Below are 110,102 nucleotides of genomic sequence, written 5' to 3' on the forward strand. Positions count from 1 at the left end.
CTGACGTTGTTCAGGCCGCCGCCGCCACCGCCGCCGAGGAAGAACACGATCACGGCGAGCCGAAGCCAGCGGCCGATGCTGAACGGGAACAAGAACTCGCGGGTCGACCGGAGCGCGTCGTCGACCGCGTCGAAGGCGTACCAGGGCATCGGCTGAATCTTTCTTCTCCCGTGATATAAGATTGCCCTCGGGAATCGACCGCGGCGCGCCGTCCGGCCGCCGCACCGATCACCCGAGGTGCAGAACCTTGTGCCGGACGACGGCGGCCGGGTAGTCGTAGGCCATCACGCGCGCCGTCGGCCACTCGCCCGTGCTCGTGAGCACCTCGAAGCCGTCCTCGGTGACGAGCACCGTGTCCTCGCTCTTTGCGCCCTCGATCGTCGGGTTCCACGCGTACGCCATCGGCGTCGTGACGGGCGCGTCGAGATCCGGCGTGGCGATCCACTCCCGGCCGGCGTAGCCCGCCGCGCCGCCCTGGTGGTGCTTCCTCCACTCGCCGCGGTGGCCGAGGTGTTCGTAGGCGGCCTGAATACCGTGGAAGACGCTCGCCGCGGGACCGCCGAGGCGCGCGACCTCTCGGGTCGCCCCGAGCGCCGTCGCCTCGACCTGCATCGCCTTCGCGTGCCGCTCGTTCAGCCACTCGGGCGGATCGAACGCCACCGTCCGGGTCGTGCTCGCGTAGAGCCCGCCGCGCTCCGCCGTCACCGACAGCAGGGCGTAGTCGCCGATCTCGGCGTCAGTCGGCGTGTAGTGGCGGTACCTCCGGGCCCGCTCCGCACCGCCGACGAGGACGACCGGCGCGTGGATGTCGCGCCCCGCGAGCGCGATCCGGAGCCCCGCAGCGACCTCCCGCTCGGTGTCGTCGGGGTCGACCTCGCGCGCGATCGCCTCGACGGCCTCGGCGGTCCCCGCCCCCAGCGCGCGGTACCGCTCGACGTCGTACTCGGAGAGCGGTTGTCTGAGCGGCGAGGCGTCGACCGTCTCGAACCCCGGAACGTCGAAGTCGGCGGCCGCCGGGGTCGGCGAGGCGGCGGCGACGCGCTCCGCGAGCGACGTCTTGTACCACGGGCCGGCCTCGACCTCGACCCCGTCCGGTAACTCCTCGTCGACGAGCCGCTGCGCCTCGATGTCGTCCGTCACGACCCGGAGTTCGCCGTCCCCGTCGCGGACGTACCCGGCGGCCGCGACGCCGACGGTCCCCGCCCGGTCGACGACGTTGCTTCCGCCGGTCAACCAGGCGAACGCGTTCGGTTGCGCGAACCACGCGGCCTCCAGTTCGTTCGCGTCGAGGTAGTCGTCGAGTCGGTCGCTCCGGTCCGGAACCGCGTCGTCGCTCATGCCGATGTGCTTCGGGCGAGGCCACTTCAATGCGATCGAATCCGGCGCGGATCGTCGGACATCGGCGTAACGCGCACCTTCCGGGTCCGCACGAGCCGGAACGTTCGCGCTTCCGGCGGAGGACGCTCCCACCTCCGTCGTTCGAGAACCGCTCTCGTACGCCGGCCTTGAACAGGTCTAAGTACACACGCGCCCGAACGTGGGCTAGCGATGGACACCGCACGCATCCGTCCCGCGTGGCTCACGTTCCGGCGCTTCGCCGCCGCCACCGCCGGACTGACCGTCTTTCTCATCATGCTCGGCGTCTACACCGCCGCGACCGGATCGGGGCTGGCCTGTTCGGCGCAGTGGCCCCTCTGCGACAACGGGCTGCTTCCGCAGACCGTCCCGAGCTTCATCGAGTGGTTCCACCGGCTCGTCGCGATGATCGCCGGCTTCTTCATCGTCGGGACGGCGGCGTGGGCGTGGCGCGGCGACGACGGGCGGGCGAAGCTCGCCTCGGCCGTCGCCGTCGCGTTGCTGCCGCTGCAGATCGGCATCGGCGCGGTGACGGTGACGCTCAACGGTTTGCTCCCGGGCGGATACTCGACGCCGACGCAGGCCGCCCACCTCCTGGTCGCGCTCTCGATCTTCGCCGCGCTCGCGTACACCGTCCTGTTCGCCTACGAGGGCCGATACCGGACCGACGCGCTGAACCGAGTACGCGGCGGGCTGCTCGTCTCGCTCGCCCTCCTGCCGCTTTCGGCGCTGTTCAGCCGCGTCACGTCGGTGCTCCCCTATTCGCCCGCGGCGCAGGCGACGTTCGTCGGCGCGTCGCTCGTTCTCTTCGCGGCGCTCGTGGCGTCGACGTACTGGCTCGACCGCGCGAACGCGACCGGAATTCGGGCCGCGACGATCCCCGCGATCGGCCTCGTGTTCGTCCACCTGCTTTTCGGTCGCGACCTCGTCTTCTACACGCCGTCGATGCGCCTCCTCAACGCCGGCGTGCTCGTCGCGATCGGGACGCTGCTCGTCGGGGCCGCGTGGCTGGCCTACCGTCAGCGCCCGGAACCGATCGAACGACGTGAAATTCTCACAGACGATTAAGAAAATCAAATTTTTCGTGAGAAAAGATTGAAATCTCTCGCCGACCTGCGGTTTCCACATGGGAAACGCACAGTCGAATCGGCGGTCGCCGGTGAGCCGCCGCGCGTACCTGAAGGCGGCGGGCGCGGGGAGCCTCGTCGGCATCGCCGGTCTCGCCGGCTGTACCGTCGACACGAACGGCGGTGGGGGTGGCGGCGACGGTGACGGCGAGAACGCCATCATCGCCGGAACCGCTCCGGGCTTTCCGCCCTTCGAGCTGAAGAACGAACAGGGAGAGCTGGTCGGGTTCGACATCGACCTGTTGGAGGCGGTCGTCGCCGAGACCGACTACTCGCTCTCGGAGTGGCGCGAGTTCGAGTTCGACTCGCTCATCACCGCGCTCCAGAACGACCGCATCGACGTCATCGCGGCGGCGATGACGATCACCCCGGATCGTCGGCAGACGATCTCCTTTACCGACCCGTACTACAACGCGGACCAGTCGGTCCTCGTGCGGCGCGGCGGCGACTTCCAGCCGGAATCGCTCGACGACCTGTCCGGACGCAGGGTCGGCGCGCAGGAGGGGACCACGGGCGACGGAGTCGTTCAGGACCGACTCGTCGACCCCGGGAAGCTCGACGCCGCCGACTACAACGCCTACGGGAACTACGTCCTCGCGGTCGAAGACCTCGAAAACGGCAACATCGACGCCGTCGTGCTCGACAGGCCCGTCGCGGAGACGTTCGCGCAGGAGCGCGACGTCGAGGTGGCGTTCACCGTGAAGACCGGTGAGCGCTACGGATTCGGCGTCCGACAGAACGACGATAGCCTCCGAACCGCGCTCAACGACGGGCTGCAGGCCGTCCGCGAGAGCGGCCGGTACGAGGAGATCAGAAACGAGTGGTTCGGCGGGTCGCCGTCCTGAGATGTCCGCCCTCGCTCTCGGATCGGAGGCGGGCGTCGCTCTCCTGCAGCAGTCGAACGACTGGGCGTTCGTCTGGGAGAACAGCGGGTACCTCCTCGAAGGGACGGTCCTCACGATCGCGCTCACGGTCGTCAGCGTGCTCCTCGGCTTCCTCGTGGGCTTTCCCGCCGGCGTCGTAGAGGTGTACGGCGGCCGCGCGAGCAGCGCCGTGGTCGGCACGCTCGGGCTCGTCCTCAGGGGGACGCCGATCGTCGTCATCCTCATCTTCATGTACTTCGTATTCCCGACGCCCGACCTCACGGTCGGCGTCCTCGGCGTCACCGCGGCGCTCTCGGGGGCGTTCCTCGCCGGCGTGCTCGGCCTCGGCCTCCGGAGCGCGGCGTACCAGTCGCAGATCTTCCGCGGCGCGCTCCAGAGCGTGGACGAGGGGCAGATGGAGGCGGCGCGGTCGATCGGGATGGGAAAGCTGGCGTCGATCCGGCACGTGGTCGTCCCGCAGGCGCTCAGACGAAGCGTCCCCGGCTTCCAAAACGAGGTCACCATCGTGCTGAAGGACACGAGCGTCGTGTTCGCGATCGGCCTCGCGGAGCTTCTCACCCGCAGCTACGACCTCTTCGTCCGGCAGACGACCGCCGTCCTCGAGGTGCTCCTCTTCGCGAGCGCCGTATACTTCGTGCTCACGTTCGCGACGAACCGCGCGCTGGACTTCGTGAACGCGCGCTACGCCGTTCCGGGGAGCGAGACCGGATGACCCCGACGGACCCGCTGCTCCGCGTCGAGCGCGTCTCGAAGAGCTACGGGAGCGAGAGGGTGCTTCGCGACGTCAGCTTCGAGATGGACCGCGGCGACGTGGTCGTGCTGATCGGCCCCAGCGGGAGCGGGAAGTCCACGGTCCTCCGCTGCATCAATCGCCTCACCGAGGTCGACGGCGGCGACGTCTTCCTCGACGGCGAGCGCGTGACCGATCCCGACGCGGACGTGAACGATCTCCGCCGGCAGGTCGGGATGGTGTTTCAGAGCTTCAACCTCTTCGCGCACCTCACCGCCCGGGGGAACGTCATGCTCGGTCCGCGGCGCGTTCTCGGACTGAGCGAGGAGGAGGCCCGGCGCCGCGCCGACGAGCAACTCGCGCTCGTCGGCCTCGAAGCGCAGGCGGATTCGTACCCGGCGGAGCTGTCGGGCGGACAGCAACAGCGGGTCGGCATCGCCCGCGCGCTGGCGATGGAACCGAAGCTGATGCTGTTCGACGAGCCGACGAGCGCGCTCGATCCCGAACTCATCGGGGAGGTGCTGTCGGTGATGCTCGACCTGGTCGAGCGCGGGATGACGATGCTCGTCGTCACCCACGAGATGAGCTTCGCGCGCTCCGTGGCCTCAGAGGTCCTCTTTCTCGACGGCGGGCGGATCGTCGAGCGGGGGCCGCCGGAACGGCTCTTCGAACGACCGGAGCACGACCGAACCGCGTCGTTCCTCCGACGCATCACGGAGCTGCACTCGTGAGCCAGCCGGTCGCGGACGCGGTGCGCGAGGACGAAACCGAGCTTCCGTCGTCGTCCGTCGGCCGGACCGTCGCCCTCGTCGGCGGGGCGCTCTTCTGGGGCTGGCTCTCGCTTCGGTGGCTCAACGACTGGTTCGGCGGGTTGTTCGTCCCGCGCGGGCAGCCGTTCGTCCCGCCGAGCGCGATCGAAGGGCTGGGCGCGGCGGTGCCGGCCCTTCGGGGATTCTTCGACGCCGCCGCGTTCGCCGCGACGTACCTGCCGCAGCTCTCCTCGGGGGTGTGGCTCACCATCGTCCTCACGGTCACGAGCATCTCGCTCGGGTTCATCCTCGCGGTGCCGCTCAGCGTCGCCCGCGTGTACGGCCGCTGGTCGAGCTACGTCTCGCTCGTCTACACCGAGCTCCTGCGCGGGACGCCGCTTCTCGCCCAGCTCTTCGTCATCTACTACGGGCTGGACTTCTCGCAGTTCGTCCCGCCGTCCCTCGCCGGCGTCTTCCCGAACGCCGCCGTATGGGCGGCCATCGTCGGCTTCACGCTCAACAGCGCGGCGTACCAGGCCGAGTACATCCGGTCTGCGCTCCTGAGCGTCGACCCCGGACAGCTCACCGCCGGCCGGGCGGTCGGCCTGACGAAGCTCGGGGCGATCCGCTACGTCGTGCTCCCGCAGGGGCTCCGCTTTGCGATCCCCGGCTGGTCGAACGAGCTCGTCTACCTCATCAAGTACTCCTCGCTCGCGGCCTTCATCACCGTCCCGGAGCTGTTTCAGCGGACCGAGTCGATCGCGTCGGACACCTTCCGCTACACGGCGATGTTCACCCTCGCCGCCCTCCTGTACCTCGCGCTCGTCGTCTCCGCGTCGCGGCTCATGGTCGCGGTCGAAGACCGGGTGGCGATCCCGGGTCTGGGGGTCCGGGGCCGGTGAGCCCTCAGAATTTCGTCACGACTTCGATCCCCGCCGTCTCGTAGTCCGTCATCGCCGCCAGCCTCGCCGGCACCTCCGAGAGCGACACCTCCCGGCTCACGAGCGCGCCGGGGTCGATCTCGCCCGACTCGACGAACCCAAGCAGTTCGTCGTACCGGGTCGGCGGCATCCCGCGCGATCCGAGAAACGAGAGTTCGGTCATCGCCATCCGGTCGGTCGGCAGCGACACCTCGCCGCGCTCCGCGTCGGTCGTGAGCCCCAACTGGACGTGCTGTCCCCGGCGGCGGAGACACAGCACGGAGTTGCGGCAGGTCTCCGCGATCCCCAGCGCGTCGACGGAGACGTGCGCCCCGCCGTCGGTGATCGCCCGAATCTCGCGGACGACCGCGTCGCCGTTTCCGTTCGTCCTCTCTTCTTCCTCCTCCTCCGCGACCCCTTCTCCCGCCGTCGAGGCGTCGACGACGGCGTCCGCGCCGACCGATTCCGCGAGCGCCAGCTTCGACGGCTCCACGTCGACCGCGACGACCCGCGCGCCGATCGCGTCGGCGACGTGGACGGCGGAGAGTCCCACCCCGCCGCAGCCGTGGACCGCCACCCAGTCGCCCGGTCCGACGTCGGCGCGGTGGGCCAGCCCGTGGAAGGCGGTCATGAATCGGCAGCCGAGCGCCGCGACGTCGCGCGCTTCGACGCCGTCGGGGAGGGGCATCGCGTTGTAGTCGGCCCAGGGGACGTGCACGCGCTCCGCGAACGCGCCGGGAGCCCCCGACTCGAAGCCGAGCGCGAGGCCGCCCTCGCACACGTTGCCGTGCCCGTTGCGACACTGCGGACACGTCCCGTCGCCGAGGTTGAACGGCACCGCGACGCGGTCGCCGACGCGGACGCGCTCGACGCGCTCGCCGACCTCGACGACGCGGCCGGCGGGTTCGTGTCCGAGGATCTGTCCGCGGGGAACCCGATCGTCCGCCCACTCGCCGTGCCCCCGCCACGCGTGCCAGTCGCTGCGGCAGACGCCGCAGGCGTCGACCGCGACGACCGCCCCCTCCGGGGTCGGCTCGGGGGGCGGCACGTCTTCGGTCGAGAGCGGTTCGCCGTACTCCGTGAGGACCGCGGCGCGCATGGTGGACGAGTGCGCGCCGGGGCGGTATAAGTCGCCCGCGAAGGCGCGCGCCGCGCCTCGGAGACGCGCAATCCCCCTCGAAGCCGCCGCGCGGCCCTTCGAGGACCCTCGTTTCCGCGTCTTCCCCAACGATTATAAGCTCGTCAACCGAGCGTCGATGTGTGGTTTACGAACGCACCGGAAACCGGACGGTCGACGACGCGGCGGCGCGGGCGCTCCGCGGCGAACGACTCGATCGGACCGACGGCCTCGCGCTCCTCGCACAGCCCGTGGAGGCGCTCGCGGCGGCCGCCGACGCCGTCCGCGAGGCGTTCGGCGACGGCACCGTCGACGCGTGCAGCATCATGAACGCCAAGGCGGGAAACTGCGCCGAGGACTGCGGCTTCTGCGCGCAGTCGGCGCACTTCGACGCCGGGATCGACGCGCACGACTTCCTCGACCCGGAGGAGATCCTCGCGGCCGCCGAGCGCGCCGAGCGCGACGGGGCCCAGCGGTTCGGGATCGTCGTCGCCGAGAAGGGCGTCAGCAAGGAACGCCGCCCCGAGGAGTGGGCCGACGTCATCGAGGCGATCCGCCTCGTCCGCGACGAGACGTCGGTCGAGGTGGACGCCAGCCTCGGCATCCTGACGGAGGAGAAGGCGCACGTTCTCGCCGACGAGGGCGTGGGACACTACAACCACAACGTCGAGACCTCGCCGCGGTACTTCCCCGAGATCGTCGGCACCCACGACTTCGAGGATCGGGTGAAGACGCTGGAGGTGGCGAAGGCTGCCGGGATGGACCTCTGCGCGGGCGTCATCCTCGGGATGGGCGAGGCGCCGACGGACCGCGTCGACGCGGCCGTCGCCCTGCAGGAGATCGGCGTCTCGTCGCTCCCGATCAACGTCCTCAACCCCATCCCCGGCACGCCGCTCGGCGAGCGGCTCGGCGGTTCGGCCGCGATCACGACCGAGGAGATCGTCCGGACCGTCGCCGTCTACCGCCTGCTCCACCCGCACGCGCGGGTTCGGCTGACCGGCGGCCGCGAGGTCAACCTCGCGGCCGACGAGCAGCACCTCCCCTTCGAGGCGGGCGCGGACGGCATCCTCACCGGCGACTACCTCACGACCGAGGGGCAGTCCCCCGGCGACGACATCCGAACGATAGAGCGGGCCGGCCTCCGCCCGAACGCGGCGGTCAACGAGTTCGACCCGGCGGCGGTCAAGGCCCGAGACGCACCCGACGGAAACGACTGATCCATGGACGACATCACCTTCGCTGTTCTCGGCACCGGCGGCATCGGACGACGAGCGCTCGACCTCCCGCGGCACAAGGACGGACTCACGCCCGTCGCGGCCTGCGATCGCCACGGGATCGCCGTCGACCCCGACGGTCTCGACGTCGACGAACTCCTCGCGGCCACGGCGGGCGACGCGGCGGGCGGGGACGCGCGCGCCGACGGCGGGGCGGGCGGCGGACGTCCGGCGGATGGACGCGCGGGCGGCGGCGCGGAAGCGGGCGGCGCGGCCGTCGAGCGCGGCGGCGTCGCCGCCTCCGCGCAGGCCGAACCGACCGAGACGCCGATCGACGACGCGATCGCCGCCTCGGACGCGTTCGACGCGGTCCTCCTCGCCCTGCCGAACCTCGAACACGACTTCGTCCCCCGCGTGACGGATCGGTTCGTCGAGGCGGGATACGAGGGCGTCGTCGTGGACGTGCTGAAGCGTTCGCGGGTGATCGGCATGCTCGACGAGCGCGCAGACGACTTCGAGGAGGCGGGCATCACCGTCGTCTGCGGCGCGGGCGCGACGCCCGGCTTCCTGACGGGCGCGGCGGCGATCGCCGCGCAGTCGTTCGTCGAGGTCGAATCGGTCGAGATCTGGTGGGGCGTCGGCCTCGAGTCCGGCTACGAGGACAACCGCGGCACCGTCCGCGAGGACATCGCCCACCTCGACGGGTACGACCTCGACGCCGTCCGCGACCTCTCCGACGAGGAGATCGAGGGGATCGTCGACGCCCACGGCGGCGTCCTGGAGTTCCGCGACATGGAGCACGCGGACGACGCGCTGCTCGAACGCGCGGGCATCTGCGACGCCGCGGACGTCACCGTCGGCGGGGTCCTCGACGTCCGCAGCGACGAGAAGCCGACGACGACGACCGTCCGGGTGACCGGCCGGACGTTCGACGGCGAGACCGCGACGAACACCTTCGAACTGGGCGACGAGACGAGCATGGCCGCCAACGTGAACGGCCCGGCGCTCGGCTACCTGACGGCCGCGGTCCGCCGCAACCGCGCCGGCGACTACGGCGTGCTGGGACCGGCGGAACTCATGCCCCGCTTTTGAGATGCCCCGACGCCGATCGACCGGCCGGACGTTCGACGGCGAGGACGACTTCGACGAGCACCTCGCGCGCCGGCTCGCGGCGCGGGAGCGACGGGACCTCCGCCGCGGCCTGACGCCCGCCGACCGCGTCGGGGAGCGCGCCCGCTTCGCGACGGATCGGGGTTCCGACCCGCCGTCGTTCGGCCCGACGGAACTCGTCTTCGCGTCGAACGACTACCTCGGCCTCGCGGGCGACGAGCGCGTTCGACGGGCGGCCGCGGCCGCCGCCCGCGACGTCGGGACGGGGGCGGGCGCGAGTCGACTCGTAACCGGGGACACCGCCGTCCACCGGGCGCTGGAGCGCGACCTCGCCGACGCGAAGGGGACGGCGCGCGCGCTCGTCTTCTCGTCGGGCTACGCGGCGAACGTCGGGACGATCGCCGCGCTCTCTCCCGCCGCCGTCTTCTCGGACGAGTTGAACCACGCGAGCATCGTCGACGGCTGCCGGCTCTCCGGCGCGGAGACGGTCGTCTACGACCACGCCGACCCGGACGACCTCGACCGGAAGCTCCGCGAGCGCGGGGCGGACGGCCCCCGCCTCGTCGTCACGGACTCCGTGTTCAGCGTCGACGGCGACGTCGCCCCCCTCGCCGACCTGTGCGACGTCGCCGAGGCGCACGGCGCGTGGCTCATGGTCGACGAGGCGCACGCCACCGGCCTGTACGACGACGCCGGCGGGATCGTCCAGCGCGACGGCCTCGGAGAGCGGGTGCACGTGCAACTCGGCACGCTCTCGAAGGCGCTGGCGGCGCAGGGGGGGTTCGTCGCCGGGAGCGAACCCCTCGTCGAGCACCTGCTCAACGCGGCGCGCTCGTTCGTCTTCTCGACCGGACTCGCGCCGCCCGCCGCGGGCGCGGCGCGCGAGGCGCTGCGGATCGCCCGCGAGAACGCCCGCCGGGAGCGACTCTGGGAGAACGCCGCCCGCCTCCGGAACGGCCTGGCGGACGCCGGGTACGACGTGCGGGGTGAGACGCAGATCCTCCCGGTCGTCGTCGGCGACCGGCGGGACGCGCTCGCGCTGGCCGAGGCGGTCCGCGACCGCGGCGTGGTCGCGCCCTCGATCCGTCCGCCGACCGTCCCCGAGGGGACGAGCAGGGTGCGCGTCGCGCCGACCGCTGCGCACGCGGCGACGGACGTCGACCGCTGCCTCGACGCGTTCCGCGACGCGGGCCGGGAGGTGGGCCTCCTGTGACCGGGGTGTTCGTCGCGGGCACGGACACGGGCGTCGGCAAGACGGTCGTGACGGCGGGGTTGACCGCGCGACTGCGCGACGCCGGCCGGGAGGCGCGGGCGATCAAGCCCGCGCAGACGGGGTGTCCGCCGGACGACGACGCGCGGTTCGTCGCCGACGCCTGCGGCGACCCCGAGGCGGCGACGGCGCTCCGGCGGCTGGAACCGCCGCTCGCGCCGCGGGTGGCCGGCGAGCGCGTCGGCGAACCCCTGTCGTACGACGCGCTCCTCGCCGACTGCCGGCGGGCGGTCGAGCGCTCCGAGGTCGCCCTCGTCGAGGGGATCGGCGGGGTTCGGGTTCCGCTCGCCGACGACGCCGAGGTGCTCGACCTCGCCGTCGACCTCGGTCTGCCGGCGGTAGTCGTCGCCCGGGCGGGGCTGGGGACGCTGAACCACACCGCCCTCACCGTCGACGCGCTGACCCGGCGGGGCGTTCGCGTTCACGCCGTCGTCCTGAACCGATATCGGGGGGCGACGGTCGCGGAGCGGACGAACGTCTCGGAACTCGAACGCACGATCCGACGACCGGTGTTCGCCGTCCCGTCGTCGACCGGCGACGGGCCGGCCGCGCTGGCCGCCGACGTGCGCGACGCGCTTCCGCCGGCGGTCCTCCCGAACTCGGTGCGGCCGTAGCCCGCGATCACTCGAACTCCGGGATCACCTGCTCCTCGTAGAACTCGAAGAAGTCCTCCTGGTTCGGGCCGATCTGGTGGACGTACGCGTAGTCGAACCCCGCGTCGAAACACTCCCGAATCGTCTCGACGTGCGTCTCGGGGTCGGGGTCCGTGATGATCGACCCCTCGCGAATGTTCTCTTCCGTCACCATGCTCGCCGCCTGCTCGAAGTGCTTCGGCGTCGGCAGGTGCTGGGCCAGCTCCCCGGGCAACGCCGAGTTCGGCCACTCTTCGAGCGCGGTCTGGACCGCTTCGTCTTCGGTTTCGGCGTAACAGATCGAGAGCTGCGTGACGTTCGTTCCCCCCTCGCCGCCGCCCGCCTCGAACGTCTCGACGAGGTCGTCCTGCGGGCCGAGCGTCCAGAGGCCGTCCGCCCACTCGCCGGCGGCCTCCGCGGTCTTCGGCCCGAAGGCCGAGGCGACGACCTCGGGCGTCCGATCGGGCAGGGTGAACAGTTTGGCGTTCTCGACGGTGTAGTGGTTCCCGTGGTGGCTCACGTTCTCGCCGGTCCAGAGCTTCCGGATCACGTCGACGGCCTCTTCGAGCATCTCCAGTCTGACGCCGTGTTCCGGCCAGTGCTCGCCGACGACGTGCTCGTTGAGGTTCTCGCCGGTGCCGACCCCGAAGAGGAACCGCCCGTCGAACATCGCCGCCGCCGTCGCGGCGGCCTGCGCGTAGATCGCCGGGTGCATGCGCATGATCGGGGCCGAGACGCCGACGCCGACGTCGACGTCGTCGACCGCCTCAGCGACGCCGCCGAGCGTCCCCCAGACGAACGGCGAGTGCCCCTGCTGACTGACCCACGGGTGGTAGTGGTCGGAGATGGAGAGGAAGTCGAATCCCACCTCCTCGGCCCGCGAGGCGTACCGGACGAGATCGTTCGGACCGTGCTCCTCGCTCGACAGCGTGTATCCCAGGGTGGTCATGGTTGGAAGTGTCGCCGGTCGCGGTGCGACCGTGGCGTACCTTCGGCGATGTCGTCGATAAGTGTACTCGCCGAACGGGGAGAAAGGACGTCGTCGTCGCGGAATTCGCGTCTGAGACGGCGTCAGTCAGCGGCTGCGGACGTTCCGCCGCCCGGACCTTTGAGCTTCGACCCGAGCCGGCGCTCGAACTTGGCTTTCGAAAGACGCACCACACCGAATCCGACGGTTCGCCCGACCGTCGGTCGCCGGGGGGTTTCTCGAACGACGCTTCGCGCCCTGTGCGGCCGTCCCCGCGGTGACGGGAACCCTTCGGATCTTAGCCGGAATACAGGAAAAGATGGCCGCCGACAGTCCTAGCGCGATGGCGCTCCAACAGATATCCCACCTGACGGACGAGATGGCGAACTGCATCGACAACTGCTTCGAGGCCGCGCAGGCGTGCGAGTGGTGCGCCGACGAGTGCATCGGACAGGGCGAGGAGATGGCTCGCTGCGCCCGCCTCTGTCGGGACGTCGCCGACCTCACGACGGAGCACGCCCGGTTCATGGCGCGAAACTCCAACTACAGCGCCGTCCTCGCGGAGGCCTGCGCGGGGGCGTGCGAGGAGTGCGCGGACGAGTGCGAACAGCACGACGACGAGCACTGTCAGGTCTGCGCCGACGTGCTCCGCGACTGCGCGGAGAGCTGCCGGACGATGATGCAGGAAGCGTAGCCGTCGAGTCGACGCGACGAACCCCCGCGCCGATTTCCGCGACGACCACAGAAGTCAGAAGAAGTCACTCAGACCGGACTGTCCGTCGTCGTCGTTCGCGTCGGCGGCCGTCTCCGCCTCGTCGTTCGATCCGGCCGACGCGTCCGAGTCGTCGCCGTCGGCCGCGACGTCTTCGGCGTCCGCCGCCCCGTCGGCTTCGACGTCGATCTCCTCCTCGTCGGGATCGTCGGCCCCGGCCGCGCCGGCGAACGCGCCGCCGGAGTGCTCCTCCATCGCCCGCTCGCGGAGCTCCTGGGCCTCCTCGACGATCGACCGCACCTTCTTCGTCGACTCGCCGCTGCCGGTGACGCGGGAGACCTCGGCGGCGTCCATGTCGTAGGCGGCGGCCATCGCCACCGTGAGTTCGCGGTTCTTGCAGTGGTGCGTCATCGCGGCGAGGTACGGGACGATCTCCCGGCGCGCGATGTCGACGCTCGCGCCCGCCGATTCGCCGACCTTTCGGGCGATCGCGTCGGCGGTCTTGTCCGACTTCGGCCAGAACTGCGGGCGGCCGAACCGCGTCCACCCGCCCTTCGAGCCGTCCCGGGACGCGGCGACGCCGGCGGCGAGGTTGTCGCCGGCGTACCGCCAGTAGCGGTAGTTCTGGCTCGCCCGGACGCGCCCGAGCCAGCGGTCGGCGTTCGCGAGGAAGTCGTACGCGCGGGCGAGTTCGTCGTCCTCGTACACCTCCGGCGCGTTCTCCTCGACCCACTTCGTCAGGTCGTCGGGCGTCTCGTCCACCGCGTACGAGGAGCGCAGCGCCTCGCGCGGCTCCTGTTCTTTGAGGACGGCGTCGAGGAACTGGAAGATACCCATCGCCCTGTCGCGGCTCCCCGTGACCACGTCCTCGACGGTCAGCCGTTCGTTCCCCTCCGCGGCGGCCTGAAGGTCGTTGACCGCGCCGCGGAGGTCACCGCTGTTCTCGTCGGCGATGCGCTGGAGCGCGTCTGCGTCGTACTCGATGCCCTCCCGTCGGCAGATGTCGCGGAGCACCGGGACGATGGAGCGCGCCGACACGTCGCGGAACTCGATGTCCTCGCAGGCGCTCCGGAGCCCCCGACTCATCTCGTAGAACTCGTTGGCGATGAGCACCATCGGCTGTCCGGCCTCCTTCACCAGCCGCGTGATGGCGCTCGTCCCGCCGCGGTCGTAGTTGCCGTGGATGTTGTCCGCCTCGTCGAGGATGATGAGTTGGCGGCCCCCGCCCGCCCCGCCCGGCGAGCCCTCGGAACCGATGCTTCCGCCGAGCGTGGCGTTCTTCGCCGCCCGTCCGGCGAACCGCTCGATGACGCTCGCCGTCCGCTGGTCCGAGGCGTTGAGCTCGACCGTCTCCCAGCCCATGTCGTTCGCGAGCGCGTGGGCCGCTGAGGTCTTGCCGACGCCGGGGCTGCCGTGGACGATGACGGCCTTCCGGTGGTCGCCCCACGACTCGGCCCACTCGCTGAACTGATCGCGGGCCTTGTCGTTGCCGCGGATCGCGGAGAGGGTTCGGGGGCGGTACTTCTCCGTCCAGTCGGTCATTACCGGAGCAAGGCGCGTGGCGCGTTTAGTGGTTCCGGAGCGTCACTCCTCGCCAGCCGTCTCGAGGTCGAGTCGCGGAGGTCGACGATGCGGTCGGTGAACGGCGAGGCCAGCCGGCGCACGCGGCGCGGACGCCGTTTCGCCGACCGATCCGTCCGGTCGGCCAGTATCGGTTTCGGTCTCACTCGACACCCCGCCGAGCACCCCGCGGTGAACGTGACTCGCGGGGGTGACCTCGGCGCTGTCCGGATCGTGGAACGCGATCGTCGACGCGAGTCGGTCTTCGCCCCGCGTCCGGGTACAGACACGCGTTCGCACACCCGAGCAAACCTTTTCGCTCCGCCCTTCGACCACCGATCGTGTTCCCCGAGACGATCGAGACCGACCGCCTCAGGCTGCGTCGGTTGTGCCGGGAGACGATCGACCCCCTCGACGCGTACGAGCACTACGGGAGGAGCGACACGATCGAGGAGGAGACGCGACACCTGACGTGGGAGCCGCACGCGACGCCGAAGGAGACGCGTGACGCCTTCGTCTCGTTCGAGGAGCGGTGGGACGACGCGGAGGACGCCGTCTACGCGATCTTCCCGCGCGAGGGGGAGGCGGGCGCGGGCGAGTTCGCCGGCACGGCCGGCCTCCACGTCGACTGGGAGAAGCGCGCGGCGGGGTTGGGAATCTGGCTCCGCAAGGGGTTCTGGGGGCGGGGCTACTCCGGCGAGCGCGCCGGCGCGATGCTGCAGCTCGCGTTCGACCGACTCGACCTCGACGTCGTGAGCATCGGCTACCTCCCCGGCAACGAGCGGTCGAAGCGCGCCATCGAGAAGTACGTCGAGCGCTACGGCGGCCGGTACGAGGGGCTCCTGCGCAACTGGGCCGTCCGGCAGGGCGACCCGAGCGACTGCCACCGCTACACGATCTCGCGGGCGGAGTGGCGCGAGGCGGTCGGCGACGACCGCGAGGCGAGGTTCGTCGATGGGTGACCGTCTCTTCCCCGAGCGGATCGAGACGGAGCGCCTCCGGCTCGAACGGCTCTGCCGCGAGAACCTGCCGCCGCTGGAGCTGTACGAGCACGCGAACGCCGACGCGCCGGCGATCGACGAGGTCACGTGGTACGTCACCTGGGAGCCGCACCGGACGCCGAAGGAGTCGCGTGACTTCCTCGTCCGGACGGAGGAGACGTGGGACGAAGGCGAGGGAGCCGCCTACGTCATCCGCTCGAAGGAAGCGGACGCGGCGGGCGAGTTCGTCGGGACCGGCGGCCTCGACCTCGATTGGGACCGACGGAGCGCCGAACTCGGCGTCTGGCTCCGCAAGGAGTTCTGGGGCCGCGGCTACTCCGGCGAACGCGCCGGCGCGCTCCTCGACGTCGCCTTCGACCGCCTCGACCTCGAAGCGGTCACCGTCTGCCACCACGTCGAAAACCGAAAATCTCGGCGGGCGATCGAACGGTACGTCGAAGCGTACGGCGGGGAGCGCGAGGGGACGTTTCGAAACGTCCTCGCCTTCGCCGACGGGACGGCCGTCGACGCCGATCGGTACGCGATCACGCGGGAGGGGTGGCGCGAGAAGACGCGGTAGCTACTCCGGATCCGGAAGCGAGCCCGCGACGACCTCGCCGCCCTTGATCACCGCCTCCGGGTCGTTCAACCGGATGAGGTCCTCGGTCGGGTCGCCGTCGATCACGAGCAGGTCCGCGTGGGTCCCCGGTTCGAGGGTGCCCGACCCCTCCAGCCCGACGGCCGCCGCGGCGGTTTCCGTCATCGCGCGGAGGGCTTCCGGCGGCGTCATGCCGTAGTCGGCCATGAACGCGACCTCCGCGGCGTTCGCGCCGTGGGCGTTGAACGGCGTCCCGGCGTCTGTCCCGCCCGCGATCCGAACGCCGGCGTCGACCGCGGCCCGGAACGACTCGATGTGGCGCTCGTAGATCGCACGCGTCTGCGCCCCGCTCTCCTCGGTCGCGGCGTCGAGGTTGCGGACGATGTGGTACGGCGCGGAGAGCGTGGGAACAAGCGTCACGTCGTGTTCGAGCAGCAGGTCGATCGCCTCCCCGTCGAGGAACGTCCCGTGCTCGATCGTGTCGACGCCCGCGCGGGCCGCCGCCTTCGCGCCCTCGGCCCCGTGGACGTGCGTGGCCGCGTGGACGCCCCGCCTGTGCGCCTCGTCGACGAGCGCCGCCAGCTCCTCGTCGGTCAGCGCCACCCTGTCGGGGTCGGTTCCCGGCGTCGTCACCCCACCCGTGGTCATGAATTTGACGAAGTCCGCCCCCCGCTTTACCTGCTCGCGGACAGCCTTCCGCGCGTCCGCCGGGCCGTCGATCTCCCGGCCGAGGTGGTGGCCGTGCCCGCCCGTGATCGTGATCGACCGGCCGGTCGCCACCATCCGCGGTCCGGGCACGTCGCCGCGGTCGATCGCCCGCTTGAGCGTCGGGTCGACGTCGCGCGCGCCCATCGCCCTGACGGCGGTCACGCCGGCTTCGAGCGTCTTCCGCGCGTTCCGCGCCTCGATCAGCGCGAGTTCGGCGTCGCTCGCGCCGACGACGGTCCCGACGCTCGCCTCGCCCGAGAGCGAGAAGTGGACGTGCGCGTCCACCAGCCCCGGCGTGACCGTCCGGTCGGGCAGCGAGACGACCGGTTCGTCCGCCTCGCTCCGGGCCGGGTCGCCGACCTCGGCGATCGTTCCCGCGTCCGGGTCGTACCGAATCGCGCCGCGACGCGTTTCGCCCCCGTCGATGAGTGTCACGTCCCGCAGAATCATCTCTCGGCGGTAATCACTCGGACGGCATAACCTGTCCGAATCGCGTCGAGCGCGACGCGCGGTCACAGCTCCCGCGCGACCATCTCGCCCCAGTGGTCGAATCCGTGCCGGCGGTAGAACGCCCGCGCGCGGTCGTTCGCGGCGTCGACGTCGAGCACCATCCTGTCGAGGGGCAGGTCCTGCCCGCGCGCGACGTCGAGCGCGGCGGTCAACAGTTCGTCCGCGAGGCCCGTGCCCCGGTACTCGTCCGCGACGTAGATCTCGTTGAGCACCGCCGCGTCCCAGACGAACGCCATCGACTCGGGGAGGACGAACGCGTACCCGGCCAGTCCGTCGGCCGCCGCCGCGACCGTCACGCAGCGGTCGTCCTCCTCGACGCAGCGGTCGACCCACGCGAGGTACCGCTCCCGGTACCTCTCCGTGAGCTTCGCCTCGTACGCCTCGCGCTTGTCGTCGCCGCCGGTTCCGTCCCCGAGCCCCAGTTCGAACGCCCGCTTGCACTCCCAGAGCGCGTCGGCGTCGGTCGATTCGTACGGTCGAACGGTCGCGTCGGCGTCCGCGTTCGCGTCGTCTCTCGCGTTCGCGTCGTCGCTCATGGTCGCGACTGCGCGGCCCGCGCTCTCAGTCGTTTCCTTTTCGAGGGAGTCGAACCGCGCCGCGAGGGGATCAGCGTCGTCCGGACTCCAGCAGTCGCGCGCCGACGACGAACGCGCTGACGAGAAGGAGCAACAGCTCGGTCCCCGAATCGGCGACGGGAAACACCCGCTCTGCGGGTCTCGAAGTCGGCGAGTGCGCCGGGTTGAAGCCGGTGTGGTACCGCAGGTTCTCCGTCGTGTACCGCCGCCCCGCCGAATCGGTCTCGACCACGGTCTGCACCACGCCGCGCTCGCTCGACAGTTCGATCGTCCCGTCGACGACGTAGAACCGGTCGTACGCCGGGTAGAGGGCGTTGACGCCGTTGGTGAAGAGGTCGGGCAGGATGCCGGCGAGAAGCAGCGCGGCGAGCGCGACCCACGCGACCCGAACGCCGCGGTCGCCCCACCGCCCGCGCACGATCGATCGGCGACCCGCCCGGAGGTCGTACGCGAGCGCGCCGCCGGCGACCACCGGGACGAAGAGCGTGTGGAGAACCACCCGGTGCGCGCCGGGCGCGACGATCGCGACGAAGGCGTCCAGATCGGGCACCGCCGCGACGAGCATCACCGCCGCGGCGGCGCGCGGGGTGAAGTCCTCGCCGAGGAGCCCCGCGCCCACGAGCCCGGCGAGGGCGACGTGCACCAGAATCGAGGGCATGCCGTGGCGTTGTTCGCGGGCGAGGTTATCGTTTGGTCGCGATCTCACCGCGTGATAGCGCGGACCCTGCGGCGTGAGCCGCGATTCGAGCGGCGGATTTGCGCGCTCGTGTTCGTCAGGTGTCGAACCCCGGCTTCGATACCCTTTTGCGCCGAAACGACGGACGTGTCCCCATGATCGGTACGAGCCGAGAACGACGCCGTCGGGGTGACCCTTCGTGACGCAGACGCCGCGCGACGATCTCGCCCAGCGAATCGCCGGTGAGGTCACGCTGAGCGACGATCCCGGGGCGACGCTGCGAAAGTGGCGCACCGACTTCGGCGTCTCCCAGACGGCGCTCGCGGAACAGCTCGACGTCTCCTCTTCAGTGATCTCGGACTACGAGAGCGGCCGCCGCGAGAGCCCGGGTATCGGCGTCGTGAGTCGGATGGTCACCGCGCTGCTCGACATCGACGAGTCCCGCGGCGGCGGGCGCATCCGTCAGTACGCCCGCGTCCTCTCGGCCGGCTTCGAGAGCGACATCGTGCAGGACCTCCGGGAGTACCCGACGAGCCTCCCGCTCGACCGACTCTACGAGGCGATGAACGCGACAGAGCTGATCCGCGGCGACCACGACCGCGTCAGCGGCCACACCGTCATCAACAGCATTCAGGCGATCACTCGCCTCTCCAGCGACGAGTTCTACCGACTGTACGGTCAGAGCACGAACCGCGCGCTCGTGTTCACCGGCGTGACGCGCGGGGAGTCCCCGCTCGTGGCGATGCGCGTCGTCAACCCGACGCCGAACGCGGTCGTCCTCCACGGCCTCTCCGAGGACGACCTCTGGGAGCACGCGCCGACGCTCGCCACCATCGACGGCTTCTCGCTCGCGGTGTCGAACCGGGACCTCGAAGCGATGCTCGACGACCTCAGGGCGCTCCCGTGAGAAAACGGCTCGACGGCTACTCGATGTAGTCGTACTTCCGCTCGTTCATCCGACCCCAGCCGGTGAAGACGAACTCGCCCGACGGCTGGGTGAGCTCTTCGATCTCCGTCTCTTTCACGTGGTTGTGCGCGTCGTGGATCTGCTCGTACTCCTCGAAGGAGAGCTCGTACCGGCGCGCGAGCTGTTCGTCGAGTCCGAGCCGTCCGATCTCGTCGCGCCAGCCCTCCCGGACGGTCTCGGCGTGGATCTCGGCCTGCGCGCCGGAGCCGTACGAGCCGACGAGCAGCCGCTCGCCGGTCAGCCCCCGTCCCGTCTCCGCGGCGTTCTTCAGGGCGCTGACCCGTGCGATGTGCACCGATCCGGTGTACCAGTTGCCGACCTGCCGCGAGATCGTGAGCGTTGGCTCGATGGCGGCGGCGTACCAGTCCTGGTACGTCTCGGTTCGCTTCAACGCGTCCATGTACTCCCGGATAGCGTCCTCGTACGCCTCGCGCGAGCCGAACTCGCCTTCGCGCGGTTGACGGCCGATCTCGCCCGCCAGATCCGCCTCGATCTCGGTGTCCCGGATCATGTGACGAAAGCCCAGGAGGCCCGCCTTCCGGACCATTCCCGGGAACGGCGTGTGGAACGGGATGTACGCGAAGTCGTCGAGGTGGGTGTCGCCCGCGACGCTCTCGTAGTCCTCCAGCGCCTCGCGCATTCGGGCGAGGTACACCTGCACCGACCGCTTGCCGTCGACGCTCGGGAACTGCTGGTTCGGCTTCAGAAAGTCCGTCTCGTCGGCGCTGCCGTACCCCTGCTCGGTCGAGAGTTCGACCACGTCGGGGTCCTCGGAGATGAGCATCGCGACCGCGCCCGCTCCCTGCGTCGCCTCGCCCGGATCGCCGCGCTCGTACAGCGCGGTGTCGGTGGCGACGACGATCGCGGAGCGCCCGCGGTTTCGGCCCGCCTTGATCCAGTTGTACGCGTCGTCGATGCTCTGGGTTCCCGCGACGCAGGCGAACTTCCGCTCGCCCTTGTTCGCGTGGTGGAAGTCGCCGTCGAACACCTGTTCGAGGCACCCGGCGATGTACGTCGAGACCGGCTTGGAGTTGTCGAAGGCGCTCTCCGTCGCCACGTCGATGCGGCCGACGTCGTCGGGGGTCAACCCCCGCCGATCCATCAGCCGCTTCGCCGCGTTCGCGCCCATCGTGACGATGTCCTCGTACACGTCGGGGAACGACGACGCCTCCAGTCCGAGCCCCTTCGTGTACTTCTCCGGGTCTTCGCCCTTGAACGGGGCGAACGTCCCCGGCAGATCGAGCCGGAGTTTCCCCGTCCAGATCTCGATCGCGTCGATGCCGACGGCTGTCATACCCGTGAATTCCCGAAGAAAGTATATGGACCTGTCGATGAGCTATTCGTCGATCGTCGAACTACGGGTCGCTCCCGTCGGCTTCGTCGCGCTCCGCGGCCGCGGCGACGACGGCGCCGTCGTCGTCGAATACGAGCAGGGCCAGTTTGAACTCCCCCTCGTACCCGTACCCCGGGCGCAGTTCGACAGTACCGTCCTCGCGCTCGCTCGTCTCGAACGCGGCCCCGCCGCCGTCCAGCCCGATCGCGGCGCCTTCGACCCGGTCGAACTCGGCCGCGTCTCCGATCTCGTAGTCGAGGCGGTACCGCGGACCCCGTCCCGGGTTGCTCCGGTCCTCGGGGTCGTACCGGTCGACGGAGGGCGACCCGTCGCGGGCGAGGTCGTCGTTGCCGTCCGGGTTCGCCGCGTCGGCGACGTCGCGCACGCTCCGCTCCGCCGCCACGTACTCGCGCCCCTCCTCGTCCGCGTAGATCGTCCTGACCGTCACGTTCCACTCGTCGCTCGCGCCGTGGTCGTTCGCGAAGTCGGCGCTCCCGCGCGCGTCGGTGTCGTTTACGACCTCGACGGCGCTCGGATCGTCGGGCCGGTCGACGTTCTCGTACCGGACGCTCACCCGCTCGAACGAGGCGTTCGCCCCGTCGACGTCGTACGAGGTCACGTAGCGAACGCGGTTTTCGTTCGCGTGCGTCAGGTCGTCGACCCGGCGGTCGATGACCGGACCGTCGTCGGGGCGGTCACCGGGGCCGTCGGGGTCGTCCTCGCCGCCCCCGCCACCGGCCGCGGTCAGGTCGAAGCCGACGGCGTTCGGATCGCTCGCGTCGAACGACGCCCCCCGGGTCGGTCGAGGGGCGTCGATCGGTGGCCGCGCGCACGCGAACCGGCTCGGGTTCGCCGTCGAAGTCGTCCACGCGGTAGGTGACCTCGACGCGCCCCTCGGCGTCCGTGATCGCGTTCTCGATCTCCTCCCCCACCTTCCCGTCCGCTTCGAGGCGGGCGGAAACCCCGTCGTCGACGAGGGAGAGGTTCACCGTCTCCCCGCTCACCGGGGTGTTGTACCGGTCCCTGACCTCCACGACGAGCAGCTCCGTGCTCCCGCCGCGCACGGTCTCGTCGTCGCCGCGGACGTCCGTGAGGTACCGCGGCTCCGCGTCCGCGTGGCCGCCGACGCCGACCCGCGCGAGGCGCAGGTCGTACTCGCCGGGTTCCAGGACGATCTCGACCGCCCCCGATTCTCCCCCTCGAACCGCCACGACCCGGCCGCCCGCCTCGACGAACTGGTCCGCGAGGGCGTCCTCCCACGCGCTCGCCGACAACCCCGTGCGGACGGCGAGGGTGAGGTTCTCCGTCCGATTTCCGACGGTGACCGTCCGCGCGGGCGCGCTCACCCCCCGGGGATCGACCGCCGTCGGTTCGGCGCTCGACGCGGAGACGGAACCGTCCACCGAGACGAGCGAGATGCGCTTGCCGTCGACGAGCGTCTGCCCCGTCGATCCGACGGTCTCGCCGCCGTCGAACCGGTCGTACAGCGTCCCGTGTTCGTACACCGTCGTCGGCGCGTCGCGGTACTCCGTGTACGACGGCGCGTACGTCAGGGCGGTCGACGGGAACGAGCGCGGTTCGCCCGTCCAGTAGTCGCCGGTCTCGCCGTCGGCGCTCGCGTTCGAGAGGATCGCGGTTCGGTTCCCTTCCGTGCGCAACGTCCCGCCCGACGGCGGCGGGTTCACGAAGAGGGTCCGCGACGGATACCGCGTCCCGAGTTCCACCGTCACGGGGCGACTCCCGCCGTCCGACGCCGCCCGCAGGATCGCGCCTCGGAGGTCGAGCATGTCCGCTCGGACCTCCCAGCTGTGCTCGAACTCCGCCTCGCGGTTCTCGGCGGGGACGACGCTCGCCTGGTAGGCGGACATCGAGACCACGAGCATCCCGAAGAGGAGGATCGCGCCGATCTGCACGGTGACCGCGCGGCTGTCGACGCGGAGCGACATACCGATCGAACGGTGGTCGACCGTTAAAAGGTTGGTGTCCCGACCTGTCGGGAGGGTGGAACGCCCGGATGCCGAGGGTCAGTCCTCCTCTTCGACCACTTCCGGGTCGCTCATCGCGCTCTGGAGGCTGTCGAGCCCGTTGACCCACTCCGAGACCAGCCCGTATTCGAGATCCTCGACGAGCGAGATGTCGAGTTCCTCGCCGTCGATGACCCGCGTTCCCGCCTGAACGAGGTAGCCGAGCGCGGCGTCGAGGTCGTCTTCGGCCTCCGCGTTCGCCGCCGCGCGGACGAAGTCCTCGACGGTTCCGTCCTCCGCGGGACCGGCGACGATGTACTCTTCGGCGGCGTAGAACACGCAGACGAGGCTCGTCTGCACGCCGTCGATCAGCATGCGCTTTTCTTCGTCCTCGAACGCGGTCTCGCTGAGGACGATCTCGCGGACGCGGGTGAGTTCGTCGATCGCCCCCTCCTCGTCGAGGCGGCCTTCGTCGTACGCGGAGACGATCTTCGCGATCGCGATCGCGGCGTCGTCCTGCAGGTTCAAAAGCAGGCGCGCGGAGTCTTCGTTCTCGGGGTCCAGCTCCTCCTCTTCGACGCGGCTGAGCCAGTTCTGCCAGCGTTCCTGAGTGTAGAACGTCTCCTCGGGCTCGGTCATAGTTTGATCGTCATCTCGGTCACTCAAATGCCTTTCCTATCGCCCAGCGGCTCACGCGCGCTGACCGGTCAGCGTTCCGACCGTGTCGATCCCGTACACCCGCCGCGGCGTCTCGACGTGGGCGTTTCGGACCGCCTCGTCGTACCCCTCCTCCAGCAGCCACCCGACGCGCCGGGGAACCGTCTTCGGCCCCAGCACGGCCCCCGGCCGGTCGGGATCGTCGATGAAGTCCGTCTCCATCAGGAACGGCTCGCCGCGCTCCGCGGCGCGCGCTAACTCCTCGCGGCGGCTGATCACGCTCGGCGTCGGTCCCGCGAGCCGCCCGCCGGCGTAGTGCTTTACGACCTTCTCGCGCGCCAGTCCGCGGGCTTCGGCCCACTCGGCGATCTCGATGAGATCCTCGCTCGCCTCGGTGTGCAGCTGCACCGGGCAGTCGAGCGCCGCGCCGCGGTCGAGCGCGTGTCGGAGCACGTCGTTCGAGGCGTCCCAGATCGCCTCGGACACGTCGTAGTGCGGGCGGCCCGACTTGAGCGCCAGCGCCCGTCCGTCGCGGACGTACCCGGCCGCGGCGTCGAGCCCCTCGCACATCAGCTCCCGCGCCTCGCTCGGTTCCATCCCGCGCTCGTCCGTCAGCCGGGTGATCAATCCGGGGTGGACGCCGAGAACCGGCCACGCCCGCCCGGGCAGCAGTTCGTTCGCGCCCTCGACGGCGGCCAGCGTCTCCTCGAAGACCGATCGGAAGTCGACGCCCGCGTCCGCCTCGACGCCGAGGTGCCACGACGGCTTGTTGACGACGAGCAGGTGCGTCCCGCCGGCGCGGACGAAGTCCTCGACGGCCGCCATCCCGCGGCCGCGTCTCGGGTCGAGGTGGAGGTGGTCGTCGAGCACCGGCGTGTCGAGTTCGTCCATGCCGGACCGTGGACGCTCGGAACCAAAAGCGGGGCGATCCGCGGTCTTCGAGCCTTCGAGCGCCGACCGTCACTCTCCCAGCGTCACGCTCTCCGTCGCCGCGTTCCGGAGCGCGTCGGAGCGGCCGTGCTCGCCCGGCGCGATGGCGAAGGTGCGCAGTCCGTACCGGTTGGCGATTTCGAGCGCGGGTTTGAAGTCGGTGTCGCGGGAGGCGATGGCGATCGTCTCCGCACCGCGCTCGACCGCGACGCGCGTCGCGTCCACCGCGAGCTTCACGTCCACGTCGCCGCTCGTGACGACGACCTCGAAGCCGCGGGCCTCGGCGGCCTGAATCAGCCCCGGCGTCGCGTGCTCGTTGAGGTACAGCCGCGCCGCGACGAGCCGCCCCTGCGCCGCCGCGGCCTCGCGAACGTCGTCGAGATCGACGTCGAACTCGTCTCTGAGGAGGTTCGGCCCGTCGACGAACAGCGCGACGCCCTCGCCGGGGGCGCGCGAGTCGATCAGCCGTCCCAGGAGGTTCATGCCGAGGCTCTCTCCGCGGCGGCCATATCGCTGATGGTTCGGGACACCGGCGTCTCGCTGCGCCGCCGGGCGATCCTCACCGGAGATGCGTTCTTCCCTTACTGGACTTTTAGCATATGTATTATAAGTAAGAAAGAAAGACAAACTATGTATACATTATCCCCAATTGACACTCGGATCATGTCAAAAGATCATGTCCAAAATTGGAACCGACGCGACGTGCTGAAGGCGCTCGGGCTCGCCGGTCTCTCTGCCGGTTTCGGCGGCGTAACGTCGGCAGCTCCGGGGCGCGCGCCCGGGGCGAAGGAAGACGAGATACTCGTCGGGGTGTCGAAGACGGTCGACGGTCCGCGCGAGGCGGTCGAACACCTCGTTCCGGGGAACGCGAGCGTCGTCCACGAGAACGAGACGCTCAGCTACGTGGCGGTGAAGTTCCCGGCCGAAGCGGCGGAGACGGCCCGCGAGAACTTCGTCGCGGCGGTGACGAAGGAGGACGCGGTGAAGTACGCCGAGCCGAACCGGACGCTCCGGGCGCTCGCGACGCCGAACGACTCGCTGTTCGGCGACCAGTACGCGCCGCAGCTCGTCAACGCCGACGACGCGTGGGACACCACCTTCGGGAGTTCGGACGTCACCGTCGCGATCGTCGATCAGGGGGTCAAGTACGACCACCCCGATCTCGAAGGGCAGTTCGGGAGCGAGAAGGGGTACGACTTCGTCGACGGCGACGACGACCCGTACCCGGACGACCTGACCGACGAGTACCACGGGACGCACGTCGCGGGCATCGCCGCGGCCGCGACCGACAACGGCGAGGGGATCGCGGGCGTCAGCGACTCGTCGCTCCTGTCCGTGCGCGCGCTCTCCGAGGCCGGGACGGGGTCGACCTCGGACATCGCGGACGCCATCGAGTGGGCCGCGGATCGGGGCGCGGACGTGATCAACCTCTCGCTGGGCGGGACCGGCTACACCGACACCATGCAGAACGCCGTCTCCTACGCCTACGGCGAGGGGTCGCTCCTCGTCGCCGCCGCCGGCAACGACGGCCAGCGGAGCGTCTCCTACCCGGCGGCGTACACCGAGTGCGTCGCGGTCTCCGCGCTCGATTCCGACGAGTCGCTCGCCTCCTACTCGAACTATGGGAGCGAGATCGAACTCGCCGCGCCGGGGACGGACGTGCTCTCGTGCTGGACGACCGGCACGGAGTACGAGCGCGCCTCGGGAACCTCGATGGCGACCCCGGTCGTCTCCGGCGTCGCGGGGCTCGCGCTCGCGCGGTTCGACGTCTCGAACGACGAACTCCGGAGCCACCTGAAAAACACGGCCGTCGACGTCGGCCTGTCGAGCGACGAGCAGGGCGCGGGTCGCGTCGACGCGAACGAAGCGGTCACGACGGATCCCGGTGACGGCGACGACGGAGACGACGGCGACGACGGCGGTGACGATTCGACGACGGAGACCGTCACCGACTCGCTCGGCGGCGACTGGGACGCCGACTGCTGGTCGTACGGCTGGTCGTACGGTTCGCCGTCGCAGGTCGCGATCGAACTCGACGGCCCAGCGGACGCCGACTTCGACCTGTACGCGAACGAGGGCGACGGCGAGTGTCCCACCACGAGTTCGTACGACTACCGCTCGTGGGGACCGGACAGCCAGGAGAGCATCGTCATCGACGCCCCCGACGCGTCCGCGGACCTCACCGTGCTCGTCGACTCGTACGGCGGGAGCGGCGACTACACGTTGACGATCACGGAATACGCGTAGGCGATCGGGGACCGGGTCCGCGCCGCGCGTCGTCGGCGTCGAAAAACGACGCGAGGGTCAGCGCGTCGCGTCGTTCCGGACGAGCGTGTCGTCGGCGAGATACCTGTCGAGCGTCTGCGCGTCCGCTTCGAGAACCCTGAGGCGTCCGCGCAGGAGTTCGCCGGTCGCCGCGTCGCCCAGTTCGGCCGCCAGTTCGACGTGCTCGCGCATCCGAACCGCGAGCGTCGCGTACCCGTCGAGGTCGCGCGCCAGCGACGACCGGAGGTCGTAGCGGTTCGCGGCCTCGATGTACATCGGCGCGTGCTCGCGGATGCCCATCGGACCGCAGACCGGAACCCCGCCGAGGGCGTGCACCCGAAGGGCGACGTCGTCGGTCGTCTCCGCGAGCCGGTCGGCGGCGGACGCGAGGAAGTCGGCGACCTCCGTCGACTCGGCCCCCTCGACGGTCCAGTAGTGTTTGCGCACCTGGTTGAACAGGATGTACAGCCCCGACAACTCCGCGTTCAGGGCGTCGACGAGCATCGCCGCGGCCTCCCGCGGGAGCCGGAGGTCGTTCTCGACGACCGTGCCCCACTCCCGGCGGACGTGAACCGCGTCGGGTTTCCGGAGGTGCGATCGGCTCGCCATCGTCACCCGTCCCTCCGTTCTCCGACGAGCGCGTCGTCTTCGAGGAACCGTTCGACGGCGTGCGCGTCGGCTTCGAGGTCGCGGAGGTGGTCGCGAAGCCGCGTCGCGGTCCCCGGGTCGCCCACCTCCTCCGCGAGGCCGACGTGTTCGCGCATCTCCGCGACGAGCACCGCGTATCCTTCCAGGTCGCCTTCGAGCGAGGTTCGCAGGTCGTAGAGGTCCTCGGCTTCGAGGTGGACCCGGGCGTTCTCCTGGAGGGTCGGCGGCGTGTTCGGCGGGACGCCGCCGAGTTCGACGATGCGGACCGCGAGGTCGTCGTTGATCGCGCGGGTGCGCCGGTAGGCCTCCCGCAGGAACTCGGCGACCTGACGGAACTCCGCGCCCTCGGCCGTCCAGTAGTGCTTGCGGAGCAGGTAGAACAGGTTGAACGTCCCCGCGTGGTCGACGCTGAGGGCGTCGACGACCGCCGCCGCGGCGTCGCGGTCGATTCCCTGCAGATTTTCGACGACGGTTCCCCACTCCTGGCGCAGCTCCCCGACGTCGGGCTCGCGAACCAGACCGATCTGTTTATTCGCCATGGCTCTCACTCCTCTTCGTACGTCTTGAGCGACGAACCGCTTAAGTTTTATCAGCATCCCTATAATTTAGGGATGCCAAAAATCTAACGCGCTAACTGGCGGGAAGTACACAGGCCCGGCGAGCGCCGGAACGGCCCCGCGCCGACGGCGCGTTCGTGCGCGCGGTGGAGAGCGAACGCGCGCACCCCTCCACGCACGTCCCGTCTCGCCGCACGTTTATATCCGAGAGCGGGACCACCTCGGCGCGACCGGCAGCGGGAACGCACCAGCCGGTCTGATACCTCATGCACTGTCGAAACTGCGGTCACACGGACCAGTTCGTGCTGCTCGTCGAACTCTCGGCGCTCGTCGCCGACCGCGCCTCGCGCGCGGACTGGACGCTCTCGGTCGAGTGTCCCTCCTGCGCGAGCACCGACGTCGCGGGCGACCCCGCGACGCTCCTTCGACGAGCTATCGACTGACCACGCGGTCGTACGCGTCGGTCGACCCGTCGTCGCCCCCTCGACCGGTCCACGCGACGAACGCGACGCCCGCCTCGGTCGCCGCCCGCCGGCACGAGCGCTCCAGACGCTCGACGGCGTCGGGCGACCACGACGAGAGCAGCCACCGTCGCTCCCGGAGCCAGATGGCGGCGGGGGCGGTCCGACGCGCCTCGCGCGCGAGCACGCGGTTCGCCCGTTCGAGTTCCGTCTGGTCGAACCGGTACCGGCGGTCCGCGCCGGTCAGCGCGATCGGGTGCCGCCAGCGATCGCCGTCGAACGTCGAAACGAGGTTCGGGCTAAGGACCAGACAGTCCGCGGGCGTCGGCGCGGGCGCGGCGGCGCGAACCAGTACGGCCCTCGGCCTCCCATCCGAGGTCATCGTACCACTATTGACTATTTCGGCGGAATAGCTAAAAGTGCATAACAGTGTCGGTGTCGTCTTCGACGCTGATGGCCGACAAACGCGACGAAGAGATACTCGGAACGACGAAAGTGACGGACCGTTGGCGGATCAGTCTCATCAAAGCGGTGCGAGAGGAACTCGTAACCGACGGCGACGACGTCGAGATCGGCGATCGGATCGTGTTCAAGCGACGCGGCGACGACATCGTCCTCGAACGCGCGTGAGCCGCCGCGCGGAGACGCGCGGCGACCGACGGCTGACGGGCGACGGTCGAGCCGACCGCCGTCGAGGAACACCGCCGGGAGACGCACCGGGGCGTCGTCTCGAATCGTACGTTCGTCCCGGAGCAGGTCGCGGCGAACGCGCGCCGCGACATCGACGACCCGTCGGAGCCGACGCTCGCCGGTGTGAACCCGACCCTGTCGGCGTACGGCGTCGGCCAGGACGCGCTCTCGGCTCTCGGGTACGAGATCGGCTACGACACGATTGACCAGGCCGAAGTCAGGGTGCGAAAGGCGACGTGACGCCGCGGGACCATCGGGACGCCTCCGGGCGGCGACGGCGGGGCCGAGAACCGCCGACCGGCGGCCCGGTTCCGGCATCCGAACCGGGCCCGACGATACAAACCCGTCGGACCCGAAACTCGCACGTGCCCCCATGACCGATCGGTCTCCTCCGGCCCCGGACGGACCGGGCCCCGAACCGCTTCGGAAAGCACTGCTCGCGGCGGGCGTCTTCGGCTTCGGATTCAGCGGGCTGATAGACGTGCTCGTCCTCCACCACGTGCTCCAGCTCCACCACCTCCTGTCGAACGTGTACGACCCGGCGACGCTGTCCGGTCTCCGAGTCAACATCCTCGCGGACGGGTTGTTCTCCGTCGGCATGCTGATCGTCGCGGGTGTCGGCGCCGGACTCGTCTGGCGGGCGGAGCGGCGGTCCGTCGCTCCACTCCCGACCCGGCCGCTCGTCGGTTCGGCCGTCATCGGACTCGGCGCGTTCGACCTGTTCGACGTGGTGGTCAACCACACGATCCTCGATCTCCACAGCGCGACCGACGGCCCCGGCTACTACGACCCCCACTGGGCCGTCGTCAGTCTGCTCATCATCGGCGCTGGCGCGTACGTCTACAGGACGGGACTCGCACGAACGCGAGGCGGCACCGAGGAGCGATGACCGCAATCTCGCTCGTCGCGCACGCCGGATCGTCCGGATCGCCCCTCCCTCACTGGTTGGCCCTGCTCGTCGCCGTCGTCGCGCTGTGGATGCTCATCGGCGGCGGCGTCGTCGCGGCCGACGCGTTCCTTTCGAGATTCTTCGACGGGTAGTGCGTTGCAGCTCCCGACGCGCGGGCCGATTCCGGACGGTGGCGCTCGCCGCACCGTGCGCGATCAAAAGGGTAAGTCGGTCGCTACTTCTCGTTGACTTCGAGCACCTTGCCGGCGGCGATCGTCTGGCCCATGTCGCGGATGGCGAACGAGCCGAGCTCGGGGATCTCGCCGGACGGCTCGATGCTCAGCGGCTTCTGCGGCCGCAGCGTGACGACGGCGGCGTCGCCGGCCTTGACGAAGTCCGGGTTCTCCTCCGCGACCTCGCCCGTCTTCGGGTCCAGCTTCTGGTTGAGGGCTTCGAACGTGCAGGCGACCTGCGCCGTGTGCGCGTGAATGACCGGGGTGTAGCCGGCGGTGATGACAGAGGGGTGCTGCATGACGACGATCTGCGCCTTGAACGTCTCGGCGACCTTCGGCGGGTCGTCGGCCGGGCCGCACACGTCACCCCGACGGATGTCGTTTTTGCCGACGCCGCGGACGTTGAACCCGACGTTGTCGCCGGGTTCCGCCCGCGGCACCTCCTCGTGGTGCATCTCGATCGTCTTCACCTCGCCGGAGACGTCCGAGGGCTGGAACGAGACGCTCGCCCCCGTTTCGAGGACGCCCGTCTCGACGCGGCCGACGGGGACGGTGCCGATGCCGGAGATGGTGTAGACGTCCTGGATCGGCAGCCGCAGCGGCGCGTCCGTCGGCGGCTGGGGCTCCGGCAGGTTGTTCAGCGCTTCGAGGATCGTCGGCCCGTCGAACCACGGCATGTTGCCGACGTGCTCTGCGACGTTGTCGCCCTCGAACGCCGAGATCGGGATGAAGCGCGCGTCGTCCGTGTCGAAACGAACCTGCGTGAGCAGCTTCTTCACGTCGTCTCGGACCTCCTCGTACCGTTCTTGATCGTAGTCGACGGTGTCCATCTTGTTGACCGCGACGATGAGCGTCTCGATGCCGAGGGTGCGGGCGAGGAAGACGTGCTCGCGGGTCTGGGGAGCGACGCCGTCGTCCGCGGCGACCACGAGGACGGCGTGGTCAGCCTGCGACGCGCCCGTGATCATGTTCTTCACGAAGTCGCGGTGACCGGGCGTGTCCACGATCGTGAAGTAGTACTTGTCCGTGTCGAACCGCTGGTGGGCGATGTCGATGGTGACGCCGCGCTCGCGCTCCTCGGCGAGGTTGTCCATCACGTAGGCGAACTCGAAGCCGCTCTTGCCCTTCTCGGCCGCCTCCTCGCGGTACTGCTGGATGATGTGCTCCGGTACGGATCCGGTTTCGAAGAGGAGTCGGCCCACGAGCGTGCTCTTGCCGTGGTCGACGTGTCCGATGATCGCCAAATTCTGGTGTGGTTTCTCGGCCATTGTGAATCTCGGCGGGTGTCCGCCTGACGGGGACGGTAGGCGCTCCAGCGGCAAAACGGTTCCTCGCGACGGTTCGGGTAACTGTCGGAGAACGTGTCACGACGCCCGCGAACCGAGCGGTCGAATTCGCGATTCGAGCACCGCCCCGCCCGTCGTCCAGCGGCCTACGGGAGCGAGTTCACCGAACCGCCCGCATCGCGTGTTCCATCTCCGCGAACGTCGCCGTCCGCCGCGCCGACTCGCGTCCCCGTCCCGTCGACCCGCCGTCAGAATTAGTAACTACAATCATACTCAATTGATGTGCGGACAGCCTAATAACTCTTTCGCGCGCCGTGTTAGCCTACGAAATTTTCATCCGCGGGCGTCCGCTGGCCGACGCCGGCGGTCGCCTTTTCTCCGCCGTCAGCCTTCAACGTACATGGAAGAGCCGACGAACGCGTTCGAGTGCGACGGCCGCAGGGTTCCGCCCGGCGGCCGGGTCTATCTGAAACACGAGATCACCGAGACGTACCTGAGCGATCCCGTTTCGCTTCCCGTGACGATCATCAACGGCGACGAACCCGGTCCGCGGATGTTCCTCAGCGCCGCGATCCACGGCGACGAGCTCAACGGCGTCGAGGCCGTCCGGGAGGTCGCAGACGAACTCGACCACGAGTCGCTCCGGGGCACGATCGTCTGCCTCCACGTGGTGAACGTGCCCGGGTTCAACGCGCAGGAACGGTACCTCCCGCTGGACGACAGCGACCTCAACCGCTCCTTTCCGGGGCACCCCGAGGGGACGCGCGCGCAGCGGATCGCGGATCGAGTGTACCGGACGTTCGTCGAACCGTGCGACTTCGGCATCGACTTTCACACCTCGACCCGCGGTCGGACGAACCTCGTCCACGTCCGCGCCGACCTCGCGGACGAGCGGGTCGACCGCCTCGCGCGCGCGTTCGCGTCGAACGTGATCGTCGACGGCGCGGGACCCGGCGGATCGCTCCGGCGCGTGGCGACGGCAGACGGGGTCCCGACGATCACCGTCGAGATGGGCGAAGCGCACCGGTTCGAGCGCGAACTCGTCGACGCGGCCGTCGAAGGCGTCAAGAGCGTCCTCGCCGAGTTCGACATGCACCCCCAGCGACGGGTGCACTGGCCGGGGTGGCGGACGATCGTCGACGCCGAGCGCGAAAAGACGTGGATTCGGGCGGACGCCGGCGGCATCGTGGAGATGCACGTCGCCGGCGGGACGCTCGTCAGCGAGGACGAGCGGATCTGCACCGTCACGAACCCGTTCGACAAGGTGCTCACGACCGTCGAAGCGCCCTTCTCCGGCGTCGCTCTCGGCACTCTGAAGAACCCCGTCGTCTACCCCGGCGATCCGATCTGCCACTTCGTGCGCGTCTCCGAGGGGACGCGGCGCGTGCTCGAAGCCCGACGAGCGGCGAACGGATCGGCCGACGCGTGAGCGAAGAGTCGCGAGAGCCGACTCACCCGCCGCACGCTCGCTCGACGAGCGCCCCGACCCGTCCCCCGAGGTCGTCGACGTGTTCGGAGTCGAACAGTCCCTGCCCGTGCGCGCTCCCCCCGTACGTCACCAGCTCTTTCGGTTCGGACGCGCCCTCGTGCAGTTCGCGCGCGACGCGAACGAACCGCTCGTCGTCGCCCTCGCTGACGACGAAAAGGAGCCGGCCCTGCAAGTCGGACGCGACGTCCGCGCCGCCGCCCGCGGAGAGCGCGACCGTCCCGTCGACCGTCCCCTCGCCGGCGTTCGCGTTCGCTCGGACGACGGCCTCGCCGCCCGAACTCGCGCCGATCAGCACGAGCGCGGAGACGTCGCGCTCGTCCCGGAGGTACTCGATCGCGCCCCCAACCGACGCCGGTCGATCGTCGGGATCCTCGTCGATCGCGAGAACGAGGCGTCCGTCGCCGGCGAGCGCTTCCGCCCGCGGTTTCCAGCTCTCGCGGTCCATATTGATCTGCGGAACGAGCACGATTCCGCAGTCGCCGGAGCCGTACAGCGTCCCATCGATCGTCGCCCCGTGCGGCACTTCGAACGACACCGATTCGGGGCCCGAGTCGGGCCCGGCCGTTCCGTCCGCGTCCTCCGTCGCTTCGTCGGTCATTTCCGAGGCCGCCTCCTCGCCGTCGGTGCCCGAATTTCCGTCCGAGCCGTTCGGATCGTTCGGGTCGTTCGAGTCGTCGAGACAACCCGCGAGGCCGCCGCCCCCGAAAAGCAGCGCCCCCGAAGCGGCGAGAAATCGCCGTCGGCGGGATCGTTCGTCGGGCGTGCGCGATGAGTCTACGTCGGTATTCATTAGCTAGGGTGCGGTGTTCGCCTGTGGTTCTTCGAAGCTCCGCCGGACTCGCCCAGGCGGCCGTCGATTCCCCGACGTTCGCGTTATCGAACTGGCGAGCTGACGCCGGACGCCGAAGCTGAACCGCCGTCGCGACGGCGCGAGCCGTCGTTTCGTCGTCCGCGACGTTCCGGCTCCGACGGTATAATCGTTCGTCGGTCGTGCGTCGGCGACGACCGACCTCCCGCGGGACCGAGACACGTCGGACGCGCGGGCCGCTCGAAGGCCGAGATCGATTTCCCGCTCAGCGCCAGGCGGATAGCTCGGGGGCTTCGTTCGCACCGACCGCGATCCACGCGTCGTCACGGGTGAGATCCGCGATGATCGCTCGCGGTTCCGTTTCCTCCCCTCCCTCGTCGATCGCGAAGACGATTTCGGTGGTTTCTGCGCTCGTCCCGTCTTTTGCGGCAGTCCGTGATATTTTCATCGTGGTCGTCTGCACGGCGTGCGATCGTGCTCGTCGTCCGAGCGGCGTGCGCACGCCGGGCCGCCTCGCAAATAGTTGCATCCCAGTCCCACCGTTCCGGTGAACGCTCCTGGGTACGTCGTGACGCGTTCGCAAGATAGGGATGGTGCTTGCGTGGGAAAGGGTTCGCCGGCGGGACCGCCGCCTACGGCGACGTCGGCCTCACCCCGTCGTCGGGGCTTGAGTGCTCCTCGCCCGGGAATAATATAGATTTGCTATCGCGTTGAGTAGTTTATCATCCGCCGTACCCGTTCTCCACCGGTGCGCGGCGTGGGGCCCCGATCGTCCCCCGTCGCCGGTCCGGGTTCCGCCGACCGACATGCTAAAACATTACTTCCCCCAAACTAAGCCACCCACATGGCCCTTCGGAAGCCGCCGTTACGAGAGGTACACGCCGGCCGCGGGGCGACGTTCACGGAGTTCGGCGGGTGGGACATGCCGGTCGAGTTCGACTCGATCCGGCAGGAGCACGCCGCGGTCCGCGAGTCGGCCGGGATCTTCGACGTCTCCCACATGGGTGAGATCGAGGTCTCCGGCCCCGACGCGACCGCGCTGATGCAGCGGCTCACCACCAACGACGTGACAGCGCTCGACCCCGGCGACTCGCAGTACTCGATGATCACGAACGACGAGGGCATCGTCCTCGACGACGCGGTGGTCTACCGGCTGCCGGACGACGGGACGAGGTACCTCTTCATCCCGAACGCCGGCCACGACGGGGAGATGTACGAGCGGTGGACGACCCGCCGCGACGAGTGGGGGTTCGACGCGACCGTCGAAAACGTCACCGACGACTGGGCCATGTTCGCGGTACAGGGGCCCGACTCGGCGGCTCTCGTCGCCGACGCGGCCGGGGACGCGACCTCGGACCTCTCGAAGTTCGAGGCGACGTTCGCGGAGATCGAAGGCGAGCGCTGCTGGGTCGCCCGCACGGGCTACACCGGCGAGGACGGGTTCGAGATCCTCTGCCCGTGGGACGTGGCCGAACGAGTCTGGGCGGCTTTCGACTGCCAACCGTGCGGACTCGGCGCGCGCGACACCCTCCGCATCGAGATGGGCTTTCTCCTCTCGGGGCAGGACTTCGACCCCGAGGACGAACCGCGGAACCCCTACGAGGCCGGCGTCGGCTTCACCGTCAAACTCGACACCGAGTTCGTCGGCCGCGACGCGCTCGAGCGCGTGCAGGCGGAGGGCGTCGACGAGAAGTTCGTCGGCCTCACCCTGCTCGACAGGGGGATCGCCCGGCACGGCTACGAGATCGTGGACGAGGACGATCGCGCGATCGGTCGCGTGACGAGCGGGACCATGAGCCCGACGCTCGGGGAACCGATCGCGCTGGGGTACCTTCCGGTCGAGTACGCAGACCCCGGCACGCGCGTTCGGATCGTGATCCGCGGCCGCAGAAAGCGCGCGAAAGTCACGACGAAACCGTTTCTGGAGGACGAGTAAATGTTCGACATTCCCGACGACCGACGGTACATGGAATCGCACGAGTGGACGACGACGGGCGACGGTCCCGTCAGGATCGGCATCACCGACTTCGCCCAGGACGAACTCGGCGACGTGGTGTTCGTCGAACTCCCCGACGAAGGCGACGAGCTGGCGAAGGGCGACGGGTTCGGCGTCGTCGAGAGCATCAAGGCGGTCTCGGACCTGTACGCGCCCGTTTCGGGCACCGTCGCGGCCGTGAACGAGGGCCTGTTCGACCAACCCGAACTGGTGAACGAGGACCCGTACGGCGACGGCTGGATGCTCGAAGTGGATCCGAGCACGCCCGACGACTTCGACGACCTCCTTTCCGCCGAGGAGTACGAAGCGCAGATCGAATGACGCGGGAGAGAGGAAGGGGCGGAATCGGGGGAAGTCCGTTCGCCCCGCACACGGCCGACGAGACCGCCGCGATGCTCGACGCGATCGGGGCGGAAGGCGAGGAGAGCCTGTTCGACATCCCCGACGAGGTCGCCTTCGACGGCGAGTTCGGCATCGAGCCGCGCGGCGAACGGGAGCTTCGGGCGGAACTCGCCCGCGTCTTCGCGAAGAACGACGACCTCACGGAGTTCCTCGGGCGGGGCCACTACGCGCACTACGTCCCCTCGATCGTCGATCACCTGTCGCTCCGCTCGGAGTTTCTGACGAGCTACACGCAGTACCAACCCGAGATCACGCAGGGGTTCCTGCAGGCGCTGTTCGAGTACCAGTCGCTCCTCGTCGAGCTCACCGGGTTGCCCGTCGCGAACTGCTCGATGTACGACGCGGCGACCGCGCTGGCGGAGGCCGCGCGGATGGCAGACCGCGTCAGGAGCGTCACCGGCACCCGCGTCCTCGTGCCCGACGCCGACTTCCTCCGGTCGGGCAAGCGCGGCGTGCTCGACAACTACGTCGCCGGCACGGACCAGACCGTCGAGACGTACCCGATGGACGACGGCGTCGTTGACGTGGACGCCCTGGCGGATCGGATGGACGACGACGTGGCAATGGTGTACGCGGAGAGCCCGACGGTCCGCGGGACGATCGAGGAGCGCCCGGTCGAGATCGGCGACCTCGCGCACGAACACGACGCGCTCTTTTGTCTCGGTTCGGACGTGGTCGCGCTCTCGCTCCTGCGGGAACCGGCGGGCGTCGGCGCGGACGTCGTCGTCGGCGAGGCGGACGCCCTCGGAATGCCCGCGAGCTACGGCATGGGGCTCGGAATCTTCGCCACGCGCGAGTCGTTCCTGCGGCAGGTCCCCGGCCGGCTCGTCGGCGCGAGCGAGGACGCGGGCGATCGTCGGGCGTTCACGCTGACGCTGCAGACGCGCGAACAGCACATCCGAAAGGAGCGGGCAACGAGCAACATCTGCACGAATCAGGCGTGGGTCGCCCTCAGGACGGCGATCCACGCGATGGCGCTCGGCCCGTCGGGGCTCGTCGAACTCGCGGAGGACTGCGTCCGCGAGGCGGCGGAACTCGCCGATCGTCTCGACGCGCTGTCCGGCGTCCAAGCGCCGATTCACGACCGTCACCACTTCCGCGAGTTCGTCGCCCGAACGGACCAGCCGGCGCCGGCGATCGCGGGCGACCTCGAAGCCAACGGGTTCGCCGTCCACGCGCTCGGCGACCACCTGATCCAGGTGTGCGTCACGGACGCGAACGCACACGGCGCTGACGCGCTCGTCGCCGCGTTCGAGGAGGTGCTCTGAGATGATCTACGATCAGGCCCGGTACGGCCGAAACGGCGAGTATGAACCGCTGCTCTCCGAAAAGGACAGCACGACGGTCGACGTCGGCGGCGAGGACTCGGCGCTGCCGGACGGGTTGACCCGCGACTCGCTCACGCTGCCGGCGCTCTCCGAACCGGAGCTCGCGCGCCACTACACGCGGCTGTCGCAGATGAACTGGGGCGTCGAGAGCGGACCCTACCCGCTCGGCTCCTGCACGATGAAGTACAACCCGAAGTTCACGGAGGACGTGGCGGCCGACACGAACGCCGCGGTCCACCCCGATCGCTCGGAACGCAGCGTGCAGGGGACGCTCGAAGTGCTCTACGGGCTGCAGGACTACCTCGCGCGCATCGGCGGGATGGACGCGGTGACGCTGCAGCCTCCCGCGGGCGCGGCCGGGGAGTTCGCGGGCATCCTCGTCGCGAAGGCGTACCACGAGGCCCGGGGGGCCGACCGAACGGAGGTCATCATCCCGTCGAGCGCCCACGGGACGAACTTCGCCAGCGCGGCGATGGCGGGCTACGACGTGGTCGAACTCCCGTCCGACGAGGACGGCCGGGTCGACCTCGACGCGCTCCGGGCGGCCGTGGGCGAGGACACCGCCGCGCTGATGCTCACGAACCCGAACACGGTCGGGCTGTTCGAGCGCGACATCGTCGAGATCGCGGAGGCGGTCCACGACGCCGGCGGCCTGCTCTACTACGACGGCGCGAACCTCAACGCGCTGCTCGGACGCGCCCGCCCCGGCGACATGGGCTTCGACATCATGCACTACAACGTCCACAAGACGTTCGCGACGCCGCACGGCGGCGGCGGTCCCGGGGCCGGGCCGGTCGGCGTGGTCGAGGAGCTGGCCGAGTTCCTCCCGAGCCCGCGCGTTCGCGAGACGACCCACGGTCCCGGCACCGAGCCGGAGTACGAGCTGTTCGACCCCGAGCGAACCGTCGGCAAGGTCCACGGCTTCCAGGGCAACTGGCTCGTGCTCGTGAAGGCGTACGCGTACATCGCCCGCCTCGGCGACGAGGGGCTGGCGGACGCGAGCGCCAAGGCCGTGCTCAACGCGAACTACCTCGGCTCGCAGATCGACTACGAGATCCCGTACGGGCCGTTCCACCACGAGTTCGCGGCGACGGCGGGCGACCAGGACGCCGCCGACGTGGCGAAGCGGATGCTCGACTACGGCGTCCACCCGCCGACGACGAAGTGGCCGGCGTTCGTCCCGGAGGCGATGCTCACGGAGCCGACGGAGATCGAAAACCGCGAGACGTTGGACGACCTCGCGACGGCGTTCAACGCGGCCGCCGCGGAGGACGACGAGACGCTCGCGAACGCGCCGGAACGGACGACGGCGCGGCGGATCGACCAGACCAGCGCCGCGCGGAACCCCCGCCTCTCGTGGCACGCGCTCGACGGCGACTGATCGGCCTCGGCGCGGCGACCGCGCTTTTACTGGAGAGGGGTGAAGTGCCTTCGCGTCGTACCCCCCGGGTATGCGAGTCGTCGTCGCGGGAACCTTCGGACCGCTTCACGACGGACACCGCGCGCTGTTCGAGCGCGCGCTGGAGGCCGGCGACGGGGGCGTCGTCGTCGGCCTGACGAGCGACGAACTCGCGGCGCGGACGCGGCGCGAACCGCGTCCGGTCCCGCCGTTCGAGGAGCGACGCCGCGCGGTCGAGGCGGCGCTCGAAACGCTCGACGAGTGGGACCGGGACGCGGAAGTGCGGAAGATCGACGACGAGTTCGGGTTCGCGGACGACGACCCGTCGCTGGACGCCGTCGTCGTCTCGCCGGAGACCGACGAGGAGGTGGCGGAGATAAACGAACGACGGCGAGAGCGCGGGTTGGAGCCGCTGGAGACGATCGTCGCGCCGTACGTCCTCGCCGAGGACGGCGAGCGGATCTCCTCGACGCGGATCGTCCGGGGGAAGATCGACGAGCACGGACGCGCGCTGGAGTGACGTTTCGAGAGGGCGACCGCGGGCGAACGTGATTCACCGCCGCTCCCGCCGCAGAAGGAGCTGGTAGACGGCCGCGCCGACGAGGAGACCGGCGGCGACGTTCACCGCCGCTCCGAGGACGCCGACGAGGACGGTCAGTCCGAGCGACTCGGTCCCCAGCGCGCTCCGCGAGAGTTCGATCGCGACGATGCCGAGGAGGACGCCGAGGACCGGGATGGGGAACGCGGCGACGAACGCCGCGCCGGCGAAGGGGACGATCGCGACGAAGCCCGCACCCTGTATCACGTTCGCGCCGCCCGTCCGGGCTCCGAACGCGTGCGCCCCCGCGACGCCGTCGCAGCCGTGACACATCGGGATTCCGCCGAGCGGGATCGACGCGAGGTTCATGAGGCCCATGTTCCGTGAGAGCCGATCGGCCGAGACACGCGCTTCGAACAGGTCGGAGACGAGAAGCGACGTGGCGATCGCCGCGTTCCCGATCGTCATCGCGAGCTGGGCGACCGCGCCGTCGAGCGCGCCGAACGTGAGCCCCGCCCCGAGATCGGGCGTCGGCGGAAGTCCCGGCACCGACGGCGCGGGAAGGCCCGCCGAGACGACGGCGACGACAACACCGACGCCGAGGACGGCGAGCGCGCTCGCCCGTTTGTGGCCCAGCGCAATCGCCGCCGCCGCGACCGCTCCGCCGCCGACGGCGAGGACGAGGTCGTCGAGCGCGAGCGCCGCGCCAGTTCTGAGGAGCAGGAGCGCGACCGCGAGCTGCACGCCGCGGACGACCGGCTCGCCGATCCACCGCTCGACGGCCCCGAGGACTTTCGCCCCGCCGAGCGCGGTCAGGACGACGCCGAGGACGACGCCCGCGACCGCCAGCTCCGCGTAGGTGAGCGAGCCGGCGATGGCGAGCGCGGCGAGCGCCTTCATCGGTTCGACGGACAGCGGCAGGCCGTACGCGACGCCCCACACGATCTGGAACGCCCCGAAAACCAACAGCACGTGCGGGAGCGAGACCTCCGTGAGCGCGGCGAGGGCGACGACGATCGGGAGCGTCGTGACGAGATCGCCGACCGATCCCGTGACCTCGCCCACGGAGAGTGCGACGCGTTCGGCTCTACCGACCGGGTTCGCCATGCGTCGCGAGAGATCCGCGCTCGGTTCCCTCGGGTCCGCGCGAACGGGCGGCGGGACGTCCAGCGTCCTCCGTCGTGTACGCAACCGGATATGGTTCCGAGAACACCGAACGTCGATCGCGTAGGTGAGTCGAAACGCGCCGTTCGGATTCGGGTGAATCCATAGTACGTGGCGTTATCGCCGCGGATTGATTACTGTTGTCGGTAATCGAAAGTCGTTGCTACCGGATCGGTTAGTAATGTAATTTGGTTACGCTACTGTCCCCCACCGACGCGCGCGGTGGAACGCGTTCGAGAAGGCGCGAGTCACGCGATAGCCGTCGCTCCGAGTGAGATGCGCGAAATAAAACGGACGTCTCAGGCCGAACTGTCGATGTCGCCGTCGATCAGGACGAACCCGTAGTCGCAGTCCGTACAGCGCCACTTGGTCTTCTCGCCGAGGTGGAGCGTCGTGCTCGCGGCGCGGTAGAACTCCCGCGGGCCACCGCACTCGGGGCAATCGTGCTCGATTTCCAGGCTCATAGCGTAGCATCGATGGGGCGGCGTGTTGAAGATGTTGGTTCGCGCGGGCGGAGCGATCGCCGACCTCGATCCGGATCGCCGGTCACCGCGCGCGTCGGATGGTAAGTCCGTCGCACGTTCGAACTCGGCGTCGCCGACGAGACCGACGAAAGCGCGGACCGGCTGTGGTCTCCGCGCTGACGACCGCCGACGCGGTCTCGTCCGTTTCGATCCGTGATGTATATCACATAGAGCGATACATAATCCACGGCGGTGCGGACCGAGCCGGCGTTCCGCGGAAGCCGAATCTCCGATCGGGCTTTTCCCCGCGTCGCCTCTGTATATCCCTGCACCACGCTGATGTCTCTCAACTGCCACCTTCCGGTATGTCGTGCGGGAGACGGACCGTCTTGCGTTCGCTCGCGGGCCTCGGAACCGTCGCGGGAGCCGGCACCGTCGCAGGCGTCGGGAGCGACCGGAGACGGACGGGTTCGCGTCGATCCGACGAACCGGCGCGGTACTTTCCCGCCGGACCGCGCGTCTCCGTGAGCGTGGTCGGCTCGGGGCTGACCGCGCCCACCGACATGGCTGCGACCCTTCCGCCGGACGGGCGGACGTTCGTCGCCGATCAGCCCGGGAGCGTTCACGTCCTCGACGCGACGGGGGTTCGGGACGTCCCCTTCATCGACGTCCGAGATCGGCTCGTCGGCGCGCCGGGCGAACCCAGCGAACGTGGACTGCTCGGGCTCGAATTTCACCCCGAGTTCGCGCGAAACCGGCGGTTCTTCCTCCACTACAGCGCTCCCCCCCGAGCGGGCACCCCGCCGGGGTACGACCACACCGAGGTGATCTCGGAGTTTCGGGCCGCGGCTGATCTCTCGCGGGGGCGACCAGCCACCGAACGCACGCTGTTGGAGATTCCCCACCCGTTTTCGAACCACAACGCGGGGCCCATGGCGTTCGGGCCCGACGGCTACCTCTACGTCCCGATGGGCGACGGCGGTGGGAGCGGCGACAGCGGCCACGGCCACGCTCGGGACTGGTACGAGAGAAACGGCGGGGGCAACGGCCAGGACGTCGACGACAATCTGCTCGGGAGCGTGCTCCGGCTCGACGTCGACGACGCTCGGAGCGGTACGCCCTACGCGATTCCCGAGGACAACCCGCTCGTCGGCACGAGCGGTCGGGACGAACTGTACGCGTGGGGCTTTCGCAACCCGTGGCGACTCTCGTTCGACGATCGAGGGCGTCTGTTCGTCGGCGACGTCGGAGAGGCGTCGTACGAGGAGGTAAGCGTCGTCGAGAAGGGAGGAAACTACGGCTGGAACGTCCGCGAGGGAACCCACTGCTTCGACGCCGAGGATTTCGACACACACCTCGATCGGTGTCCGCGCTCGACGCCCGACGGCGAGCCGCTCCGATCGCCCATCCTCGAGTACCCGCACGAGTACGACGGACGGCCGGTCGGACGGGCCGTCATCGGCGGATATTTCGTCGAACCTGCGGGGGGACGGGGTGTCTACGTGTTCGGCGACTACGCGCGCGACCCCGCGGAACCGTCGGGTCGGCTGTTCGCCGCGGTTCCGCCGGCGGTCGCATCGCCGCCGGCGGGGTCGCCCCAGCGAACGATTCCGAACGAGCCGATATGGTACGCAAAAGAGCTCCGAGTCGGCAGGAGGACGGGCGACGGCCTCGGGTACTATCTGCGGGGAATCGGACGCGGAGCAGACGACGAACTGTACCTGCTCGGGAGCCGACAACTCGGCCCGACGGGAGACACCGGGACGGTTCTCAGACTCGATCTTCCGAGGACGATCGGGAAGGGCTGGTGAACCGCGCGGGCCTCTGACGATGGACGCCCCGGTCAAATTTGACGATACTCCGCCGTCCCGTCGAAAGCGTAAAGAGTTAACTAGGGGATGAGCCATGTTAGTCCATGGCATCAGATTTCGGTGCGCTGTCACTCGTCCCGCCGCTTTTAGCGATCGTTCTGGCGGTCGTCACGCGGCGAGCGATCCTCTCGCTTTTCGTCGGCGTGTGGATCGGGGCGGTGATCGCGGTACAGGGGCTTGGCGTGGTACAGACGTTCGACTGGGTCATCGGATCGATGACCGACTCGTTCAACGCGGAGGTGATGCTCTTCATCTTCTTGCTCGGGGCGGGGATCGCCCTGATCTGGCGGATGGGCGGCTCGCTCGCGGTGGCGAACTGGGCCACGAAACGGCTCGACTCGCGCCGCAAAGTCGGGTTGGCCGCGTGGCTGCTCGGGATGGTCTGGTTCTTCGACGACTACGCCAACACGGCCATCGTCGGGAGTTCGATGAAGAGCATCGCCGACGAGATGCGCATGTCGCGCGAGAAGCTCGCGTACATCCTCGACTCGACGGCCGCGCCCGTCGCCACGTTCGGCATTTCGAGCTGGGTGGCGTACCAGATCAGCATGATAAACACCGGCTACAGGGCGGCGGGGATCGCGGACACCGCGCCCTCGGCGTTCGTCACCTTCCTCCGGAGCATCCCGTACAACGTCTACTGTCTCCTCGCGGTGCTCATGGTCGGGATCGTCGTGGTCACACGCCGCGACTTCGGCGAGATGCTCGATGCCGAAACCAGGGCCCGGGAGACGGGGAAACTCTACCGCGACGGCGCAAAACCGCTCCAGAGCATAAAGGAGGAACTCGGTGCCGTCGAAACCGAAGAGCCGATGCTCCGGCTCTTCATCCTCCCGGTCGCCGCGCTCGTGGCCGTCGTCGTCGTCGGAGCGGTCTGGACCGGGTACGCGCCGAACCGGGACGCGCTCGCGATGGCGGAAAACGCGGACTTCATCGGCGCGCTCGTCTGGGGGTCGTTCGCGATGGTCGCGACGGCGATCGCCCTCTCGCGCGCGTACGACATCATGGGACTCGACGAGGCGATGGACACCGTCATCGACGGGTTCGGAATCATGCTGAACGCCATCAGCATCCTCGTGCTCGCGTGGTCGATCGGGACCGTCGCCGAGGAACTCGGCACCGGGCAGTTCGTCACCGGGATCGCACAGGGGGTCGTCACGCCCACGCTGCTGCCGATCGTCATCCTCTTCGCGGCCGCGGTGATCTCCTTTTCCATCGGCACCTCGTGGGGCACGATGGCGCTCGTGACGCCGGTCGCGATCCCGATGGCGTGGGAGATCTCCGGCGGTTCGAACGAGATGCTCGCCGTGGCCACCGGGGCCGTGTTCAGCGGCGCGATCTTCGGGGACCACTGCTCGCCCATCTCGGACACCACCATCCTCTCGTCGACCTTCGCCGGCTCCGACCACGTCGACCACGTTCGAACGCAGATCTACTACGCGCTCACCGTCGTCTCGGTCGCGACGCTCGTGTACCTCCTCTACGGCCTCACGGGCCTGTCTCAGTTCGTTCTGCTCCCCGCCGGCGTGGTCGTCCTCGTGGCGCTCGTGTACGGGCTCTCGGAGTGGGACGCGCGGCGGAAGAACCTCTCCGCGACGCCGTCCGCGGACGCCGCCGGCGAGACGACGAGTGACGACTGATCGGGTTCTCACGGCGCGAGAACCGGGGACGGAATCTTTTATTAGAGCGTCGAACGCTGAACCGTAGTCGGGAGACGCGACGAACGGAACGATCGCCAATCGACGCCGTGGATCGGGCGACACCGAGGATCGAAGGATGCTAGACGACCACACAGAGTACGGACGGAGCGGCGAGAGCGACGAGTGGGCGGCCGTCGGCGCTGCCGTGCCGGACGACGCCGAAATACGCTTGACGGCGAAGATCGTCGAGCTGGACGACGAATCCGTGGAGTGTACGATCTATCCCCCGGACGCGACCGGGATGGATCTCATGACCACGTGGATCACCGCCGGCGAGGGATCGTTCGTTGATCTCGACTCGGTTCGCTGACCCTGCGGAGGAGGAACCCAGCGCTTTTTCTTCGCGTTCGCGGGGATCGACGACGTTCGTACGGGGCGAACATACTTGCCGCGCCCGCGCCTACGAGGGCGCATGTCCGTTGTCCTGTACGCGCTCGACGGCTGTCCGTACTGCGAGAGGGTACACGACGCGCTCCGGGAAAGTCGGGTCGACTACGAGACCGAGTGGGTCGAGGCGCTCCACTCGGACCGAGACGAAGTGAGGCGGGTGAGCGGACAGCGCGGCGTCCCGGTGCTCGTCGACGAGGAGCGCGGCGTGACCATGGCCGAGAGTGCCAACATCCTCGACTACGTCGAGACGACGCTGGCGCGATGACGATCTACACCGGCCGCGGCGACGAGGGCGAGACCGACCTCCGAGACATGACGCGGGTGTCGAAGACGAGCGCCCGGATCGAAGCGTACGGCACCGTCGACGAGGCCAACGCCCTCGTCGGAACGGTCGTGCCGACGGGGTACGACGACGTCGACGGATTCCTCTTCGAGATCCAGAACCACCTCCACGTCGTGCAGGCGGACTTCGCGAACCCGACGCCGGACGAGGACGACCCGCGGGTGCGGAAAGAGCACGCGGAGCGACTGGAGGAGTGGATGGACGAGGCCGACGAGGAACTCGATCCGTTGCGGTCTTTCATCCTGCCCGGGGGGAGCGACGCGGGCGCGAAGCTCCACCACGCGCGGGCAGTCTCGCGGCGCGCGGAGCGGCGCGCGGTCGCGCTCGCCGGCGAGGAACCGGTGAACGAGCACGCGATCACGTACCTCAACCGACTCTCGGACGCGCTGTTCGTCGCCGCCAGACTCGTGAACAAGCGAGACGGCGTCCGCGAGGAGTCGCCGACGTACTGAACGCCGGCGCTCGGCGTCGATCGCAGTGAGAAGGTTAGGTTCGGGCAGTCGGACCACCGTGATGCCCACGGTCCTCGTGCCTCGGGACAGACCGATGCGCGCTCTCGCGACGGGTCCGCGACCCGCCTCGGCGCACCGTGCTTTAGGCTTGCCTAACAATCACAAAAGCGTTCCGGTTTCGGCTGGCCTAAAAATCGTGGAGGAGATAACACGTCTCCCACAACCATTTTATTTGTTGTCGGCGTAAGGGCAGATATGAACGCGCACTTCAAAGACGCGTGGTACTACCTGAAGCGAGCGGGACAGCACCTGAAAGCCGGCGTCGAGAAGGAACTTCGGCCCGTCGAAGCGCGGGTCCGCAGGCGCGTCGGACGGGAGCGAGAGCCGGAGCCCGGCCGTTTCGACAAGGCCCGGTCGGAGCTGAAAGAGGCCGAGAAGCGAGCGGAGGAGGAAGCGAAAGAGGCCTTCGAGACCGCGAAAGAACGGGTTCGAAAGTACCGCGGCGGCCGCAAGAAGAAGGCGGCGTAGCCGCACAAAGCAACTCTTAAGTTTCGACCGCGGGTACCCACTTCGTAGCGGGTTGGTGATCTAGTCCGGTTATGATACCTCCTTCACACGGAGGAAGTCGGCAGTTCAAATCTGCCCCAACCCATTTTTCGAGCGACTACCCGCGAGGAGCGAATGCGACGAGCGCGTCGCTCGAAAATCGGTCCGGTAGATTTGGGCCCAGAAAACGAGCGAAGCGACGTTCTCGCGGTTCAAATCTGCCCCAACCCACTTGCACCGGCGCTACGTGACGAGCGGAGCGAGGGATCCGAACCGGCGTCGTGAGGGCCCTCGGTTCGGCGACGGGCCCTATACCGTGCGGACCCATGGAGGCCCATGGAACGAGCCGAGGGTTACCGCGCCGGCTTCCGGACGCAGCGAGAGGAACTGTCCGACGCGCGACTCCCCGTCGAGGGATCGTTTCCGGACTGGCTTCGCGGGACGCTCTTCGTCAACGGCCCGGGGCAGTTCGAAGTCGGCGGCGAGTCGCTGATCCACTGGTTCGATCCGCTGGCGATGCTCCGGCGGTTTCGGTTCGACGACGACGGCGTGAGCTACGCGAACCGCTTCGTTCGAAGCCGGGACTTCGAGTACGCCCGCCGGAAGGGCGGCGTGCGGACGCCGTTTCCCGGGACGCCGCCGGACAGATCGGTGGTGACGCGGCTCCGACAGCTCCTCTCGGGGACGTTTCCGGACAATCCCGTCATCGGGGTACAACGGCTCGGCGGGCGGTTCCTCGCCGTCACGGAGTCCCCACACGGGTTGGCGTTCGACCCGGAGACCCTGGAGACGACGGGGAGGGTGGACCTGACCGCGGGTCTGGACAGCGATCTGACCCTGGCGCACGTCCACTACGATCACGACGCGGAGACGTTCTGGAACCTCGGCGTCTCCTACGGTCGCGAGACGACGTACACGCTGTTCGAGCGGCCGGCCGACGGCGGCGCGCCGACGGCGCTCTCTCGACTCCGGTTCGAGGGAGCGCCCTACGTCCACTCCTTCGCGCTCACCGAGCGGTACGCTGTGTTGACGATCAACGCCTTCGGGCTCGACGCGACCGCGCTTCTCCGCGGTGCCGTCACCGGCGGCACCTTCCTCGACGCGTTCGGACCGCTCGGGGTCCCCACCCGGTTCGTCGTGCTCGATCGGTCGACGGGTGCGCACGTCCGGACCCTCGAAGCGCCGCCCGCGTTCGTCTACCACCACGCCAACGCCTACGAGCGCGACGGCGTTCTCGTCGTCGATCTGGTCGCCTTCGAGGACGAACGGGCCGTGACGGAGTTGACGCTCCGAAACCTCCGGAGCGACTCGCCGGCGCTGCCCCGGGGCGATCTGATTCGGTACCGCCTGCCGCTCGAAGGCGGGAGCGCCGAGCGCCGACGTCTCCACCGCGGTCCGGTCGAATTTCCGATGGTGGACTACCGCCGCCGCGGCGGCCGACCGCACCGGTACGTCTACCTCGCGGAGACGGCGGACGGGTCGGCCCTCCCGACCGCCGTCACCAAAGTCGACGTCGAGTCGGGCCGCGTTCGGCGCTGGCGCGAACCCGGGACGTACCCCGGCGAGCCCGTGTTCGTCCCCGCCCCGCGGTCGGACGCCGAAGACGACGGCGTCCTCCTGTCGGTGCTGTTGTCGCCGCCCGCGGACCGGTCGGAACTGGTCTGTCTCGACGCGTCGACGCTGTCGGAGCTCGGGCGAGCGCCGCTCCCGCACCGGCTCCCGTACGCCTTCCACGGCCAGTTCTACGGCCCGCCCGCGCCCGGACGAACGATGCCCTGATCGCGGGCGGGCTCCGAGCGGTTCGCCCCCCTTTCCGCGTGATCTCCGGGAGACCACCTCCCGCGGGTGCGCTCTCGGCGAACTGACGGGGGTCGTTTCCACGACCGACTCGCCCTACGAGCGACGCGCCGTCTCGACGCGACGACAGTCGCGCACGGTGCGACAGTCGCGTGCGGTGTCACAACATCACACACAAGCGCGTCGGGACCCTGTCGGTCAACTATGAACGTGGAACTCCTCTTTCGTCTCGCCCTGGCAACGTTCGTCATCGTCGCGCCGACGGCGCTGTTTCTCGGCCTCTGGCACGGGCTGCACGCGCTCCGGGACGATCGACTGCTCGCGCAGGTGACGGCCGAAACCGGCCATCGGAAGGCCGACCTCGCGCCGACGCTCGGCGACCTGTTTCCGACCGCCCGGCGGGAGCGGACGGCGGTCGATCTCGTCGCCTGCGGCGCGTGCGGCGCGCCGAACCCCCCCGACGTTCGGTTCTGTCACGACTGTCTCTCTCGACTCGACTAGCGCCGTGGGTTTTGTCCTACGATCAAAATAGTTGATAAAACACGGGATTTTAATCGATCATCGAACGATCCGCCGCCACTGATCGTGATACGATCTCCCGTATCGAGGAGAACGGACGCGAGAGCCCGTGAGATTTGCTCACAGTGCGGTCGTAACTGTCGTGTACTTCCGTGATATAAATGTCAATGTAGCACAAAACTCTTAAGCGAGTAAATTCTACGAGTAGACATGCACTGGAAACACAAGCGCAACCAGCGAGAGGCGGACCGCAAGAAGAAAGAAGCCGGTAGCGGCACCAAGTGGTCGTTCGTCGCCGCCGCCATGGTCGCGGCGTAGATCGGGCGACGGCCCCTCGGGACTCGATTTTACGCGCGAAAACGCTGATCGCGGTTTTTTGTACGGAACGGACGAGGCAGCGTCAGCCCCGCCCTTCGACGTTTCGCGCCTACAGGTAATCCTCGATGTGGTCCGCGACTTCCTCGGGCGTGTCGCCGACCGGGACGCCGGCGTCGTTGAGCGCGTCGATCTTCGACTCGGCGGTGCCGGTGCCCGACCCGGAGACGATCGCGCCGGCGTGGCCCATGCGCTTGCCCGGCGGGGCGGTTCGCCCGGCGATGAATCCGGCGACCGGCGTGTCCATGTACTCGGCGATGTACGCGGCGGCCTCCTCCTCGTCCTCGCCGCCGATCTCGCCGCACATGACGACCGCCTCGGTCTCCTCGTCGGCCTCGAACAGTTCGAGCGCGTCGATGAACGACGTGCCGATGATGGGGTCGCCGCCGATGCCGATGGCGGTCGTCTGGCCGACGCCGCGGCCGGTCAGGTTGTCGACGACCTGGTAGGTGAGCGTCCCGGAGCGCGAGACGAGCCCGACGTTGCCGTCGGCGAAGATGTTACCCGGCAGGATGCCGAGTTTGGCCTCGCCGGGCGTGATGATCCCGGGACAGTTCGGTCCGATGAGGCGGGTGTCGACCTCCGAGAGCCGCTTTTTCACCTTCGCCATGTCCTGCGTCGGAACGCCCTCGGTGATTGCGACGACGAGATCGAGGTCGGTGTCGAGCGCCTCGAAGATCGCGTCGGCCGCGAACGCCGGCGGGACGAACACGACGGATGCGCTCGCGTCCTCCTCCTCGACCGCCTCGGACACGGTGTCGAAGACCGGGACGCCCTCGACCTCCCGGCCGCCCTTGCCGGGGACCGCGCCCGCGACGACGTTCGTTCCGTACGCCATCATCTGTCCGGTGTGGAACTTGCCCTCCCCACCGGTGATGCCCTGTACGACCACCCGGGTGTCTTCGTCGACGAGAATGCTCATTCGTTGGTCACCTCCGCCGCGTACTCGACCGCGCGCTGCACCGCGTCCTCCAGCGTCTCCTCCACCGTGACGAGTTCGTCGTTCAGGATCTCCCGGCCCTCCTCCGCGTTCGTGCCGGCGAGGCGGACGACGACCGGCTTCGGGATCTCGTCGAAGGCTTCGAGCGCCTCGTTGATCCCCTTCGCCACCTCGTCGCCGCGGGTGATCCCGCCGAAGATGTTGAACACGACCGCGTCGACGTTCGAATCGGAGAAGACCATGTCGAGCGCGTTCGTCACGCGCTCGGCCTTCGCGCCGCCGCCGATGTCGAGGAAGTTCGCGGGCGCGCCGCCGTAGTAGTCCACGAGGTCGAGCGTCGTCATGACGAGCCCCGCGCCGTTGCCGATGATCCCGACGTTGCCGTCGAGTCGGACGTAGTCGAAGCCGTACTCGCCGGCCTTCCGCTCCAGTTCGTCCTCGTAGGTCTCGTCTTCGAGTTCCGCGAGCTCCGGCTGGCGGAACAGCGCGTCGTCGTCGACGTTCATCACCGCGTCGGCGGCGACGACCTCGTCGTCGGACGTGATCATGACCGGGTTGATCTCGATGTCGCTGGCGTCGCGCGCCTCGTAGAGGTCGTACAGCGTCGTGAGGATCGAGGCAACGTCGAGGGCGACGTTTCGGGGGATACCCGCCTCGTAGCAGACCTTCCGCGCCTGGTAGGGGTGCAGGCCGAACGCCGGGTCGACGTGCTCTCGCGCGATGGCGTCGGGGGTCTCCTCCGCGACCGCCTCGATGTCCACGCCGCCCTCCGTCGAGACCATCGCGACCGGCTCGCCCTCGCCGCGGTCCATCGTGACGCCGACGTAGAGTTCGTCCGTGAAGTCGACGCCGGCCTCGACGAGCACCTGCTCGACCGTGTACCCCTTCAGATCCATGCCGAGGATGTCGTCGGCGTACTGGCGGGCCTCCGCCGCGTCCGAGGCGATCTTGATGCCGCCGGCCTTCCCGCGGCCGCCGACGTGGACCTGGGCCTTGATCGCGGCCGGATACCCGATCTCCTCGGCCGCGTTCACCGCCTCGTCGACGCTCGTCGCGAGCCGGGAGTCGGGTACGGGAATCCCGGCGTCGGCGAAGATCTCCTTCGCCTGGTACTCGTGGAGTTTCATGCGTTCGTGAAAGCGTCGGACGGGCGCTTAAATCCCGTTCATCCGGGACACGGAGTGGCACATTTGCCGCTTCTCGAAAATCGGAACTCGGGTCGTAGTGAACGCGCGCTTCAGGGTTCGGCCAGCGCGTCCCGGGCGATCCCGACGCCGCCGACGAGGACGCCGGCGACGACGAGGAGGAGACCGACACCGACGCCGGGGCTCGTCATCATGACGTTGCAGCCGTCGCTGTAGACGACGCCGAAGTACTGGAAATCGAACCCGACGAGCGAGTACTTCGGGTCTCGATTGGGAGGACACGCTGCGGCCGTGCTCGTGTAAACGAGTCCCGTGACGGCGGTGATGCTTCCGACGAAGAGGCCGACGCCGAACAGCGCCATTCCGATCCGCTTTGCGCCCATGTCGTCGGACTCGTCGGGCGGGAAGAAAGACGTTCGGGATCCGACGCGGGGCTACGACTCCCCCTCCGCGTCGACGTAGAGCCGGACCAGCCCGCACTCGGGGCAGACGTAGCCGTCCGGCTGTACCGTCTCCTTCAGTCCGATCGAGCCGAGGAGGCCCTTCTTCGGCTCGTCCGTCCGCAGCCGGAGCACCTCACCGTCGACGGACGTGACGGGGGCGACCCGCTCCATCCGCACGTCGCAGTCGGGGCAGCGTCGTTCCATACCCCACCTTCCGCTTCTGACGGCTTTATCCTCCCCGGACTCGTGGCATCGGGTACCATGCGAGCAGTTCGGTTCCACGAGCACGGCGGACGGGAGGTACTGCGGGTGGACGAGGTCGACCGCCCGGAGGCGACGGGCCACGACGTCGTCGTCGAGGTCGGCGGCGCGGGCGTGAACCCGGTGGACACCTACTTCCGCGAGGGGTCGTACCAGCCCTTCGCGATGCCGATGATCCCCGGCGTCGACGTCGCCGGCGAGGTCGTCGAGGTGAGCGAGTACGTCGAGGACTTCGAGGAAGGTGACGTCGTGTACGGCACCGGCCTGAGCAAGGATCACTACGGCGGCTACGCCGAGTACGTCGCGGTCCCGACGGACCGGCTCGCGAAGCTCCCCGACGGCGTCGACCCGATCGCGGCCGGCGGCGCGGGGGTCGTCGCCGTGACGGCGTGGCGGGCGCTCGTCGACCACGCGGGCCTCGAACCGGCCGAGACGGCGCTGATCCACGGCGGAAGCGGCGGCGTCGGCCACGTCGCGGTCCAGCTCGCCGCGGCCGCGGGCGCGCGCGTGCTCACGACCGCCGCGCCCGAGTACCACGACCGCCTGCGCGAACTCGGCGCGGACGCGGTGCTCGACTACGGCCGCGACGACCTCGCCGACGCGGTGCGGGAGGCCGGCGGGGGCGGCGTCGACGTGATCCTCGATCACCGCCTCGACGACTACCTGCAGTTCGACGCCGACGTGGCGAACGTCGGCGCGCGGGTCGTCGGCATCGGCGAGAACGACCCGCGGGTGGGGTTCGAGCGCTCGTCGGCCGCGCGCTCGAAGGACCTCCGGATCACGATGATGAGCATGTTCAACACGCCCGACCTGCGCGTCCCGCTCCGGAAGCTCGCGTACCTGATGAGCGAGCGAGACCTCGACGTCGACGTCGCTCGGACGTACGACCTCGACGAGGCCGGGGAGGCCCAGCGCGCGGTGATGGAAGACAGCTTCCTCGGAAAGCTCGTCATCGTCCCGTAAGCGGACGCGACGGAGTCTTCGGAGTCGTCGATGGCGGACGGGGAACGCGGGGCCGAGCCGGCGCGGTGCATCGGCGCGCCCGATCCGCACGCGGCTTTATGCGGCTCCCGGACGATACGCCACCCATGTCCGTCAGCTTCGACTTCACGGATCGGGTCGCGCTCGTGACCGGCGCCAGCGGCGCGCTCGGCAGCGCCGTCGCGACCGTCTTCCGCGACGCGGGTGCGACCGTGGCGGCCGCCGACATCGTCGAACCGGACGACGACGACGCGCTCTTGGATCCCGGCGGGGGGATTCACTTCTATCAGGCGGACCTCACGAGCGAGGACGAGGTGTCGGACCTCGTCGACTCGGTGGTCGAAGACCACGGCCGCCTCGACTTCCTCCTGAACATCGCGGGCACGTGGCGCGGCGGGTCGCCGATCGACGAGACGGACGTCGACGCGTTCGACTTCCTCTTCGACGTGAATCTGAAGACGATGTTCCTCGCCTCGAAGCACGCGCTGTCGCACCTCCGCGAGACGGAGGGGGCGATCGTCAGCGTCTCGGCGCGCGCCTCGCTGGAGGGCGGGGAGGGCGACGGCCCCTACCGCGCCTCGAAGGCGGGCGTGCGCCTCCTGACCGAGACCATCGCCGAGGAGAATCTCGGAACCGTCCGCGCGAACGCCGTGATGCCGAGCGTGATCGACACTCCGCAGAACCGCGAGATGATGCCCGACGCGGACCACGACGCGTGGGTCGACCCCGCCGAGATCGGTCGGGTGATGTCGTTTCTCTGCAGCGACGCCGCCGCGGTGACGAGCGGCGCGGCGGTGCCCGTCTACGGCGAGGCGTAGCGCCCCGCCGCGGATCGTCGCACGACGGAAACGTAATCGGCGACCGGCGTTCAGAAGAACGCTTCGTTCAGGAACTCGATGTAGCCCGAGACGCCGAGCGCCAGCGTGACGACGAGGACGATCGGCACCACGAGGCGGACCGTCCAGATCCAGAACGCCGCGAACGCGCCGTCCGAGCCGCGACCGCGGTTCAGTTCGTCGAGCGCGCCGTCGGCGTACACCCACCCGACGAAGAGCGAGAGCAACAACCCGCCGAGGATGAGCAGGATGTTGTTCGCGAGCAGGTCGTACGCGTCGAGGTAGGTCAGATCGAGCGCCGTCGGGATGCCGAGGACGAACAGCACCGCCGCGATGGCGATCGTTCCGGTCTTCCGGTCGACGCCGAAGTTGTCGATTAGGAACGAGACGATCACCTCGAGGATGCTGAACGCGCTCGTCAGCGCCGCGATCGCGAGCATGATGTAGAAGACGGCCCCGACGAGACTACCCGCCGGAATCCCCGCGAACGCGTCCGCGAGACCGATGAACACGGTTCCTGCGCCGCCCTCGCCGGGATCGACGTTCTGCGCGAAGAGGAAGGGGAACACGACCAGTCCCGCGAGGAAGGCGATCGCCGTGTCGATGACGACGACGGTCAGCCCGTCGGTCAGGAGGTTTCGATCCTCGCCGAGGTAGGAGGCGTAGGTGATCATCACGCCCATCCCGAGCGACAGCGTGAAGAACGCCTGTCCCGCCGCGTCGGGGATGATAGAAAAGAGGTTCGCCGAGATCTCGCCGAAGTCCGGCGCGAGGTAGTACGCGTACGCCTCGCTCGCATCGGAGAGCGTCGCGCCGTACCCGGCGAGGATCACGAGCAACACGATGACGCTCGGCACCATCAGCTTCGCCGCGCGTTCGAGCCCGTTTCGGATGCCGAGCGCGACGATGCCGGCGACGAGACCCATGAAGAGGGCGTGGAACAACACCGCGTTCGTCCCCGTCGCGGTCGCCGCGAAGTGGCCCTCCGGGTCGGCGAAGTACGCGCCCGTGAAACTGTCGATGACGTACTGCAGCACCCAGCCGCCGACGACGCTGTAGTACGAGAGGATGATGAAGCCGGCGAGCGCCCCGATCGCCCCGGCGAACGTCCACCCCGGCTTGCCGAGGCGCTCGAACGCGTTGACCGGGTTCCGCTCGGATCGCCTCCCGATGACGAACTCGACGAGCAGGACCGGGAGCCCGATGACTCCCACGAAGAGGAGGTAGACGACGAGGAACGCCGCCCCGCCGGCCTCCCCCGTCAGAAACGGGAACCGCCAGATGTTTCCTAGTCCCACTGCGCTGCCGACCGCTGCCAGAATGAAGCCGAGCCGCGTGGCCCATGTTTCTCGTGCAGGCATGATAGCCACTCTCTTTGCGACGTGTTATAAACTCTCAGGTTTGGAAACGTGTTTGAGATCTTGTATATTGGCCGTGAAATAGCGTCGGTTCGGCGGACCGCTCTTCGCAGCAACGGGAAAATACGGCGATTTGGGGATCGTACGGGGTGATTCGAGGGCTCGACGTTCGAGGATTCGATCTCCGCGGTCGACGGCGCAGGATCGGCCGTCCGACTCGAAACCCACTTTAGGGAATCGGGACACACACCGACAATGGCGAGAGAGACGTGGGCCACGAGGGTAGGGTTCGTCCTCGCGGCCGTCGGTAGCGCGGTCGGGCTGGGCAACATCTGGCAGTTCCCGTTCAAGACCGCCGAGTTCGGCGGCGCGACGTTCCTCGTCGTCTACCTCGTTGCGGCCCTCTCGGTCGGCCTCCCGGCCATCCTCGCGGAGTTCGTCGTCGGCCGTCGGTCGAAGCGCAACGTCGTCGACGCCTTCGGCGCGCTCGGTCACCCCGGGTGGACGCTCGTCGGCGTCGTCGGGCTGTTCTCCGGCTTCTGGATCCTCTCGTACTACAGCGTCGTCGGCGGCTGGGTGCTCCGCTACGTCGCCGGCAGCGCGACGGGCGCGTACTTCGGCGATCCCGCGGCGTACTTCGCGGGGATCGCCGCCGGGACCGACGCGCTCGCGCTCCACGGCGCGTTCATGGCGATCGTCGTCGGCGTCGTCGCCCTCGGCGTCGAAGACGGCATCGAGCGGGCGACGAAGCTGATGGTGCCGAGCATCGTCGTCGTCCTGCTCGCGCTCGCGCTCTGGGCGGTCACCCTCCCCGGCGCGGGCGCGGGGTACGCGTACTACCTCGCGCCGGACCTCGACGAACTCTTCGCCAACCTGGGCGAGCTCGTCCCTTACGCGGTCGGACAGGCGTTCTTCTCGCTCTCGCTCGGGATGGGCGCGATGATCACCTACGCCTCCTACCTCGACGGCGACGACAGCCTCGCGCGCGACGGGCTCGCCGTCGTCCTGTTCAACACGTCCGTGGGCGTGCTCGCGGGGTTCGTCGTCTTCCCGCTGCTCTTCGCGCAGGGCGTCTCGCCGGACCAGAGCGGGCCCGGCGCGGTGTTCGTCGGGCTGGCGACCGCGTTTTCCGAACTTCCGGCCGGTCGGCTTCTCGGCGTCGCCTTCTTCGTCGTGGTGCTCGTCGCGGCGCTGTCGAGCGCCATCAGCCTGCTCGAAGTGGCCGTCTCGTACGTCATCGACAATCACGACGCCGGGCGCGCCCCGACCGCCCTCGGACTCGGGGCGTCGATCTTCCTCCTCGGCGTCCCCTCGTCGCTCGACCTCGCGTGGTTCGAGTGGTTCGACGCGCTCACGTACAACCTCTACCTGCCGCTCTCGGTGCTTCTCGTCCTCGCGTTCGTCGGCTGGGTGCTCGGCGGCGACGCGCTCGACGAGGTGCGAAAGGGAACGTCCGGCGACGGTTTCGCCGCCCTCGCGTGGCTGTGGACCGTGCGCGTCGTCGTCCTCCTCGCCGTGGTCGGGACGCTCGCTCTCGGGCTCCAATCGCTCGTCCTCGACGGCGCGATCGCACCGCCGTTCTGATAACTGACGGGCGGCTGTACGGTTACGATCCGTAGGCGATCCGCGCTTTTCGTCGACGCATCGGTTCGGATATCGAACACACAGCGTCGGAAAACCGTTATCATTGCCGATTGAGGGATTCGAGACCCGAAAGCCACTTTAGCGGAACCGAGCCAACGAATGACAATGACACGAGAGACGTGGGCGACGCGGATCGGTTTCATCCTCGCCGCCGTGGGAAGCGCGGTCGGACTGGGCAACATCTGGCGGTTTCCGTGGGTCACCGCCGAGAACGGCGGCAGCGCGTTTCTCGTCGTGTACCTCGGTATCGTCCTCGCCGTCGGCGTCCCCGGCCTGCTCGGCGAGTTCGTCATCGGCCGACGGGCGAAGCGCAACCCGGTCGGCGCGCTCGAATCCCTTTCGAACGCTCGCTCGTGGGGGTACGTCGGCGCGTTCAGCGTCGTGACGGCGATCGCGCTGCTTTCTTTTTACAGCGTCGTCGGCGGGTGGATCCTCCGGTACTTCTTCGAGAGCCTCCTCGCGGCCGGAACCGCCGGCCCGGTCCCCTTCTTCGACGAACCGGGGGCGTACTTCGACCGAGCGTCGTTCGGGCCCGCGGCCGTCGGATTTCACCTCCTCTTTCTCGCGCTGACCGCCGGCATCGTCGTCGCGGGCGTTCGCCGGGGCATCGAACTCGGCACGAAAGTGATGATGCCCGCCATCGTCGTCCTGCTCGTCGCGCTGGCCGCCTGGGCGGCGACGCAGCCGAACGCCGTCGACGGCTACGCCTTCTACCTCCGGTTCGACGTCGGGACCGTGCGGGAGAACTTCTTCTCGCTGCTCGGCCCAGCCGCGGGGCAGGCGCTTTTCACCCTCTCCGTCGGCGCGGGGACGATGATCACCTACGCCTCCTACCTCGGCGAGGATCGATCCCTCCCGTTCGACGCGACGACGATCGCCGTGCTCAACACGTTCGTGGGCGTGCTCGCCGGACTCGTCGTCTTCCCGCTGCTCTTCGCGCAGGGCATCGATCCCGGGAGCACCGGCACCGGCGCGGGCGCGCTCTTCGTCGGCCTCGCCGGCGCGTTCGCGACGCTTCCCGCGGGCTCGCTCGTCGCCGCGGCCTTCTTCGGCGTCGTCACGCTCGCCGCCCTGTCGAGTTCGATCAGCATCCTCGAGATCCCCGTCTCCGTCCTCGTCGACGAGTACGGTCTCTCCCGACGCCGCGCGGTCGGCCTCATGCTCGGCGTCGTCGCCGCCACCGGCACCGTCAGCGCCCTCGCGCCGTCGATCTTCGACTTCGTCGCCGGCACGCTCGTCGACCTGCTCCTCGCCGCCGGCCTCGCCGCGTTCCTCCTGTTCGTCGGCTGGGTGCTCGGCCGCGACGCGATCTCGGAGTTCGAGGCCGGCGCCGGCTCGCTCGCCCGCCGGCTGAGCACGCCGTGGCTGTTCGCCGCCGGCGTCGCGATCCCGCTGTTTCTCGTGTTCACGCTCCTCACGGGGCTCGGGCTGGAAGCCGCCGTCGGCTTCTGGCCGACCGTCGTCGTCGCGGTCGTCGTCGGCCTCGCGACGTTCGCGGGCCTCCGGGGGCGGAAGTCGGTCGTCTAGGTCGCCGGATCGTCCGCGGCGACGATCACCCCCTGATCATCCCCTCGACGGCCCGTCGTCCGCGCGCCGACACCCCGGGCGACGGTTTTTATCCGATCGCGCCGAACCTCGGACAATGATCACGATCAAGGACAGCGTCCACGACCACATCGAGGTCGAGGGCGTCGCGGCGGCGCTGCTCGACGCGCCCGCCGTGCAGCGGTTGCGCCACATCAAACAGCTCGGAACCGTCCAGCTCGTCTACCCCTCCGCCAACCACACCCGGTTCGAGCACAGCCTCGGCGTCTACCACCTCGCCAACCGCGCCCTCGGTGAGCTGGGAATCGAGGGACGGCAGGCGGAGCGGATCCGCGCCGCGTCCCTCCTGCACGACGTCGGCCACGGACCGTTCAGCCACAACATTGAGGCGCTCACCCACCGACACACGGGGAAGTACCACGACGACGTGGCGGAGCTGCTCGCGAAGGGAGACGTGGGCGACGTCCTCCGCGACCACGACCTCGATCCCGAGTGCGTCGCGGGCCTCGTCGCGGGCGAGGGGACCTACGGTCAGCTCGTCTCGGGCGAGCTCGACGTGGATCGGATGGACTACCTCGTGCGCGACGCCCACCACACCGGCGTCCCCTACGGCACCATCGACCACGAACGGCTGATCCGGGAACTCGCGTTCGTCGACGGCGAGCTGGTTCTGGCGGAGGGGAACGTCCAGACGGCGGAGAGCCTCCTCCTCGCGCGCGCGCTCATGAACCCGACGGTCTACCAGCACCACGTCGCGCGAATCGGCAAGGCGATGCTTCGCCGCGCGTCCGAGCGGCTCCTCGCCGACACCGACGTCTCCGCGTCCGAACTGCGGCGGATGGACGACCACGACCTCGTCGTCGCCCTCCGGACGACGGCGTCGACCCGCGAGCTGGCCGACCGGCTCGGCAACCGAAACCTGTACAAACGCGGCGTCTGGGCCGAGTTGTCCGACGTACCCGAGAGCGTCCTCGCCGCCCCCCACGACGAGATCCGCGACGCGGAGCGCGACGTCGCGGACGCGGTCGGCGTCGACGCGGCCGAGGTCGTCATCGACGTCCCCGCGAAGCCGTCGATCACGGAGTCGTCCTCGCGGGTCGTCGTCAACGGCGACATCCGACAGCTCGACCGGCAGTCGCCGCTCGTGAGCGCGCTTCGAACCGCGCAGCGCAACCAGTGGCGACTGGGCGTCTACGCGCCCGAGAGGGTCGCGGAACGGGTCGGCGAGGAAGCGGCGGCCGTGCTCGGACTGGACATCGACGGCGCGCTCGTCAGCGACGTCCGCCGCGGACTCCGGACCACGCTGGACGAGTTCGACTGACGGCGAGTTCCGATTCGACCGTCGTCCGGGGGGTTCAAGCACCCCGACCGTCAGAAGTCGGACGATGATCATCGAGGGGACCGTCCTCGTCGGCGGGGAGTTCGAGCCGGTCGAGGGGAGGGTGGTCGTACGGAACGGAACGGTGGAGGCGATCGAGGAGGAGCGGACGGATTCGGACGACGTCGTCGTTCCCGCGTTCGTGAACGCCCACACGCACATCGGCGACTCGATCGCGAAAGAAGCGGGCGCGGGGTTGAGCCTCGACGAACTCGTCGCGCCGCCCGACGGGCTCAAACATCGCCTGCTGCGGGCCGCGAGCGTCGGCGAGACGGTCGCGGCCATGCGCCGCTCCCTCCGGTTCATGGAGGCCGGCGGCACCGCGGCGTTCGTCGAGTTCCGCGAGGGCGGCGTCGAGGGCGTCGACGCCATCCAGCAGGCGATGGGCGGGCTCGACGTCGAGGGCGTCGTGCTCGGCCGCGAGACCGAGGCGGCGATGCGCGAGGCCGACGGCTTCGGCGCGAGCGGCGCGCGCGACGGCGACTTCGACCACCTGCGGAACGCCACCCGCGAGGCCGGTAAACTGTTCGGCATCCACGCCGGCGAGCGCGACTCGACCGACGTCAACCCGGCGCTCGACCTCGACCCCGACTTCGTCGTCCACATGGTCCACCCCGAGGACGTCCACCTCGAACGCATCGAGGACCGGAACCTGCCGGTGGTGGTCTGTCCACGCTCGAACCTCGTCACGGGCGTCGGCGCTCCGCCGATCCGAGAGCTCGCGTCGCGGACGACCGTCGCGCTCGGGACGGACAACGTCATGCTCAACAGCCCCTCGATGTTCCGGGAGATGGAGTTCGCGGCGAAGCTCGCGGACCTCCCCGCCGAGGAGGTGCTCCGGATGGCGACGGTCAACGGGGCGGAGATCGCCGGCCTGAACTGCGGGCTGATCGAACCGGGCCGCGACGCGAAGCTCCTCGTGCTCGACGGCGATTCGGACAACCTCGGCGGCGTCCGGGACATCGTCCGCGGCGTGGTGCGGCGGGCGGGTCACGCCGACGTGAAGCGGGTCGTGCTCTGACGGGCGGACGGGCTCGTTCCGTCGGCCGGGAGACGGGTCTGATTCCGGTCGAATTCGGCGACGGACGCGATCGCTCGACGGCGCGAAGAGTTATTACTCGGGGAGGGAAACCATGTCAGTGAGACGCATGGGTTTGTACCACCGGATTCTCGTCCCGACGGACGGTTCGGCGGAGGGCGAGCGCGCCGTCTCGCACGCCGTCGATCTGGCGGAGGTCCACGGATCGACCGTGCACGCGCTGTACGTCATCAACACCGCCAACTTCGCCGGCCTCCCGATGGAGTCGTCGTGGGAAGGGATCGACGAGATGCTCCGACGCGACGCCGAAAAGGCGATCGCGGAGGTGGCGCGAATCGCCGAGGATCGGGGCGTTCCGATCGAGACGGCCGTCGTCGAGGGAACGCCGAGCAGGGAGATCGTCAGGTACGCGGAGCGCGAGGGGTGCGATCTCGTCGTGATGGGTACCCACGGCCGCGGCGGCATCGACCGCCTCCTCCTCGGCAGCGTCGCCGAAAAGGTCGTCCGCGGGTCGAACGTCCCCGTGATGACCGTCCGGGTCGGTCCGGAGCGCGCGGGCGAAGCCGACTGAGAGGGCGGATCGCGCGGAGCGGCCGCCTCGGCTCACGCCGGGCGGAGGTGCTCGCAGTCGCCCGCGTAGACGGTCTCCTCGCCCTCCGACGTCCGCACGACGAGCGCGCCTGGGAACTCGACGTCGATCGCCTCGCCCTCGATGGTTCCCCCCGGCGTGTCGACGCGGACCCGTCGACCGAGCGTCAGCGCGTGCTCGCGCCACGCCGGGAGCACCTCCTCCGGCCGCTCGCGGAGGCGGTGGAGTTCCGACAGGAGCCGCTGGACGAACGCTCGCCGATCGACCGGTTCGCCGCGCTCTTCGAGGAGGCTCGTCGCCCTCGCCGGCAGGTCCGCTGCGTCGACGTTCGCGTTCACGCCGACGCCGACGACGAGCCACGAGACCCGGTCGGCCTCGCCCTCCATCTCCGTGAGGACGCCGGCGAGCTTCCGACCGCCGCGGTCCGAGAATGCCTCCTTCTCCCCAGACTTCACGTCTGATTTGCCCCCGTTCGCGTCGCTCACGAGGACTCCGCCAGATTCAGCCTCTGGCGTGCCCTCGCTCGTTTCACTCACGAGGACTCTATCAGAGTTCGCCTCTGATTTGCCCTCGTTCGCGTCGCTCACGAGGACGCCGCCAGATTCAGCCTCTGGCGTGCCCTCGCTCGTTTCACTCACGAGGACGTCGTTCGGCCACTTGATCCCCGCGTCGACGCCGACCTCCCGGGCCGCGCGCGTCGTCGCAACGGCCGCCGCGAGGGTGAACGCCGGGACGTGCGACGGGGGGCGCGACGGCCGGAGAACAAGGGAGAGCCAGACGCCGCCCGCGGGCGAGGACCACGGCCGGTCGAGCCGGCCGCGGCTGCCCGTCTGCTCGTCGGCGACGACCGCGACGTCCGCCGCGCCCTCCGCGGCCAGTTCCCGGGCGCGGTCGTTCGTGCTCCCGATGCTGTCGTGATACTCGACGGCGTACGGCGCGTCGAGGCCGTACTCGATCGCCGCCCCGCCGTACTCCGGCAGGGACGCGATCCGGTACCCCGACCCGTCGCTCTCGATTCCGAACCCCTCTCCCCGCAGCGCCTCGACCTGCTTCCAGACCGCCGCCCGCGAGACGCCGAGGCTGTCTGCGAGCGCGGGACCCGAGACCGGGCCGGCGGCGAGGGCGTCGAGGAGGGCGCGTCGCGTGTCGGTCATGTACCGGGATACGCGAAGGGGGATCAAGAAGCAACCGCAGATCGTTCCGGCGCGTCCTCGCCGACGCCGCCTACTCCAGCACGCAGAGCACGTCGCCCATGTCGACGCTGTCGCCCTCCGCGACGAGCACCTGCGTCACCGTCCCGCCGCGTTCGGCGACGACGTCGTTCTCCATCTTCATCGCCTCCAGCACGCAGAGCACGTCGCCCGCGGAGACGTCGTCGCCCTCGTTGACCTCGACGGCGAGGATCGTCCCCTGCATCTCGGCGGTCACCGTCTCGCCGTCGCCCTCGACGACGACCTCCTCGCCGCCGTCGTCCGCCGTCGCCTGCGGCGGTCGGCTCGACCGTCCGGCGTTGTCGCTCCGGTTCTCGGCTGCGGGGATCGCGGGCGCGCCGCGCTCTTCGAGGTTCACCTGGAACCGCTTGCCGTTGACCTCGACGGTGAACTCCCGCTCCGTGACCTCGCCCTCTTCGTCCCCCTCGTCGGTGCCGACGGTGCCCCACTCGTCGACTGCGCGTTCGATGCGCGCCGGGTCGAGCTCCTCGTCGAGGTACTTCGTCGTGTGCTCGCCGGCGCGGAACGTCTCGTCCGCGAGCATCAACCGGTGGAACGGGATGATCGTGTGGAAGCCCTCGATCTGGAACTCCGCGAGCGCCCGGTCGGACCGGGCGAGACACTCCTCGCGGTCCGCCGCGTCGACGATCAGCTTCGCGATCATCGAATCGTAGTCGCCGCCGATCTCGTCGCCCTGCCGGACCGCGTCGTCGACGCGGACGCCGATGCCGCCCGCCGGGTCGTACGTCGAGAGCGTCCCCGTCGCGGGCGCGAAGTCCCGCGCCGGGTTCTCGGCGTTGATGCGGAACTCCATCGCGTGACCCTCGATCTCGACGTCGTCCTGCTCGAACTCGAGTTCCTCGCCCGCGGCGATCCGGATCTGCCACTTCACGATGTCGATGCCGGTCACCTCCTCCGTGACGGTGTGTTCGACCTGGATTCGCGTGTTCACCTCCATGAAGTAGAAGTTTCCGTCCTCCACGAGGAACTCCACGGTGCCGGCGTTCGCGTACTCGGCCTCCTTGACGCCGCGGCGCGCCGCCTCGCCGATCTCCTCGCGCAGGTCCGCGTCGAGCGCGGGGCTCGGGGCCTCCTCGATCACCTTCTGGTGGCGGCGCTGCAGCGAGCAGTCGCGCTCGCCGAGGTGACGGACGTTGCCGCGTTCGTCCGCGAGGATCTGCACCTCGATGTGCCGCGGCGCTTCGAGGTACTTCTCGACGTAGACGGAGGCGTTGCCGAAGTACGCTTCGCCCTCGCGCTGGGCGGTTTCGAGCTGTTCTTCGACCTCCTCCTCGCTCCGGACGACCTTCAGGCCGCGGCCGCCCCCGCCGCCTTCGGCCTTGATCGCCACCGGGTAGCCGTACTCGTCGGCGATCTCCTTCACCTCGTCCGGCGACTCGACCGGCTCCGTGGTGCCGGGGACGACCGGCACGTCCGCGCGCTGCATCAGCGTGCGCGCCTTCGTCTTCTCGCCGAGTCGCTCCATCGCGTCCGCGGACGGACCGATCCACTTCACGTTGCTCTCTTCGACCTTGCGGGCGAACTCGGCGTTCTCGGCGAGGAAGCCGTAGCCGGGGTGGATGGCGTCCGCGCCCGCCTTCCGCGCGGCGTCGAGCACCGCCTCGTGGTCGAGGTAGGAGTCCGCCGCGCGCGCGGGCCCGATGTTGTACGCCTCGTCGGCGTAGCGCACGTGGCCGGCGTGTTTGTCCGCCTCGCTGTAGACGGCGACGGTCCGCACGCCGAGTTCCTCGCAGGCGCGCATCACTCGAACGGCGATCTCCCCTCTGTTCGCGACGAGAACCTTACTGAACATCGTTTTCCCTCCGAATCAAAGATATCATCGAACCTTCCTGGTATTTTGTACGGTTATTACTGATCGATACGTGGTCCACCATTTTCGGACGAGCTACCTCATTCTGTCGGTCCCGATCGGCGCGCGACGCTTCCGAAGACCGCTCGTAGAGAGTCGGGGAGCGACACCGTAGTCCTTTCCCCGGCTCTCGGCGAACGGATCGGCCGACGGGAGCGGGTGCTATTTAAACGGCACGTATACCCAGCCCCGTCGTCTACTACCGCGCCAGCCGACGTTCCACACGCTATGTCCGTGACCATGGAGGAGTTCTTCGTCGAGGGGCTGCGAAAGATGTACTACACCGAACAGCAACTCGTCGACGCGCTGGAGGAACTGGAGGGCGGGTCGACCGACGACGAGGTCAAGCAAGCGTTCTCGGAACACCGCGGCGAGACGCAGGAACACGTCCAGCGACTCGAAGAGGCCTTCGAGTCCGTCGGCGAGGACCCACGGGCCGAGGAGGACGCGATCGTCGACGCGATGATCCAGGAACACGAGGAGTTCGTCGGCCGCGACCCCGACGAGGACGTGCTCGAACGGTTCAACATCGCGGCCGGCCAGAAGTCCGAGCACTACGAGATCGCCGCCTACGGGAACCTCATCCCCATCGCCGACGAACTCGGACACGACGGCGTCGCGGATACGCTGGAGCAGAATCTCCGCGAGGAGCAGGACGCGCTGGAGCAACTCTCCGAGATCGGCGAGGAGTTCGACCGCAGCGACGACCCGGGCGTCTGATCCGGGGACCCTCCGGCGGTCGAGGACGATCCCGAATCCCGAGTTTTTCGGCGCGAAATCGCGGGCAGAGACCTCCCTCAGAAGCGCGCCGTCCGTCCGGCGGCGGTCCACGCGTCCGTCGGCGCGCGGTCGGGGACGCGGACGTTCCGTCCCTGCAACTGGTCGACCCGACCCGCAAAGGTCCACCTTTCGCCGTCCCACGTCTCCGCGTCGTCTTCGGCCGCCGCGGCCAGTTCCTGATCGCGCAGGTGCGCGCCGATGGCGGCGACGATGGCCGCCGCCTCCTCGCTGTCGGCGTCGGCGGGCAGGTCGAGCGCGGCGGCGAGGGCGTCGACGTCCGGGACCTCAGATCGGAAGGTTGCCATGCTTCTTGTCGGGGTAGGATTTTCGCTTGCTCTTTAGCATCTCTAGGTCCTCGATGAGCCGCGCCCGCGTCTCCGTCGGCTCGATCACGTCGTCGAGGAATCCCCGATCGGCCGCCGTGTAGGGGTTCGCGAACTCCTCGCGGTACTCGTCGATGAGGTCCTGTCGGCGCGCCTCGGCGTCGCTCGCCTCCGCCAGTTCCTTGCGGTAGAGGATGTTCACCGCGCCCTGCGGCCCCATCACGGCGATCTCGGCGGTCGGCCACGCGTAGTTCACGTCCGCGCCGAGGTGCTTCGAGGCCATGACGTCGTACGCGCCGCCGTAGGCCTTCCGCGTGATGACCGTCAGCAGGGGCACGGTCGCCTCCGAGTAGGCGTAGAGGAGTTTCGCGCCGTGGCGGATGATGCCGCCGTGCTCCTGGTCGGTGCCGGGGAGAAAGCCCGGCACGTCGACGAGCGTCAGGATCGGGACGTTGAACGCGTCGCAAAAGCGGACGAAGCGCGCGCCCTTCTCGCTGGCTTCGATGTCGAGCGTCCCGGCGTTGACCCGCGGCTGGTTGGCGACGATTCCCACCGACCGGCCGTCCAGGCGAGCGAACCCGACGACGACGTTCTTCGCGAAGTCGTCGTGGACCTCGAAGAACGACCCCTCGTCGACGACGTGATCGACGACGTCCGTCATGTCGTAGGGCTTTCGCGGCTGGTCGGGGACGATGGTGTTGAGTTCCTCGGCGGCGCGCTCGGGGTCGTCCCACGGGTCGACCCGCGGCGGATCCTCGACGTTGTTCTGGGGCAGGTACGACAGCAGGAGCGCGATCTTGTCGAGCGCCTCCTCCTCGGAGTCGACCGCGAAGTGGGCGACCCCGCTCGTCGAGCTGTGGGCCACCGCGCCGCCGAGCTCCTCGAAGGAGACCTCCTCGCCCGTGACCGTCTTGATCACGTCCGGTCCGGTGATGAACATGTGGCTCGTGTCCTTCACCATGAAGACGAAGTCCGTGATCGCTGGCGAGTAGACCGCCCCGCCGGCGCAGGGGCCCATGATGGCCGAGATCTGCGGGACGACGCCGCTCGCCTCGGTGTTCCGGCGGAAGATCTCGCCGAAGCCGCCGAGGCTCCCGACGCCCTCCTGAATGCGGGCCCCGGCGGAGTCGTTGAGGCCGACGACCGGCGCGCCGACCTCCACCGCCTTGTCCATCACCTTGCACACCTTCTCGGCGAAGACCTCTCCGAGCGATCCCCCGAAGACGGTAAAGTCGTGGGCGAAGACGAACACGGTCCGGCCGTTGACCTCGCCGTAGCCGGTGACGACGCCGTCGCCGTACAGCTGTTTTTCCTCCATGCCGAACTTGTGCGTCCGGTGGGTGCGGAACCGGTCGAACTCGTTGAAGGTACCGTCGTCGAGGAAGTAGTCGATCCGCTCGCGGGCCGTCATCTTCCCCTTGTCGTGTTGGGACTCGATCCGCTCTTCTCCGCCGCCCTCGAACGCCTCCTCTCGTTTTCGGCGGAGTTCGTCGATCCGGTCCTCCATCGTCACGTCGGACCACCTTCGGTCATTGTGGGAGACATGCACGACCCACCTCAAAAAGGATTCCGCAAAACGGCAAAAACCGGTTCGTCGTCCGTCGAATTCTCGCCCGTCGAAACGCCGCCCCGACGTCGTCGGGGCGCGCCGTCGCGGACGGCACGGCCGCTGGCGGCTGGCGTCGTCAGGAGTACGCGATCGGTATTAGGCTTCCGCTCGAATGCCCGCTTTCTTGCGCGTGACGTAGCCGGCGATGCGGTTTCGGACCTCCTTCGACTCGACGTTCGTCAGCTTCTCGACGCTCTCTTTGTTCGTCTCGAAGTCGGTGTTGAACGCCTCCGGGTACCGTTCGAGCAGGAGGTTCCCCATCTGTTTGACGTACTTCGGTTTGATCGCCATGCCGGAGGATTTCCCGGAGAGCCACTAAAACGATTCGTTCCGCGCCTCCGATCCGTCCGTCTCGCTCGTACGTCGCGGCCGCGGCGTTCGCTCGTCACGCGTCGTCGTGCTCTTCGCGCGCCCGGCGACGCTCGCGCCAACCGGTGATCTCGCCGAGGCGTTCGAACGCCTCGACCTCCGCGGGACCGCCGCACGTTCGGACCGTCTCCTCGAAGTACGCCAGCCGATCCAACAGCGCGTCCGCGTCGTACGACGGCACGTCGAGCCGCGAGGCGGCCACGGTGGCGTCGATCACGGCGTACAGCCCCCGGTTGATGGTCGGTACCCGCTCGCGCAGGACGGCGCTCTCGATCGGATCGAGTTCCCACCGCTCGCGGCGCGTCCCCTCCACGTCGTCGCTCTCGACGCGCGTCGCGCGCACTTCGACCCACGCGTCGGCACCGGGCAACACCGGCTCGTCCTCCTCGCGGATCGTCAGCGCGGCGTCGACGAACTCCCGCGGGTCGGACGTGAACTGCACCACGCCGCCGCCCCGCCGGTGGAAGTTGCGGCGAGTTCGGGTGTTCCCCCACGTCGTCGCAGTGACGAGTTCCCCCGCAGCGGCGGGCGCGCGGAGCCCGAGCGCGGCCACGTTCCAGCGCCCGTTCGGTCCGAGCGTCGCGACGACCGACTCCGTGACGCCGCGGAGGTCGACCGGCCACGCCGCGCCGGCCGCGACCGAATCGTCCCCGCTCACACCGCCACCCCCCGTTCGAGCGCGACGAAGAGCGCGGCGGCGGTGATGTCCGCGGTCGTCCCCGGGTTGCGGCCGTCGGCGACGAGTTCGTCGGCGAGCGCGGCGACCGCCTCGGGATCGCCGCGCACCGCCGCGGCCCGCCGGCTGACGTCCGCCGCGACGGCCTCGCCGTGCTGGACGGCGACGAGCGAGTCCGGCTCCTCGGCGAGCAGATCGAGGAAGGTGCGCGCCGCCCGGTCGAGCACCGGGCCGTCGTCGGCGAGGATCCCCTCCGCGGCGCCGAACGTCCGCCGAAACTCCCCGGTCCACTCGCGGGCGTTCCCGTCGCGGTCGGCGCTCATCTCCATCACGTCGTACAGCGTCAGTTCGCGCTCCCTGAGCGCCGGGATCGCCTCCCCACCCCGGCGAACGTCGAGGTCCCCCGCGCCCGCCGGCGGATCGCCGACGGCCACGTTCGCGTGTTCGAACGCGCGGTAGAATCCGGCGGCGTCCTCGACGGTCGTCGACTCGGCGACGGCGGCGGCTCCCCCGGGCGTGAGATCCCCTCCGGCCGCGGCGCTCACGAGCGGAACGAGGAGCAGGAGGCAGCCGAACTGGGTGTTTCCGCCGCCCTGCCTCGCGGCCATCCCCGCGACCGCGCGCTCGAACGCCTCGCCGACCGGCGCGCCAGCCGCGGCCCGGTCGAGTCCCCGACGCGCGCCCACCGCGCCCGCGAGAAAGTGCTCGAACCGGAGGTCCGGAAAGTCGCGGCGGCGGTCGACGTTCCCGGGCTTCGGCGTGCCCGCGACTTCGAGCAGGAGCGCGAGCTCCGCGTGCTCTGCGGGCGAAAACGACGCACCCCGCCGACCGTCGTCGTCTTCCGTCATCGCGTCGCCCCCGTCGCCGGTTCGACCCGTCCGTCGAACCACTCCTCGACCGCCGCCCGCACGCGGTTGAGCACGCGCGGGTCGTCGCTCGGCCGGCCGACGCTCACCGCGTCCGCGCCGTGGTCGAGGTACTCGCGGACCGTCTCCCGATTCCTGACGCCGTTGTTGGCGATCAGCAACAGCCCCTCCGACTCGGCGACCCGCGCGACCTCGCCGACGATGGGCTCCGAATCCATCGCGTCCACGTGGATCGCGTCCGCGCCGGCCGCGGCGACCGCCCGCGCCGTCTCGGGGAGGTCGACGCCCGGGACCCCCGCGCGGACCTTCACGCTCACCGTCGCGCCCGTTTCGCCGGCGGCGGCGACGTACTCGCACAGGCGATCCGCGTCGCGCAGGAGCGTCTCGCCGCAGCCGACGGCGCAGAGTTCCGCCTGCCGACAGTGGGCGTTGAGTTCGAGGACCGCGTCGCGGGCGGCGCAGATGCGCGCCGCCCGCCGGACGGGCTCGACCGTCGCGCTCCGGACGTTGACGCCGGCCCGCAGGGGCGCGCCGTCCAGCTTCGACAGCTCGCGATCCAGAAAGGCGAACGGGTCGTCGGGCAGGAACTCCGTCCGGTCCCGATCCGCCGCCATCGCGGCGGCGGCCTCCCGCGAGTCGGCGTCGAGGGCGATCCCACCGAGGAACGCCATTCCGGCGTACTCGGCGGCGTTCAGCGCCCACTCGGCGTCCGACCGTCCGCTCAGGCTCGCGAGCGCGACGCGCGGCTCGAACACGGTCAGGCGACCTCCCGGAGCGCGTCGTCGACCGCCCGGGCGACGCGCGCCGCGTCCTCGGGGCCGTCCATCCGGGTGTCCGTCCGAACGACCGGTCGATCGAGGTCGGTGCCGTCGGCCTCGTCGAGCACGAACGCGTCGGCGAAGGGGTAGGCCTCGGCGACGCCCGCGGTGCTCGCCTCGTAGCCGACGCCGCGCATGAGTTCCGCGGCGGGACCGGAGAAGACGCGGTCCTCGACGAACGGCGAGACGGCGACGACGGGCGTCGCGTCGAGCGCCTCGCGAACGCCCGGCAGGGCGAGCATGGGACCGATGCTGGTGACGGGGTTCGACGGCCCGACGACGACCGGCGCGGCGAGGGCGGCGAGGGTCTCCGCGGTCGGTTCGGCCGACTCGGCCCCGCGAAACTCCACGTCCTCGACGGCCGGGTCGCCCCGCCGCGCGACCCAGTACTCCTGGAAGTGCATTTCGCCCTCGTCCGTGCGGACGATCGTCGCCACCGGGTCGTCGCTCATCGGCACGAGATCGAGGTCGAGCCCGAACGCGTCCGCGAGCGTTCGCGTGACCTCCGTGAGCGTGCGCCCCTCGTCGAGGAGGCTCGTCCGCGTGACGTGGACCGCGCGGTCGCGGTCGCCGATCGTCATGAACTCCGCGACGCCGGAAAAGCGCCGCCACCGGGCGATCTCGCGCCCGTTCGTCTGCGCGTCGTCGGGGAGGTACCGCGGGCCGCGTTCGAGGCCCGCCGCCTCCGCGATGCGGAACAGTTCGGCGTTCGTCTCGCGCGTGTCGCCGTCGATCCCCCACCACGTCCCCCGGTCGAGGACGCCGCCGCCGTGAAAGAGCACCGTATCGAGGTCCGGACAGACCAGGAGGCCGCCGAGTTCGACGTCGTCGCCGGTGTTGCCGACGACGGTCGTGGCGGCCGGATCGAACACCCGCGCCGCGCCGTCGAGGAGCTTCGGCGTGCCGGTCCCCCCGGCGAGGAAGGTGAGCATGGTCGGCGTTGGACGGGCGACGATTTGTATCCTCCCCTCGCGGACGAGACGGGTCAGTACCCGTACTCGGATTCTTTCAGCTGGACGTACCGACCCTTCCGGAACCTGTACTTTCGCTTTTTGTACGCCGACACCAGCTTCACCGCGTTCACCCCGGCGGCCATCTTCCGCGCTTCGAACAACCGCAGCCCCTCGCCTTCGACCATGAGGTTTCTCGCAGTTTTGAACGCCCAGTCCCAGTCGGCCGGACCGTAGTCGTGAACCACGTCCGCCATGGAGACGTTCCGCAGCACCTCGTCGCCGATGGCGACCTTCCAGCGGTCGTTGTACGTCGAGAGGTCGCCCGCGGCGGCGAGTTCGCCCGCGATGGCCCCGGTCCGAACGGCGACGTGGTCGCCGCCCTCGTGGAACGCGGAGGTGGCCCCCATCGCCCCGCCGACGACCGCGACGCCGGCCTTCGTCGGCGAGTCGATCGGGCGCGTCGAGGAGATGGGGTACGTCTCCGTCCCCTTCGCCTTCCCCCGGTTTTCGACCAGCGGAAAGTCGGTCTCGACGTCGTACTCGTCGCCGTACTCCAGTTCCAAGAGGCGGCGGACGTACTCGCGGCCCGGCGGGATGCGTTCGTCGTCCGGGCGGAGCAGCGCGTACTCGTCCCGGTCGTCGATCTCGTCGATGTCGAGCGCGATGGGCATCGTCAGCCCGATCCGCGCCACGCCGTCGTCGTTCGGAAAGATCCACGGGTAGGCGGTGTGGCCGGGCATGTACCCCCACCAGAACCTGATCGCGCCGCTGACCTCCTCGTACACCTCCGGCGGAAGGCGGCGGTGCTCCTGGTAGGCGATGTGGTTCGCCCGCGTGGAGGCCAGCCGCTCCGAGGCCTTCTCGCCGTCAGGGAGGTACTCGTCGAGGACGCGGTTCGTCACCGTCCGCTGGGGGCCGTCCGCGAGGATCAGCACGTCCGCGCCGAGGTCGGTGCCGTCCTTGAGGCGGACGACGTGGCGGGGGTCCGACCCGGTCGCGTCGAGGTCGGTGTCGACGCCCTTGACGGACGCTTTGACGCGGTACCCCGCGCCCGCCTCCTCCGCGCGTTCGCGGAGCCAATCGTCGAACCGCGCGCGGTGGAACGTGTACCCAAAAGCGTCGTAGGACGACTCGATGCCGGTCTTCCGGAGCGTCAGTGACTCGGTGGGGCCGACGAACTCCGCGCGGTCGAGGTCGTGGAGGACGATCCCGTCCGGCATCTCGTTGGGGTGGATGCCCATGATGTCGACCCAGTAGTCGAGGATGCCGGCCGCGTCCGTCGAGTCCGGCCCGAGCCCCTCCCGGTCGGCCCGCGGAACCCCCTTTTCGAGGACGACGGCCTCCGCGCCGGCCGAGGCGGCGGCGTGCGCCGCGGACGAGCCGGCGGGGCCGCCCCCCACGATGGCGACGTCTACGTGCTTCATACTCCTTACCCGGCCCGGCGTCGCCATTAATGGTCCGGAACGGCGTGCTGGACGTAGAGACTGTCGTCTACGGGAGGACGAATTTTCGGCGCGCCTTTCTACTGATCGTTCCCGCACGCGCGTCGGGGATCGTGACGCGCGACGAGCGGCGGGCGCGCCGCCGCGAGGCGGCCGCCGATGCGGGAAGGGGGACGCGCCTGCCGAGGGAGGTGCACTCATAGTCCCCCTCGAACAACGGTGGCCCATGACCGATCCGGACGTCGTCGTCCTGCGACAGAAGATCCACGGCATGTCGGCCGAGGGGTACGCCGACGCGATCCGCGATCACCTCCCGGGGGCGACGGTCGCCGTCGCGCGGACGCCCGACGAGGAGCGCGAACTGCTGACCCGAGCGACGGTGGCGACCGGGCTCGCGATCGAGCCCGACTCGCTGGCGGACGCGGCGAACCTCGAACTGTTCGCCTGCGTCTACGCCGGCACGGGCCACCTGTCGATCGAGGCGTTCGAGGAGCGGGGCGTCGCGGTCACGAACGCCTCGGGCGTCCACGGACCGAACATCGCAGAGCACGTCGTGGGAAGCATCCTCCTCTTCGTCCGGGGGTTCGACCGGGCGTGGCGGCGGAAGGAGCGCCGGGAGTGGCGGTCGTTCCAGGCTCGCGAACTGGCGGGGAGCACGGTCGCGGTCGTCGGACTCGGCGCGATCGGCGAGACCGTCGTCGACCGCCTCGAACCGTTCGGCGTCGACACGATCGGCGTCCGGTACTCGTCCGAGAAGGGCGGGCCGACCGACGAGGTGCTCGGCTACGACGACCTGCACGACGCTCTCGCCCGCAGCGAGTACGTCGTGATCGCCGCGCCGCTCACCGAGACGACGCGAGGGCTGTTCGACGAGGCGGCGTTCCGGACGATGCGGCCCGACGCCGTGCTCGTCAACGTCGGCCGCGGCCCCGTCGTCGACACCGACGCCCTCGTCGACGCGGTCCGAACGAACGCCGTCCGCGGCGCGGCGCTCGACGTGACCGACCCGGAACCGCTCCCCGAGGATCACCCGCTGTGGACGTTCGACAACGTGTTCGTCACGCCGCACAACGCCGGCCACACCCCGGCGTACTGGGACCGGCTCGCGGACGTCCTCGCGGGGAACGTCCGGCGGCTCGACGCCGGGGAGACGGACCTCGAAAATCAGGTGATCTGACTCGTTCCGATCTACGCCGTCTGCGGCTCCGCGATCGGATTCCGGAGCGTGCCGATCCCCTCGTAGGTGATCTCGACCACGTCGCCGGGTTCGACGAGTCCGGGGTTCGCCGGGCTGCCGAAGGCCACCACGTCGCCGGGGCGGAAGGTGAACCGCTCGGAGAGGAAGGAGACGACCTCGAACGGGTCGAACAGCATCAGCTCCGTGTTCGCCTCCTGTCGCCGCTCGCCGCTCACGTCCGTGTGCATGTCGAGCCCCCGCGGGTCGAGGTCGGTCTCGATCCACGGGCCGAGCGGTCCCGACCCGTCGAACGCCTTTCTGGCCGTCCGCCCCCCCTGGTCGAGCGCGTCCACGTCGTTCATGATCGTGTATCCGCGGACGACCTCCGGCACCGCGTCGGGGGCGACGTCCCGGCACTCCTCGCCGATCACGGCGGCGAGTTCGCCCGCGTAGGTGAGTTCGTCGGTGAACGGAGGGTACGGGATCGGCTCCTCGTGCGCGATGACCGACGTCGGCGGCTTGATGAAGAAGTCCGGCTCCTCGGGTCGGTCGTACTCCATCTGCGCCAGCGTCTCGGCGTAGTTCCGCCCGACGCAGTACAGCGCCGAGGGGACGCAGGGCGCGAGCAGGTCCGCCTCGCGCCCCACGGCGTACTCGGTTCCGTCGGCGACGATCGAGCCGTCGCGGTACTCTCCGGTGACGACCCCGTCGGGGGTCGCCGCGCGAGCGAGTCGCATACCCCACCGTTGCGAGGGGGGACCAAATGCGTGTCGTTGAACGCCGTTCGTTCAGCGCCCGGTCTCCGCGATCACCCTCGCCGGGTTTCCGCCGACGACGACGCCCTCCGGCACGTCGTCCGTCACCACCGCCCCGGAGGCGATCGTGACGTCGTCGCCGACGGTGACGCCGGGGTTGATGACCGCGCGTCCCCCGATCCACACGTCGTCGCCGATCGCGACCGGCTTTCCGTACTCCAGTCCCTCGTTCCGTTCCGCGGCGTCGGTCGGGTGCGTGGCGGTGTACACGTGCGCGCCGGGGCCGACGAGGCAGTTGTCGCCGACGTCGACCCGGCAGACGTCGAGCACGACGCAGTCGAAGTTGGCGTAGAACCCGTCCCCGACGTGAACGTTGGAGCCGTAATCGCAGCGAAAGGGCGGTTCGACGAAGATGCCCTCCTCGGTCGAGCCGAACAGCTCCGCCAGCAGGGACCTGCGGGCGTCGTGGTCCGTCTCGACCGTCCGGTTGAACCGGCGGGTGAGCCGCCGCGCGCGTTCTCGCTCCTCGACGAGCGTCGGGTCCGTGGGGTCGTACATGTCGCCGGCCAGCATCTTCTCCTTCTCCGAGCGCATTCCGTGTCGATCTCTCCGCGCGGACCTAAGTAGGTGTGCGTCCGGCTCTCGGACTCTGTGCGTCGGCGCGCGTGATCAGACCCAGCCGTTCTCGACGAGCAGTTCGCCGTTCAGGACGCTCGCGCCGGCCGCGCCGCGGATCGTGTTGTGCGACAGGCAGTTGTACTTCACGCCGCGGGGGGTCTCCTGGATGCCGCCGGCGGAGACCTGCATACCCCGCCCGCGCATGCGGTCGAGCCGAGGTTGGGGGCGGTCGGGTTCGTCAGACCCGAACACGTGGACGAGCCGGTCCGGCGAACTCGGCAGGCAGAGCCCCTCCAGCGAGCGCATCGCCTCCGCGACGTCGTCGGCGCTCGGCCGGTCGGCGAGGTCCGCGAAGACGTTCTCCAGGTGGCCGTCGAGCGACGGAACGCGGTTGCAGGAGGCCGACACCTCCACGTCGTGCCACCGGATCTCCGCGCCGTCGAAGTCGCCGAGGAGCTTTCGGCTCTCCGTCTCCATCTTCTCCTCCTCGCCGCCGATGTGCGGTAGGACGTTGTCGAGGATCTCCATCGACGTGACGCCGGAGTAGCCCGCGCCGGAGACCGCCTGCAGCGTGGAAACGTGGACGCGCTCTAACCCGAACTCGCGGAGCGCGGCGAGCGTCGGGACCATCGTGATCGTCGAGCAGTTCGGGTTCTTCACGAGCGCGCCGTCCCAGCCGCGCTCGTCGCGCTGGACCTCGATGAGGTCGAGGTGACCGGGGTTGACTTCGGGGATCGTGAGCGGCACGTCGTCGGCGACCCGCTCGTTCGAGGAGTTCGAGGAGATCACGAAGCCCGCCTCCGCGAGCTCCGGCTCGATCGCCGCCGCCGCGTCCGACGGCAGGGACGAAAAGAGGAGATCCACGTCGTCCGGGACGTCGTCCGCGGCGGTCCGCCGGACGGTGAGGTTGGCCACGTCCTCCGGGATGGGCGTGTCGACCCGCCACTTCGCCGCCTCGCGGTACGACTTCCCCGCGCTGTCGTCGCTCGCGGTCAGCGCCGCGAGTTCGAACGTCGGGTGGTCGTCGAGGAGCTGGATGAATCGCTGTCCGACCGCACCGGTGGCGCCGAGGACGCCGACTCGTACAGACATTGCCCTGTGCTAGGGCGACACGAGGATAAGGGGGTTTGGGTTCGCGCGTATCCCGCCGAACGACCGTGTAGGATTCGAGAATCGGCGACGAAAACGGCCGACGGCTGAACGATCCTCGGCTGACGCCGCGCTCGCCCTTCGATCGGCCGGCCGCGCTCGGTGGCGGATAATCTGCTACATCGTTACGTACTGAAATTATATCGGGTGCGTCCGTCGTCGAGGGTCGGAGCAGCGCGCCGACGGGCGACCGGGAACGGTACGAAACCAGTATATGCGTCCGATTCCTACGTTCGGAGGCGTGCCTTTGTCCCCGCCCGAGTTCTCCCGCCACGGGAGCGATGACCGCGCGGCGAACCCGAGCACGCGACAGTCGCGGTCGCGCGCGCGACCGTGGGTGCCGTCCGCCACCGACTGCGGAACGCCCGGCACGAGGGTTTCCCGGCCGACTCGGCACGCAGCCAGGGGTGACGCCGGTCGTTAGTGTTCCGGGCGCACATCGACCTTTTACGCTGCGCGAGCCTGCGGCTCGCTCGGTAAAAGCTCGACCAAAAGCCTGCGTCAGGGGCTTCGCCTTCCTTGGCCTCGCGCTCACGTCAGTTCGCGCGAGTGAACCGGCGACCTGCCGGGTCCTTCGGACCTCTTGGTCGCCGGATGCTCACCCTTCAGTCCGCCTTACTTTCACCGAATCTATCAGTGGATTCTCGCCGATAGTGTTCGGATGCTTATTTTGAACATAATATGAGTATAGATTTAAATACATGAATATGCACCTATATCGGGTTTTCACAAGCTCGATAGATTTCTTGGGCTATCGCCAAGACTTCATCGAAGGAGACAATCTTAACATGCGAGAGCAACAAGTCCCCGGTGATGAATAGGTCCAATCAGGAGTGGTGGCCGAATCAGCTGCAGTTGGATACCCTGGATCAGAACGCTCGCCGGGTCGATCCGATGGGCGAGGAGTTCGATTACGCCGAGGAGTTCGAGACGCTCGACCTCGACGCCGTGAAGGCGGACGTCGAAGCGGTGATGACGACGTCGCAGGACTGGTGGCCGGCTGACTACGGCCACTACGGGCCGCTCTTCATTCGGATGGCGTGGCACAGCGCCGGCACGTACCGCACCAGCGACGGCCGCGGCGGCGCGTCCGGCGGCACACAACGCTTCGCGCCCCTCAACAGTTGGCCCGACAACGCGAACCTCGACAAGGCTCGGCGGCTGCTCTGGCCGGTCAAGCAGAAGTACGGCCGCAAACTCTCGTGGGCCGACCTGATAGTCCTGGCCGGGAACGTCGCCCTGGAGTCGATGGGATTCGAGACGTTCGGTTTCGCCGGCGGGCGCGAGGACGCCTTCGAGCCCGACGAGGCCGTCGACTGGGGGCCCGAGGACGAGTGGGAAGCGTCCGAGCGCTTCGACGGCGACGGGGGGCTCGAGGAGCCGCTCGCCGCCACCGTGATGGGTCTCATCTACGTGAATCCGGAGGGACCGGACGGCGAGCCGGATCCGGAGAAGTCGGCAGAACGGATTCGAGAGTCGTTCGGCCGGATGGCGATGAACGACGAGGAAACGGCCGCGCTCATCGCCGGCGGACACACGTTCGGAAAGGTCCACGGCGCCGCCGATCCCGACGAGCACGTCGGCCCCGAGCCCGAGGCGGCCCCCATCGACCAGCAGGGCCTCGGCTGGGAGAGTAGCCACGGCTCCGGCAAGGGGGCCGACACGATCACCAGCGGGATCGAGGGGCCGTGGAACGCCACGCCGACCCAGTGGGACACGGGCTACCTCGACAACCTGCTCGACTACAAGTGGTGGCCGGAAAAGGGTCCCGGCGGTGCGTGGCAGTGGACCACGCAGAACGGCGAACTCGACGGCGCCGCGCCGGGCGCCGAGGATCCGTCGGAGAAGGAAGACGTGATGATGCTGACGACGGACATCGCCCTGAAGCGAGACCCGGACTACCGGGCGATCGTCGAGCGCTTCCGGGAGAACCCCGACGAGTTCCAGGAGGCCTTCGCGAAGGCGTGGTACAAGCTGATCCACCGCGACATGGGCCCGCCGTCCCGGTTCCTCGGCCCGGAAGTTCCGGAAGAGGAGATGCTGTGGCAGGACCCCGTCCCCGACGTCAACCACGAACTGATCGGGGACGAAGAGATCGCCGCGCTCAAGGAGACGATCCTCGCTTCGGAACTATCCGTCTCCGAACTGGTCAAGACCGCCTGGGCGTCGGCGTCGACGTACCGCGACAGCGACAAGCGCGGCGGCGCGAACGGGGCCCGCATCCGACTCGAACCGCAGAAGACCTGGGAGGTGAACGAGCCGGAGCAGCTGGCGACCGTGCTGGAAACCCTGGAGGGGATTCGGGAGGACTTCAACGGCTCGCGGTCCGACGGAACGAGAGTCTCGCTCGCCGACCTGATCGTGCTGGGCGGCTGCGCAGCCGTCGAGCGGGCGGCGAGGGACGCCGGGTACGACGTGGACGTGCCGTTCGAACCGGGCCGTGCCGACGCCACGCAGGAACAGACCGACGTCGACTCGTTCGACGCGCTCGAACCGAAAGCCGACGGGTTCCGCAACTACCTCGGTGACGAGCACGACCGCTCGGCGGAGGAGTTGCTGGTCGACAAGGCCGACCTCCTGACGCTGACAGCTTCCGAGATGACGGTGCTGGTCGGCGGCATGCGCGCGCTGAACGCGAACTACCAGGGGTCCGACCTCGGCGTCTTCACCGACCGGCCGGGGACGTTGACCAACGACTTCTTCGTGAACCTGCTCGACATGGACTACGAGTGGGAAGCGGCCTCGGAATCCCGAGATATCGTGGAGTGGGAAGCGTCCCCCGAAGCCCAAGAAATTTACGAGCTGCGCGACCGTGAAACGGGCGAAGTCGAGTGGAGGGGAACTCGCGTGGACCTCGTCTTCGGGTCGAACTCCCGGCTTCGAGCCATCGCGGAGGTCTACGGAAGCGACGACGCCGAGGAGAAATTCGTGCGCGACTTCGTGGACGCGTGGAACAAGGTGATGAGCCTCGATCGCTTCGACCTCGAATGACGGTTCCCGCTGGTCAACCACCCGCCTGATACCGGCCGACACCGGGGCGTACCGTCGGATGCGAGCCGCCTCGATCGAGCGCAACGCCCATGTCACTCGACGGGCAGAGTCCGCCATGGACCGCTCGCAGTTCGTCCGGCTCTCGCTTCTCGCGTTCGGCCTCGTTCTCCTGAGCTTTCTGCTCCTCGGAACGACGCGAATCTTTCTCCCATTCCGCGTCTCGCAGCTCATCGCCGCGCCGGTCGTCGCGAGCGCGTTCCTCCTCGTCGTCTATCTGTTCGTCCGCGCCACCCTCTCCGCGGTCGGCGTGAACCGGATCGAGAAGTGACCGATAGGGCGCGAGGGAGAGCGGATCCAAGACTCGTCAGCGCGGCAGGTCGCACAGTCGTCCGGCGAGGTACCGGCTCCCCCCGTAGACGACGACCGCCGCGACGGCGGCGACGATGGACACCCCGGCGACGGAGACGCCGACCTCGGAGGAACCGAACGGGTTCTGCCCGCCGGCGTCGACGTACGCCGCGACGGTCGCGGCGCCGCCGTGGCCGAGCAGGAAGAAGGCGTTCGTCAGCAGGACGGCGAACCCGCCGGTGACGAGACCGACCATGGAGGCGACGTCTTCGAGGTTCAAGAGGGTCCGCGCCTGTCGCTCCGTGAGCGTCGGTTCGAGCCGAAGCCGCCGGAGCGCGACGCCGCCGAGACAGCCGGCGGTCCCGATCTCGATGACGGCCGCGAACGCGCCCAACAGCGCGATCTTCGGCGACGCGGCGAGGACGCTCCCGCCCGAGAACGACGCCTTGACCGCCGGCGGCAGCGTCGCCGCGATCGGGAGGACGAGCGCCAACAGGACGAGCAGTCCGCTCTGCCACGCCAACTTCCGCGGGATCGACTGCTTGAAGTAGCTGAACCGCCGCATCCGGAGGCGTTCGTACGGCGACTCCGACAGCATCGCACGCGCGATCTCGTCCTCGATCTGTGTGTCCGTTTCCATGGTCTTCGCGCCGCACCCGCGCGGCCTTACTGCTCCGTATCTCGAATCGTCGTGATATAGCCGTTGATTCGGTAACCGACCGGTTCGACGAAGTTCCAGCTGTAACACTTGTGTCCGGGTGCGCGCTCTCGCTCCCGGCAATCGTCTCTCACGGCCCGAACGACGCCGGAACTGCACGTTCCCCGCCGGAATCGCCGGGGTCGCACGTCTCGCACCGCGGTAATGTCTAACCGATTATAAATACGCGGAGATAGTCCCGAATTATGTAAGATTTCCAATATTATTATGCCTGTGCGGTACTAAGAACTCATGTTATGGCAACAGTAGGGCCCGAATCGCTCTGGCTGTGGATCGGTACCATCGGAATGACCATCGGAACGCTGTACTTCGTCGGGAAAGGTCGCGGCGTCCGCGACGCGAAGATGCAGGAGTTTTACATCATCACGATCTTCATCACGACGATCGCGGCCGCGATGTACCTCGCGATGGCGACCGGATTCGGCCTGACCGAGGTCACGGTGAACGGACAGGCGCTCGAAATCTACTGGGCGCGGTACGCGGACTGGCTGTTCACGACGCCGCTTTTGCTCCTCGATCTCGCGCTCCTCGCGGGTGCGAATCGGAACACGATCGCGACGCTCGTCGGCCTCGACGTGTTCATGATCGCGACGGGGGCCATCGCGACGTTCACCACGGTCGCGTCGTACCGCATCCTCTGGTGGGGAATCAGCACCGGCGCGTTGCTCGTGCTGCTGTACGTCCTCGTCGGGACGCTGTCCGAACAGGCCCGCACCAAATCCGGCGAGGTTCGGTCGCTGTTCGGCACGCTCCGCAACCTCGTCATCGCGCTGTGGCTGCTGTACCCCGTCGTGTGGATCCTCGGGACCGAGGGAACCATCGGCGTCCTCCCGCTGTACTGGGAGACCGCGGCGTTCATGATCCTCGACCTCTCGGCGAAGGTCGGGTTCGGCGTGCTCCTGCTGCGGAGCCGGTCGGTGCTCGCCGAAGCCCGCGCCCCCACGGCCGCTCCGACGGCGTAGCTCCGCATCGATCGCGTCGCCGGTGACGAGACGGTCCCCGCTCGTCGTCGGTCGACGACCGACGGCCACCCGTCGGAGAGGACGACCACGGGGCCGCCGAAGATGATCACGTCACTCACGTACTTCGAATTTCTCGCGCTGTTCGTGCTCCCGCCGACGCTGGCGCTTTTCGCCCTCCGCCCGCCGTCGATCGTTCGGTCGGCCGGTCGCGTCCGGGTCGGGATCGCGCTCCTCGCCGCAATCGGACTCGTCTACACGACGCCGTGGGACAACTACCTCGTCTCGAAGGGCGTCTGGTCGTACGGTTCGGGGACCGTCACCGGACGAGTGTGGCACGCGCCCGTCGAGGAGTACGTCTTCATCGTCCTCCAGTCGGCGTTGACGGGGCTCTGGACCGCTCGGATACGCGAAGCTCGCGGCCGGTCGTTCGCTTCCGATCCGGAGCTTTCGATCCCGTTCCCGAGGCGCGTCGTCGGGGTACTCGCCGGCGCTTCCATGGGGGCGGTCGGCGCGTTCCTGCTCCGGGGCGATCCAACGTTCTACCTCGGGTCTATCCTCCTGTGGGCCGCGCCCGTTTTCGCGCTCCAGTGGGGGTTCGGCTGGCCGTACCTCTTCCGGCACCGCCGGACGGTCGCCCTCGGCGTGCTCGCCCCGACCGCGTACCTCTGTCTCGCCGACCGGTTCGCCATCGGGCTCGGCATCTGGCGGCTCTCGCCGCGGTACACGACCGGCGTGTCGATCGCCGGGCTTCCGGTCGAGGAGGCGGCGTTCTTCCTCGCGACGAACGCGTTCATCGTCCAGGGGCTCCTCCTGTTCCTGTGGGTGGTCGACCGATGGCGGTAGCGGCGCTCGCCCCCGCGGCGACGGATCGGTCGGCGGTCGTCCGGCTCGCCTACTACCCGGTGTGGGGCTCAGTCGCCGTCCTCGTCGCGGCGTTCGCGGTCGGCGCGGATCTTCCGATCGCGTACCAGTACGCGCCGCTCGTCGCGAGCGCCCTGCTCTTCGGCCTCCCGCACGGAGCCGCGGACCACCTCGCCCTGTGGCGCGCTCGTGGGACGCGGCCGACCCCGCGCCGAATCGCGCTCGTCGGAGTGTCGTACCTCGTTCTCGGCGGTGCGTACGCGGCCGCGTGGTTCGTCGCGCCGACCGCCGCGTTCGCGTCGTTCGTCCTCCTCGCGTGGGTCCACTGGGGACAGGGCGACCTCTACTCGCTCCTCGCGTTCGTCGGCGCGGACCACCTCCGGACGCGGACGCAGCGCGGCCTGACGGTCCTCGTCCGGGGCGGGTTGCCGATGCTCGTCCCACTCCTCGCGTTTCCGGCGCAGTACCGGTTCGTCGCGTCGTCGCTCGTCGGACTGTTCGACCCCGCGGCCGCCGTCCACCTCGGATGGCTCTTCGCGCCCGCGACGCGGCTCGCGCTCGGCGCGGCGTTCGCGGCCGTCACCGCCGTCTCGGTCGCCGTCGGCTACCGCCGGCGCGACGCCGACGGGCGCGCGGGGTGGACCGTCGACGCCGTCGAGACGGGCCTGTTGTGGGCGTACTTCCTCGTCGTACCGCCGATCCTCGCCGTCGGCTGGTACTTCTGCGTCTGGCACTCGCTCAGACACGTCGTTCGGCTGGTGTCCCTCACGCCCCCGGCCGCCGACTCCGATGCGGACGGCGCGGCCGAGAGCGCGGTTCCGTCCGCGGCTCGCCGGTTCGTTCGCGAGGCGACGCCGTTGACGGCGGTCTCGCTGGCGCTCCTCGTCGCGCTCGCGTGGGCCGTCCCGCGACCGCCCGGCGGCGACCTCGCGGGACTCGTCGCGCTCTACCTGGTGCTCGTCGCCGCGCTGACGCTTCCGCACGTCGCGATCGTGAACCTCATGGACGCCGCGGAGGGCGTCTGGGACGCGCCCGGCACCGACGGGTGACGGCGCGGCGTCGGCCGGCCCGGCGTCGGTTCGCCGTCGAATCCGGCCGGCGCGCGGAGGCGTCCCCCGTCGATGGAAACCGTTTTTCGGCCGCCGGGCGAAATCCGCGGCATGAACGTGCGGGAAATCGCGGATCTCGGACCGGACGAACGCGCCGCCCTCTTCGAGCGCGACGCCGGCGTCGAGGCGGTCCGCGGCGACGTGCGGGAGATCGTAGCGCGCGTCCGCGACGAGGGGGACGTCGCGGTCAGGGAGTTCTGCCGGGAGTTCGACGGGGTCGAGGTCGGCAACCTCGACGTCACGAGCGACGCCGAGCGCGCGTACGACGCGATCGACGACGACGTGCGCGAGGCGATCCGGACGGCGGCGGCGAACGTCCGCGAGTTCCACGAGCGGCAGGTGCCCGAGGACTGGCGCGACGACTTCGGCGGCCGGGAGCTCGGCCGGCGGTTCCGTCCGCTCGAACGCGTCGGCGTCTACGCGCCCGGCGGGACGGCGGCCTACCCCTCCAGCGCCCTCATGGGCGTCATCCCCGCGAAGGTCGCCGGCGTCGACCACGTCGCCGTCGCCACGCCCCCGGCGGAAAACATCAACCCGGTGACGCTCGCCGCCATCCACGAGGCCGGCGCGGACGCCGTCTACAGCGTCGGCGGCGCGCAGGCCGTCGCGGCGCTGGCGTACGGAACCGAGTCGATCAACGCGGTCCAGAAGGTGGTCGGGCCGGGCAACCGGTGGGTCACGGCCGCGAAGGCGGCGGTCCGCGGCGACGTCGAGATCGACTTCCTCGCGGGGCCGAGCGAGGTGCTGGTGCTCGCGGACGACTCGGCCGACCCGACGCTCGTCGCGGCCGAACTCGTCGCGCAGGCCGAACACGACGCGAACGCCTCCGTCGTCGCCGTCACCGACGACCGCGAGGTCGCAGAAGCGATCGTCGCCGCGGTCGAATCGCAGGTCGACGGCCGCGCCCGCGCCGACGTCATTCGGGCCGCGCTCGACAACGACGCCAGCGGCGTGTTCCTCGCGCGCTCGATGTCGGAGGCGGTGCTGTTCGCCGAGGAGTACGCGGCGGAGCACCTCGCGATCCAGGCGCGCGACGACGAGGCGCTCCTCGACCGCGTCGACTCCGCCGGCAGCGTCTTCCTCGGACCGTACACGCCGGTCGCGGCGGGCGATTACGCCTCCGGCACGAACCACGTGCTTCCGACGAACGGCGGCGCGAAGCTCCACGGCGGGCTGTCGGTGGACGCGTTCGTGCGCTCGACGACGGTCCAGCGGCTCGACCGCGACGCCCTCGCTAACCTCTCGGAGACGATCACGACGCTCGCGGACGCGGAAGGGCTGGAAGCGCACGCGGAGAGCGTCCGACGGCGGTTCGAGTAGGGTTTGCCGTTCTCCGCGTCGTTCGGCGATCCGAACGGTTTCGTCGCCCCCCGCGTCGCTCACCGGCTCCGAATCGGTTCTACGCGGGCGCGGAGAGCGTCTCGGTTTCGTCGCCGCCCTCCCGCTCGCACTCGTCCGGCTCCTCGCCCATCTCGCCCGTGAGGAGCGCGAGCACGTCGCCGTAGTCGACGAGGCCGTCGCCGTTCGCGTCCAGCGCCGCCGGCACGCCGTCGCCGACCGGTTCGCCGACGAGGTCGAGCAGCATCTCGTACCCCTCGTCCGGGCTGACGGTCGCGTTCGCGTCGGCGTGCTGCGCCAGCGCGTCCTCGGCGGCGCTCTGCAGTTCCTCCTCGTCGTCGCCGAACAGCATGAGCGCGAGCGTCTTCTTCGAGAGGTCCGTGTGGTGGTTCCAGCCGAGGAGCCACTCCGCGCCGGGGCCGAAGGCCATCGCCGTCTGCGCCGGGCCGGTGTGGAAGTTCGACGCCCACGCGATCCCGAGGTGGTCGGAGATGACCTCCCCGAGCGCGTTGCTGAAGGCGTACTCGTCGTCGGCGTCGCGCTGTTCCTCGACGTACGCGAGGTCCTCCTCCGTGAGTTCGACGTGCGCGTGCTCTTCGACGACCTCGGCGACGTCGCCGCCGTCCTCGATCGCCTCGACCATCGTTTCGATGCTCGCCTCGGCGTCGGCGATCTTTTCGGTCTCGATCGGCGAGCCGTAATCGTTCCCGGTGGCGAGCCCGCCCGTCTCGTGGTCCGAGGTGACGATGACGAGCGTGTCCTCGTTCTCGGCCGCGTAGTCGAGCGCGAACTCGACGACGTCGTCGAACTCCTTGGTCTCGCCGATCGTCGCCGCGACGTCGTTGCCGTGCGCCGCGTGGTCGATCCGCGCCGCCTCGACCATCGCGAAGAACCCCTCGTCGCCCGCTTCGAGGTGGGAGACGGTGGCTTCGGTCATGTCGAGCAGGCCGGGCGTGGAGTCGTCGCGGTCGAGCGCGTACGGGACGTGGCTCTCCGAGAAGAGCCCGAGGAGCTTCTCGCCGCTCGCGTCGGCGAGATCCGAGGCGTCCGAGAGGAGTTCGTACCCCTCCTCCTCGGCCGTTTCGAGCTGCTCGTCGGAGAACTTCTCCGTCCCCCCGCCGAGGAGGACGTCCGCGCCGCTCGCGATCATGTCGTCCGCGATCTCCTCTTCGTTCCCGCGGTCGTAGTTGTGCGCCGCGTAGACGGCCGGCGTGGCGTGGGTGATCCGCGAGGTCGAGACGAGGCCGGTCGACATGTCGAGCGCCTCGGCGACTTCGAGGATCGTGGTCAGGTCGGTGACGTCCTCGCTCTCCTCGTCGCCGTAGACGGAGATCTGCCCGTTGTACGCCATGAACCCCGTCGCGAGCGCCGTGCCGGCCGCGGCGGAGTCCGTGACCTCGCCGCTCCGCGAGTCCGTCTGCGTGAGGCCGGTGTGCCTTATGTCCTGCATCGCCAGCCGGCCGTGGACCTCCTCCGTCACCTCGATGTGGTCGAAGCCCATCCCGTCGCCGATGAGCACCATGACGTTCTCGACGCCCATCCGTTCGAACGCCGATCCGGCGCTCGTCGCGGCCGGGCCGGCGCCCTCCTTCGCCATCCCCGCCGTGCTCGCGGTACCTGTGATCCCAAGTGCTGCAAGTGCTCCGATGAAGTCACGTCGTCGCATGACGGATCCCCCTTCTATGCAATGCATATTGAATTTCAGTATTTCTGTAATCTACTAATAGTAACATAAATATAGACTATGTATTCTCCGACAGCGACAAGATTAGAGGCATATATGACAGTTTTCGACTATTACTGTCCGTCGAGCCGCTCCGTCGGCGATCGGCGTCACAGTTAACACGCTCCGTGAGATACTACGGGCTATGAGCACGGGAACCGCCGAGAGCGAGTCGGGACCGCGGGTCGACGTGACCCGGGAGGCGGCCGAGCAGGCCCGCTCGCTTCTGGAGTCCGAAGGCATGGATCCGGAGATCGCTGGTCTCCGGCTGTTCGTCCAACAGGGCGGCTGCGCCGGCCTCTCGTACGGGATGCGCTTCGACACCGAACCGGAGGAGGACGACACGGTGACGGAACACCACGGACTGCGGGTGTTCGTCGACCCGGCGAGCATCAACTACATCGGCGGCAGTACGCTCGACTACGAGGGCGGGTTGCAGGCGGCGGGCTTTCACGTCGAGAACCCGAACGTCGTCAGCGAGTGCGGGTGCGGCGAAAGCTTCCGGACGTAGCTTATAGTGCGGGCGTTCGTACGCGCCGTCATGGAACTCGAACACGCCACCGCGGACGGCACGGCGGTGTACGTCGATCGAGCGACGGGCGAACGGGGATCGAAAGCGCCGTTTTTCGTCGTCTACGCGACCGACGCGGGCGAGACGCGATGGGGGTACCTCTGCGGCAACTGCGAGACGGTCGACAACGCGATGGACACGATGGGCCGCATCGAGTGCAACGTGTGCGGCAACATCAGAAAACCCGAGGAGTGGGACGCGGCGCACGAGTGACCGAACGGCCGGTTTTCGCCCGGCGTGCCAAAGTTTATCACGGAGGGTGTGGTAGAGAAACGTACATGGCCCCTGTTACCATGCCACCGGTCGAGGAGGCCAGGGACATCTTCAGACGCCTCGGGTACGCCGTCTCCGGCGAGGGGACGGAGCTTCGCGCGGAGCGAAAGTGGCGTACAGTCCGCGTCTCGGCGATGGACGGCGACGCCGCGGCCTCCGCGAAGCGCGTCCTCACCGACGGCGGCCGCGGGGACGATTCGCCGCTCCGCTGTTTCGTCACGTGGAAGGAGTATACGGGGGCGCTTTACGAGCGTCTGCGGGGGGCGAGTCCGTCCTACGAGTGGGCGATCATCGGCGTCGACGACGGCGGCGAGTACGAGGTCGTCATGCCCGACGACGGCGTCGCCGCCTGAACCGGGACGGCACGGTACCCCCGCGAACGCGGATTCTCATCGTTCTTCGCCGCGCGACTTATCTCGCTTCGTCCCGAACCGGCGGGTATGTTCGCCGGCCACGCCCTCCTGGCGTTCGCGCTCGTCGCGAGCGTCGCGGCCCGCTCCGGGCGGTCGCGGGAGCGCGCGCTCGCCCTCGGCGCCGTCGCGGCGGCGTACGCCGCGCTCCCCGACGTGGACATGAGCTACGCGCTCGTCGGCGTCGTCGGCGCGGCGGGGGGAGACGCCCTCGCGATCGCGTCGTCGTTCTGGGCCGCGGGAAATCTCGTCCACCGGGGGATCACCCACTCGCTCGTCGTCGCCCCGTTCGTCGCCCTCGCCGCGTTCCTCGTCGTTCGCGGGCGTCGGGGCGGGTCGACGGCCGATCGGGTCGCGGCCGCCGCGCTCGTCCTCTCCCTGATCGCGATCGCGGCCGCCGCGAGCGGACCGCTCGGCGGCGCGGTGATGGCGCTGTTCGGCGTCGGGGCCGTCGTCGTCGCCGAGGTCGTCGCCCGCCGGACCCACGTCCGACCGACGGCGGTCGCGGGCGCGGCGCTCTTCGGCCTCGCCTCCCACCCGTTCGGCGACTTGCTGACGGGCGAGCCGCCGGCGATGCTCTATCCCATCGACGCGGCGCTTTTCGTAGAGCGGGTGGCGCTCGCCTCGGATCCGACCGTCCACCTCCTCGGCGCGTTCGCCGTCGAACTCGCGACGATCTGGGCCGCGGTCGTCGTCTACTGCCGGCTCGCCGATCGGCCGATCCGCCCGGCGGTGAACCCCCGCGCGGCGCTCGGGTTGGGCTACGCGGCGTCGGTGCTCCTCATTCCGACGCCGACGCTCGACCTCTCGTACCCGTTCGTCTTCTCCGTGCTCGCCGTCGGCGCGATCGGCGTCGTCCCGCGCGTGCGACCGTTCCGGGGCCCGACGCTCGAAATCCCCGAGGCTCCCTCGGCGGCCCTCACCGGACTGGCCGCGGTGACGCTCGCCGGCCTCGCGTACGCGGCGGCGTACCTCGTCGCGTGAGGGCGGCCCGTGGCGAAACGCTTTGATGAGTCCGTTCCGTACGGCGACTCATGTCGAGTGACGGGTTGCGCGACGTGGTCGAGAGTCGACGGGTGAACGCCGGAATCGGGTGGGCGATCGTCGCGTTCCTCTGCGTCACGGCCGTCGTCGAAGTCCTCACCGACGATCCGGTCTGGGCCGGCTTCGTCCTCGTCGTCGCGGCGCTCGCGGTCGTTCCGGCGGTCGCCTACCGCGACCCGTCGGCGATGCTCCCGTGGGAGGTGCTCCTCCTCGCGTCGCTGCCGGTCATCGGCCGCGCGCTCATCGCGGGCCAGACGGTCGGCGGGTTCGCGCTCTCGGGGCGCGTCTCGACGTACTTCGCCGTCGCGGCCGTCGCGCTCATCGTCGCGGTCGAACTCGACGTGTTCACCCCCGTCCGCATGAACTACTCGTTCGCCGTGCTGTTCGTCGTCATCGCGACGATGGCCGCCGCGGGCGTGTGGGCCATCGTGCAGTGGTTCTCGGATCTGTACCTCGGGACGTCGTTCCTGCTCGACGGGCGGCCCGAGGAGGAGATCGAAACCGCGCTCATGCTCGATTTCGTCGCCGCGACCGCCTCCGGCGTCGGCGCGGGGGTCCTCTTCGAGTACTACTTCCGCCGCCGAACCGACTCGAGAAAGCGGCTGCCCGACGAACTGGGGGGCGAGGCGTGAGGGTGCGCGAGCGCCTCGGCGTCTCCGCGCGCCGACAGCGGCAGGCGACGCGGGCGATGCAGCTCTCGCTCGTCGGCCTCCTCTTCATCGGCTTCGATCGGGGGGACCTCGGGATCGTCGTCAACGCCGGTATCGCGCTGGCCATCACGTACCTCCCGGCCGTACTCGAACGCGACTACCAGATCCCGATGGACGCCGGGCTGACGCTGTGGATCACGACGGCCGTCTTCCTGCACGCGCTCGGCACCGTGGGCGCGCCCGGCTCCGAGGAGAACTTCTACGTCTCCGTCTGGTGGTGGGATCACCTCACGCACATGCTCTCCGCGAGCATCGTCGCCGCGGTCGGCTACACCACCGCCCGCGCGATCGACCTGCACACGGACGCGGTGCACCTCCCCGGGCGGTTCATGTTCGTGTTCATCCTCCTTTTCGTCCTCGCGTTCGGCGTCCTCTGGGAGGTCATCGAGTTCGTCGTCGGCGTCGCGGCCGCCTTCCTCGGCGGGGAGGCGGTGTTGACCCAGTACGGGCTGGCTGACACGATGCTCGATCTCGTCTTCGACGCAATCGGCGGGGTCGTCGTCGCCGCGTGGGGGGCCGCCCACTTGACCGACGTCGTCGGCGCGGTCGCCGCGCGGCTCGACGGCGCGCGTTCGTAGGCTCGGCGGCGAGCGAAGCGCGTCGGGGCAGCGTCGAACCGACGACACCCCGGCGAGTGGATTTTTACAACCGTGCGACGTACGAACGGCCGCGATGGTGTACAAGAAGATCACCCTCATCGGGCGGAGCGACGACAGTTTCGACGACGCCGTCGACGACGCGATCGACCGCGCGGAGCGGACGCTCGACAACGTCTACTGGGTCGAGGTCGACGAACTCGGCGTCGAGCTCAAGAGCGTGGAGAACCGGGAGTATCAGGCGGAGGTGACGGTCGCCTTCGAACTCGAAGAGTAGCCGCTCCGGCGGTCTCGCGTCGTCGAACGATTCGTTCGAACGGACCGTCGCGAGCAATCTACCGTCCTGATCGATCGACACTCCCGTCTTCCGGCCGACGAACGCATGGTAAAGTTGACACCGGAGAGGACGGACCATCGAACGATGACGCTCGTCGTGGTTCCCGTACGGTATCCGCTGTCGAATCACTCGAAAGCAACGCTCACGGAGGCCATACGCGTCGCGAAGGAACGGGGCGCGGAGCTGACGGTGTTCCACGTGGACCTGTACCAGAACAGCCACGGCGTCACGCGGACCGCGCTCAAACGGGCCGTCGAGGCCGAGTTCGGCCGCGTGCCGCGGGCGCGCTACGTCGTCCGACGCGGCTTTCTCGTCGAGGAGGCGATCCTCGAGGAGGCGGCGGCCGAGGAGGCCGACATCGTCGTCATCGGATCGAAGCAGGCCGGCCGGTGGCGGCGGATGCTCCGGAAGTTCCTCGACGACCCAGACGTCGAGTCGTTCCTCCGGGAGAAGCTCGACTGCACGGTGATAACGGTCCGGGCCGACTGACTCGCGCGGGCGGAGAAGTTACGCGCCGCCGCCGTCGTCGCCCGCCTCGCCGCCGTTCCGGCCGCCGACGTTCTCCGCCCCGTCGCCGTCGAACACCACGCGCTCCGCGGGCGCTTCCGGCCGTTCCACTTCCATCCGCACCCGCCCGCTCGTCTCGTCGAACACGAGGTGCTGGTGGGGGTACGCCATCTCCACGTCGGCGTCGGTCTCGTCGATCAGCTTCCAGATCTCCTCGTGTACCCTCGACTGCACCGTTCCGATCTTGTACGGAACGCGCGCCCAGTACCGCAGGTTCAACAGCACGCCGTTGTCGGCGTACGACTCGATGTAGCAGGTCGGCTTCGCGGGGTACCGGGCGTTTCCGATGCGGATCGCGGGACCGCCCTCTATCACCTCCGAGCAGTTTCCGGCGGCCCGCTCCATGATCCGCCGCGCGGCCTCGACGTCGCACTCGTACGTGACGAGCAGGGGGAGCGAGACGCGCGTCCGCTCGTCCTCGGCCGAGTGGTTGATCACGTCGCGCTCGCGGATCGACGAGTTCGGGAGGGTGAGGAGCGTGTTGTCGAGGGTGATGATCTTCGTGTACCGGAGCGTGATGTCCTCGACGAACCCCCGCCGGCCGTCGTCGAGTTCGATCATGTCGCCGATCTCGTACGGCTGGTCGGCGAGGACGAACAGGCCGCTCACGATGCTCCCGACGATCGGCGCGAGGATGATACCGACCACGGCGGAAAAGACCGTCACCGAGAGGACGATGTTGCTGAGCGAGACGCCGTAGATGCCCGCGGCGAAGGTGCACACGACCAGGAACGTCACGAGCCTGATCGAGCGGAGCACCGTCTGCGCGACGCTCTGTCGTTCGAAGCGCTTCGCGACGTGCCGGCCGAGCAGTCGGACGACGAGCTTCGAGAGGTAGACACCGAACGCGACGACGAGCAGCGCCGCGACGAGCTTCGCGCCCGGAATCTCCGGGAGGATCTGCGCGAACTCGTTGCCCGCCCCCTCGATGCCGTCCGGCGTCGGCGGCGTCGTCTCGTTCCCCGGAGGCGTCTCGTTCCCCGGCGTCGGAGTCGGGGTCGCGGCGTCCGGCGCAGCGGTCTCGTTGCCGGGCGGCGACCGGTCGCCCGGCGCGGGAGTCGCGTTCCCTCCGCCGGACGTGGCGGTCGCGTTCCCGTCGCCCGAGGAAGTCGTCCGATTGCCGGATTCGGTCGGCGTTCGGCCGTCCGGCGTCCCGGCTTGCAGGACCGACGAACGGACCGCGCCCCAAACGCTTCCCGAACCCATCGGACTACTCCTCACGCGCCCCGCGAAAAAGCGTTGTTCTTCGGTCGTCGGTCCGTCACGATCTGTCAGAACCGGACGACTGAAGCGCGGTCGACCGCGCCGGCAAACCGGGAGAGTGGCCGACGCGGAGCGGGTGGCAAAACGGCTAAGGAGTCGACGGGAGTAGTCCGCGCATGTTCTGGACGGGCCGACGCACCCCCGAATTCCACGTCTCGCACGAGGCGGTTCCGAGCGGGACGCTCCTCGCCGGCTTTTCGACGTTCGGACTGGCGGGACTGACCGCCGTCGACTACCTCGTCGATCACCTCGACCTCCGGGAGACGGGGCACATCACTGTCGACGAGTTGCCGTCGATCACGCCGTTCGAGGGCGGGAAACCCCGCCACCACACGCGGCTGTTCTCCCGCCCCGACCTCGACGTGACCGTGCTCGTCGGCGAGCTGTTCGTCCCCGCGTCCGTCGGCAAGCGGTTCAGCGACGCCGTCCTCGACTGGACGGAAGCGAACGGCGTCGAGGAGGTCGCGATACTCTCCGGCGTCCCGGTTCCCCACGGGCCGGAGGACCACAGGACGTACTACATCGCGACCGACGACTACCGCGAAAACCGCCTCGCCGACGCGGACGTTCCGCCGATGGGGAACGGCTTCCTCGACGGGACGAACGCGGCGCTCGTCGAGCGCGGCCTCTCGTCCCCGCTCGGCGTCTGCGTCTACGTCACCCCGGTCCACGCGCAGATCCCGGACGTGGACGCCGCGATCCGGCTGCTGGAGACCGTCGAATCGGTGTACGGGCTCGGCATCGACGCCGCACCTCTCGAAGATTTCGCGGCCGAAGTCGAGCAGTACTACGGCGAACTGGCCAACCGGATGGAAGCGCGCGAGACGGACGTGCCCGAGGATCGGATGTACATGTAACCCGTACAACCCGGTTTCGTAATCCGGTGCTACTCGGATTCCAGTAAACTCAAATGGTGTGGGATACGTGCATGAGCCATGGCAGACGACCTTCGGTTCACGATGGAGCGCGTCGGCGAGCGCTTCAATCTCGGCGAGTACGAGATCGACGCGTATCTCGCGGTGCTCGAACACGGCGAACTGACCGCGAGCGAGATCGCGGACAACACGGACATCCCGCAGCCGCGGGTGTACGACACCGTCCGGAGCCTCTCGGACCGCGGGCTGGTCGAACTGCGCGAGTCGCGGCCGATGAAGATCGTCGCGGTCGACCCCGAGGACGCCTTCGGCAACATCCAGTCGTCGCTGACGGAGCTCGTCGACGAGCTGGGGGCGCGTTACACGGCCCCCGCGCGCGACACCGAGGCCGTCTCGCTCGTGAAGTCGCGCTCGACCATCCTCCGGTACATCGAGGAGGTCATCGACAACGCCGAGTACGAACTCGTGTTGTCGCTCACGCCGGATCTCCTCCGGCGCTTCTACGACGACCTCGCGGCCGCCATCGACGGCGGCGTCAGCATCGACCTGCTCGTCACGCCGGCGAGTCGCGCGCCGGACCCTGCCGAGTTCGACTACCTCAGCGTGTGTACGATCGCCCGAGCCCGGCGCGGCATCACGACGCCGGTGCTCGCGGTCGCCGACGGGGAGTACTCCGTCTACGCGACGCAGGACGCGCTCCGCGACGACCAAGACCGCTACGGCGTCATCTTCAACCGCTCCGCGCTCGGTTTCCTCGTCTCCAGCTACTTCGCGACGGTGCTGTGGACGACCGCGGAGGTGCTGGCCGCCGACGGCAAGCACCGCCCGTTCCCGCGCCGATACGCCTCGATCCGCCGCGCCGTGAAGGACATCCGCGAACTCGGCGACGAGTTCTACGCGACGGTGAAGGGGCGCGACGTCGAAACCGGCAACTCGGTCGTCGTCGAGGGGAAGGTCGTGAGCGTCGCCTTCGAGGACACGGAGGAGGTCGCGGCGATGACGGTCGAGACGGACGAGGGCACCGTCGAGGTCGGCGGCCTCGTCGCGGCGCTCGAAGAAGTCGAGGCGCAGGAGATCCTGATCGGACGACACGCGCCGCCGGGTCAGATGTCGGTCGCCCACGATTGAAGTCGTGGGCTTCCCCCTTCCGGTTCCGCGAGACGACGGCGCGCCGTCGCTACTCGGCGGGGAACTCGTAGACGACGGCTTCGCAGCTCTCGCAGGCGAGCACGTCCCGTCCGGGGGTGTCGTAGATGCCCATGGTGCCGCCGCAACAGTCTCCGATCGCGGTTTCGACCACGTCGCCGCCGCAGGCCGGGCACGCCTCGACGAACAGCCGAAGCGGCGTCGCCGCGCGGGCGGCCGTCTCCGTCGGGAGGCCGCGCGCCGTCAGCGCGCTGACGGCCGCCGTCTCCGCGATCGCGACGGGTCGCGACAGCCACGCCGGCGCGCCCTCGTCGGCGTCGATGACGATCCATTCCCCTTCGGTGCGCCCGGCGACGCCGGTCGGCGACGCCTCGGCCGCCGCGTCGGCGAGCGCGCCGTCCGAGAGGGCGCGAAGCGACGCCGTCTCCGAGTCCCAGTCCCCCCGGAAGTCGTCGGACAGGAAGAGATCGCCCCCCTGCCCGTCGACGAAGACGCCGCGATCGACGAGCGTCGTGACGAGGCGTTCGGGGTCGAGTTCCCCCTCGGCGAGCGCGTCGGAGGTTCGGCGCTCGTCGCCGTGGCCGAAGTCGTACGGCAGGCGCGCCGCGATCGCCGGGGCGAACCGCGGGGTGTAGGGGACGACATACCCCCGCAGGGCGATGGCCGCGCCCCCCGCGACGAGCACGAAGAGCGCGGCCGGAAGCCGGACGAACGCGACGAGAAGCGCGACGACCGCGACGATCGCGGCGTTGACGACCGTGCACGGCCAGCAGCGGCGCTCGCCCGTGTACTCGGGGCGACGGATCGCGTCGAGGGGCGACATGGTGCGTCTCTCTTCCCCCCGACGGCTTGAGGGTTTCCTCTCGCCGCTTTCGCGGTTCTGCCGGGTGCCGTACGTTTTTGCGCCGTCCCGTCGACGTCGAACGCGTGAGCGATATCGACATGGAGTACACGAAGCTTGGTGCGACGGGCCTCGACGTGTCGCGGCTGTGTCTCGGCTGCATGAACTTCGGGTCGGGCGAGGAGTGGATGATGAACGACCGGGAGGCGAGCGTCGAGGTGATCCGGCGGGCGCTCGATCTGGGGATCAACTTCCTCGACACCGCGAACGTCTACTCGCGCGGCGAGAGCGAGGAGATCGTCGGCGAGGCCATCGAGGGGTACGACCGGAGCGAACTCGTCATCGCGACCAAGGTGTACGGCGAGATGCGCGACGGTCCGAACGGAGGTGGGTTGTCGCGGAAGCACGTTCTCGATCAGGTCGAGGGAAGTCTGGACCGCCTCGGCACCGACTACATCGACCTGTATCAGATCCACCGGTGGGACGAGTCGACGCCGATCGAGGAGACGCTCTCGGCGCTGTCGCACCTCGTCGACGCCGGGAAGGTACGGTACGTGGGCGCGAGCACGATGACCGCCTACCAGTTCACCAGAGCGCTGTACACGAGCGACATCGAGGGGTACGAGCGGTTCGTCTGCATGCAACCGGAGTACAACGCGGTCGACCGCCACGAGGAGGCGAACCTCCTGCCGGTCTGCGAGGGCGAGGACGTCGGCGTCATCCCGTGGTCGCCGCTCGCCGGCGGTTTCCTCACCGGCAAGTACGAACCCGACGGGGAGGTCGAGGAGGGGTTGCGCGCGGACACGGACGAGTACACGCGCGATCGGTTCACCGAGGGGAACTGGGAGGTGCTGGCCGAGATCCGCGAGATCGCGGCGGCGAAGGACGCGACGCCGGCGCAGGTGGCGCTGGCGTGGCTGCTGCACAAGCCCGTCGTGGACGCGCCGATCGTCGGCCCGCGCCGCCTCGATCACCTCGAAGAGAACGTCGCCGCGCTCGACCTCTCGCTGTCCCCCGAGGAGGTCGAACGCATCGAGGCGCCCAAAACGCCGCGCTGGCCCGCGCCGGCGAAGGACTGAGGACCGCGCCGTTCCCGTCCTCGCGTCGTTCCTGCCCCCACGTCGCTCCTGTCCACGCCAGCGTCCGAACGTTCCGACGCCGCGGAGTGACGGTGCGAGCTGACGAAAAGGGTGAAATTATTCATTCAGAACGTGACACAATTAAAGTGATACAACAGTGGTAGTGAATTTCTACCAAAAATATAAATAACGGGTGGGTCTACGAGGAGACTGTAATGGTCGATGGTGATTTAGGAAACGGAGAACGTCGGCGCGGCGTGTCGCGCCGTCGGTTCGTGCAGGCAACCGGCGCGGCGGGCATCGCAACGGGACTAGCGGGCTGTATCTACGGCGGCGGAGGCGGCGGCGGAGACGGGACGACCGTCGTGTGGGGCTTCGACCCGGTCGCGGTTCAGAACAGCGACGAGGAGATCAGACAGGCGCTGCACGACAACGGTCTATCCGACGACATCACCGTCAACCTCAACCCGGGGAGTCAGGACACGGGCGACCGTCAGAACAAGTACAATCAGCAGCTTCGGGCCCAGGAGACGACGCCGGACATGTTCCTCATGGACAGCGGCTGGACCATCCCGTTCATCGAGCGGGGTCAGCTCCTGAACCTCAGCGAAGAGCTGTCGGACGGGGACGTCCAGACGATCAAGAACGAGTACTTCGAGGCGAGCGTCAGCACGGCGCAGGACGGTAACGGGAACCTCTTCGGCGTTCCCGTGTTCCCCGACTTTCCGTCGGTCATCTACCGCAAGGATATGGTCGAGGAGGCGGGCTACGACCCGGAGGGCGACAACTGGGCGACCGAGCCGATGACCTGGCAGCGGTTCTCCGAGGTCATCGCCGACGTCCAAGAGCAGGCCGGGACGCGGTACGGGTTCACGACGCAGTTCGACATCTACGAGGGGACGGCGTGCTGTACGTTCAACGAGTTCATGACCTCGTGGGGCGGCGCGTACTTCGGCGGGGTCGACAACCTGTTCGGTCCGGTCGGCGACCGGCCGATCACCGTCGACGAACAGCCCGTCCTCGACGCCATCCGGATGATGCGGACGTTCATCTACGGCGAGGACGACGAGGAGGCGCTCGACGGATACACGGGCGGCATCGTCCCCGAGAACGTCCTCTCGTGGCAGGAGCAGGACTCGCAGGGTCCGATCATCAACGGCGACGCGATCGCGAACCGCAACTGGCCGGGTACGATCGTCGAGGTCGGCGCGGAAGTCGACCACGACAAGATCGGCGTGATGCCGATCCCGTACGCGGTCGAGGAGGGCGAGGCGCAGGCGCAAGGGACCGGCGGCACGGCCGCGGCGCTCGGCGGGTGGCACATGACCGTCAACCCCAACACCGAGAACAAAGACGCGGTGCTCGAAGTCATCAAGGCCGCGATGTCCGAGGACTTCCAGCTCACGCTCATGGAGATTCAGGGGTGGCTGCCGCCGAAGCCGAAGCTGTTCGAGTCGAACAAGGCGTCGGAGGTCGAAGGGATCGGCGACTACATGGAGACGCTGAAGGTCGCCGGCGAGAACGCGATCCCGCGACCGGTGACCGTCGTCTGGCCGGACCAGTCGTCCGCCATCGCAGAAGAGGTCAACGCCGCCGTCTCCCGGGACAAGTCGCCGCAGGACGCGATGAGTTCGCTCAAGAGCACGCTCGAATCGATAGAACAGTCCGGCTGAGCCGCTCCGACCCGCCCGCCCGCTCCCTCGCGGTTCGAGGGACGTGACACGTCTCCCATTTTGTCGGCTCGTTCTCGATCCAGATCGACGCCGAAATCCGATCACGGACGTCCCGAGACGCGTTTTTCACGCGTATTTATACGATTCTGAGCATACAATTTCAACCGAAATATTTGTGATAACTAATTCACTACAACAGTGGTAGTAATTTTTCCCGAAATTATAAATAATACGTAGACGAAGCAGAAGACTGTAATGGTTGACTGTGACTTACATGAGGACAAACGTCGGCGCGGAGTGTCACGCCGCAGCTTCGTGAAGGCCGCCGCTGCGACGGGGGCCGCCGGCAGTCTCGCGGGGTGTATTTACGGCGACGGCGGTGGCGGCGGCGGTTCGACCGTCGTGTGGGGCTTCGATCCCACCGCGACGCAGGACAACGGCGACGCGATCAAGCAGGCGCTGCACGACAACGGCCTGTCCGACGACATCTCCGTCGAACTCAACCCGGGGAGTCAGGACACGGGCGAGCGCCAGAACAAGTACAATCAGCTGCTCCGTGCCAAGGAGACGACGCCGGACATGTTCCTCATGGACAGCGGCTGGACCGTCCCGTTCATCCAGCGCGGCCAGCTCCTGAACCTCAGCGAGGAGATGCCGGGCGACGCCGTCCAGACGGTGAAAAACGAGTACTTCCAGGCGAGCGTCAGCACGGCGCAGGACGGTAACGGGAACCTCTTCGGCGTTCCCATGTTCCCCGACTTCCCGACGATCCAGTACCGCAAGGACCTGGTCGAGGAGGCGGGCTACGATCCGGAGGGCGAAAATTGGGCGACCGAGCCGATGACCTGGCAGCGGTTCGCCGAAGTGATGAAGGACACTCAGGAGCAGACGGGGACGCGGTACGGATTCACGACGCAGTTCGACATCTACGAGGGGACGGCGTGCTGTACGTTCAACGAGTTCATGACCTCGTGGGGCGGCGCGTACTTCGGCGGCCGAAAGAACCTGTTCGGTCCGGTCGGCGACCGGCCGATCACCGTCGACGAACAGCCCGTCCTCGACGCCATCCGGATGGTGCGGACGTTCATCAACGGCGAAAACGACAGCGAATCCCTCGACGGTTACGCCGGCGGGATCGCCCCGGAAAACATCCTCTCGTGGCAGGAGGAGGATTCGCTGGGTCCGATGCTGAACGGCGACGCGGTCGCGAACCGCAACTGGCCGTACGCGATCGTCGAGAACTCGGCCGACGACGTCCACGGCGACAACCTCGGCGTGATGCCGATCCCGTACGCGGTCGAAGAGGGCGAGGCGCAGGCGCAAGGGACGGGTGGCACGGCCGCGGCGCTCGGCGGGTGGCACATGACCGTCAACCCCAACACCGAGAACAAAGACGCCGTCTTCGAGGTCATGCAGGCCGCGATGACGGAGCAGTTCCAGCTCACGCTCATGGAGATTCAGGGGTGGCTGCCGCCGAAGCCGAAGCTGTTCGAGTCGAACAAGGCGTCGGAGGTCGAAGGGATCGGCGATCACATGGAAACGCTGAAGGTCGCGGGGCAGAACGCGATTCCACGGCCCGTGACCGTCGTCTGGTCGGACCAGTCGTCCGCCATCGCCGAGGAAGTCAACGCCGCGGCCGCCGGCGACAAGACGCCGCAAGACGCCATGAACGCGCTCAAAAGCCAACTCGAATCCATCGAGCAATCGGGATAACGGAGGAGAACAATGAGTACGGAACAAAAAGGAAGTGGACCGCTCCGCGAGAGCCAACGGTCCGGACCGTACGCGACGGCCGTCAGGTGGCTCGAGAATCTGAACGAAACGCAGTTCGCGTATCTGCTGTTGCTCCCGGTGTTTTTCATCCTGGGACTGATCGCGATCTGGCCGCTGCTGAGCACGTTCGAGATGTCGCTGCACGCGGACTCGCGCGCGACCGGCGGCCTCGGCGAGATCGTCGGGTTCCAGAACTACGTCGACCTGCTCACCGGCGCGAACTCGAACCTGCTGCGCAACCCGTTCCTCGACCTGAGCCAGCCGCTCGAGAGCGCGCTCATCGTCACGTTCGTCTTCGGGATCGTGACGGTGCTCGCAGAGACCCTCATCGGGTTCGGGCAGGCGCTCGTGCTCGATCAGGACTTCCGCGGCCGCCGGTGGATGCGCGTCGTCATCATCATCCCGTGGGCGATCCCGATCGCCATCCAGGGGATGATCTTCTACCTGCTCTTCGCCCCCGACATCGGCTTCGCGACGCCGCCGCTCCAGAACCTCGGGATCCTCTCCAGTCAACCCTTCATCAACACGACGGACTCGCTTCTCATCATCGTCGTCGCGGACATCTGGAAGACGTCCGCGTTCATGGCGCTTCTCATCCTCGCGGGCCTCCAGAGCGTCGACCGCAGCCTCTACGACGTCGCGAAGGTCGCCGGCGCGACGAAGTGGCAGCAGTTCAAACTGATCACTTTCCCGCTCGTGCTGCCGACGGTCATCGTCGCGATGCTGTTTCGGACCATCGACGCCCTGCGCGTCTACGGGCTCATCGAGACGGTCGCGGGCTGTGAGGTCGTGCCGTCGCTGTCGTGTCTCGTCGTCACGACGTACTTCGACTCGAACCTCATCGCCACCGCGTCGACCGTCGCGTTCGTCACGGCGGGCATCATCGCGGTCGTCGTCTCGATATACATCGTGAAATACGCACAGGAGGGCGTCTGACATGGCAACGAAAACCGAAGACACGAGTCAGGGACCGATGACGCGCTGGGTCAACGGCGCAATAAGCAACCCCGAGAAGGTGTACCGCGGGTTGTTCTACGTGGCGCTCATCTTCTTCGGCGTCACGACGCTGTTCCCGCTGTACTGGCTGCTCGTCATCGCGCTCACGCCGCAGAACCTGATCTACCAGATGCCGTTCTGGCCGCGCGGCTTCAACCCGGAGTCGTTCATTCAGGTGTTCCAGCAGGTGCCGTTTCACTTCTACATGTTCAACAGCTTCGTGCTCGCGACGGTCACGACGATCATCGTGCTGCTCATCGCGAGCCTCGCGGGGTACGTCTTCGGCCGCCTGACGTTCCCGGGTCGGGGGCCGCTGATGCTGATCGTGCTCGCGATCTCGTACTTCCCGCCGGCGGCCTTTTTCCTGCCGCTGTACCAGCTTTTCGCCGGACAGGAACTCCTGAGCGTCGGGGGCTTCGCCTTCGAGTTCCCGCGGCTCCTCAACACCCCCTCGGCGTTGATCCTCCCGTTCAGCGCCCTGTTCTTGCCGCTCGCGATATTCATCCTCACGACGTTCTACGCGCAGATTCCCGACGGGCTGGAGGACGCCGCCCGCGTCGAAGGGACGACCCGGCTCGGCGCGCTGTTCCGCGTGATCGTCCCGCTGTCCGCGCCCGGCGTCGCGACCGCGGCCGTGCTCACCTTCATCGGCGTCTACAACGAGTTCTTCTTCTCGTACCTGATGGTCGACGGCGAGTACCAGAGCTGGGCGCCGATGTTGTGGGGACTGATAAAGTACCAGACGCAGTACCGTACGCTGTACAATCTCATGGCAGCCGCGAGTATTATCGGTGTGCTCCCCGTTGCCATACTTGTGATCGTCGCGCAGGAGAAGATCGTAAGCGGCCTCACCGCGGGAGCCCTCAAGGAGTGATACACAATGGGTGACGTTAAACTCGAACACGTAACGAAGCGATACGACGACGTAACGGCTGTCGACGACATGAACATGACCGTCCGGGACGGCGAGTTCGTCTGTCTCGTCGGCCCCTCGGGCTGCGGCAAGTCGACGACCATGGAGATGGTCGCCGGCCTCACGAAGCCCACCGAGGGCGAGGTGTACATCGCCGGGACCGACGTGACGAACTACCCCCCGAAGGATCGGGGCGTCGCGATGGTGTTCCAGAACATCGCGCTGTTCCCCCACATGGACGTCTACGACAACATCAGCTTCGGGCTTCGCCTCCGCGACTACGACAAGGACGAGATCGACCGCCGCGTCGAGCGCGCGGCCGACATCGTCCAGTTGGAGGGGATGCTCGACCGGATGCCCGACGAGATGTCCGGCGGCCAGCGCCAGCGCGTCGCCATCGCGCGCGCGATCGTCCGCAACCCCGAGGTGTTCCTGATGGACGAGCCGCTTGCGAACCTCGACGCCAAGCTCCGCGTCCACATGCGCACCGAACTCCAGCGCCTCCACAAGGAGCTGGAAACGACGATCATCTACGTGACGCACGACCAGGCCGAGGCGATGACCATGTCCGACCGGATCGCGGTGATCGACAGCGGTCAGCTCCAGCAGATCGATCCGCCGCTCACCTGCTACAACGAACCGTCGAACCTGTTCGTCGCGGGCTTTATCGGCTCGCCCTCGATGAACTTCGTCGACGGGACGATCACCGACGAGGGCTTCGAGTCGGAGAACTTCGCCGTCGAGTTCGACCCGGATGAGTTCGGCGTCGAGGTCGGGATCGACGCGACGCTGGGCATCCGCCCCGAGGACGTCCACCTCGCCGAGTATCGCGAGTCGGTCACCGACCCGTCGGCGACGATCGACACCATCACCGACGTGCTGGAGCCGATGGGCGACGAGATCTTCGTGTACCTCCTGCTGTCGGAGGACGCGGAGATCGGCATGGAGGCCGAGGAGACGTCCGATCAGCTGCTCATGAGCGTCGACCCCGACAGCACGATCTCGGAGGACGAGCGCGTCGACGTGGTGCTGGACAGGAGCAGGGTCCACCTGTTCGACACGGCCTCCGGCGAGGCGATCCAACACGGGCTGGTTAAGCCCGTGCAAGCCGAAGGTGTTACGGAGACGGAGGCCGAAAGCGACGACTGAGAATGGTTACCGAACTCGGATGGGCGTACCTGGGCGGCATGACCGTTCTGTTTTTCTTCTGGGTGTACGGCATCGTGTCGTTCGCGCTGGACGTGAAGAACCTCTACATCCCGAAAGGCAGACAGTTCCTCCGAGGGCGTCGGCGCATCAAAGAGGAGAAAGAAAAGGAACAGGAACGCGAGGACCGAGAACGGCAGCTATACTGAGGCATCGCGTAACGAGACACTTAACAACTGGAGTAGTGAAACGCGAACGACTATGAATTCGGGCGAACCAGTCAGGGTCGGCATCGTCGGCCTTGGAAACATCGGGCACTATCACGCGGACCGCCTCCTGGAGTTGCGGGCGGATCTCGTGGGAGGAATGGACATCAAAGCGGACGCGCGGCGTCGATTCGCGGAGAAGTACGGCGTCGAGACGTTCGAGGACGCGTCGAAGCTGTTCGCCGAGGCGGACGCGGTCGTCATCACGACGCCGAACCGCTTTCACGAGGAGTACGCGATCGCGGCGCTGGAGGCGGGGCTGGACGTCCTCCTCGAAAAGCCGCTCGCGCACTCGATCGAGAGCGCAAAGCGCATCGCGGCCGCCGCGCGCGCGGCCGACGGCTTCTGCATGGTCGGCTTCAACAACCGCTTTGCGAACCCGGTCGAGGTGCTGAAGCACTACCAGCGCTCCGGCCGCTTCGGCGAGCTACAGCACGTCGAGGCGAACTACATCCGCCGCCGCGGCATCCCCGGGCGCGGTTCGTGGTTCACGAGCAAGGAGGTCTCCGGCGGCGGGGCGCTGATCGACATCGGCGTCCACGCGATCGACCTCGCGCTGTACTTTCTCGACTTCCCGGAGATCGTCGAAGTGTCGGGCGTCACCCGCTCGCAGTTCGGCAACCGAGAGGACTACGCGTACGTCGAGATGTGGGGCGACGACACCGGCGCAGAGGGGTTCGACGTGGAGGACTCCGCGAGCGCGTTCATCCGGTGTGCGGACGGCAAGTCGGTCTCGCTCGAAGTCGCGTGGGCGACGAACAGCCCGACGAACGACGAGTTCATCATCCGCGGGACGGACGCCGGAGCGCGCTTCGACCGCGCGGAGCACGCGCTCACGATCTTCGAGTCGAACAAGGGCGGCACGGACCACCTGAGCGACACGAACATCGAGACGCAGCCGAACGACACCCACAAGTCCGAACAGGAGCTCTTCATCGCCGCCGTCGCCGCGGGCAAGCACCCGGGCCGAAACACCGTGGATCAGGCGCTGTCGGTCCAGCGCGTCATCGACGCGATCTACCGCTCCTCCGAGGAGGGAAGGGCGATCGCCCTCGACCTCGAACAGAGGCCGACGCTCGAACAGGGCTGAGCGGCCGACCGCGTCCCCCGAAACGCCCGAGAGATCCTGAAGTTTTATTCGGAGAGTTGTTGTAGCCCCCGCATGGACGTCGGAGTACTCACCGTCCCCCTCGGGGACCAATCGCTCGAAGACGCGCTCGACTACCTCTCGGGGCTCGGCGTCGGCGCGGTCGAACTCGGCTGCGGCGGCTTCCCGGGCGAAGATCACGTCGACCGTGAACGCCATCTGAACGACGAGGGAGCGCAGGCGGAGCTGCGCGACCTGCTCGACGAGTACGGAATCTACGCGAGCGCCCTCGCGACGCACAACAACCCGCTGCACCCGGACGACGAGCGGGCGTCGCGGGCCGACGGCGAGCTTCGGGAGGCGATCGAACTCGCCGCCCAGCTCGACGTGGACGCCGTCACCTGTTTCTCCGGCCTGCCGGCGGGCGGCCCGGACGACGAGGTGCCGAACTGGATCACCGCGCCGTGGCCGACCGAGCACGCCGACGCCCACGAGTACCAGTGGGAGGTCGCCACGGAGTACTGGCGGGACCTCGCGGATCACGCCGACGACCACGGCGTCGACGTGGCGATCGAGATGCACCCGAACATGCTCGTCTACGAGCCGTCGGGGATGCTGCGACTGCGGGAGGCGACGAACGAGCGCATCGGCGCGAACTTCGACCCCTCGCACCTCTACTGGCAGGGTATCGACGTGCCGGAGGCGATCCGCTTCCTCGGCGAGCGCGACGCCATCCACCACTTCCACGCGAAGGACACCAAGGTGTACGGCGCGAACTCGCGGCTCAAGGGCGTACTCGACACCACCTCGTACACGGAGGAGATCGACCGCTCGTGGCTGTTCCGCTCCGTCGGCTACGGCCACGGCGAGGAGCACTGGAAGGACGTCGTCAGCGCCCTCCGGATGGTGGGCTACGACGGTGCGCTCAGCATCGAACACGAGGACTCGCTGACCTCCTCCCGCGAGGGACTGGAGAAGGCGATCGAGGTCCTGCAGCGCTCCGTGTTCGAGACGACCCCCGGGGAGGCGTACTGGGCCGAATGAGCGCCACGGATCCCCTCGCCGTCGGCGTCCTCGGGTACCGATTCATGGGTAAGGCCCACTCGAACGCGCTGGCCCGCCTGCCGATGTTCTTCCCGGACGCGCCCGCCGTCGAGCGGCACACCCTGATCGGCCGGCAGGAGGAGCCGCTTCGCGAGGCGGCCGACCGGTTCGGCTTCGAGCGCGTCGCGACCGACTGGGAGGACGTGGTCGACGAGGTGGACGCGTTCTACAACCTCGGGCCGAACTTCGTCCACGCCGAACCGTCCATCGCGGCGCTCGAAGCGGGGACGCACGTCTTCTGCGAGAAGCCGCTCGCGCCCACGCTGGAAGAGGCGGAAGCGATGCGCGACGCCGCGGCCGAGAGCGACGCGCTCGCGGGCTGTGCGTTCAACTACCGCTTCGTCCCGGCGATCCGGTACGCGAAGCGGCTCGTCGACGACGGCGACCTTGGCGAGATCCGGCACGTCCGCGGGCGGTACTTACAGGATTGGCTCGTCGATCCCGGCGCGCCGTGGAGCTGGCGGAACGACGAGGAACTCGCCGGAAGCGGCGCGCTCGGCGACCTCGGCGCGCACACGATCGACCTCGCGCGCTTTCTCGTCGGCGAACGGACGGGCGAAATCCGGGAGGTGAGCGGCCACCTCGAGACGTTCGTCGACGAGCGGCCCGTCGAAGGGGAGGACGACAGCCGTCCGGTCACGGTCGACGACGCCTACGCCGCGCTGGTCGAGTTCGAAAGCGGCGCGATGGGGAACTTCGAGGCGTCCCGGTTCGCCGACGGGCACAAGAACGACCACACGATCGAGATCAACGGCAGCGACGGGAGCCTGAAGTTCTCGCTCGAACGGCTGAACGAACTCGAGTACAAGGGTCCGGATCAGCGCGGCTACGAGACGATCCTCGTCACCGACGAGTCGGACCCGTACGTCGACCACTGGTGGCCCCCGGGGCACGTCCTCGGCTGGGAGCACACGTTCGTCCACGAGAACTACGAGTTCCTGTCGAGCATCGCGGCCGGTTCGGACTTCGCCCCCTCGTTCGAGGACGGCTACCGGGTCCAGCGCGTGCTCGACGCCGTCGAACGGAGCGACGAGCGCGGCGAGCGGGTCAGTCTCGCGTAGGAGAGCGGCCGCTTCCCCCTTCGTCCGATCGCGCCATCTGCGCGACGAGCGCGCGGGGTCAGTACTCGTGGACGCCCTCGTCCGTGATCACCTCGTCGATGAGGTCGACGGGCGTCGCGTCGTAGGCGGGGTTTTCGATCTCGATTCCCTCCGTCGGTTCGAGCAGCACCTCGCTCGGCGGGCGGTACTCGTTTTCGAAGGCGAAGCCGTCCTCGATCACCTTCGCGCCGGAGCCGACGACGGAGACGGGGACGCCGACCCGCGCGGCGGTGGCGGCGAGCGGGAACGTCCCGACGCGGTTGTAGAGGGTGTCGTCGACGATGCAGTCCATGCCGAGGATGACGCGGTCGCACTCTTCGAGGAAGAGACCGGACGCGCCGTCGACCAGCAGGTGCGCGTCGACGCGGTCGACGGCGGAGAGGGTGCGGGCGGTCTTGCGACCCAGATATCGGGGGCGGGCTTCGGTCACGTAGGCGGTCAGGTTCGCCCCGCCGCTCGCCGCCGTCTCGATCCCTTCGAGCACCGTCGAGGAGTAGTCGTGCGTGAGGAACGTCTCGCCGTCGGCGAACGTTTCGGCCGCGTTCTCGGCCGCCTTTCGCTTCGCCGTGTCGACGTCGGCGACGACGCGCTGGATGGTCGATCGGGTCACCTTCTTCGCCGACTCGACGGTGTCGGCCCGGCCGACGACGCTCCGGATCACCTCCCGCATCGCGTTGTACAGCGAGGCGTGCGAGGGGTTCGCCCGACGAAGCGCCCCCGCGTTGTGTTCGAGGTCGCGTTCGAACTCCTCGACCGTGGCGTACTCCCGGTCGAGCAGGTCCTCCAGCGACCTGGTGGCTTTCACCGCGACAACCGAGGAGCTGTGGGTCTGCATCTCCCGGATCTCCTCGATGGTCTCGTCGATCATACCGTAGCGGTCTGCCGGGCGAAGCAAAGAGTTTCCGGGAGGCGCGGGTGTCGTCGTTCCGGCGGGCGGCGAAACCGCCGCGGATCTCCGCGCGTTCTCGCGGCGCTTCGTCCCCCCGAACCGTAACGCACGCGCCAGCACGTAACCGATTTCAGTTACCAAACCGCCGATTTCGCCCGCTGATTTAAGCGCGTTCGCACGAACGTTCGGGTAGAATGCTGACGGACGACTTCGGCCGTGAGGTCACCGGGGTTCGCATCTCTCTCACCGACCGGTGCAACTTCGACTGCGTCTACTGTCACAACGAGGGGCTCGGCGACACGCGCGGGCCAATGGACGCGCAGGACGACGAGATGAGCGCGGACGACGTGGTGCGCTTTCTCGAAGTCGCCGAGGAGTTCGGGATTCGGAAGGTGAAGTTCACCGGCGGCGAGCCGATGCTCCGGGAGGATCTGGAGGAGATCGTCCGTCGGACGCCGGACTCGATGGAGGCGTCGCTGACGACGAACGGGACGTTCCTGCCCGGCCGCGCCGAGGGGTTGAAGGACGCCGGCCTCGCGCGGGTGAACGTCTCGCAGGACGCGCTCGATCCGGAGGCGTTCGCGGAGATCACGAAATCCGGCGCGTACGACCGCGTGCTGGAGGGGGTGAAGGCCGCGCTGGACGCCGGTCTGGACCCGGTGAAGCTCAACATGGTCGTGTTCGAGCACACGGCGGGGTACGTCGAAGGGATGGTCGAACACGTCGCCGAGAACGACGGGCTCCAGCTCCAGCTCATCGAGTACATGCCCGAACTCACCGGCAAGCCCGAGTGGAACATCGACATCGAACGGGTCCACGGGTGGCTCGCGGACATCGCGGATCGAGTCGAGACGCGCGAGATGCACGGCCGCAGGCGGTACTGGATCGGCGGCGACGCGAGCGGAACCGCGTCGGGTTCGTCCGACGGGGGGATGGTCGAGATCGTCGACCCGGTCGGCAACGAGCGCTTCTGCGCGAACTGTCACCGCGTCCGCGTGACCCACGAGGGCTACCTCAAGGGGTGTCTCAACCGCAACGACGACCTCCGGCCGATGGGCGAGATGACGAAGGAGGAGATCCGCGAGGCGTTCCGCGAGGTCGTGTCGAACCGGGTGCCCTACTACGGCGAGTACCTCGTCCGCGACGACCGCGGCGAGTGGACGATCAACGAGAAGTACATCGGCGTGTGAGCCGTCCCGCCGACGTTCGAGTCCGAACGTCCCGTCCCGCCGAACGATACTTCCCGCGCCCGCCCGAGCGAACGCACGTCATGGCGACGACCGACATCCCGCGCGAGGGCGAGGTGCTGACCCACGCCCGGACGTTCACGGCCGAGGAGGTCCGCGCGTTCGCCGACCTCTCGGACGATCGGGGCGAGCACCACGTCGAATCGGACGACGACGGCCGGCTGGTGGTTCACGGCCTGCTGACAGCGACCCTGCCGACGAAGATCGGCGGCGACCTGGACGTGCTCGCGCGCTCGATGACGTTCGAGTTCCGCCGCCCCGTCTACACGGGCGAGCGGATCGCCTGCGAGGTGACGATAGAGCGCGTCGATGAGTCGGCGTCGGCGGATCGCGTCGACCTCGACGCGTCCGTGGTCTGTCGAAACGAGGCGGGCGATCGGGTGCTGACCGGGACGTTCGACGGCGTGATCTTTCGGTAGCTCGATCGTCGTTCGCCGGCCCGACCCTCGACCGCCCTCAGTCGTCCGCCGCCCGACCCTCGGCTCGCTCGCCGAGCAGCTCCTCCCGGTGCTCGTCGAGGAGCGGCGCGCGTCCCTCCGGACCCGTCGGCGTCGCGGTCATCTTGATCGGCTGGCCGGCGATCGTCACCGGCCGGTCGGCTCCCGGCTGTTCGACCTCGACGAGCATGTCCCGCGCTCGAACGTGCGGGTCCTCGAACACGTCGGCCGTGTCCTGGACGCGCTCGCAGGGGACGGAGCCGACGAGCGCGTCGGTCACCGCCTCGCAGGAGCGTTCCCGCGTCCACGCCGCGATCTCCTCGCGGAGCGCGTCGCGGTTCCGGAGGCGGGCCGACGCGTCGGAGAAGTCTGCTGCGAGGTCCGGCCGATCCATGGCCTCGCAGAGCGCCCGCCAGTGGTTGTCGCCGAAAGCGGCGATCACGACGTGCCCGTCGGCGGCCTCGAACGCGTCGTAGGGGAACAGCGTCGGGTGCGAATTCCCTTGGCGGGTCGGCGGCTCGCCGGCGTAGGAGTGCTGGTAGACGGCCCGCTCGCAGAGGCTGACGATGCTGTCGTACATCGCGGTGTCGACGAACTGCCCCTCGCCCGTCCGCTCGCGGTGGTGGACCGCCGCGAGGACGCCGACCGCGTTGAGCGCGGCGGTGAAGAGGTCGCCGATGCCGGGGCCGACCTTGGTCGGCGGGCCGCCCTCGTGGCCCGTGATCTCCATCACGCCGCCGAGCGCCTGCGCGATGAGGTCGAACGAGGGTTGGCCCTGTCGGTCGGTCGCGCCCGTTCGCGGGTCGCCGAACCCGCGGATGGCGGCGTAGACGAGGCCGGGATTGCGCTCGCGGAGCGTCTCGTAGCCGAGGTCGAACCGCTCCATCGTCCCGGCGCGGTAGTTCTCGACGACCACGTCCGCCGTCTCGACGAGCGACAGGAAGTCCGCGCGGCCCGACTCGCTCCCGAGGTCGAGTTCGAGGCTCCGCTTGCCGCGGTTGACGCTCTGGAAGTAGCCGCCGTACGGCTCGTCGGTCGAGTCGACGAACGGCGGGTTCGGCCTGATCAGGTCGCCGCCGGGACGCTCGACCTTCACCACGTCCGCGCCGAGGTCGGCGAGGAGCATCGTGCAGTACGGGCCGGCGAGCACCTGTGTCACATCGAGCACGCGGAGGTCTGTCAGTGCGCCCATGGGGTGGCCGTGGACGATGCGGACCAAAAATCTTCCCTATTGATCATGAAGAATGCGTGTAAGTGGCACACCGGGTGACAAAGGTGTATTAGGAGTATTATCATGAAAAATCGTTAGGTTTATGGCTAACATCACGGTTGATCATGTTGAATGCCGCGAACAGTCATCCTCGGCGTCATCGGTTCCGACGCGCACGTCGTCGGAATCACGATTCTGGAACAGGCGTTCGACGCGGCGGGGTTCGACGTGGTGAACCTCGGCGTGCAGACCTCCCAGGAGGAGTTCGTAGAGGCGGCGCTCGCACACGACGCGGAGGCGGTCCTCGTCTCCTCGCTGTACGGACACGCCGCGCAGGACTGCCGTGGCTTTCACGAGAAGCTCGCGGCGGCCGACCTCGGCGACCTGACGACGTACATCGGGGGCAACCTCGCGGTCGGGCAGGACGACCTCGAGGAGACCCGCGAGCGGTTCGCGGCCATGGGCTTCACGCGGGTGTTCGACTCGGAGACGGAGCCCGAGGAGGCCATCGAGGCGCTCCGGGTCGACCTCGACGTCCGGCCCGGGGAACTCGAACGCGACCGCGAGCCGATCAGGGCTCGAACGTGAGATGCTCCGGGACGAACCGATCCCCGAATCGGACCTCCAGCGGGCCGTCGACGACCTCCGGTCCGACTGGCCGACGGCCGGCGCGGTGGACTTCCGCGAATCGATCGAGTACCACGAAACGCTGCCGGACGGAAAGCGGTTCGCGCGCGTGCTCGAATCGGCTGACCGGCCCCTGCTTCAACCCCGGGCGGGCGTTCCGCGGCTCGACGGTCAAGTCGACCTCCTGACGCACCTCTGGGAGGAGGGCGGCGCGGATCTGCTGCCGACGACGATCGACTCG

General features: G+C 68.8%; 116 protein-coding genes, 1 tRNA gene and 1 pseudogene (2 of these 118 cut by a window edge). 72 read left to right on the forward strand and 46 right to left on the reverse strand.

The window, feature by feature from the left end; genetic code table 11:
* Together C3L37_RS03465 and C3L37_RS03470 are read right to left on the reverse strand one after the other, a co-directional pair.
* Window positions 1–149, reverse strand: the 5' end (the start) of a protein-coding gene (locus tag C3L37_RS03465; RefSeq protein WP_129113215.1) for a DUF7544 domain-containing protein. It extends 1,069 nt beyond the left edge of the window; only the first 149 of its 1,218 coding nucleotides appear in the window; its start codon is at window positions 147–149; its stop codon lies off the left edge, out of view.
* A gap of 79 nt (window positions 150–228) precedes the next feature.
* On the reverse strand, window positions 229–1,338 hold the full coding sequence (locus C3L37_RS03470; protein WP_129113216.1) for a M24 family metallopeptidase: 1,110 nt from the start codon (window positions 1,336–1,338) through the stop codon (window positions 229–231).
* A 276-nt stretch (window positions 1,339–1,614) separates the two neighbouring features.
* Between C3L37_RS03470 and C3L37_RS03475 the strand changes: the two genes are divergently transcribed.
* Genes C3L37_RS03475 through C3L37_RS03495 form a run of 5 tightly spaced genes read left to right on the forward strand, consistent with a single transcriptional unit; the run spans window position 1,615 to window position 5,748 of the window.
* On the forward strand, window positions 1,615–2,424 hold the full coding sequence (locus tag C3L37_RS03475) for a COX15/CtaA family protein (RefSeq protein WP_449267277.1): 810 nt from the start codon (window positions 1,615–1,617) through the stop codon (window positions 2,422–2,424).
* A 58-nt stretch (window positions 2,425–2,482) separates the two neighbouring features.
* On the forward strand, window positions 2,483–3,328 hold the full coding sequence (locus C3L37_RS03480; protein WP_129113218.1) for a basic amino acid ABC transporter substrate-binding protein: 846 nt from the start codon (window positions 2,483–2,485) through the stop codon (window positions 3,326–3,328).
* A 1-nt stretch (window position 3,329) separates the two neighbouring features.
* A complete protein-coding gene (locus tag C3L37_RS03485) occupies window positions 3,330–4,079 on the forward strand; it encodes an amino acid ABC transporter permease (RefSeq protein WP_129113219.1) in 750 nt (249 codons plus the stop codon).
* The gene (locus C3L37_RS03490; RefSeq protein ID WP_129113220.1) at window positions 4,076–4,828 is read left to right on the forward strand and encodes an amino acid ABC transporter ATP-binding protein; all 753 of its coding nucleotides are present in this window, start codon (window positions 4,076–4,078) and stop codon (window positions 4,826–4,828) included. The genes C3L37_RS03485 and C3L37_RS03490 overlap by 4 nt, the downstream gene beginning before the upstream one ends.
* Window positions 4,829–4,848: 20 nt before the next feature.
* Entirely contained in the window at window positions 4,849–5,748 is a 900-nt protein-coding gene (locus tag C3L37_RS03495) for an amino acid ABC transporter permease (RefSeq protein ID WP_394345774.1), read from the forward strand.
* Between the two features lie 4 nt (window positions 5,749–5,752).
* Here the strand turns inward: C3L37_RS03495 and C3L37_RS03500 are convergent, their stop codons facing one another.
* Complete coding sequence (locus tag C3L37_RS03500; protein WP_129113222.1) at window positions 5,753–6,865, reverse strand: zinc-dependent alcohol dehydrogenase family protein; 1,113 nt, start codon at window positions 6,863–6,865, stop codon at window positions 5,753–5,755.
* Between the two features lie 161 nt (window positions 6,866–7,026).
* On the opposite strand from C3L37_RS03500, the gene bioB reads away from it, so the two are divergent.
* Genes bioB through bioD form a run of 4 tightly spaced genes read left to right on the forward strand, consistent with a single transcriptional unit; the run spans window position 7,027 to window position 11,091 of the window.
* Complete coding sequence (gene bioB, locus C3L37_RS03505) at window positions 7,027–8,100, forward strand: biotin synthase BioB (protein ID WP_129113223.1); 1,074 nt, start codon at window positions 7,027–7,029, stop codon at window positions 8,098–8,100.
* A 3-nt stretch (window positions 8,101–8,103) separates the two neighbouring features.
* On the forward strand, window positions 8,104–9,189 hold the full coding sequence (locus C3L37_RS03510; protein ID WP_129113224.1) for a transcriptional regulator: 1,086 nt from the start codon (window positions 8,104–8,106) through the stop codon (window positions 9,187–9,189).
* A 1-nt stretch (window position 9,190) separates the two neighbouring features.
* On the forward strand, window positions 9,191–10,420 hold the full coding sequence (locus C3L37_RS03515; protein ID WP_129113225.1) for an aminotransferase class I/II-fold pyridoxal phosphate-dependent enzyme: 1,230 nt from the start codon (window positions 9,191–9,193) through the stop codon (window positions 10,418–10,420).
* The gene (bioD, locus tag C3L37_RS03520; RefSeq protein ID WP_228546096.1) at window positions 10,417–11,091 is read left to right on the forward strand and encodes a dethiobiotin synthase; all 675 of its coding nucleotides are present in this window, start codon (window positions 10,417–10,419) and stop codon (window positions 11,089–11,091) included. Before C3L37_RS03515 ends, bioD begins: the two co-directional genes overlap by 4 nt.
* A gap of 7 nt (window positions 11,092–11,098) precedes the next feature.
* On the opposite strand, the gene C3L37_RS03525 is transcribed toward bioD, so the two are convergent.
* Complete coding sequence (locus C3L37_RS03525; RefSeq protein ID WP_129113227.1) at window positions 11,099–12,058, reverse strand: TIGR03557 family F420-dependent LLM class oxidoreductase; 960 nt, start codon at window positions 12,056–12,058, stop codon at window positions 11,099–11,101.
* Window positions 12,059–12,419: 361 nt separating this feature from the next.
* On the opposite strand from C3L37_RS03525, the gene C3L37_RS03530 reads away from it, so the two are divergent.
* The gene (locus C3L37_RS03530) at window positions 12,420–12,770 is read left to right on the forward strand and encodes a four-helix bundle copper-binding protein (protein WP_129113399.1); all 351 of its coding nucleotides are present in this window, start codon (window positions 12,420–12,422) and stop codon (window positions 12,768–12,770) included.
* A gap of 54 nt (window positions 12,771–12,824) precedes the next feature.
* Here C3L37_RS03530 and C3L37_RS03535 read toward each other — a convergent pair whose 3' ends face one another.
* Window positions 12,825–14,330 carry a replication factor C large subunit gene (locus C3L37_RS03535; RefSeq protein ID WP_129113228.1) on the reverse strand — a complete coding sequence of 502 codons (1,506 nt, stop codon included), beginning with the start codon at window positions 14,328–14,330 and terminating at the stop codon, window positions 12,825–12,827.
* Window positions 14,331–14,689: 359 nt separating this feature from the next.
* Between C3L37_RS03535 and C3L37_RS03540 the strand changes: the two genes are divergently transcribed.
* Both C3L37_RS03540 and C3L37_RS03545 read left to right on the forward strand, forming a co-directional pair.
* On the forward strand, window positions 14,690–15,310 hold the full coding sequence (locus C3L37_RS03540; RefSeq protein ID WP_129113229.1) for a GNAT family N-acetyltransferase: 621 nt from the start codon (window positions 14,690–14,692) through the stop codon (window positions 15,308–15,310).
* Window positions 15,303–15,908 carry a GNAT family N-acetyltransferase gene (locus C3L37_RS03545; protein ID WP_129113230.1) on the forward strand — a complete coding sequence of 202 codons (606 nt, stop codon included), beginning with the start codon at window positions 15,303–15,305 and terminating at the stop codon, window positions 15,906–15,908. The genes C3L37_RS03540 and C3L37_RS03545 overlap by 8 nt, the downstream gene beginning before the upstream one ends.
* Here the strand turns inward: C3L37_RS03545 and C3L37_RS03550 are convergent, their stop codons facing one another.
* From C3L37_RS03550 to C3L37_RS03560, 3 genes are all read right to left on the reverse strand, one after another.
* Window positions 15,909–17,084: a metal-dependent hydrolase family protein gene (locus C3L37_RS03550; protein WP_129113231.1), complete on the reverse strand. Its 1,176-nt coding sequence runs from the start codon at window positions 17,082–17,084 to the stop codon at window positions 15,909–15,911.
* 62 nt (window positions 17,085–17,146) lie between these two features.
* Window positions 17,147–17,680: a GNAT family N-acetyltransferase gene (locus C3L37_RS03555; RefSeq protein WP_129113232.1), complete on the reverse strand. Its 534-nt coding sequence runs from the start codon at window positions 17,678–17,680 to the stop codon at window positions 17,147–17,149.
* Window positions 17,681–17,750: 70 nt separating this feature from the next.
* Window positions 17,751–18,377, reverse strand: coding sequence for a metal-dependent hydrolase (locus C3L37_RS03560; RefSeq protein WP_129113233.1), 627 nt, complete (start codon window positions 18,375–18,377; stop codon window positions 17,751–17,753).
* Window positions 18,378–18,594: 217 nt separating this feature from the next.
* Between C3L37_RS03560 and C3L37_RS03565 the strand changes: the two genes are divergently transcribed.
* A complete protein-coding gene (locus C3L37_RS03565; RefSeq protein ID WP_129113234.1) occupies window positions 18,595–19,302 on the forward strand; it encodes a helix-turn-helix domain-containing protein in 708 nt (235 codons plus the stop codon).
* A gap of 16 nt (window positions 19,303–19,318) precedes the next feature.
* Here C3L37_RS03565 and hmgB read toward each other — a convergent pair whose 3' ends face one another.
* From hmgB to C3L37_RS03595, 6 genes are all read right to left on the reverse strand, one after another.
* The gene (hmgB, locus tag C3L37_RS03570; protein ID WP_129113235.1) at window positions 19,319–20,656 is read right to left on the reverse strand and encodes a hydroxymethylglutaryl-CoA synthase; all 1,338 of its coding nucleotides are present in this window, start codon (window positions 20,654–20,656) and stop codon (window positions 19,319–19,321) included.
* A 61-nt stretch (window positions 20,657–20,717) separates the two neighbouring features.
* Window positions 20,718–21,314: a hypothetical protein gene (locus C3L37_RS03575; protein ID WP_129113236.1), complete on the reverse strand. Its 597-nt coding sequence runs from the start codon at window positions 21,312–21,314 to the stop codon at window positions 20,718–20,720.
* Between the two features lie 76 nt (window positions 21,315–21,390).
* The gene (locus C3L37_RS03580; RefSeq protein ID WP_129113237.1) at window positions 21,391–22,641 is read right to left on the reverse strand and encodes a hypothetical protein; all 1,251 of its coding nucleotides are present in this window, start codon (window positions 22,639–22,641) and stop codon (window positions 21,391–21,393) included.
* A gap of 78 nt (window positions 22,642–22,719) precedes the next feature.
* The gene (locus C3L37_RS03585; protein WP_129113238.1) at window positions 22,720–23,298 is read right to left on the reverse strand and encodes a DUF2150 family protein; all 579 of its coding nucleotides are present in this window, start codon (window positions 23,296–23,298) and stop codon (window positions 22,720–22,722) included.
* Between the two features lie 51 nt (window positions 23,299–23,349).
* Window positions 23,350–24,207, reverse strand: coding sequence for a TatD family hydrolase (locus C3L37_RS03590; protein ID WP_129113239.1), 858 nt, complete (start codon window positions 24,205–24,207; stop codon window positions 23,350–23,352).
* A 69-nt stretch (window positions 24,208–24,276) separates the two neighbouring features.
* The gene (locus tag C3L37_RS03595; protein ID WP_129113240.1) at window positions 24,277–24,729 is read right to left on the reverse strand and encodes an NYN domain-containing protein; all 453 of its coding nucleotides are present in this window, start codon (window positions 24,727–24,729) and stop codon (window positions 24,277–24,279) included.
* Window positions 24,730–24,909: 180 nt separating this feature from the next.
* Between C3L37_RS03595 and C3L37_RS03600 the strand changes: the two genes are divergently transcribed.
* Entirely contained in the window at window positions 24,910–26,493 is a 1,584-nt protein-coding gene (locus C3L37_RS03600; RefSeq protein WP_129113241.1) for a S8 family serine peptidase, read from the forward strand.
* Between the two features lie 57 nt (window positions 26,494–26,550).
* Here C3L37_RS03600 and dpsA (C3L37_RS03605) read toward each other — a convergent pair whose 3' ends face one another.
* Window positions 26,551–27,120: a DNA starvation/stationary phase protection protein DpsA gene (gene dpsA / locus C3L37_RS03605; protein WP_129113242.1), complete on the reverse strand. Its 570-nt coding sequence runs from the start codon at window positions 27,118–27,120 to the stop codon at window positions 26,551–26,553.
* A gap of 2 nt (window positions 27,121–27,122) precedes the next feature.
* A complete protein-coding gene (gene dpsA, locus C3L37_RS03610) occupies window positions 27,123–27,698 on the reverse strand; it encodes a DNA starvation/stationary phase protection protein DpsA (RefSeq protein WP_129113243.1) in 576 nt (191 codons plus the stop codon).
* A 284-nt stretch (window positions 27,699–27,982) separates the two neighbouring features.
* Here dpsA (C3L37_RS03610) and C3L37_RS24130 point away from each other — a divergent pair, with 284 nt between their 5' ends.
* Window positions 27,983–28,159 (forward strand): hypothetical protein, encoded by a 177-nt coding sequence (locus C3L37_RS24130; RefSeq protein WP_164974648.1) that lies wholly within the window; start codon window positions 27,983–27,985, stop codon window positions 28,157–28,159.
* On the opposite strand, the gene C3L37_RS03615 is transcribed toward C3L37_RS24130, so the two are convergent.
* Window positions 28,149–28,559 (reverse strand): hypothetical protein, encoded by a 411-nt coding sequence (locus C3L37_RS03615; RefSeq protein WP_129113244.1) that lies wholly within the window; start codon window positions 28,557–28,559, stop codon window positions 28,149–28,151. The genes C3L37_RS24130 and C3L37_RS03615 overlap by 11 nt on opposite strands.
* Before the next feature lie 71 nt (window positions 28,560–28,630).
* Between C3L37_RS03615 and C3L37_RS24135 the strand changes: the two genes are divergently transcribed.
* From C3L37_RS24135 to C3L37_RS24140, 3 genes are all read left to right on the forward strand, one after another.
* A complete protein-coding gene (locus C3L37_RS24135) occupies window positions 28,631–28,807 on the forward strand; it encodes a hypothetical protein (protein WP_164974649.1) in 177 nt (58 codons plus the stop codon).
* A 433-nt stretch (window positions 28,808–29,240) separates the two neighbouring features.
* Window positions 29,241–29,756 (forward strand): DUF2243 domain-containing protein, encoded by a 516-nt coding sequence (locus C3L37_RS03620; protein WP_129113245.1) that lies wholly within the window; start codon window positions 29,241–29,243, stop codon window positions 29,754–29,756.
* Window positions 29,753–29,908, forward strand: a complete 156-nt coding sequence (locus C3L37_RS24140; protein WP_164974650.1) for a hypothetical protein — start codon at window positions 29,753–29,755, stop codon at window positions 29,906–29,908. The genes C3L37_RS03620 and C3L37_RS24140 overlap by 4 nt, the downstream gene beginning before the upstream one ends.
* 83 nt (window positions 29,909–29,991) lie before the next feature.
* Here the strand turns inward: C3L37_RS24140 and tuf are convergent, their stop codons facing one another.
* Window positions 29,992–31,257, reverse strand: a complete 1,266-nt coding sequence (gene tuf, locus C3L37_RS03625; RefSeq protein ID WP_129113246.1) for a translation elongation factor EF-1 subunit alpha — start codon at window positions 31,255–31,257, stop codon at window positions 29,992–29,994.
* A gap of 418 nt (window positions 31,258–31,675) precedes the next feature.
* On the opposite strand from tuf, the gene C3L37_RS03630 reads away from it, so the two are divergent.
* Window positions 31,676–32,704, forward strand: a complete 1,029-nt coding sequence (locus C3L37_RS03630; RefSeq protein WP_129113247.1) for a succinylglutamate desuccinylase/aspartoacylase family protein — start codon at window positions 31,676–31,678, stop codon at window positions 32,702–32,704.
* A gap of 22 nt (window positions 32,705–32,726) precedes the next feature.
* Here the strand turns inward: C3L37_RS03630 and C3L37_RS03635 are convergent, their stop codons facing one another.
* Window positions 32,727–33,554 (reverse strand): dienelactone hydrolase family protein, encoded by an 828-nt coding sequence (locus tag C3L37_RS03635; RefSeq protein ID WP_129113248.1) that lies wholly within the window; start codon window positions 33,552–33,554, stop codon window positions 32,727–32,729.
* 283 nt (window positions 33,555–33,837) lie between these two features.
* Window positions 33,838–34,020, reverse strand: coding sequence for a DUF7556 family protein (locus C3L37_RS03640; RefSeq protein ID WP_129113249.1), 183 nt, complete (start codon window positions 34,018–34,020; stop codon window positions 33,838–33,840).
* Between the two features lie 396 nt (window positions 34,021–34,416).
* On the opposite strand from C3L37_RS03640, the gene gcvT reads away from it, so the two are divergent.
* From gcvT to C3L37_RS03665, 5 genes are all read left to right on the forward strand, one after another.
* Window positions 34,417–35,508, forward strand: coding sequence for a glycine cleavage system aminomethyltransferase GcvT (gene gcvT / locus C3L37_RS03645; RefSeq protein ID WP_129113250.1), 1,092 nt, complete (start codon window positions 34,417–34,419; stop codon window positions 35,506–35,508).
* Entirely contained in the window at window positions 35,509–35,889 is a 381-nt protein-coding gene (gcvH, locus tag C3L37_RS03650) for a glycine cleavage system protein GcvH (RefSeq protein WP_129113251.1), read from the forward strand.
* Window positions 35,886–37,238, forward strand: a complete 1,353-nt coding sequence (gene gcvPA / locus C3L37_RS03655; protein ID WP_129113252.1) for an aminomethyl-transferring glycine dehydrogenase subunit GcvPA — start codon at window positions 35,886–35,888, stop codon at window positions 37,236–37,238. The genes gcvH and gcvPA overlap by 4 nt, the downstream gene beginning before the upstream one ends.
* A gap of 1 nt (window position 37,239) precedes the next feature.
* A complete protein-coding gene (gene gcvPB, locus C3L37_RS03660; protein ID WP_129113253.1) occupies window positions 37,240–38,679 on the forward strand; it encodes an aminomethyl-transferring glycine dehydrogenase subunit GcvPB in 1,440 nt (479 codons plus the stop codon).
* 70 nt (window positions 38,680–38,749) lie between these two features.
* Entirely contained in the window at window positions 38,750–39,217 is a 468-nt protein-coding gene (locus C3L37_RS03665) for a phosphopantetheine adenylyltransferase (RefSeq protein ID WP_129113254.1), read from the forward strand.
* Between the two features lie 33 nt (window positions 39,218–39,250).
* Here the strand turns inward: C3L37_RS03665 and C3L37_RS03670 are convergent, their stop codons facing one another.
* Both C3L37_RS03670 and C3L37_RS24145 read right to left on the reverse strand, forming a co-directional pair.
* On the reverse strand, window positions 39,251–40,342 hold the full coding sequence (locus C3L37_RS03670) for a putative sulfate/molybdate transporter (protein WP_129113255.1): 1,092 nt from the start codon (window positions 40,340–40,342) through the stop codon (window positions 39,251–39,253).
* 356 nt (window positions 40,343–40,698) lie between these two features.
* Complete coding sequence (locus C3L37_RS24145; protein ID WP_164974651.1) at window positions 40,699–40,863, reverse strand: DUF7838 family putative zinc beta-ribbon protein; 165 nt, start codon at window positions 40,861–40,863, stop codon at window positions 40,699–40,701.
* 365 nt (window positions 40,864–41,228) lie between these two features.
* On the opposite strand from C3L37_RS24145, the gene C3L37_RS03675 reads away from it, so the two are divergent.
* The 9 genes from C3L37_RS03675 (at window position 41,229) to C3L37_RS03715 (ending at window position 48,463) form a co-directional block, all read left to right on the forward strand.
* A complete protein-coding gene (locus C3L37_RS03675) occupies window positions 41,229–42,674 on the forward strand; it encodes a PQQ-dependent sugar dehydrogenase (protein WP_129113256.1) in 1,446 nt (481 codons plus the stop codon).
* Between the two features lie 104 nt (window positions 42,675–42,778).
* Window positions 42,779–44,374 carry a Na+/H+ antiporter NhaC family protein gene (locus tag C3L37_RS03680; RefSeq protein WP_129113257.1) on the forward strand — a complete coding sequence of 532 codons (1,596 nt, stop codon included), beginning with the start codon at window positions 42,779–42,781 and terminating at the stop codon, window positions 44,372–44,374.
* A gap of 136 nt (window positions 44,375–44,510) precedes the next feature.
* Entirely contained in the window at window positions 44,511–44,744 is a 234-nt protein-coding gene (locus C3L37_RS03685; protein WP_129113258.1) for a DUF7511 domain-containing protein, read from the forward strand.
* 102 nt (window positions 44,745–44,846) lie between these two features.
* Window positions 44,847–45,089, forward strand: coding sequence for a glutaredoxin family protein (locus tag C3L37_RS03690; protein WP_129113259.1), 243 nt, complete (start codon window positions 44,847–44,849; stop codon window positions 45,087–45,089).
* Window positions 45,086–45,619: a cob(I)yrinic acid a,c-diamide adenosyltransferase gene (locus C3L37_RS03695; RefSeq protein WP_129113260.1), complete on the forward strand. Its 534-nt coding sequence runs from the start codon at window positions 45,086–45,088 to the stop codon at window positions 45,617–45,619. Before C3L37_RS03690 ends, C3L37_RS03695 begins: the two co-directional genes overlap by 4 nt.
* A 255-nt stretch (window positions 45,620–45,874) precedes the next feature.
* Window positions 45,875–46,147 (forward strand): DUF7553 family protein, encoded by a 273-nt coding sequence (locus C3L37_RS03700; protein WP_129113261.1) that lies wholly within the window; start codon window positions 45,875–45,877, stop codon window positions 46,145–46,147.
* Window positions 46,148–46,196: 49 nt separating this feature from the next.
* A tRNA-Val gene (locus C3L37_RS03705) sits at window positions 46,197–46,271 on the forward strand.
* 230 nt (window positions 46,272–46,501) lie between these two features.
* Window positions 46,502–47,944 carry a carotenoid oxygenase family protein gene (locus tag C3L37_RS03710; protein WP_129113262.1) on the forward strand — a complete coding sequence of 481 codons (1,443 nt, stop codon included), beginning with the start codon at window positions 46,502–46,504 and terminating at the stop codon, window positions 47,942–47,944.
* Window positions 47,945–48,166: 222 nt separating this feature from the next.
* Complete coding sequence (locus C3L37_RS03715; protein ID WP_129113263.1) at window positions 48,167–48,463, forward strand: zinc ribbon domain-containing protein; 297 nt, start codon at window positions 48,167–48,169, stop codon at window positions 48,461–48,463.
* Window positions 48,464–48,908: 445 nt separating this feature from the next.
* On the opposite strand, the gene sucD is transcribed toward C3L37_RS03715, so the two are convergent.
* The 4 genes from sucD to C3L37_RS03735 all read right to left on the reverse strand — a co-directional run bounded on the left by sucD (window position 48,909) and on the right by C3L37_RS03735 (window position 51,588).
* Window positions 48,909–49,778 carry a succinate--CoA ligase subunit alpha gene (gene sucD, locus C3L37_RS03720; protein ID WP_129113264.1) on the reverse strand — a complete coding sequence of 290 codons (870 nt, stop codon included), beginning with the start codon at window positions 49,776–49,778 and terminating at the stop codon, window positions 48,909–48,911.
* The gene (sucC, locus tag C3L37_RS03725; protein ID WP_129113265.1) at window positions 49,775–50,923 is read right to left on the reverse strand and encodes an ADP-forming succinate--CoA ligase subunit beta; all 1,149 of its coding nucleotides are present in this window, start codon (window positions 50,921–50,923) and stop codon (window positions 49,775–49,777) included. The genes sucD and sucC overlap by 4 nt, the downstream gene beginning before the upstream one ends.
* A gap of 110 nt (window positions 50,924–51,033) precedes the next feature.
* Window positions 51,034–51,324, reverse strand: a complete 291-nt coding sequence (locus C3L37_RS03730; RefSeq protein ID WP_129113266.1) for a hypothetical protein — start codon at window positions 51,322–51,324, stop codon at window positions 51,034–51,036.
* A gap of 51 nt (window positions 51,325–51,375) precedes the next feature.
* The gene (locus tag C3L37_RS03735; protein ID WP_129113267.1) at window positions 51,376–51,588 is read right to left on the reverse strand and encodes a hypothetical protein; all 213 of its coding nucleotides are present in this window, start codon (window positions 51,586–51,588) and stop codon (window positions 51,376–51,378) included.
* Window positions 51,589–51,645: 57 nt separating this feature from the next.
* On the opposite strand from C3L37_RS03735, the gene C3L37_RS03740 reads away from it, so the two are divergent.
* The gene (locus C3L37_RS03740) at window positions 51,646–52,608 is read left to right on the forward strand and encodes an alcohol dehydrogenase catalytic domain-containing protein (RefSeq protein ID WP_129113268.1); all 963 of its coding nucleotides are present in this window, start codon (window positions 51,646–51,648) and stop codon (window positions 52,606–52,608) included.
* A 125-nt stretch (window positions 52,609–52,733) separates the two neighbouring features.
* Entirely contained in the window at window positions 52,734–53,444 is a 711-nt protein-coding gene (locus C3L37_RS03745; protein ID WP_129113269.1) for an SDR family oxidoreductase, read from the forward strand.
* 50 nt (window positions 53,445–53,494) lie between these two features.
* Here the strand turns inward: C3L37_RS03745 and C3L37_RS03750 are convergent, their stop codons facing one another.
* Window positions 53,495–54,823, reverse strand: a complete 1,329-nt coding sequence (locus C3L37_RS03750) for a sodium-dependent transporter (RefSeq protein WP_129113270.1) — start codon at window positions 54,821–54,823, stop codon at window positions 53,495–53,497.
* Between the two features lie 252 nt (window positions 54,824–55,075).
* Between C3L37_RS03750 and C3L37_RS03755 the strand changes: the two genes are divergently transcribed.
* From C3L37_RS03755 to C3L37_RS03775, 5 genes are all read left to right on the forward strand, one after another.
* Window positions 55,076–56,404, forward strand: coding sequence for a sodium-dependent transporter (locus C3L37_RS03755; RefSeq protein WP_129113271.1), 1,329 nt, complete (start codon window positions 55,076–55,078; stop codon window positions 56,402–56,404).
* A 165-nt stretch (window positions 56,405–56,569) separates the two neighbouring features.
* Entirely contained in the window at window positions 56,570–57,991 is a 1,422-nt protein-coding gene (locus tag C3L37_RS03760) for a sodium-dependent transporter (protein ID WP_129113272.1), read from the forward strand.
* 115 nt (window positions 57,992–58,106) lie between these two features.
* Entirely contained in the window at window positions 58,107–59,330 is a 1,224-nt protein-coding gene (locus tag C3L37_RS03765; protein WP_129113273.1) for an HD domain-containing protein, read from the forward strand.
* A gap of 64 nt (window positions 59,331–59,394) precedes the next feature.
* Window positions 59,395–60,408 (forward strand): amidohydrolase family protein, encoded by a 1,014-nt coding sequence (locus C3L37_RS03770; protein ID WP_129113274.1) that lies wholly within the window; start codon window positions 59,395–59,397, stop codon window positions 60,406–60,408.
* Window positions 60,409–60,520: 112 nt separating this feature from the next.
* Window positions 60,521–60,997, forward strand: coding sequence for a universal stress protein (locus tag C3L37_RS03775; protein ID WP_228546098.1), 477 nt, complete (start codon window positions 60,521–60,523; stop codon window positions 60,995–60,997).
* 32 nt (window positions 60,998–61,029) lie between these two features.
* Here the strand turns inward: C3L37_RS03775 and C3L37_RS03780 are convergent, their stop codons facing one another.
* Both C3L37_RS03780 and pccA read right to left on the reverse strand, forming a co-directional pair.
* Window positions 61,030–62,169, reverse strand: a complete 1,140-nt coding sequence (locus C3L37_RS03780; RefSeq protein ID WP_129113275.1) for a biotin--[acetyl-CoA-carboxylase] ligase — start codon at window positions 62,167–62,169, stop codon at window positions 61,030–61,032.
* 70 nt (window positions 62,170–62,239) lie between these two features.
* Window positions 62,240–64,039 (reverse strand): propionyl-CoA carboxylase biotin carboxylase/biotin-carboxyl carrier subunit, encoded by a 1,800-nt coding sequence (gene pccA, locus C3L37_RS03785; protein WP_129113276.1) that lies wholly within the window; start codon window positions 64,037–64,039, stop codon window positions 62,240–62,242.
* 285 nt (window positions 64,040–64,324) lie between these two features.
* Here pccA and C3L37_RS03790 point away from each other — a divergent pair, with 285 nt between their 5' ends.
* Entirely contained in the window at window positions 64,325–64,816 is a 492-nt protein-coding gene (locus C3L37_RS03790) for a YciE/YciF ferroxidase family protein (RefSeq protein ID WP_129113277.1), read from the forward strand.
* A 77-nt stretch (window positions 64,817–64,893) separates the two neighbouring features.
* Here the strand turns inward: C3L37_RS03790 and C3L37_RS03795 are convergent, their stop codons facing one another.
* From C3L37_RS03795 to C3L37_RS03830, 8 genes are all read right to left on the reverse strand, one after another.
* The gene (locus C3L37_RS03795; protein WP_129113278.1) at window positions 64,894–65,181 is read right to left on the reverse strand and encodes an acc operon protein; all 288 of its coding nucleotides are present in this window, start codon (window positions 65,179–65,181) and stop codon (window positions 64,894–64,896) included.
* Window positions 65,162–66,706 carry an acyl-CoA carboxylase subunit beta gene (locus tag C3L37_RS03800; RefSeq protein WP_129113401.1) on the reverse strand — a complete coding sequence of 515 codons (1,545 nt, stop codon included), beginning with the start codon at window positions 66,704–66,706 and terminating at the stop codon, window positions 65,162–65,164. The genes C3L37_RS03795 and C3L37_RS03800 overlap by 20 nt, the downstream gene beginning before the upstream one ends.
* Before the next feature lie 198 nt (window positions 66,707–66,904).
* Entirely contained in the window at window positions 66,905–67,099 is a 195-nt protein-coding gene (locus C3L37_RS03805) for a 30S ribosomal protein S17e (RefSeq protein ID WP_129113279.1), read from the reverse strand.
* 94 nt (window positions 67,100–67,193) lie between these two features.
* The gene (locus C3L37_RS03810) at window positions 67,194–67,835 is read right to left on the reverse strand and encodes a DUF447 domain-containing protein (RefSeq protein ID WP_129113280.1); all 642 of its coding nucleotides are present in this window, start codon (window positions 67,833–67,835) and stop codon (window positions 67,194–67,196) included.
* Complete coding sequence (locus C3L37_RS03815) at window positions 67,832–68,701, reverse strand: triphosphoribosyl-dephospho-CoA synthase (RefSeq protein ID WP_129113281.1); 870 nt, start codon at window positions 68,699–68,701, stop codon at window positions 67,832–67,834. Before C3L37_RS03815 ends, C3L37_RS03810 begins: the two co-directional genes overlap by 4 nt.
* The gene (locus C3L37_RS03820) at window positions 68,698–69,474 is read right to left on the reverse strand and encodes a tRNA-dihydrouridine synthase (RefSeq protein ID WP_129113282.1); all 777 of its coding nucleotides are present in this window, start codon (window positions 69,472–69,474) and stop codon (window positions 68,698–68,700) included. The genes C3L37_RS03815 and C3L37_RS03820 overlap by 4 nt, the downstream gene beginning before the upstream one ends.
* 2 nt (window positions 69,475–69,476) lie before the next feature.
* Window positions 69,477–70,469 carry a 2-phospho-L-lactate transferase gene (cofD, locus tag C3L37_RS03825; RefSeq protein ID WP_129113283.1) on the reverse strand — a complete coding sequence of 331 codons (993 nt, stop codon included), beginning with the start codon at window positions 70,467–70,469 and terminating at the stop codon, window positions 69,477–69,479.
* Window positions 70,470–70,522: 53 nt separating this feature from the next.
* Entirely contained in the window at window positions 70,523–71,914 is a 1,392-nt protein-coding gene (locus C3L37_RS03830) for an NAD(P)/FAD-dependent oxidoreductase (RefSeq protein ID WP_129113284.1), read from the reverse strand.
* Window positions 71,915–72,158: 244 nt separating this feature from the next.
* On the opposite strand from C3L37_RS03830, the gene C3L37_RS03840 reads away from it, so the two are divergent.
* Window positions 72,159–73,109, forward strand: coding sequence for a D-2-hydroxyacid dehydrogenase (locus tag C3L37_RS03840; RefSeq protein WP_129113286.1), 951 nt, complete (start codon window positions 72,159–72,161; stop codon window positions 73,107–73,109).
* 11 nt (window positions 73,110–73,120) lie between these two features.
* On the opposite strand, the gene C3L37_RS03845 is transcribed toward C3L37_RS03840, so the two are convergent.
* The 3 genes from C3L37_RS03845 to asd all read right to left on the reverse strand — a co-directional run bounded on the left by C3L37_RS03845 (window position 73,121) and on the right by asd (window position 75,574).
* Window positions 73,121–73,846, reverse strand: a complete 726-nt coding sequence (locus C3L37_RS03845) for a fumarylacetoacetate hydrolase family protein (RefSeq protein WP_129113287.1) — start codon at window positions 73,844–73,846, stop codon at window positions 73,121–73,123.
* 51 nt (window positions 73,847–73,897) lie between these two features.
* On the reverse strand, window positions 73,898–74,458 hold the full coding sequence (locus C3L37_RS03850) for a maltose acetyltransferase domain-containing protein (protein WP_129113288.1): 561 nt from the start codon (window positions 74,456–74,458) through the stop codon (window positions 73,898–73,900).
* Between the two features lie 75 nt (window positions 74,459–74,533).
* On the reverse strand, window positions 74,534–75,574 hold the full coding sequence (asd, locus tag C3L37_RS03855; protein WP_129113289.1) for an aspartate-semialdehyde dehydrogenase: 1,041 nt from the start codon (window positions 75,572–75,574) through the stop codon (window positions 74,534–74,536).
* Window positions 75,575–76,441: 867 nt separating this feature from the next.
* Between asd and katG the strand changes: the two genes are divergently transcribed.
* Together katG and C3L37_RS03865 are read left to right on the forward strand one after the other, a co-directional pair.
* Window positions 76,442–78,622, forward strand: a complete 2,181-nt coding sequence (gene katG / locus C3L37_RS03860; protein WP_267195300.1) for a catalase/peroxidase HPI — start codon at window positions 76,442–76,444, stop codon at window positions 78,620–78,622.
* A 115-nt stretch (window positions 78,623–78,737) separates the two neighbouring features.
* Window positions 78,738–78,950 carry a hypothetical protein gene (locus C3L37_RS03865; protein WP_129113291.1) on the forward strand — a complete coding sequence of 71 codons (213 nt, stop codon included), beginning with the start codon at window positions 78,738–78,740 and terminating at the stop codon, window positions 78,948–78,950.
* A 36-nt stretch (window positions 78,951–78,986) separates the two neighbouring features.
* Here C3L37_RS03865 and C3L37_RS03870 read toward each other — a convergent pair whose 3' ends face one another.
* Entirely contained in the window at window positions 78,987–79,610 is a 624-nt protein-coding gene (locus C3L37_RS03870) for a hypothetical protein (RefSeq protein WP_129113292.1), read from the reverse strand.
* Between the two features lie 314 nt (window positions 79,611–79,924).
* On the opposite strand from C3L37_RS03870, the gene C3L37_RS03875 reads away from it, so the two are divergent.
* The 4 genes from C3L37_RS03875 to hisD all read left to right on the forward strand — a co-directional run bounded on the left by C3L37_RS03875 (window position 79,925) and on the right by hisD (window position 83,940).
* Window positions 79,925–80,650 carry a bacteriorhodopsin gene (locus tag C3L37_RS03875; RefSeq protein WP_129113293.1) on the forward strand — a complete coding sequence of 242 codons (726 nt, stop codon included), beginning with the start codon at window positions 79,925–79,927 and terminating at the stop codon, window positions 80,648–80,650.
* Between the two features lie 102 nt (window positions 80,651–80,752).
* The gene (locus C3L37_RS03880; RefSeq protein WP_129113294.1) at window positions 80,753–81,493 is read left to right on the forward strand and encodes a lycopene cyclase domain-containing protein; all 741 of its coding nucleotides are present in this window, start codon (window positions 80,753–80,755) and stop codon (window positions 81,491–81,493) included.
* Complete coding sequence (locus tag C3L37_RS03885; RefSeq protein WP_129113295.1) at window positions 81,484–82,560, forward strand: Brp/Blh family beta-carotene 15,15'-dioxygenase; 1,077 nt, start codon at window positions 81,484–81,486, stop codon at window positions 82,558–82,560. The genes C3L37_RS03880 and C3L37_RS03885 overlap by 10 nt, the downstream gene beginning before the upstream one ends.
* 111 nt (window positions 82,561–82,671) lie before the next feature.
* Window positions 82,672–83,940 (forward strand): histidinol dehydrogenase, encoded by a 1,269-nt coding sequence (gene hisD / locus C3L37_RS03890; protein ID WP_129113296.1) that lies wholly within the window; start codon window positions 82,672–82,674, stop codon window positions 83,938–83,940.
* Between the two features lie 79 nt (window positions 83,941–84,019).
* Here hisD and C3L37_RS03895 read toward each other — a convergent pair whose 3' ends face one another.
* Complete coding sequence (locus tag C3L37_RS03895; RefSeq protein WP_164974652.1) at window positions 84,020–85,624, reverse strand: alkaline phosphatase; 1,605 nt, start codon at window positions 85,622–85,624, stop codon at window positions 84,020–84,022.
* Window positions 85,625–85,826: 202 nt separating this feature from the next.
* Between C3L37_RS03895 and C3L37_RS03900 the strand changes: the two genes are divergently transcribed.
* The 8 genes from C3L37_RS03900 to C3L37_RS03935 all read left to right on the forward strand — a co-directional run bounded on the left by C3L37_RS03900 (window position 85,827) and on the right by C3L37_RS03935 (window position 90,111).
* Window positions 85,827–86,192: a HesB/IscA family protein gene (locus C3L37_RS03900; protein WP_129113298.1), complete on the forward strand. Its 366-nt coding sequence runs from the start codon at window positions 85,827–85,829 to the stop codon at window positions 86,190–86,192.
* A gap of 30 nt (window positions 86,193–86,222) precedes the next feature.
* The gene (locus C3L37_RS03905) at window positions 86,223–86,465 is read left to right on the forward strand and encodes a DUF5816 domain-containing protein (protein WP_129113299.1); all 243 of its coding nucleotides are present in this window, start codon (window positions 86,223–86,225) and stop codon (window positions 86,463–86,465) included.
* A 65-nt stretch (window positions 86,466–86,530) separates the two neighbouring features.
* Window positions 86,531–86,878, forward strand: a complete 348-nt coding sequence (locus C3L37_RS03910) for a DUF7116 family protein (protein ID WP_129113300.1) — start codon at window positions 86,531–86,533, stop codon at window positions 86,876–86,878.
* 87 nt (window positions 86,879–86,965) lie between these two features.
* Window positions 86,966–87,919 (forward strand): metal-dependent hydrolase, encoded by a 954-nt coding sequence (locus C3L37_RS03915; RefSeq protein ID WP_129113301.1) that lies wholly within the window; start codon window positions 86,966–86,968, stop codon window positions 87,917–87,919.
* A gap of 50 nt (window positions 87,920–87,969) precedes the next feature.
* Window positions 87,970–88,611, forward strand: a complete 642-nt coding sequence (locus C3L37_RS03920; protein ID WP_129113302.1) for a hypothetical protein — start codon at window positions 87,970–87,972, stop codon at window positions 88,609–88,611.
* Window positions 88,608–89,267: a hypothetical protein gene (locus tag C3L37_RS03925; RefSeq protein WP_129113303.1), complete on the forward strand. Its 660-nt coding sequence runs from the start codon at window positions 88,608–88,610 to the stop codon at window positions 89,265–89,267. The genes C3L37_RS03920 and C3L37_RS03925 overlap by 4 nt, the downstream gene beginning before the upstream one ends.
* Before the next feature lie 94 nt (window positions 89,268–89,361).
* Window positions 89,362–89,562 carry a dodecin gene (locus C3L37_RS03930; protein WP_129113304.1) on the forward strand — a complete coding sequence of 67 codons (201 nt, stop codon included), beginning with the start codon at window positions 89,362–89,364 and terminating at the stop codon, window positions 89,560–89,562.
* Between the two features lie 144 nt (window positions 89,563–89,706).
* Entirely contained in the window at window positions 89,707–90,111 is a 405-nt protein-coding gene (locus tag C3L37_RS03935) for a universal stress protein (RefSeq protein WP_129113305.1), read from the forward strand.
* 18 nt (window positions 90,112–90,129) lie between these two features.
* Here the strand turns inward: C3L37_RS03935 and C3L37_RS03940 are convergent, their stop codons facing one another.
* Window positions 90,130–91,395 (reverse strand): mechanosensitive ion channel domain-containing protein, encoded by a 1,266-nt coding sequence (locus C3L37_RS03940; protein WP_129113306.1) that lies wholly within the window; start codon window positions 91,393–91,395, stop codon window positions 90,130–90,132.
* A 173-nt stretch (window positions 91,396–91,568) separates the two neighbouring features.
* Here C3L37_RS03940 and C3L37_RS03945 point away from each other — a divergent pair, with 173 nt between their 5' ends.
* Window positions 91,569–92,309, forward strand: a complete 741-nt coding sequence (locus C3L37_RS03945) for a proteasome assembly chaperone family protein (protein ID WP_129113307.1) — start codon at window positions 91,569–91,571, stop codon at window positions 92,307–92,309.
* Window positions 92,310–92,387: 78 nt separating this feature from the next.
* Entirely contained in the window at window positions 92,388–93,455 is a 1,068-nt protein-coding gene (gene trmB / locus C3L37_RS03950) for an HTH-type sugar sensing transcriptional regulator TrmB (RefSeq protein WP_129113308.1), read from the forward strand.
* A 49-nt stretch (window positions 93,456–93,504) separates the two neighbouring features.
* On the opposite strand, the gene C3L37_RS03955 is transcribed toward trmB, so the two are convergent.
* Window positions 93,505–94,296 (reverse strand): hypothetical protein, encoded by a 792-nt coding sequence (locus C3L37_RS03955; RefSeq protein WP_129113309.1) that lies wholly within the window; start codon window positions 94,294–94,296, stop codon window positions 93,505–93,507.
* A gap of 119 nt (window positions 94,297–94,415) precedes the next feature.
* On the opposite strand from C3L37_RS03955, the gene C3L37_RS03960 reads away from it, so the two are divergent.
* The 10 genes and pseudogenes from C3L37_RS03960 to C3L37_RS04005 all read left to right on the forward strand — a co-directional run bounded on the left by C3L37_RS03960 (window position 94,416) and on the right by C3L37_RS04005 (window position 105,412).
* Window positions 94,416–95,393 carry an aldo/keto reductase gene (locus tag C3L37_RS03960; protein WP_129113402.1) on the forward strand — a complete coding sequence of 326 codons (978 nt, stop codon included), beginning with the start codon at window positions 94,416–94,418 and terminating at the stop codon, window positions 95,391–95,393.
* Window positions 95,394–95,608: 215 nt separating this feature from the next.
* On the forward strand, window positions 95,609–97,066 hold the full coding sequence (locus tag C3L37_RS03965; RefSeq protein ID WP_129113310.1) for an extracellular solute-binding protein: 1,458 nt from the start codon (window positions 95,609–95,611) through the stop codon (window positions 97,064–97,066).
* A gap of 255 nt (window positions 97,067–97,321) precedes the next feature.
* The gene (locus C3L37_RS03970) at window positions 97,322–98,779 is read left to right on the forward strand and encodes an extracellular solute-binding protein (protein ID WP_129113311.1); all 1,458 of its coding nucleotides are present in this window, start codon (window positions 97,322–97,324) and stop codon (window positions 98,777–98,779) included.
* A gap of 12 nt (window positions 98,780–98,791) precedes the next feature.
* Window positions 98,792–99,775 (forward strand): carbohydrate ABC transporter permease, encoded by a 984-nt coding sequence (locus C3L37_RS03975; RefSeq protein WP_129113312.1) that lies wholly within the window; start codon window positions 98,792–98,794, stop codon window positions 99,773–99,775.
* 1 nt (window position 99,776) lies between these two features.
* Entirely contained in the window at window positions 99,777–100,709 is a 933-nt protein-coding gene (locus C3L37_RS03980; RefSeq protein ID WP_129113313.1) for a carbohydrate ABC transporter permease, read from the forward strand.
* Between the two features lie 6 nt (window positions 100,710–100,715).
* The gene (locus tag C3L37_RS03985) at window positions 100,716–101,897 is read left to right on the forward strand and encodes an ABC transporter ATP-binding protein (RefSeq protein ID WP_129113314.1); all 1,182 of its coding nucleotides are present in this window, start codon (window positions 100,716–100,718) and stop codon (window positions 101,895–101,897) included.
* Window positions 101,898–101,899: 2 nt separating this feature from the next.
* Window positions 101,900–102,103: a hypothetical protein gene (locus C3L37_RS03990; RefSeq protein ID WP_129113315.1), complete on the forward strand. Its 204-nt coding sequence runs from the start codon at window positions 101,900–101,902 to the stop codon at window positions 102,101–102,103.
* A gap of 16 nt (window positions 102,104–102,119) precedes the next feature.
* Window positions 102,120–103,250 (forward strand): annotated as a pseudogene (locus C3L37_RS03995) (Gfo/Idh/MocA family protein); the annotation flags it as partial.
* A 72-nt stretch (window positions 103,251–103,322) separates the two neighbouring features.
* A complete protein-coding gene (locus C3L37_RS04000; RefSeq protein ID WP_129113317.1) occupies window positions 103,323–104,291 on the forward strand; it encodes a sugar phosphate isomerase/epimerase family protein in 969 nt (322 codons plus the stop codon).
* Window positions 104,288–105,412 (forward strand): Gfo/Idh/MocA family protein, encoded by a 1,125-nt coding sequence (locus tag C3L37_RS04005; protein ID WP_129113318.1) that lies wholly within the window; start codon window positions 104,288–104,290, stop codon window positions 105,410–105,412. Before C3L37_RS04000 ends, C3L37_RS04005 begins: the two co-directional genes overlap by 4 nt.
* A 58-nt stretch (window positions 105,413–105,470) precedes the next feature.
* On the opposite strand, the gene C3L37_RS04010 is transcribed toward C3L37_RS04005, so the two are convergent.
* Window positions 105,471–106,319: a translation initiation factor eIF-2B gene (locus tag C3L37_RS04010; RefSeq protein WP_129113319.1), complete on the reverse strand. Its 849-nt coding sequence runs from the start codon at window positions 106,317–106,319 to the stop codon at window positions 105,471–105,473.
* Window positions 106,320–106,534: 215 nt separating this feature from the next.
* On the opposite strand from C3L37_RS04010, the gene moaA reads away from it, so the two are divergent.
* Both moaA and C3L37_RS04020 read left to right on the forward strand, forming a co-directional pair.
* Complete coding sequence (gene moaA / locus C3L37_RS04015) at window positions 106,535–107,530, forward strand: GTP 3',8-cyclase MoaA (RefSeq protein ID WP_129113320.1); 996 nt, start codon at window positions 106,535–106,537, stop codon at window positions 107,528–107,530.
* Between the two features lie 80 nt (window positions 107,531–107,610).
* A complete protein-coding gene (locus tag C3L37_RS04020; protein WP_129113403.1) occupies window positions 107,611–108,006 on the forward strand; it encodes a dehydratase in 396 nt (131 codons plus the stop codon).
* Window positions 108,007–108,043: 37 nt separating this feature from the next.
* Here C3L37_RS04020 and mct read toward each other — a convergent pair whose 3' ends face one another.
* Window positions 108,044–109,216 (reverse strand): succinyl-CoA:mesaconate CoA-transferase, encoded by a 1,173-nt coding sequence (mct, locus tag C3L37_RS04025; RefSeq protein ID WP_129113321.1) that lies wholly within the window; start codon window positions 109,214–109,216, stop codon window positions 108,044–108,046.
* A 150-nt stretch (window positions 109,217–109,366) separates the two neighbouring features.
* On the opposite strand from mct, the gene glmS reads away from it, so the two are divergent.
* Window positions 109,367–109,822 (forward strand): methylaspartate mutase subunit S, encoded by a 456-nt coding sequence (gene glmS, locus C3L37_RS04030; protein WP_129113322.1) that lies wholly within the window; start codon window positions 109,367–109,369, stop codon window positions 109,820–109,822.
* A gap of 1 nt (window position 109,823) precedes the next feature.
* On the forward strand, window positions 109,824–110,102 hold the start of the coding sequence (locus tag C3L37_RS04035) for a methylaspartate mutase subunit E (protein WP_129113323.1). It continues 1,158 nt past the right edge of the window; the window shows 279 of its 1,437 coding nt (coding positions 1–279); it begins with the start codon at window positions 109,824–109,826; the stop codon falls past the right edge of the window.

It is taken from the genome of Halegenticoccus tardaugens (assembly GCF_004116405.1).
GTDB classification, from domain to species: Archaea; Halobacteriota; Halobacteria; order Halobacteriales; family Haloferacaceae; genus Halegenticoccus; species Halegenticoccus tardaugens.

Coding starts and splice junctions, on each gene's coding strand:
- trmB (WP_129113308.1), top strand. CDS start 92,388: ATGGCAGACGACCTTCGGTTCACGATGGAGCGCGTCGGCGAGCGCTTC.
- C3L37_RS03870 (WP_129113292.1), bottom strand. CDS start 79,610: ATGGAAACGGACACACAGATCGAGGACGAGATCGCGCGTGCGATGCTG.
- C3L37_RS03885 (WP_129113295.1), top strand. CDS start 81,484: ATGGCGGTAGCGGCGCTCGCCCCCGCGGCGACGGATCGGTCGGCGGTC.
- C3L37_RS03985 (WP_129113314.1), top strand. CDS start 100,716: ATGGGTGACGTTAAACTCGAACACGTAACGAAGCGATACGACGACGTA.
- C3L37_RS03980 (WP_129113313.1), top strand. CDS start 99,777: ATGGCAACGAAAACCGAAGACACGAGTCAGGGACCGATGACGCGCTGG.
- C3L37_RS03945 (WP_129113307.1), top strand. CDS start 91,569: ATGTTCTGGACGGGCCGACGCACCCCCGAATTCCACGTCTCGCACGAG.
- C3L37_RS04005 (WP_129113318.1), top strand. CDS start 104,288: ATGAGCGCCACGGATCCCCTCGCCGTCGGCGTCCTCGGGTACCGATTC.
- C3L37_RS03815 (WP_129113281.1), bottom strand. CDS start 68,701: ATGACGGAAGACGACGACGGTCGGCGGGGTGCGTCGTTTTCGCCCGCA.
- C3L37_RS03555 (WP_129113232.1), bottom strand. CDS start 17,680: ATGAGCGACGACGCGAACGCGAGAGACGACGCGAACGCGGACGCCGAC.
- C3L37_RS03735 (WP_129113267.1), bottom strand. CDS start 51,588: ATGGAACGACGCTGCCCCGACTGCGACGTGCGGATGGAGCGGGTCGCC.
- C3L37_RS03665 (WP_129113254.1), top strand. CDS start 38,750: ATGCGAGTCGTCGTCGCGGGAACCTTCGGACCGCTTCACGACGGACAC.
- C3L37_RS03750 (WP_129113270.1), bottom strand. CDS start 54,823: ATGCCTGCACGAGAAACATGGGCCACGCGGCTCGGCTTCATTCTGGCA.
- C3L37_RS03525 (WP_129113227.1), bottom strand. CDS start 12,058: ATGACCACCCTGGGATACACGCTGTCGAGCGAGGAGCACGGTCCGAAC.
- dpsA (WP_129113242.1), bottom strand. CDS start 27,120: ATGGCGAGCCGATCGCACCTCCGGAAACCCGACGCGGTTCACGTCCGC.
- C3L37_RS03590 (WP_129113239.1), bottom strand. CDS start 24,207: ATGGACGAACTCGACACGCCGGTGCTCGACGACCACCTCCACCTCGAC.
- C3L37_RS03670 (WP_129113255.1), bottom strand. CDS start 40,342: ATGGCGAACCCGGTCGGTAGAGCCGAACGCGTCGCACTCTCCGTGGGC.
- C3L37_RS03970 (WP_129113311.1), top strand. CDS start 97,322: ATGGTTGACTGTGACTTACATGAGGACAAACGTCGGCGCGGAGTGTCA.
- C3L37_RS03715 (WP_129113263.1), top strand. CDS start 48,167: ATGAACGTGGAACTCCTCTTTCGTCTCGCCCTGGCAACGTTCGTCATC.
- C3L37_RS03545 (WP_129113230.1), top strand. CDS start 15,303: ATGGGTGACCGTCTCTTCCCCGAGCGGATCGAGACGGAGCGCCTCCGG.
- C3L37_RS03480 (WP_129113218.1), top strand. CDS start 2,483: ATGGGAAACGCACAGTCGAATCGGCGGTCGCCGGTGAGCCGCCGCGCG.
- C3L37_RS03620 (WP_129113245.1), top strand. CDS start 29,241: ATGACCGATCGGTCTCCTCCGGCCCCGGACGGACCGGGCCCCGAACCG.
- C3L37_RS24140 (WP_164974650.1), top strand. CDS start 29,753: ATGACCGCAATCTCGCTCGTCGCGCACGCCGGATCGTCCGGATCGCCC.
- C3L37_RS03910 (WP_129113300.1), top strand. CDS start 86,531: ATGGCCCCTGTTACCATGCCACCGGTCGAGGAGGCCAGGGACATCTTC.
- C3L37_RS03500 (WP_129113222.1), bottom strand. CDS start 6,865: ATGCGCGCCGCGGTCCTCACGGAGTACGGCGAACCGCTCTCGACCGAA.
- C3L37_RS03940 (WP_129113306.1), bottom strand. CDS start 91,395: ATGGGTTCGGGAAGCGTTTGGGGCGCGGTCCGTTCGTCGGTCCTGCAA.
- hmgB (WP_129113235.1), bottom strand. CDS start 20,656: ATGACAGCCGTCGGCATCGACGCGATCGAGATCTGGACGGGGAAACTC.
- C3L37_RS03530 (WP_129113399.1), top strand. CDS start 12,420: ATGGCGCTCCAACAGATATCCCACCTGACGGACGAGATGGCGAACTGC.
- C3L37_RS03965 (WP_129113310.1), top strand. CDS start 95,609: ATGGTCGATGGTGATTTAGGAAACGGAGAACGTCGGCGCGGCGTGTCG.
- C3L37_RS03845 (WP_129113287.1), bottom strand. CDS start 73,846: ATGCGACTCGCTCGCGCGGCGACCCCCGACGGGGTCGTCACCGGAGAG.
- gcvPA (WP_129113252.1), top strand. CDS start 35,886: ATGACGCGGGAGAGAGGAAGGGGCGGAATCGGGGGAAGTCCGTTCGCC.
- C3L37_RS03635 (WP_129113248.1), bottom strand. CDS start 33,554: ATGAATACCGACGTAGACTCATCGCGCACGCCCGACGAACGATCCCGC.
- C3L37_RS03745 (WP_129113269.1), top strand. CDS start 52,734: ATGTCCGTCAGCTTCGACTTCACGGATCGGGTCGCGCTCGTGACCGGC.
- C3L37_RS03900 (WP_129113298.1), top strand. CDS start 85,827: ATGAGCACGGGAACCGCCGAGAGCGAGTCGGGACCGCGGGTCGACGTG.
- C3L37_RS03595 (WP_129113240.1), bottom strand. CDS start 24,729: ATGAACCTCCTGGGACGGCTGATCGACTCGCGCGCCCCCGGCGAGGGC.
- C3L37_RS03760 (WP_129113272.1), top strand. CDS start 56,570: ATGACACGAGAGACGTGGGCGACGCGGATCGGTTTCATCCTCGCCGCC.
- sucC (WP_129113265.1), bottom strand. CDS start 50,923: ATGAAACTCCACGAGTACCAGGCGAAGGAGATCTTCGCCGACGCCGGG.
- C3L37_RS03880 (WP_129113294.1), top strand. CDS start 80,753: ATGATCACGTCACTCACGTACTTCGAATTTCTCGCGCTGTTCGTGCTC.
- C3L37_RS03780 (WP_129113275.1), bottom strand. CDS start 62,169: ATGACCGACACGCGACGCGCCCTCCTCGACGCCCTCGCCGCCGGCCCG.
- C3L37_RS03740 (WP_129113268.1), top strand. CDS start 51,646: ATGCGAGCAGTTCGGTTCCACGAGCACGGCGGACGGGAGGTACTGCGG.
- C3L37_RS03535 (WP_129113228.1), bottom strand. CDS start 14,330: ATGACCGACTGGACGGAGAAGTACCGCCCCCGAACCCTCTCCGCGATC.
- C3L37_RS03580 (WP_129113237.1), bottom strand. CDS start 22,641: ATGTCGCTCCGCGTCGACAGCCGCGCGGTCACCGTGCAGATCGGCGCG.
- C3L37_RS24135 (WP_164974649.1), top strand. CDS start 28,631: ATGGCCGACAAACGCGACGAAGAGATACTCGGAACGACGAAAGTGACG.
- glmS (WP_129113322.1), top strand. CDS start 109,367: ATGCCGCGAACAGTCATCCTCGGCGTCATCGGTTCCGACGCGCACGTC.
- C3L37_RS03510 (WP_129113224.1), top strand. CDS start 8,104: ATGGACGACATCACCTTCGCTGTTCTCGGCACCGGCGGCATCGGACGA.
- gcvT (WP_129113250.1), top strand. CDS start 34,417: ATGGCCCTTCGGAAGCCGCCGTTACGAGAGGTACACGCCGGCCGCGGG.
- C3L37_RS24145 (WP_164974651.1), bottom strand. CDS start 40,863: ATGAGCCTGGAAATCGAGCACGATTGCCCCGAGTGCGGTGGCCCGCGG.
- C3L37_RS03710 (WP_129113262.1), top strand. CDS start 46,502: ATGGAACGAGCCGAGGGTTACCGCGCCGGCTTCCGGACGCAGCGAGAG.
- C3L37_RS03830 (WP_129113284.1), bottom strand. CDS start 71,914: ATGAAGCACGTAGACGTCGCCATCGTGGGGGGCGGCCCCGCCGGCTCG.
- C3L37_RS03795 (WP_129113278.1), bottom strand. CDS start 65,181: ATGGCAACCTTCCGATCTGAGGTCCCGGACGTCGACGCCCTCGCCGCC.
- C3L37_RS03915 (WP_129113301.1), top strand. CDS start 86,966: ATGTTCGCCGGCCACGCCCTCCTGGCGTTCGCGCTCGTCGCGAGCGTC.
- C3L37_RS03930 (WP_129113304.1), top strand. CDS start 89,362: ATGGTGTACAAGAAGATCACCCTCATCGGGCGGAGCGACGACAGTTTC.
- sucD (WP_129113264.1), bottom strand. CDS start 49,778: ATGAGCATTCTCGTCGACGAAGACACCCGGGTGGTCGTACAGGGCATC.
- C3L37_RS03875 (WP_129113293.1), top strand. CDS start 79,925: ATGGCAACAGTAGGGCCCGAATCGCTCTGGCTGTGGATCGGTACCATC.
- C3L37_RS03585 (WP_129113238.1), bottom strand. CDS start 23,298: ATGACCGAGCCCGAGGAGACGTTCTACACTCAGGAACGCTGGCAGAAC.
- moaA (WP_129113320.1), top strand. CDS start 106,535: ATGCTGACGGACGACTTCGGCCGTGAGGTCACCGGGGTTCGCATCTCT.
- tuf (WP_129113246.1), bottom strand. CDS start 31,257: ATGGCCGAGAAACCACACCAGAATTTGGCGATCATCGGACACGTCGAC.
- C3L37_RS03765 (WP_129113273.1), top strand. CDS start 58,107: ATGATCACGATCAAGGACAGCGTCCACGACCACATCGAGGTCGAGGGC.
- C3L37_RS03485 (WP_129113219.1), top strand. CDS start 3,330: ATGTCCGCCCTCGCTCTCGGATCGGAGGCGGGCGTCGCTCTCCTGCAG.
- C3L37_RS03700 (WP_129113261.1), top strand. CDS start 45,875: ATGAACGCGCACTTCAAAGACGCGTGGTACTACCTGAAGCGAGCGGGA.
- C3L37_RS03935 (WP_129113305.1), top strand. CDS start 89,707: ATGACGCTCGTCGTGGTTCCCGTACGGTATCCGCTGTCGAATCACTCG.
- C3L37_RS03685 (WP_129113258.1), top strand. CDS start 44,511: ATGCTAGACGACCACACAGAGTACGGACGGAGCGGCGAGAGCGACGAG.
- C3L37_RS03515 (WP_129113225.1), top strand. CDS start 9,191: ATGCCCCGACGCCGATCGACCGGCCGGACGTTCGACGGCGAGGACGAC.
- C3L37_RS03850 (WP_129113288.1), bottom strand. CDS start 74,458: ATGCGCTCGGAGAAGGAGAAGATGCTGGCCGGCGACATGTACGACCCC.
- C3L37_RS04000 (WP_129113317.1), top strand. CDS start 103,323: ATGGACGTCGGAGTACTCACCGTCCCCCTCGGGGACCAATCGCTCGAA.
- C3L37_RS03865 (WP_129113291.1), top strand. CDS start 78,738: ATGGACCGCTCGCAGTTCGTCCGGCTCTCGCTTCTCGCGTTCGGCCTC.
- cofD (WP_129113283.1), bottom strand. CDS start 70,469: ATGCTCACCTTCCTCGCCGGGGGGACCGGCACGCCGAAGCTCCTCGAC.
- C3L37_RS03615 (WP_129113244.1), bottom strand. CDS start 28,559: ATGACCTCGGATGGGAGGCCGAGGGCCGTACTGGTTCGCGCCGCCGCG.
- C3L37_RS03675 (WP_129113256.1), top strand. CDS start 41,229: ATGTCGTGCGGGAGACGGACCGTCTTGCGTTCGCTCGCGGGCCTCGGA.
- C3L37_RS03975 (WP_129113312.1), top strand. CDS start 98,792: ATGAGTACGGAACAAAAAGGAAGTGGACCGCTCCGCGAGAGCCAACGG.
- C3L37_RS03730 (WP_129113266.1), bottom strand. CDS start 51,324: ATGGGCGCAAAGCGGATCGGAATGGCGCTGTTCGGCGTCGGCCTCTTC.
- C3L37_RS03490 (WP_129113220.1), top strand. CDS start 4,076: ATGACCCCGACGGACCCGCTGCTCCGCGTCGAGCGCGTCTCGAAGAGC.
- C3L37_RS03905 (WP_129113299.1), top strand. CDS start 86,223: ATGGAACTCGAACACGCCACCGCGGACGGCACGGCGGTGTACGTCGAT.
- C3L37_RS04010 (WP_129113319.1), bottom strand. CDS start 106,319: ATGATCGACGAGACCATCGAGGAGATCCGGGAGATGCAGACCCACAGC.
- gcvH (WP_129113251.1), top strand. CDS start 35,509: ATGTTCGACATTCCCGACGACCGACGGTACATGGAATCGCACGAGTGG.
- C3L37_RS03895 (WP_164974652.1), bottom strand. CDS start 85,624: ATGCGACGACGTGACTTCATCGGAGCACTTGCAGCACTTGGGATCACA.
- C3L37_RS03800 (WP_129113401.1), bottom strand. CDS start 66,706: ATGGAGGACCGGATCGACGAACTCCGCCGAAAACGAGAGGAGGCGTTC.
- C3L37_RS03990 (WP_129113315.1), top strand. CDS start 101,900: ATGGTTACCGAACTCGGATGGGCGTACCTGGGCGGCATGACCGTTCTG.
- gcvPB (WP_129113253.1), top strand. CDS start 37,240: ATGATCTACGATCAGGCCCGGTACGGCCGAAACGGCGAGTATGAACCG.
- C3L37_RS03770 (WP_129113274.1), top strand. CDS start 59,395: ATGATCATCGAGGGGACCGTCCTCGTCGGCGGGGAGTTCGAGCCGGTC.
- dpsA (WP_129113243.1), bottom strand. CDS start 27,698: ATGGCGAATAAACAGATCGGTCTGGTTCGCGAGCCCGACGTCGGGGAG.
- C3L37_RS03560 (WP_129113233.1), bottom strand. CDS start 18,377: ATGCCCTCGATTCTGGTGCACGTCGCCCTCGCCGGGCTCGTGGGCGCG.
- C3L37_RS03630 (WP_129113247.1), top strand. CDS start 31,676: ATGGAAGAGCCGACGAACGCGTTCGAGTGCGACGGCCGCAGGGTTCCG.
- C3L37_RS03680 (WP_129113257.1), top strand. CDS start 42,779: ATGGCATCAGATTTCGGTGCGCTGTCACTCGTCCCGCCGCTTTTAGCG.
- C3L37_RS03690 (WP_129113259.1), top strand. CDS start 44,847: ATGTCCGTTGTCCTGTACGCGCTCGACGGCTGTCCGTACTGCGAGAGG.
- asd (WP_129113289.1), bottom strand. CDS start 75,574: ATGTCTGTACGAGTCGGCGTCCTCGGCGCCACCGGTGCGGTCGGACAG.
- C3L37_RS03840 (WP_129113286.1), top strand. CDS start 72,159: ATGACCGATCCGGACGTCGTCGTCCTGCGACAGAAGATCCACGGCATG.
- C3L37_RS04020 (WP_129113403.1), top strand. CDS start 107,611: ATGGCGACGACCGACATCCCGCGCGAGGGCGAGGTGCTGACCCACGCC.
- C3L37_RS03960 (WP_129113402.1), top strand. CDS start 94,416: ATGGAGTACACGAAGCTTGGTGCGACGGGCCTCGACGTGTCGCGGCTG.
- mct (WP_129113321.1), bottom strand. CDS start 109,216: ATGGGCGCACTGACAGACCTCCGCGTGCTCGATGTGACACAGGTGCTC.
- hisD (WP_129113296.1), top strand. CDS start 82,672: ATGAACGTGCGGGAAATCGCGGATCTCGGACCGGACGAACGCGCCGCC.
- C3L37_RS03640 (WP_129113249.1), bottom strand. CDS start 34,020: ATGAAAATATCACGGACTGCCGCAAAAGACGGGACGAGCGCAGAAACC.
- C3L37_RS03775 (WP_228546098.1), top strand. CDS start 60,521: ATGTCAGTGAGACGCATGGGTTTGTACCACCGGATTCTCGTCCCGACG.
- C3L37_RS03550 (WP_129113231.1), bottom strand. CDS start 17,084: ATGATTCTGCGGGACGTGACACTCATCGACGGGGGCGAAACGCGTCGC.
- C3L37_RS03470 (WP_129113216.1), bottom strand. CDS start 1,338: ATGAGCGACGACGCGGTTCCGGACCGGAGCGACCGACTCGACGACTAC.
- C3L37_RS03600 (WP_129113241.1), top strand. CDS start 24,910: ATGTCAAAAGATCATGTCCAAAATTGGAACCGACGCGACGTGCTGAAG.
- C3L37_RS24130 (WP_164974648.1), top strand. CDS start 27,983: ATGCACTGTCGAAACTGCGGTCACACGGACCAGTTCGTGCTGCTCGTC.
- C3L37_RS03695 (WP_129113260.1), top strand. CDS start 45,086: ATGACGATCTACACCGGCCGCGGCGACGAGGGCGAGACCGACCTCCGA.
- pccA (WP_129113276.1), bottom strand. CDS start 64,039: ATGTTCAGTAAGGTTCTCGTCGCGAACAGAGGGGAGATCGCCGTTCGA.
- C3L37_RS03805 (WP_129113279.1), bottom strand. CDS start 67,099: ATGGCGATCAAACCGAAGTACGTCAAACAGATGGGGAACCTCCTGCTC.
- C3L37_RS03920 (WP_129113302.1), top strand. CDS start 87,970: ATGTCGAGTGACGGGTTGCGCGACGTGGTCGAGAGTCGACGGGTGAAC.
- C3L37_RS03955 (WP_129113309.1), bottom strand. CDS start 94,296: ATGTCGCCCCTCGACGCGATCCGTCGCCCCGAGTACACGGGCGAGCGC.
- C3L37_RS03755 (WP_129113271.1), top strand. CDS start 55,076: ATGGCGAGAGAGACGTGGGCCACGAGGGTAGGGTTCGTCCTCGCGGCC.
- C3L37_RS03790 (WP_129113277.1), top strand. CDS start 64,325: ATGTCCGTGACCATGGAGGAGTTCTTCGTCGAGGGGCTGCGAAAGATG.